Below are 115343 nucleotides of genomic sequence, written 5' to 3'. Positions count from 1 at the left end.
TCAAATTACCTCATTATGTAGATTTTCAGGCGGAATTGGATCTAGTAAGAAAAATTAGAGAAGAATATAAAAAAAATGAACAACATACTTAAATTTAAAAATAAAAAAGCTAAAGTTTCAGATCAAGATGAAATTTATAATTTTGCTTATTTAGATGAAAATACAAAAAGAATGATAAGAAGAGCTTTAATCAAAGCTCTTTGTATACCAGGTTATCAAGTCCCATTTTCATCCAGAGAAATGCCAATGCCCTACGGATGGGGTACAGGCGGTGTGCAAGTAACTTCATCTTGTTTAACAACAGACGATGTCCTTAAAGTTATTGATCAGGGAGCAGATGACACTACTAATGCAGTTTCAATAAGAAATTTTTTTAAAAAAACTGCAAATATTGAGACTACTGAAACAACTGAAGATGCTTCAATAATACAAACAAGACATAGAATACCAGAGAATCAATTAAAGGAAAAACAAATACTTGTTTATCAAGTTCCAATTCCAGAGCCACTAGCTTTTTTAGAACCAAGATATCAAGAGACTAAAAAAATGCATGCACTATCAGAATATGGAATTATGCATGTAAAGTTATATGAAGACATTACTAAAAATGGTCATATAGAAACCGCATATGCGTATCCAGTGAAAACAAATGACAGATACATAATGGATCCATCACCTATACCAAAATTTGATAATCCAAAGATGAATAACAATCCTGCTATACAATTGTTTGGTGCCGGTAGAGAACAAAGAATTTACGCAATTCCACCTTACACACAGGTTACAAGTCTTGATTTTGAAGATTATCCATTTGATCCTTCAAAAGCACCACATAAATGTTCTATTTGTGGATCAAATGATAGTTTTTTAGATGAAATAATTACAGACGATGATGGTAATAGATCTTTCATATGTTCAGATACAAATTACTGTAATCAAAGAATGAAAGATAAGTAAATGGAACCAATTTTATCTGTTCAAAATTTAAATAAATATTATGGGGATCAAGTTGGTTGTAAAAATATGAATATGACATTGTATCCGGGTGAAGTCGTTGGAGTGGTAGGGGAGTCTGGGTCAGGAAAAACAACTTTTATAAACTCAATATCAGGCAATCTTATTCCAGATAGTGGAAAAATCCTAATTAATACAAATAATGAAATTATTAATTTCTTAGAAATATCAGAGTCATTGAAAAGATTATTAATAAGAACCGAACTAGCTTTTGTTCATCAAAATCCTAGAGATGGTTTAAGATTGGATGTAAGTGCTGGTGGAAATATTAGTGAAAGATTAATGTCCATCGGACAAAGAAATTATGGAAATATTAGGCAAACTATTTTTAAATGGTTAGATAAAGTGGAAATCGATAAAAGTAGGGTAGATGATTTTCCAAGAACATTTTCAGGTGGAATGTTGCAAAGATTACAAATAGCAAAAAACTTAGTTACGAGTCCAAAAATAATTTTCATGGATGAACCAACAGGAGGTCTTGATGTTTCTGTTCAAGCCAAAATTTTAGATTTGTTAAGAAAATTAGTTAGAGAATTAAATTTATCAGTTGTAATTGTTTCTCACGATCTTGCAGTTATTAGATTGTTAGCTGATAAAATTATTGTAATGAAAAATGGTGAGGCTGTTGAGTCTGGATTGTGTGATCAAGTATTAGATGATCCACAACATTCTTACACTCAGTTATTAGTCAGCTCAGTACTTCAGGTTTAAAATGATAGAACTTAATAAAATAACAAAAAAATTTACACTTCATAATCAAGGCAAAACAAAAATATCAGTTTTTAAAAATTTGAATTTGAAAATTAATCCTGGAGAAATTGTAGCGTTGACAGGACCATCAGGTGTTGGAAAGTCTAGTATTTTAAAAATGATTTATGGAAACTATGTTTTTCAATCAGGAGAAATTAAAATTAATAATCACAACATAGATCATAAATATCCTAGAAATATTATTGAACTTAGAAAAAATACAATAGGATATGTTAGTCAATTTCTAAGAGTGATACCTCGTGTTCCTACGATTGAAATTGTTATGGAGCCCTTATTAGAAATAAATTCAGATCAAGATGAAGTTCGTGAAAAAGCTGAAAAAATTTTAATAAAACTTAATATAGATAAAAACTTATGGAATTTATCGCCACTTACTTTTTCAGGAGGAGAACAACAAAGAGTTAATGTAGCTAGGGGACTGATTAGGAATTATCCATGTTTATTACTAGATGAACCAACAGCTAGTTTAGATAGTGTTAACAAAGATATTGTTTTGAATTTGATTAATGAAAAAAAAGATAAAGGATCTTCAATAATTGGCATTTTTCATGATAAATATTCACGTAAATATTTAAATGCTAGGGAAATAGATATTACAAAAATATCAAATGCAAAATAACGGTCAGCTTATTGTAGTAGTCGGACCATCAGGATCAGGAAAAGATACATTGTTAAAAAAAGTAATTAAAAAAATTCCTAATTCTATTTTGGTTAAGAGATACATTACTAGGAAAAAAGATATTAAAAATGAAGATCATTACAGTATATCGATTAAAAATTTTGAAGATAAGATTTCAAAAAAACATTTCTTCGTTTACTGGAATGCTCATGGTTTTTCATACGGTATTCCATTTAAAGAAATAAAAAAAATAGAGCAAGGTAAAACAGTAATTTTTAATGGATCAAGAAAAGTACTTTTTAAAGTAAAAAAAAAAGTTAATAACGTTAAAATAATTAATATTACCGCCCCATCAACAATTATTAAAAAGAGACTTGTAAATCGAGCTAGAGAAGACAAAAAAACAATTAATAAAAGGATAAAAAGAAAAATTAATTTACTTCCGAAAAATATAATTACTATAAATAATAATAAATCAATATCTATCGGTGCAAATAAATTAAAAAAAATAATTTTAGCTAAGTGAAAAATTTTCTAAATTCTCAAACATTCCTTTCTGGTTTTCACCAAATATATATATTTTATCAAAATTATTTATTTCATTTAAAATGATTTCTTTGTTTTTTTCAATTTTTTTTAACTCAAAGTACAATTTGTTTCCTGTGACCTCTGATGCAAGGGTCATATGGAAATTAAATTCTGACATTATATAGGGGTATCCCCATTTATATAAAATATTTAATTGTAATTTACTTAGTTTAGAGGGATTTCTTCTATCAATTTCTTTTTTTGTAAGAGGTGACTTAAATTTAAATAATTCTCTAACAAGTCTATTGGATAACTTATTAATGTTATTATTTTTTTTATTTTGAACAAAAGCATAAAAATTATTTATTTTTTTTAATTTAAATTTATAAAACTTAAATTTTTTGAATTTTTTTGCTATTTCCTCAGTTTTTTTAAATAATGTAGTGGTACTATAATTTTTGTTTAGTTTAAAAGGAGGAATAAGTGTACCGTGAAACCCATATTTCTTTGGAATTAAAACATTTTTATCTATGTTTATTAAGTTTTTAATTCCAAATCTGTTTAGATAATTAATTCTATGTTTGTTATTTATTAACTTTGCATTAAGTGGATCCCAACCGAACCAATATCTACCAAATTCTTCTAGACTACTCTCTTTTGGAGGTGCATAATAAATAGCATATCTAGAATATTTTTTCATAATTCAACTTTTAATACTTATATAAATTTTTTTCTCAAATTTAAAATATTTGTAACAATTCATGTATATAAAAAAACGATGCATGAATATATTTTAAATAACGCCATGATAATTAAAAAGGATGAGATTATTCATGGCCATATAAGAATTAAAAATAATAAGATTGTCGATATAAGTAGTGGATTAAGTAATAACAAAAATTCAATTGACTGTGAAAAAGATTACATCTCTCCAGGATTGGTTGAACTACATACCGACAATCTTGAAAGACACATGACACCAAGACCTAAAGTTTCATTTCCAGTAGAAAATGCAATTTTATCTCATGATAGAGAGTTAGCATCTGTAGGAATAACTACAGTTTTTGATGCATTAAGAGTTGGTTCTATTGAAAAAACAGGAAAATATAAAAAATATGCAAAAAACTGTTCAGATATAATTTCAAGTTTTAAAAAAGATAATATTCTCAAGATTGATCACAAAATACATTTAAGAGCTGAAACTTGTTCGGAAAATTTGATTGATGAATTAGACGAATACAATGAAACTCACGATGTAAAACTAATTAGTATAATGGATCATACACCAGGTCAGAGGCAATTTAGAGTTATAGATAAGTATAAAGAATATCTTTCAATTAAACACGGTATGACAGAAAATGAAATGGAAATTCATTTTGAACACTTAATAAATCTTCAAAAAAAAAATAGCAAGAAACACATAGATAGAATTCTAGAATTTAAATCCTCATATGATTGTATTTTGGCTAGTCATGACGATACAACTGAAAATGATGTTCATAACTCAAATAAATATGGAGTAAAATTGGCTGAATTTCCAACAACTTTAGAAGCAGCCAAAACTTCTAAAAATTACAATATTAAAGTCATGATGGGATCTCCTAATTTACTTAGGGGAGGTTCTCACTCTGGCAATATCTCTGCTAAAGAACTTTTAGAAAATGATTGTCTAGATATTTTAAGCTCAGATTATATTCCATCCTCATTAATTATATCTGTTATCAAATGGGGTTTAGAAATTGATAATCTTCCGAAAGCATTTGCAGCAGCTAGTTACGCTCCATCTATAGCTATAAATTTAAATGATAGGGGTTTAATTGACAACAATAAAAGAGCAGATTTAGTAAGGTTTAAAATTTATCAAAATTTACCCGTTGTAAAAAACGTTTGGTCAAACGGTATCCAAGTAAGCTAAAATATTCCTGTTGTATAAGAGTATTTTATAATTCCTGTTATCATTATTGGTATTTGTAATGAAAAATTTGTTAATAAAGGCTTGTCTTTTGTAATGGTACCAACAATTGTCCAACCGATTATACCTAAACTGTGAGGTATCATGATAAGGATAGTAATCTAAATAAAAAGTTAATATTCCTAAAAGTGTTAACACTGTGCTTGTCTATTTTAATACCATTATTTAAGGAATTCTCAAAATTTTAGACCTATAATTAGAAAGATCAAATTTTTATTTTTTTCTAAAAATTTATTTATATCTTCATTAATTTTACCTGATGGGTTGTTCCCAGCACTATAAGCTTTAAACATATTTGAATATTCATTTTTAATAATATTTTCAGCTATTATGCCTCTAGGTGAGTTACCTGTGCAAACGAATAAGATATTTTTTATTAGAAAATAATTTTATAAATTCCAATTACAAACAATGGTATTTGTAATCCAAAGTTAGTTAAAATAGCCTTATCTTTTGATAAAAATCCTGCGATAGTCCATCCTATAACGCCAAGTCCATGGAAGTAGATATTAATAGGGTAAATATTTAGATTAGTTAACAATATTCCTGTTAAAACAAGAGCTGTACTAATCCATTTTAGATATTTTTTAATAAACATAGTCTCCTCTGTATGTAAGTTTTGTTAAGAATTTATTACAATTATAGAGGAAACTAAAATCTTAATTTATCCTTTAAATTAGCAGCCTTTAAATGAAGAAGACATGTTATTAATTAAATCAAAATATAAATCTTTTCCTGGATCAAGAGTGGCTCCCAAAGGATCTATTACACCAGTTTTCATATTCATATCTTTAGCAACTGCTTTTATAATATCAGGATTAAATTGAGGTTCTGAAAATACACAACTTACTTTGTCATGCTCAATTATCTCTCTAATTTTAGCTAATTGTTCGGCACCAGGCATCACATCTGTATTAACTGTAAAAGCACCCAATATATTTACATTAAATCTCTCTTCGAAATATTGGTAAGCATCATGGAAAACAATAGATGCTACACTTTGATTTAATTCAGTCATTACATCCATAGTAAGCTTATCAATATCCTTAAGAGCTTTGTCTAAATTACTTTTGTAAGTAGATGCATTTTTACTATCATTTTCAATTAAATGTTCTGTCATTTCTTTTAGAATAACTTTCGCATTAATTGGATCTAACCAAATGTGTGGGTCGTATTCACCATGAGCATGTCCTTCATGATCATCATGGTCATCGTGTTCATCTTTTTTCTTTTTAGCATGTCCATCGTGGTCATCGTGATCATCCTTTTTCTTTTTAGAATGTCCTTCATGATCGTCATGATCATCTTTTTTCTTCTTAGCATGGCTGTCATGATCATGATCATCGTGATCATCAAAAATATTTCTTTCTCTAAATTCTAATACATTTAGACCTTTAATGTCCATTAACTCAATTTTTTCAGCTTTCTTAGCAATTGAATTAAGTGGTTTTTCTAAAAAACTCTCTAAATCTTCACCAACCCAGAATATTAGGTCAGCATTTTGTAACATTTTCGCATGAGAAGGTTTCATTGCAAATCCGTGTGGAGATGCATATCCATCAACTATTAAATCAGGTTTAGCAATACCATCCATTAGATAACTAGCTAAAGAATGTATTGGTTTAATTGAAGCAACTACTTTTATTTCTGAGTTTGCTGTTGTAAAGAATGTTAAAAATGAAATAATTGTAAGGATAAAAGGTATTTTTTTAAGATTGTTCATAGTTTAAGATTAATTGGTTGTTATATTATAACATTATGTAATAATATAACATTTATAAGTCAAGTAATTTATGAGTTTAGAAAATAAAATATTAGTAAAACTAAATAACGCTGGAATTAAACAGAATAATAAATGGTTAGTGGAAGGTGTTACATTAACAGTAGAAAAAGGTAAAATTATAACACTTATTGGGCCAAATGGATCTGGTAAAAGTACTACCGCAAAAATTGCATTAGGAATTTATAAAAATATTGAAGGTAGTGTTGAAAAATATACTAACAAAGTAGGGTACGTTCCTCAAAAAATTTCAATTGATTGGACTTTGCCGCTAAGAGTTTATGACTTTATGCTGCTAACAGAAAATATTAAAGATGAAGCTATTGATGAGGCTCTTACACTTACTGGAGTTATTCACCTTAAGAATAAAAATTTAGGAAATTTATCAGGTGGTGAATTTCAAAGAGTTTTAATTGCAAGGGCAATTTCAAAAAAACCTGAATTATTGGTTCTTGATGAACCAGTCCAAGGAGTTGATTACACTGGTGAGATTGCTTTATATGAATTAATTAAAAAAATCTCTGATTCTTTGAATTGTGGAATCTTATTAATATCTCATGATTTGCACACAGTAATGACAGCAACAGATCATGTTGTTTGTTTAAATGGACATGTTTGTTGTTCAGGCACACCAATAGATGTTGCAAAAAATAATGCTTATAAAACATTATTTGGTGAACAAGCTTCTCAAATTCTCTCAATATATGAACATAAGCATGATCACGAACATTTAGACGAGGGAAGTATAAAGAAAAATTAAATGTTTGATGATTTTTTTATAAGAGCATTATTTGCTGGTATTGGAATTGCCTTAGTTACCGGTCCACTAGGTTGTTTTGTAGTGTGGAGACGACTGTCTTATTTTGGTGATACACTTGCTCATTCAGCATTACTTGGTGTTACCATAGCGTATACTTTTGATTTGAATATAGCCATTTCTGTGTTTTTAATCTCATCTATCATAGCCTTGATATTAATACAGCTTCAAAAAAAAACTAACTTACCAGGTGATGCATTACTTGGTTTGTTAGCTCACTCATCACTTGCTGTTGGTTTGGTTGTAATTGGTTTTTTAACTTTTATCAGATTTGATATTATGGGGCTTTTATTTGGAGATATTTTAGCCGTTAATATTAATGATATTCTTATAATATGGTCTGGTGGTGCAATAATATTAATTGTGCTTAAGTTAATATGGAAACCATTATTTGCATCAACTGTAAATTATGAACTAGCTGAAGCCGAAGGATTAAATCCTGATAGAGCAAAAGCTATTTTTACAATTTTGATGGCTGCGGTCATTGCTATTTCAATTAAAATGGTGGGTTTACTATTGATCACTGGAATGCTGATTATACCTGCTGCCATGGCAAGAAATATCTCTGATAGTCCACAAAAAATGGTAATTTATTCAATTATTGGAGGTTTATTATCTGTAGTATTAGGATTATTTACTTCATTAGAATTTAATACTTCTTCTGGACCTTCAATTATAGTTGCCTCTTTGATTTTATTTATATTATCTTTGTTAAATATTAAGCAATCGATTAAACTAAAGAATTAGTGAGTAATTAAAAGAATATGGAAAAACAATATAATTTATCAAAAAATCAAAAAATTATTTTAGATTTAATTGTTAAATCATCTGAGCCTTTAAAAGCATATTCTATTCTCTATAATGTTCAAAAAAAAGGAATTAAAGCACCTCTACAAGTTTATAGAGCTTTAGATAAATTAGTAGAGATTGGAAAAATTCATAAAATTGAAAGTCGAAACGCTTTTATAGCTTGTCAAAATTCAAGTTGTCAAATTTCTAAAGCAACAGCATTTTCAATTTGTGAAAGTTGTGAAAAAGTTTCTGAAATAAGCAATTCTAAACTTTCCAAGTACTTAAGTAACTTTGCTGATGAAGCTGGAATGAAATATAATAAATATAATTTAGAATTTTTTGGTTTATGCAAAAAATGTAAAACCTCATAATGAGTACAGTCTCCTTAACACTAGATGAAATTTTTAATTTAGCAAAAAAAACACTTGTAGCTAATGGATGTAATGATGAAACTGCATCTATTTTATCTGAACTAATTAAAAATGCTGAAAGAGATGGATCATTATCTCATGGATTATTTAGATTACCTGCTTATGTAAGTGGTCTTAAAAGTGGAAAGATAAATGGAAAAGGGACGCCAGAGGTAAAAAGAATTTCACCATCTGTAATTAAAATTGAAGGGAATAATTGTTTAGCTCCTGTAGTCTTAAATAAAGGATTGCCAGAACTAGCAAAAGCTGCAAAAGAAAATGGTGTTGCGGTGTTAGCTATAAATAACTCACACCATATGGCTGCTATGTGGCCTGAAACTGAAAAATTAGCTGAAGATGGTTTGGTTGCTTTTGCTTGTACTTCTTACAAACCTGCAGTGGCTCCAGCTGGTGCTATAAAACCTTTATTTGGAACAAACCCAATTTCATTTGCTTGGCCAAGACCTGGAAAAACACCTGTAGTTTATGATATGGCAACAGCATCAATGGCTATGGGTGAAGTTCAAGTTGCAAAAAGAGAAGGCCATAAAGTACCTCTTGGAACTGGTTTGACTAAAGATGGTAAAGAAACAACGGACCCAGGTGAAATTGCTGATGGTGGAGTTTTATTACCTTTTGGTGGTTACAAAGGTTCTGCAATAGCAATGATGGTTGAATTAATGGCTGGTGCATTAGTTGGAGATAATTTTAGTTATGAAACTGCGGAAAAAGATAACAATGATGGTGGCCCTCCAAGTGGTGGTGAATTTATCTTAGCTATTTGTCCAGACAAAACAGCAGGCACAAGTTGGCAAAAACATTCTGATGAATTTTTTGATAAAATGAAATCTATGGGTGATGTAAGATTACCTGGTGAAAGAAGACATAAAAATAGGCAAGATACAGGTCCTAGAAATATAAATGAGGAATTAGTAAATAAAATTAAGTCTTTAAGCTAATTTGATTTCAATTGGTGTGTGATCTGAAGGTTTTTCTCTGCCACGTGGATCTTTATTAATATTAATATCTTTAACATTATCAATTATAGAGTTTGATACTAAGAAGTGATCTATTCTCATACCATTATTTTTTTGCCACGCACCTCTCATATAATCCCAAAATGTATATCCTTCTTTCTCTTCATGAAAATGTCTATATGTGTCACTAAATCCTAAGTTTAACATCTCTCTAAATTTTTTTCTTATTTCAAGTCTGTATAAAGCATCATCTTCAAAACTTTTAACATTATAAACATCTTCGGCTGCAGGAATAACATTAAAATCACCAGCTAAAATTATATTAGAATTTTTTTTTGATAATATTTTTAATTGTTTGATTAATTGATCCATCCAATTTTTTTTATAATCATACTTTTCAGTATCAACAGGGTTTCCATTTGGTGTATAAATATTAATTAACTGAATAATCTTTTTTTTATATTCAATTTCAGCTGAAATAATTCTAGATTGCTTTAACTTATCTTTGATTAAATCAGTTCTTATATTATTTAATTTATTCTTAGAGATTATAGCAACACCGTTGTAGCTTTTTTGACCAAAAACATGACTTTCATAATCCATTGAAGCAAAATCATCATAAGGAAAATTTACATCTTCTGTTTTAATCTCTTGCATCATTAAAACATCAGGTTTGTATTTTAGTAAATAACTTTTTATATTTTCAATCCTTGCTCTAACTGAGTTGACGTTCCAAGATGAAATTAACATTATAGAGAAAATGAAACGCCACAACCACACGAGGATTTAGTTTGTGGGTTAGAAATTTTAAAAGACTCACCTATAAGCTCAGATACATAGTCAACTTCAGATCCTTTTAATAAATCTGCTGATGCTTTATCAATTAAAATATTTTCATAATTTAAATCGTCATCATTTTTAGATTTATCGAATGTAAATTCATATTGAAAACCTGAGCAACCACCACCTTTAATAGCGATTCTAAAAAATGATCCTTGATCTTTTTTAGATAATAAATTTGCTATTTGTTTTAGAGCATTATCTGTAAATTTAATTTCTTTAATCATGTTTCAACACTGATATTACTAATATAATACTTAATTATTTAAATTAAAGGATGAAAAAACATACTCAGTTAGGCGTATTTAAAAGTAAAGGAAGACTAAATAATGAGCCTACTTCAAAATATCGCTCTCCATTTCAAAGGGATAGAGACAGAATAATTCATAGCGCATCCTTTAGAAGATTGAAGCACAAAACCCAAGTTTTTGTTAATACAGAAGGTGACCATTTTAGAACAAGAATTACACATTCAATTGAGGTTGCTCAAATTGCAAGATCTATAGCTAAATATCTTAATTTAAATGAAGATTTAACTGAAACATTAAGTCTTGCTCATGATCTAGGTCATACACCATTTGGTCATGCCGGTGAGGATGCACTAGATGAATGTATGGAAAATTATGGTGGCTTTGATCACAATTTACAAACATTAAGAATAGTTATGTTTTTAGAAAATAAGTATTTTAAATTTAAAGGTCTAAATTTAACAATTGAAACTTTAGAGGGTCTTTTAAAACATAATGGACCAGTTAATGACTTAGGTTTAGTTAATAGATTAATTGGTTTAAAAACATTTAAAGATAAGATTAAATTTAGCACTTATCCTTCTTTAGAAGCGCAAATTTCAGCAATATCGGATGATATAGCCTACAATAATCATGATATCCAAGACGGGATTAATGCCAATTTGTTCAAATTAGAAGAGCTTATGGAAATAGATTTTTTTAAATCAATCTATATTAAGTATAAGAAAAAGATTAATAAAAATAATTACAAAATAGCAATTTATCAAATTATTAGAGACTCAATAGATTTAATGATTAGAGATTTATTAACTAATTCACAAAAGAATTTAAAAGAATTAAAGATTAAATCATTAAAAGATATTTCTAATTCTGGCCAATTACTCGTTTGTTTTTCAAATAAAATACAAAATTCAGAAAAAGAAATTAAATATTTTTTAAGGACAAAAATGTATGACAACAAATCAGTTTTAAAAAAGAATAAACGAGGAAAAGTAATTATCAAAAGACTATTTAAAATAATCAAATCAAATCCCAAAAAATTTTTAACAAAAGATCAATTGACTAAGGATAAATTTAGAGCTATTGCAGATTTTATTTCAGGTATGACTGATCGTTATGCAATTAACCTTTATAATAATTATAAATGAATATTTTTGAATTATATTTAGATAAAATTAAATCAATTATAATTGAGCTTAATAAAAAAGGTGAACTACTAATACCTGAGTCTTTTAACGGAATTAATGCTGAAATCCCTCCACCAAAATTTGATTGTGATATTTCAACAAATGTGGCTATGGTACTTTCAAAACTAAATAAAAAATCTCCAATAGATTTAGCGGAACAAATATCACCAATTATTAAAAATAAAGATCCTTTAATCGAGAATATAAATGTTGTTAAACCAGGTTTTATAAACATTAAATTCAAACCTTTTTTTTGGTCAAATTTTATTCAACAAATAATAACTAACTCATCGACCTATGGTGTTAATGAAAAAGAAAAAAAACTTAATTATTTAGTAGAATTTGTTTCTGCAAATCCTACAGGTCCATTACATGTTGGTCATTGTAGAGGAGCAATTTTAGGAGATGTAATTTCTAATGTACTTATCTTTAATAAACACAAGGTTACAAAAGAATATTATGTAAACGATTACGGCAATCAAATAATTAACTTTACTAGATCTGTTTATTTTAGAATACGTGAATTAAAGTTTAATGAAACTTTTCCAAATAATGAGGATCTTTATCCAGGTGATTATCTAATTGATTTTGCAAAAAATATTGTTTCATCAAATTCCGATATTAATTTTGATAATTATGACGATATTTCTGAAAAATTAACCACTTTATCTATAGAACAAGCATTACTGTTAATTAAAAAAAATTTGAAAAGTTTGGGAATTAATCACGATAATTTTGTAAGTGAAAAAAATATAGTTGTTAATAATGAAGTCGAAGAAGTAATTAAATTTCTAGAAGCTAGTAAATTTGTATACAAAGGTAAAATTAAAGCACCAGCTGGTGAAGATGATCAAAATTGGGTTGAAAGAGAACAGTTGTTGTTTAAATCAACAGATTTTGGTGATGATAAAGATAGAGCATTACAAAAATCTGATGGTAGTTGGACTTATTTTGCAAGTGATGTTGCCTATCATAAAAATAAAGTTGATAGAAATTTTGATTATCTAATTAATATACTCGGTGCTGATCATGCTGGTTATATTAAAAGAATTTCATCATCTGTAGAAGCTTTATCAGGCACCAAAGGAAAATTAATTTGTAAAGTGAGCCAACTCGTAAAACTAATCAAAGATAAAAAACCTTTTAAGATGTCTAAAAGAAAAGGTGACTACATAACTGTTGATGACTTAATCACAGAAGTTGGAAAAGATGCTACAAGATTTATTATGCTTAATAGAAGTAGTGATGTTGAATTAGATTTTGATTTTGATGCTGTTAAAGAAAAATCAAAAGATAATCCTCTATATTATGTTCAATATTGTTATGCGAGAATTTCATCTGTATTTAGACATCTTAATAAAGATTTAAACTCAAATATAGATATTGATGATTATTCATTTGAATATTCATATGATGAAATTAAGATATTAAAAAAAGTTTCTGAATGGCCAAAATGTATTGAAGCAGCAAGTAATAAACTTGAACCACATCGTATACCAATTTATCTATATGAACTTGCTTCAGAATTTCATTCATATTGGAACTTAGGAAAACAACAGCCGGAAAAAAGATTTATCAATGATCAAAAAGAGATCTCACCTGACAAGCTAGTCTTTTTAAAAGCAATTTCAAATGTGATTAAATCAGGTATGTCTATCGTAGGTGTCGATACACCAGATAAAATGTAATGTTAAAAGAAATTAAATATTTAATATTCATTCTAATTATTGGAATATTTCTATTTTTTACAGGAAGATATTATTTCTCTGATCAAAATATTAAAAAATCTTACCGGTCACATAATAATATTGAAGAAAAAATAAAGATTTATTCAAAAGATTTGCCCATTTTAGAAAGTGATACCCAAGATATAATTGAATACGTAAATCAAACTAACAAAAAGAAGAAAAAGAAATTTAATTTTTGGAAACTTTTAGAAAATGATTAGCAATAGAAAGGCTTTTATTGTTGGCTTAAAATCTTATAAATTATCTAATAATGAAAAAATTTTCTTAAAAAAACATAAGCCTTGGGGCGTTATTTTATTTTCAAGAAATATTAAATCTATTAATCAAACAAAAACTCTTACAGATAATATTAAAAAAATTTTTAAAGATAAAAATTATCCAATATTAATTGATCAGGAAGGTGGTAGGGTTAATAGATTAAATAGGATAATATCATTTGATAACTTAACATCAGAGTATTTTGGAGGTCTTTATGAAAAAAATAGAAAAAATTTCGATATATTCTATAAATTATTTGTTGATAAAACTTCATATTTACTAAAATTAATTGGGTCAAATATAAATACCGTTCCAATACTCGACCTAAGAGTAAAAGGCGCAAGTAACATAATTGGTGATAGATCTTTTTCTAAAAATAGAAATACAGTTTCTAAAATAGGAGATTTATGTATCAAACTTTTTCACAAAAACTCAATTGGTACTGTAATTAAGCATATTCCAGGACATGGATTAGCTAAAGTTGATAGTCACAACTTTACACCAATAGTTAAAAAATCACTTAAATTTCTGGAAAAAAATGATTTTTATCCTTTTAAGAATAAAGCCTGCCATTTTGCAATGACTGCTCATGTCATTTATGAAAAATTAGATAAACACAACACGGTAACCCATTCAAAAAAAGTGATTCAATATATTAGAAAGAAAATTGGATTTAAAAATATTCTTATTTCTGACGACCTATCTATGAAAGGTTTAAAAGAAGATATGAAAACAAAGACTATTAAAGCTTTTAAAGCAGGTTGTAACATTGTTTTACATTGTAATGGTAATCAAAAAGAAATGATGATTGTTGCTAATAACACACCCTTGATAAGTAATTTTATAATTAAAAAAACATCACAATTTTATAAAATTTTAAGTTAATATCCAAGAATGTCTGAGTCTGATTCTGTTCTATTTAATGTTGATATAAATAATTATAGCGGTCCTTTAGATGTACTTTTAGATTTAGCTAAAGCACAAAAAGTTGATTTAGAAGAAATTTCAATAACTAAACTAGCAGATCAATTTCATGAATATATTACCAGAGAAAAAGATCTAAATTTAGAAATTGCTTCAGAATATTTATTAATGGCTACTTGGCTTGCTTATCTAAAATCTAAATTATTATTACCTGGAGATCCTGAAGAAGAATTTAAAGTTCAAGAAGTAGCTGACAAGTTAAAATTACAACTTAAAAAATTAGAATTAATCAGGTTACTATCAGATCAAATGCTTAAGAGAAAAAGATTGGGTAGAGAGATTAGGACTAGAGGAATAAAAGGTAATATAAGGTCAATTTATAGTTCTGAATATAATTTAACTATGTTTGAATTATTAAAAGCATATTCATCAATTATAATGACTAAAGACTTTCAAAGAATAAACATTCCAAAACTACCTGTTTTTACAACTGAGGATGGCATCAAAACAATTAAAGAATTTTTTGGTAAATTAATTGATTGGAAAAATATCGATGATTTGATACCTCGAGGATTTAAGGATGGATCTAAATATAAAAAAACCGGCAAAGCTGGAATTTTTTCTGGATCTTTAGAGCTTGTTAAAGAAGGTAATATTTCGATTAAACAGGAAAACTTATATGGAGATATTTATATTAAAAAAATAAATGATTAAAAAAGAAAAATTGATTAAAGATAATGTAGTTAATTTTCCTTCTAAGTTAACTGACTTAGAAAAAGAGATCGAAGCTATAATTTTTGCTGCTGCTGAACCATTGGATGTGGACACAATTGAAAATAAGGTCTCAAAAAAATCAAATGTAGTTAAATCACTAGAAAAATTACAAAATGAATATTCTAATCGAGGAATAAATTTAGTTTGCATTAAAAATAAATGGTCTTTTAGAACATCTCCAAAACTTTCAAATTTAATGTCACAAGAAAAGACTGTTGAAAAAAAATTATCAAGAGCAGCTGTAGAGACGTTAGCTATAATTGTTTATCATCAGCCTGTAACAAGAGCTGAGATTGAAGAAATTAGAGGAGTAGCTTTTGGAACTAATACCCTGGAAATTTTAATGGAACTCAATTGGGTCAAACCAGGAGGTCGTAAAGAGGTACCGGGTAAACCTATACAATATGTGACTACAGATGAATTTTTAAGTCATTTTAATTTGCAAAAACTTTCTGATTTGCCAACAGTAGATGAATTAGGTGCTGCTGGATTGATTGATAGTTCAAGTATAGATAATGCTATTTTTGGAACAGGAAAATTCTTTAAAGAAAAACAAGATGAAAAGAAAGAAGATATCTATTCCAATATTGATGAAATGTTAAATAGCACTCTTGATACTGAAGATAAAGATTAACAAAAAAGTAACTTTTAAATTATCCATAAAAAGGTTATAAGATTTTATGAGCATAGGAATTTGGCAAATAGCAATTGTTGTAATATTAGTAGTCTTATTATTTGGTAGAGGAAAAATATCTAGTTTAATGGGAGATGTTGCTAAAGGTATTAAAAGTTTCAAAAAGGGAATGGCATCAGATATTACTGATGAGTCAGAGCCAAAAAATATTTCCGAAGAAAATAAAGACTCAGAAAATAAAAATTAAATCACATGCCTACTATTGGTTGGTTTGAGATATTAATAGTTGTTGCTATCGCTATTGTTGTTTTGGGGCCAAAAGATTTTCCAGTAATGTTAAAAAAAGTGGGTTCTTGGATAGGAACTGCAAAAAGATATGTGAACAACATACAAAATGAAGTTTCTAATATTGATATTGATGATGAAACAAACAACAATAAAATAAAAAAAGATAGTAAAGAAGATGAATAATGAAGAAAATGAAGGTGGCTTTGTAAGCCATTTAACTGAATTAAGAAAAAGACTTATACATAGTTTTATATTTCTTATTATTTTTTTTATCGGTTGCTATTTTTTTGCCGAACATATTTATGGGTTTTTAGTAGATCCTTATGCACAAGCTGTAAAAGATGATGGATCAGATAGAAGACTTATATTTACTGCACTTCAAGAAACTTTTTTAACTTATTTAAAGGTTTCATTTTTTACCGCTTTCTTTGTTACTTGTCCTTACATACTGATGCAAATATGGAAATTTATTGCTCCTGGATTATATAAACACGAAAAAATTGCAATTTTACCTTACTTAATATTAACACCAATATTATTTTTTCTTGGTGGAATGCTTGTTTATTATTTGATTATGCCTCTTGCAATTAAGTTTTTTCTATCTTTTGAAAGTACAGGTCTTTCTACTAGTTTACCAATACAACTTGAGGCTAAAGTAAATGAATATTTATCACTTGTGATGAAACTAATTTTTGCTTTTGGTATAAGTTTTCAGTTACCTGTTGTATTAAGTTTATTAGCAAGAGTAGGGATCGTAGATAGTGATTTTTTAAGAGAAAGAAGAAAATATGTAGTCGTAATAATTTTTGCAGCTGCAGCTTTATTAACGCCACCTGATCCTATAACTCAAATTGGATTAGCTATACCTTTATTAATTTTATATGAATTATCAATATTTTCAGTAAAATTTATAGAAAATAAGAATCTAGAAAAAACAGATGCATAATTTAAAAGATATTAGAAATGATTTTTCTGCTTTTGCTAAATCTTTAAAAAACAGATCCGCTAATATTGATTTTGAAAATTTACAAAAATTAGATGAAGAAAATAGAAACTTAATTCAAAAAAAAGAGTCTCTAGAAAAAGAAAAAAAAGATATTTCAAAATCTAAAGATGAAAGTATGTTTGCAAAATCTAAAGAAATATCTGTTGAATTAGGCAAAGTTACTGAAAATCAAAAAAATATAAAGATCGAACTAGATAAAATTTTATCAAACATACCGAATATTCCACACACCGATGTTCCTGAAGGTAATGATGAGAATGATAATGTTGAAATATCAAAATCAGGTGAAATACCAATTTTTGATTTTAAACCTAAATCTCACTACGAATTAGGCGAAGCATTAAATATGCTAGATTTTGATCTTGCCACTAAAACCACAGGTTCTAGATTTGTTTTCGTAAAAGATAAGTTGGCATTACTAGAAAGAGCATTGTCAAATTTTATGCTTGATACACATATCAACATAAATGAATATCAAGAGATTTCTCCGCCTTTAATAGCTTCTGACAATACGATGTTTGGCACAGGACAATTGCCGAAATTTGAAAACGATCAATTTGAGATTAAATTTGATCAAGGTTCTGATAGAAAATTTCTTATTCCTACTGCTGAAGTTATTTTAACAAATATTGTTAAAGATAAAATCATAGATAAAAAAAATCTTCCAATGAGATTTGTTGCTTCAACACCATGTTTTAGGAAAGAAGCTGGGAGTTACGGTAAAGATACCAAGGGCATGATTAGACAACATCAATTTTACAAAGTTGAATTGGTTAGTATTGTTGAAAAAGAAAATTGTTTAAAAGAATTAGAGAGAATGACTGATTGTGCTACAGACATTCTCGATAAATTAAAACTTCCATATAAAAAAATTATATTATGTTCTGGCGATATGGGTTTTAGCGCTGAAAAAACATATGATATAGAAGTTTGGCTTCCATCAGAAAATAAGTATCGTGAAATTTCTTCTTGTTCTTCTTGTTCAACATTTCAAGCTCAAAGAATGAAAACAAGATATAAAAATGAAAATAAAGAAACTATGTTTGTTGGTACTTTAAACGGTAGTGGTTTAGCTGTTGGAAGAACTCTTATTGCTGTATTAGAAAATTATCAACAAAAAGATGGCTCAATAATTGTTCCTGAGGTACTGAGACCATACATGAATAATTTAGAAATAATTTCACTCAAATAAAGTTGTTTTAATCAATAAGATAGTATAAGAATTCAGCTAATTTATAAGGAGATTTATGGAAGGTTCAGGAATAGGACAATTTATACCGTTAATTTTAATTTTTGTAATTTTTTATTTTTTCTTAATCAGACCACAGCAAAAAAAAGTAAAAGAGCATAAGGCTATGGTTGAAGGACTTAAACGAGGTGATAAAGTAATCACTTCTGGAGGTATCACTGGTACTGTAGAAAGATTAATTGATAATGACAAAGTTGAAGTTGAAATAGCTGACAATGTTAAAGTTGAAATAGTTAAAGCTACTGGTATTCAAGCTCTTCAAGGTAATCCACAAGAAGTTAAGAAATAATAATTTTTATATAAAGTGCTTTATTTTTCAAAGTTAAGAATTTTATTTATTACTCTTTTTTCACTTTTATTTGTTTTAATTGCTTCATCTAATTTATTTAAATTTGATGATAGTTTTTTTGATAAAAAGATAAATTTGGGTCTGGATCTTCAAGGTGGATCTTATTTGTTATTGGAGATTGATAATGCTCCAGTTATAGAACAAAAACTTCAAAACTTAACAACCAGTATTAGAAATTATTTTAAGGAAAAAGACATTAAGATAAATAATATCAAGATTGAAAATCAAAATATCTATTTCAACGTTTTAGAAAAAAATAAACAAACTATCATTGATACATTTACAGATGAAAATAGTGACATAAATCCCTATTATCCAAGATTTAAATCTCACCAATTAGAAATTGAAGATACTGGTCTTAATTTTAAATTAAATTTTTCAAGACAAGGCTTAATAGTTCTCAAAACTTCTTCACAAGATCAAGCTATTGAAATTGTAAGAAGAAGAATTGATGAAGTTGGAACTAATGAACCGAATATTTTAAAAAGAGGAAATAATCGTATCTTAGTTGAGTTGCCTGGATTAGATGATCCAATGAGGGTTAAATCTTTATTAGGAAAAACTGCTAATTTAACTTTTAGATTTGTAACTAACGATGACAATGACAGTTTTGGAGTTGAAAAACTTAAGTTTGAAGATGGTATTGATGAAGCAACAGTAAGTAAGAGAATAATAATAAGTGGAGATAATCTTTTAGATGCTCAACCTAAAATGGATACTCAAACAAACCAAACAATAGTATCTTTTTCACTTGATAGGGTAGGAGCAAAGAGATTTGGTAAGGCAACTTCAACTGGGATTGGTAAACAATTAGCAATAGTTTTAGATGGTAAAATTATAAGTGCACCAGTTGTTAGAGATACGATTGCTAGTGGCTCAGGTCAAATTAGTGGAGGATTTACTTTTCAAACTGCAACAGATTTAGCTCTATTATTAAGATCAGGAGCATTACCAGCACCTCTTAATATAATTGAAGAGAGAACTGTTGGTCCTGATTTAGGGCAAGACTCTATAAACGCAGGTATGATTGCTCTAGCTATTGGTTTTCTTTTAGTAATAATTTTTATGTTTGTAAAATACAGAGTTTTTGGATTAATCACCAATGTAACTTTAATTATAAATTTATTTATCCTATTAGGCATATTAACTTTATTTGAAGCAACATTAACTTTACCTGGAATTGCTGGAATAATATTGACAGTTGGTATGGCTGTAGATGCTAACGTACTAATTTTTGAGAGAATTAAAGAAGAATTAAGAGATGAAAATAATAATATTGTAGCTTTTGATAGTGGTTATACAAAATCTAGAACTGCTATTATTGACGCAAATATAACAACTTTACTAGCAGCAGTAATACTTTTCTTTATGGGTTCTGGACCTGTTAAAGGTTTTTCAGTAACTCTTGGTGTTGGAATTTTTACTACTCTTTTTTCAGTTTATTTTATAGCAAGGTTATTTACTAGTCTTTACGTGTCTAAAAATAGAGATAAGGAGAAGTTAATTTAATGATTGCTTTTAATAAATATTATAACCATTTTAATATATTCTCTTCATTATTAATTATTTTTTCATTAGTTCTTTTAATCTTTAAAGGTCTTAATTTCGGAATTGATTTTAAAGGTGGAACTTTAATTGAACTTAGATCTACAGATGCGAAGATAAATGTAAGTTCTTTAAGAGATAAATTTAGTCAGATGGATTTAGGTGATGTGTCTGTTAAAAAATTCGGTAATGACAAAGATTATTTAATTAAGTTTGAAAATAAAGATAACAAAAAAAATATAATTGAAGAAATTAAGAACAATTTAGATAAGTCATTTGGTAATAATTTTAACTTTAGAAGAGTTGAAAATGTTGGTCCTAAGGTCAGTTCTGAATTATTAAAGTCCGGAGTTATCGCAATTTCATTATCATTAGCTGCGATGTTATTCTATATTTGGATAAGATTTGAATGGCAATTCAGTTTAGGTGCAATACTTGCCTTATTCCACGATGTCATAGTTACATTAGGTGTTTTTTCATTATTTAGTTTAGAAATTAATCTATCAATAATTGCAGCTGTTTTAACAATAGTTGGTTATTCGATGAATGATACTGTGGTAATTTTTGATCGAGTACGTGAAAATTTGAGAAAATATTCTGATATTAAAATTTTTGAACTTACAAATATCTCAATTAATGAAACATTATCTAGAACAATAATTACTTCTGCAACTACATTGCTTGCTTTATTGGCTATTTATTTTTTTGGTGGAGAGATTTTAAAAGGTTTTTCATTAGCAATGATACTTGGAGTAATATTTGGAACATATTCTTCAATTTATATTGCAAACACAGTATTAGTAAGATTAAGAGTATCTCAAAAAACAGTTCTTAGAGAAGATAGCGAAAAATAAAATTAATAAAGATTTTGTGCTGCTACCATTGTAAATAACATGGGTAGAGAAAGTAGTGTGTTTGTTCTTGAAAACAACATTGCAGTTCTTGCAGATTTAGCTTTTAAATCGGGATCACAATCTACAATTCCTAAAGCTCTTTTTTGATTTGGCCAAATGACAAACCAAACATTATAAGCCATAATAATTCCAAGCCACATACCAATACCAATAGCAGTATGTTTTGGTATACCTGATCCAATGCTTAAAGTCATAGCATCATGCAAGTATCCATTAAATAAAGCTAATAATAATCCAGATAGCACTGTAAATGCAGCAGCCCATCTAAAATAAAATAATGCAGCAGGTGCAATTACTTTACCAATTGCTGGTTTTTGCTCATCTGGAATTTTAGCCATGTTTGGTATTTGAACAAAATTGAAATACCAAAGCAAACCAATCCACATAGTGGCTACGACAACATGAATATATCTAAATAACCAACTCCAGAACAATGTATCAAATGCGAAACCTTCATTTAAATAAAATAAGCCCAAAAACAATACAATCATAAGACCTACAGAAGTGTGAATTGTTTTTGATAATGAAGATAATAAATTACTCATGATTCACAGTTATTATACACTAAATCTTTCTAAAATTTAAAGTATTATTTTAGTAAAGGTTTTAAATATTGACCTGTATAACTAGCAGGTACTTTACAAACTTCCTCGGGTTTTCCCTCTGCGATAATATTTCCACCTTTGACACCGCCTTCGGGTCCCATATCAACAATATAATCAGCTGTTTTAATTACATCTAAATTGTGTTCAATGACTACAACAGTATTTCCAAGTTTAACAAAAGTATGAAGTATTTCTAATAATTTTTTAATATCATGTTGATGAAGTCCAGTTGTTGGTTCATCCAAGATATACATAGTTCGTCCTGTTGATCTTTTTGAAAGTTCTTTTGCTAATTTAATTCTTTGAGCTTCACCACCTGAAAGTGTTGTTGCTTGTTGACCTATCTTAATATAACCCAAGCCAACCTTTTTTAATGTAAGTAACTTAGTTTTAATATTAGATATATTTTCAAAATATTCACAACCTTCATCTACAGACATATCTAAAACATCAGCAATACTTTTACCTTTAAATTTAATTTCAAGGGTTTCTCTATTATATCTTGTTCCTTTACACTCATCACATTGTATATAAACATCAGGTAAAAAATGCATTTCATAGGTAATTACACCATCACCTTCACAAGCTTCACATCTTCCACCTTTGACATTAAATGAAAATCTTCCTGGCTTGTAACCTCTAGTTTTTGACTCAGGTAAACTTGTAAACCAATCTCTAATTGGACCAAAAGCACCTGTATAAGTTGCTGGATTTGATCTAGGGGTTCTTCCAATAGGGGATTGATCAATATCAATAATTTTATCAATTAATTCTACACCCTTGTAACTTTTAAATGCTTTTGGTGCTTTTCGAGCTTTACTGTTAAGTGTTAGATTTAAAGCATGATACAATGTTTGAAGAACAAGGGTTGATTTACCACTACCTGATACACCAGTTACACAAGTAAAACTTCCTGTTGGTATTCGAAGATTTACATTATTAAGATTATTTCCACTTGCGCCATTAATTTCAACAAATCTACCGTTCTTTGCTAATCTTCTAGCATTGGGTATTTCAATTTTTTTTTTATTAGAAAGATATTGTCCGGTAATACTATTTTTATTTTTTTTTATTTCATCATATGTACCTTGAGCAGTAACTTCACCGCCATTAGATCCAGCTTCTGGTCCTAAGTCAATTATATGATCTGCATTTTCCATTGTCTCAGTATCATGCTCAACAACTATGACTGTATTTCCTAAATCCCTTAATCTTTTTAAAGCATTTATAAGTTTAACATTATCTTTTTGATGTAAACCAATTGAAGGTTCATCAAGTACGTATAAAACACCGGTTAGACCAGAACCAATCTGAGACGCTAGTCTTATTCTTTGTGCTTCTCCACCTGAAAGTGTGCCAGATTCTCTTGCTAAAGTAAGATAATCTAAACCTACATTTAACAAAAAAGTAAGTCTCTCATTAATTTCTTTAAGAACGTGTTCTGCAATTTTAAATTGTCTATTATCAAGATTTTTTTCAAGATTTTTAAACCATTCTGCAGCATCTAATATTGATTTTTTTGTTACATCGCTAATATTATGATTATCAATTTTAACACATAAAGCTTCTTCCTTAAGTCTATTTCCATTACAAGCTTCACAAGCTGTATCAGATTGATATTCTGCTATTGCTTCTCTTTTCCATTCGCTATCTGACTCTAAAAATCTTCTTTCAAGATTGTTAATTACACCTTCAAATGTTTTTTTATGTGAATATTTTTCATAACCATCATCATAATTAAATTTGATTTCTTCTTCATCTGAACCATACAAAATTATTTCTTTGATTTTTTTTGGAAGTTTTTTCCATTTATCATCTAATGAAAAACCATAATGTTTTGCTATAGATGCTAGAGTTTGCGCATAATATAATGTTGTAGATTTAGCCCAAGGTTCAATGGCGCCATCAGCTATACTTTTTCTGTCATCTGGTATAACTAAATTTGGATCAACATTTAATTTTATCCCTATACCTTCACATTCCTCACAAGCTCCATAAGGGCTATTAAAAGAAAATAATCTAGGTTCAATTTCCTCAATGGTGAAACCACTTTCTGGACATGCAAATTTTGTTGAGTAAATAAGTTTCTCAGTTTTTCTAAATTTCTGTGGCAATGTTTCATCTTCATACTCAACAAAAACTAATCCATTTGATAAATTTACTGCTGTTTCAACACTCTCTGCTAATCTGTTGCCAAGCTTAGAATTTAAAACAATTCTATCTACAAGTATTGATATATCGTGTTTAAATTTTTTATCTAAATTAGGAGATTTTTCTATATCGTATAAAACATTATCAATTTTTATTTTTCTAAATCCTCTTCTTTTGTAACTTAGAATATCTTTCTTATATTCACCTTTACGACCTCTTACTACAGGTGCATAAATATATATTGTTGATTTTTTTGGTAATTTTTTAACAAGATCAACTATTTGAGTAATGGTTTGAGAAGTAATTGCTTTACCTGTAAATGGTGAGTAGGGAGTTCCAGCTCTAGCGTATAGCACCCTCATGTAATCATAAATTTCAGTCACTGTAGCAACTGTAGATCTTGGGTTTTTTGATGTATTTTTTTGCTCTATTGCAATAGCTGGACTTAAACCTTCTATAAGATCAACATTTGGTTTTTTCATCTTATCCAAAAACTGTCTTGCATATGCTGATAAACTTTCAACATATCTTCTTTGACCTTCTGCATAGATGGTATCGAAAGCTAATGATGATTTTCCTGAACCAGATAGGCCAGTTATGACGACAAATTGGTCCTTAGGGATTTCTACAGAAACATTCTTTAAATTATGTTCTTTAGCGCCCTTAATAACTATCTTTTTCATCATATTTTTTGTTGCTTTGAGTTAATAAAATTAATAATGAGAAGAATTGTGATATAAATCTAATTAATTAATTTAACAAATATTAAATATTATGGCTGGAAGTTTAAATAAAGTATTATTAATTGGTCGTTTGGGCGCAGATCCTGAGATAAAACAAATGGTAAACGGTAAAAGTGTTGCAAGACTGAGCTTAGCAACAAGTCAATCTTGGAAAGACAAGAATACAGGTGAAAAAAAAGAAAAAACTGAATGGCACCGTATAGTTGTATTTAACGAAGGACTAGTAAATGTTATTCAACAATACTTAAAAAAAGGTGCTCAGATATATGTTGAAGGCCAACTGACTACACGAAAATGGAAAGATGAACAATCTGGTCAAGATAAGTATTCAACTGAAATTGTTCTTCAAGGGTATAACACTACTTTAACTATGCTTGGTGGTGGGGGCTCAGGAGGTGGTATTCAAAATGACACTACTCAACAAAATAATATTGAAGACTCCTCTCAAGTGTCAAATGATATGGATGACGAAATTCCATTTTAATATCTATGCAAAAAACTGAAATTCCAAAAGATAATAACATTAAGTTAATTTCAATGCATGATGAGATGAGCTCATCTTATCTATCATATGCAATGAGTGTTATTGTAAGTCGAGCCTTACCAGATATTAGAGATGGTTTAAAACCTGTTCACAGAAGAATTTTGTACGCTATGTACAAGGGTGGTTATGATTGGTCAAAACAATTTAGAAAATCTGCAAGAATTGTTGGAGATGTCATTGGTAAATATCATCCACATGGAGATCAATCAGTTTACGATGCATTAGTAAGAATGGTTCAAGATTTTTCAATGAGTCTTCCTTTGGTTCAAGGTCAAGGTAATTTCGGTTCTATTGATGGTGATCCTGCAGCTGCAATGAGATATACAGAAACAAGATTATCTAAAGTTTCACAATATTTAATTGATGATATAGAGAAGAATACTATTTCATTTAAAAGTAATTATGATGAGACAGAAAAAGAGCCTACAGTTTTACCTGCTCAATATCCAAATCTTCTAGTAAATGGTGCTGGAGGTATAGCAGTTGGAATGGCCACAAGCATTCCTCCTCATAATTTGGGTGAAATTATAAATGGTACTTTAGCTCTAATAGACAATAAAGATATTAAGATCAGAGAATTGATGAAATATGTTCCGGGTCCTGATTTTCCAACTGGTGGTGTTATCATCGGTAAAGACATTATAAAACATGGTTATAATAATGGTAGAGGGTCCTTTAAAATAAGAGGTGAAGTTTCTGTTGAAAGTTTAAAAAACGGAAGAGAAAGGTTAGTAATTACCTCAATACCTTATCAGGTCAATAAATCAGTTTTAAATGAAAGAATTGCTCAATTAGTTAGAGAAAAAAAAATTGAAGGGATTAAAGATATTAGAGATGAGTCAAATAGAGAAGGTATAAGAGTTGCAATAGACTTAAGAAATGGAGTTGAGCCAGAGACTATTAAAAGACAACTTTATAAAAATACTCAAATTGAAAGTTCTTTTGGTTTTAATACTTTGGCAATTGTTCAAGGGAAACCTAAAACATGTACATTAAAAGATTTCTTATCAAACTTTTTATCTTTTAGAGAAGATATCGTAATTAAGAAAACTAAATTTGATTTACAAAAAGCTGAAGAAAGAGCTCACATATTAATTGGATTATCTGTATCAGTTGAAAACTTAGATAAAATTATAAAAATTATTCGATCATCAAAAACACCTGAAGATGCAAAACAAGCTATATTAAAAACTAAATGGAAAATTAACAAATCTCAAAAATTAATTTCTTTAGTAGAAGGAAAAAAAGGTAAAGGTTTATATTCCTTATCTGAACCTCAAGTTATAGCTATATTAGAACTTAGACTTCAAAAATTAACCGCACTTGGAATAAACGAAATTGAAGTTGAGATAAAAAAGTTAGCTGAATTAATTGCAAGATATAAAAAAATTATTTCATCAAAAAAAGAGCTTTTAAAAGTTATTAGTGAAGAACTTAAGAACATAAAAGAAAAGTTTGCTGTTCCAAGAAGAACTAAAATTATTGATGCAGTCCTAAATTACGATATTGAAGAAACAATTCAAAAACAATCTGTAATAATAACGGTTACTCTACAAGGATATATTAAAAGAGGTTCTTTAGACGGTGTTAAACAGCAAAAAAGAGGTGGAAAAGGAAAGTCTGGAATTACTACTAGAGATCAAGATTCTGTTGTACAAACACTATCTGTTAATACTCATACATCTGTTTTATTTTTTTCAACAGAAGGGTTAGTTTATAAAGTTAAAGCATGGAAAATTCCAGAGGGCTCATCATCATCAAAAGGTAAATCATTGTTTAATATTTTACCTCTGAAAAGCCATCAATCAATTAGTTCTATTATGCCAATGCCAGAAAATGAAACTGACTTAAAGAATTACCAAATAATCTTTGCAACAGCTCAAGGTAAGGTTAGAAAAAATAGTCTAGAAGATTTTTCATCTATTAACGCATCAGGTAAAATTGCAATGAAACTTGATAATAATGATAAAATTGTTGGAGTTAAAATTTGTCAAGATGATCAAGATATCATCTTAAGTACTAAGTTTGGTAAATGTATTAGATTTGAAGCAAAAAAATTAAGAGTATTTAAAGGTAGATCTTCAAAAGGAATTAAGGGAATTGAATTGGCTCCTAATGATCAGATTGTTTCATTATCAGTCATAGATAATGATAAAACTAAAAAAAATGGTAAGAAATCAAAAGATGATAAATCTGAGATAAAAGCTAAAGAAAAATTTGTATTATCTATAAGTGAAAATGGATATGGTAAAAAAACATCTCATATAGATTATAGAGTTACCAATAGAGGAGGCAAGGGCATTATAGGTATTGTAAACTCTCCAAGAAATGGAAATATTACTTCTTCTTTCCCTGTCTTTGAAGGTGATGAAATACTTATATCAACTAACAAAGGTAGGGTAATTAGAGTTGCTGTAAAAGAAATTAGAACAGCAGGTAGAAATACCCAAGGAGTTAGAATTATAAAACTTTCTGGAGAAGAAAAAGTTGTATCTGCAATCAAAATTGATGATAATTTAATTTAATGAATAAAGTAGCAATTTATCCTGGAACATTTGATCCTATTACGTATGGTCATATTGATGTTATTAAAAAATCATTGAAGTTGTTTGATAAGATAGTAGTTGCAGTATCTGATGTTAGTAATAAAAATTACTTATTTAATTCAAATGAAAGAATAGATATTGTCAATAAAGCTTTATTCAAAGATCTAAAATTAAATAGAAAAAAAATATTGGTTGTTTCTTTCAGTTCTCTTACAACTGATTTATGTAAAAAGTATAAATCTAATGTCATTTTAAGGGGCTTAAGAGCTGTATCTGATTTTGAATATGAGTTCCAATTAGCTGGAATGAATAGAAAATTAAATAATAATATAGAAACAATTTTCTTAATGTCAGATGTGGAAAATCAAATTATATCTTCAAAATTTGTTAAAGAAATTGTTAAATTAAATGGTGATATAAAAAAATTTACTACCAAAAGCACAATTAAATCTTTAAAAGAAAAATATGAATAAATTTCTTATTAAAATATTTATTTTATTTTTTTTATTTATTAATCAATCAATAGCCCAGGAGAATATAATGATTTTGAAATTAAAAGATGGTGACGTTAAAATAGAGTTATTTGAAGATGTTGCACCAAATCATGTTAAAAGAATAAAAGAATTAGCGGATAGCGGCCAATATAACGATGTAGTATTTCATCGAGTAATTGATGGTTTTATGGCACAAACTGGTGATGTAAAATTTGGAAACTCTAGTTCAAATGATTTTAATTTAAGTAGAGCTGGTATGGGTGGATCTGATTTACCAGATCTTAAACAAGAATTTAGTAGCTTACCACATGACAGAGGCACTCTTTCAATGGCAAGATCATCTGATCCAGACTCTGCAAATAGTCAATTCTTTATATGTTTTAAACCTGCACCTTTCTTAGATAGACAATACACAGTATTTGGAAAAGTTTTAGAGGGAATGGAGTTTGTTGATATGATTAAAAGAGGTGATGATAGCAATAATGGAGCTGTATCAGAGCCAGATAAAATTATTAGTTTTAAATCGCAATAAACTTTTTAAATGGCATTAAAAAAATTTGCCTTTAAAGTTTTACATCAAGATAAATTTGCAAGATGTGGATTAATAGAAACACATAGGGGTAATATTAATACACCTGCATTCATGCCTGTTGGAACACAAGCAACAGTTAAAGCTTGTACAATAGATGATATTAAAAAAACTGGTTCAGAAATTATATTATCTAACACTTATCATTTAATGATTAGACCTGGTGTTGATAGAATTAAATCAGCAGGTGGTCTGCATGAGTTCATGAATTGCAGTATGCCTATACTTACAGACTCTGGTGGTTTTCAAGTTATGTCATTATCAAAACTAAATAAAATTGATAGAGAAAAAGGAGCAATTTTTAATTCTCATGTAGATGGTAAGAAGTTTTTTTTAAGTCCTGAAGAAAGTATAAGAATTCAACTTGGTCTTAACTCAGACATAGTAATGATTATGGATGAATGTCCTAAAAAATCAAATGACTATGAATTAATTAAAAAATCAATGAACTTATCTTTGTATTGGGCAGAGAGATCAAAAAAAGCATTTGGACAAAATCCTCACAAAGCACTTTTTGGTATTGTTCAAGGAGGATTGTTCAAAGATTTAAGAATAAAATCTTTAAATGAACTAATCAAAATTGGTTTTGATGGATATGCGATGGGTGGATTAGCGGTTGGAGAGTCTCAAAGTGAAATGTTTAAAGTATTAGATGATATTAAAGAACATCTTCCAAATGATAGACCGCATTATTTAATGGGTGTGGGCACCCCTTCAGATCTAATTGGTGCTGTAAAAAGAGGTATTGATATGTTTGATTGTGTTTTACCCACTAGATCTGGCAGAACTGGTTTGGCATTTACTTGGGATGGAAGAATTAATATTAAAAACAATAAATATCAGAATGACAATACACCTTTAGACTCTAATTGTAATAATTTAAACCTTAACAAATACTCAAAAAATTATTTAAATCATTTATTTAACACTAATGAGATGTTAGCTTCGATGCTTTTAACGCTTCATAATATAAATTTTTATCAAGAATTAATGCAAGCTATTAGAAAGAATATTTCTGAAGGTACATTTGATCAATTTCATGATAAATACATTGAAAAGTTGTAGTAGAATTTTATTTTTTTGTTCAATTTGACGTTTGAAAAATTTAAATAATTCTGTATATAACAACTATTCAATTTGAATATCTGGGGGCCCTTAGCTCAGTTGGTAGAGCAATTCCCTTTTAAGGAATGGGTCGATGGTTCGAGTCCATCAGGGCTCACCACTATTTAAATTAAGTAAGTTTTATTGGAGGATAATCTAAAATCACTTCATTCATTTTTTCGTTTAAATCTCTAATTCTATTATCTGAAGATGGATGTGTGCTCATAAATTCTGGAGGTTCTTTTCCTTTATTAAGTTTCTTCATTCTCTCCCATATTTTAGTAGTTTCTCTAATATCATAGCCTGATAATGAAGAAAAAATCATTCCTAAATAATCTGCTTCGCTTTCTTGTTTTCTATTAAATGGATTTAAAATTCCAAGTTGAGCAAGTAAACCAATAGTGTTTTGTCCTGTAGTTCTGTTGATATCAGATAAAATCCCACCACTGGCTACATCAATAATTTTAGTTCCAAGATTTAATAAAGTTCCTCTACTAGCTCTTTCTACAGAATGTTTTGCAACTGCGTGGGCAATTTCATGACCCATTACTGCGGCAAGACCATTTGTATTTTTTGTTGCATCTAAAATACCAGTGTATACTGCAATCTTTCCTCCTGGCATACACCATGCATTACGTACTTTCTTTTTATCTATTAAGATATATTCCCAATCAAAATTTTTTGTCGGGTCATCTAAATTTTCTCTATCAAAATATTCTGAAATAGAATCTTCCATTCTTTTTCCTATTTCTTTAATTTCATTAAGTGTATTTATATCATCACTCATTTTTTCTTTTTCTTTAATTTTTTCATAAATTTTAGCAGCTCGAGCATTTAAATTAGCTTCTGAAACAATTTTTAATTGTTTTCGTTCAGTTATTGGAGCTGTTGTACAAGAGGGTAGAATGAAGCCACAACAACCACAACCTATGTATGATAAGAATTTTCTTCTATTCATTTTTGCATAAAATTGATAATAACATTATAAATGAATCTTAATAATAAAATTTTATTAGTTCTATTTATTATTGCAATTAGTTTTGTTATTTACTCAAGTTTTAATTGATCTTATGGCTAAAAACCCAAATAAAAAATCTATATCATTAACTCTAAGAAATTATTTTATAGCAGGTGTAGTTGTCTTAATACCAATTGGATTTACACTTTATCTTAGTAAGATTTTAATTGGAATATCTTCAAATTTAATTCCTAAAAATATCAATCCTAATAGTTATTTACCTTTTAACATACCAGGGGTTGAAATTGTTATTTCAATAATTTTTATAACTTTTGTTGGTGGTATTTCTTTATCTTTTTTTGGAAGAAGAATTTTAAAATTGATTGATGATCTTTTTAAAAGAATTCCTTTTTTGAGAACTGTTTATTCGGCAATTGTTCAAATGACCGAAACATTTTCTAAAAAGGATGATAATAAAAAAAGTGTTGTTCTAGTTGAATACCCAAGAAAAGATGTTTGGGCTGTTGGGTTTGCGACAAAAGAAAATGCTGGTGAAATGGCAGAAAAAACCAACAAAAAATTAATAAATGTTTTTGTTCCAACCACACCTAACCCTACCAGTGGTTTTTTATTAATGTTTCCAATAGAAGATGTAATTTATCTAAATATGAGTTTTGAAGAAGCTTCTAAATTTATTGTTTCAGCAGGGACATCTACAAAAAAGTCTTAGGCTAAATCGTTAATTATATCAGCTCTATCGTATAATTTTACTAAAGGTTTATATCTAGAAATATCTTCATTAGATTTTTCAATTCTTCTCATTTCTTTTTCTGCCAAAAGAAATAAATCATTATTATGAATAGGATCAGCTAACTTAAAATTCTTAATACCACTTTGCTTAAATCCTAAAATATCTCCAAATCCTCTTATTTTCATATCTTCTTCAGAAATAATAAAGCCATCATTATTTTGTTTCAAAATATTAATTCTTTTTTTTGCATTTTCACTTAAGTTAGATTTGAACATTAATATACATGTTGAGTCTTTATCACCTCTACCAACTCTACCTCTTAGTTGGTGCAATTGTGATAATCCAAATTTATTAGCATTTTCTATGATAATTACATTGGCATTAGGGAAATCTATTCCCACTTCAATTATTGTGGTTGAAACCAATATATCAAATTTTTTGTTTAAAAAATTATTCAAAATTTTTTCTTTTTCCTCAGTATCAGTTTTTCCATGTAATAAGGATACTTTATTAGGAAATTTTTCTTTCAGAAATTCAAATTTTTTAATAGCTGATGAATAATCAATTTTTTTAGACTCATCAATTAATGGACACACCCAAAATATTTGGTTTCCTAATTTGATTTCTTTTTTAATAAATTGAATAACATCATCAACTTTACTTTCTAATTTGCTGTATGTTTTTATTGGTTTTCTTGATTGAGGTTTTTCACGTATAATTGAAAGGTCCATGTCTCCATATACAGTCATTGTCAAAGTTCTTGGAATAGGGGTTGCTGTCATTAATAAAACATCACAGTCAACACCACCTTTATCAGATAATCTTTTTCTTTGATTAACACCAAACTTGTGTTGTTCATCAATAATAATTAATCCAAGTTTTTTAAAATTTACTTTTTTTTGAAATATCGCATGAGTTCCAAATATTATATCAATTTTATGATTACAAAGATTATCTAATATAACTTTTTTTTCTTTATATATAGATTTACCAGAAATTAATTCTAATCTTAAATTTTTAGAAAAAATTTTTTTTGCTAAAGTAAAATGTTGTCTCGCTAGAATTTCAGTAGGAGCCATTACTGCTACCTGAAATCCTGCATTAACACTATTATATGCAGCTAGTAATGATACTATTGTTTTTCCACTTCCAACGTCACCTTGTAAAAGTCTAAACATTTTATTAGAAGAGCTTAAATCATTATTAATTTCTTTTAATGATTTAATTTGATCTGTTGTGAGAGAAAAATCTAATGTTTTGATCAAATTGTTTTGTTTTTGAATATTCAAAACTTTATTTAATTTTTTATTTTTTTTTATTTTTTTTCTTATTTCAGAATTAACTAAAAAAGTTGAAAATATTTCATCAAAAGCAAGTCTTTGATAAAAATTATTTTTATAGGCACCTATATTATCTGGTTTGTGCAAAGCTTTTATTGAGTCATTCCAACTAATATTATCAAATCTCTTCAATATACTTTTGGTATGCCATTCATTCAAGATAGGTAAATTTTCAATAATTTGATTTATAATTTTATTATATATTTTCTCAGATATACCCTCTGTAAGAGAGTAAGTATTGTGAGATTGTTTTATTAGAGACGCATCTTCTGAAATATATTTTGGATTAGTTAATTGATATCTATTTCTAAAATAACCAATTTTACCACTTACAGTTATCTCCTTGCCAATAGGAAGAATCTTTTTGACATACCCTTCATAACTATTGAAAAAAATACAATCTATTTCTCCAGTTTCATCTTTGCACAAAACTTTATTTGGTAGATTTCTTATTCTAGGAAATAAATATTTTTGAGGAACAATTGTAACAGTTTGCTCAACACCAATACGAAGCTCTACAATTTTAGTAGAAAAACTTCTATCTGTGGATGATTTTGGTAATTTCCACAATAAATCAAATATATTATTTATGTTTTTTTTCTTGAGTAAATTAGTGGTTTTAATTCCAACACCTTTTAAAGCAGTCAAATCTGATAATAAATATTGATAATTACTTTTATTATTCATATTCAACTAATATATTCTAATTATGAACTTCAATATAGATCAATTAAAAAAAAAAATTATTTACAGATCCAATTATAGAGGAACCAAAGAAATGGATAAGCTTTTAGGCGCTTTCACAAAAAAATATATTAATCAATTAAACCAAGATGAATTAATAGATTTAGAAAAATTATTAGATATTGATGACACAAGTCTCTATAATTTTTTTAACGGTATTGATAACGAAATTAAAATTGATGAAACCAATGTACTTAAATTATTTAAAAATTTTAAATATAATAACGAAGATTAATAATATATGGCGGAGAGACTGGGATTCGAACCCAGGAAAGAGTTGCCCCTTTGCCGGTTTTCAAGACCGGTGCTTTCAACCGCTCAGCCATCTCTCCGTGCAAAAGGTTTTATTATTATAATTATTTAATTCAACCATAAAATAGTCTAATAAAAGCTATTATTAATAGACAATAAGTTTCCAATGAATAAAGATTTTAACAAAGGGTTATTGCTAGCTGGTTTTGGTTCTTTTTGGTGGGGGTTTATTGGTGTACTTTATTTTAAATATATAGCTTATATTGGTCATGTAGAACTTGTTGTTCATAGATGTCTTTGGACCACATTTACATTAATAATATCAACTTTCTTTTTTTCTAAATGGGATATTTTTTTTAATATTATAAAAAATAAAAAATATTTAATTTATCTTTTTTTTTCAGGATTACTTATATTTATAAATTGGGCTGTATGGATATATGCAATTGCAACAGATAGAATAATTGATGCAAGCTTTGGTTATTTTATGATGCCTATATTAAGTGTATTACTTGGCTATATATTTTTTAAAGAAAAACTTAATAAAAAAAGAATATTTTCAATTATACTTGTTATATTTTCAATATTATATTTAATATTAGTAAGCTTTAAATCATTACCCTGGGTAGGTTTAATTGTAGCTCTAAGCTGGGGTTTTTATAATTTAATTAGAAAAAAAATTAATATAGATACTGATATCGGTTTGTTAATAGAAAGTTTATATATATTGCCATTTGCAGCTTTAGCTTTTTATCTAATTGCCTCAAATAATCATAATGATTTTCAATTATCTAATCCACCAATGATGCTGTTTATATTTTTAGCTGGTCCTATGACTGTGATACCATTATTTCTATATGTAAGAGGTGTTGAATTGAGCGGGCTAGGACCTACTGGAATGATTTTTTATATCACACCAACTCTTCAGTTTTTACTTGGTTTTTTTTATTATGAAGAGCCTTTTTCAATAACAAAATTAGTAAGCTTTATTTTTATTTGGATTGCTGTAATTATATATTTAAAAGACTTATATGAAACTGATTAGTTCAATAGTAATTTTTCTTATATTTAATTTTATACCAGCTTTTTCAGATGAAAATTTAGAATTTCAAAAATGGAAGAAAAATTTTAAAAAAATTGCTTTACAAAATAATATCTCGGAAAAAACATTTGATACAGTTATGTCTAATACTAAATTTTTACCAAATGTAATTAAATATGACAGATATCAACCTGAATTTTATGAAGATACCAAAACATATATATCAAAAAGAACATCAGATAAAAAAGTTTCTAAAGGATTGATTCTTTATAAAAAAAATATTGATTTAATAAATTCAATAGAAAAAGAATTTAATATTGAGAAAGAATTACTTTTATCTTTAATGGGTATAGAAACTAATTTTGGTACTTATGTTGGAAAAATGGACATACTTTCATCATTAGCAACTCTAAGTTATGACAAAAGAAGATCAGAATTTTTCACTAATGAGCTATTAATATTATTAAATTTAATAGAAAAAAAACAAATTGATTATAAAACATTATATGGATCTTGGGCTGGTGCATTTGGATTTTTTCAATTTATGCCATCAACTATGAAAAATTATGCAATAGATTATGATGATAATAATTACATAGATCTAAAAAATAATGTTGATGCATATGCATCCGCTGCTAATTATTTAAAAAAGATAGGCTGGAAAATTAATCAACCATGTTTTTATAAAATAAGTCTATCAAATGATATTCCAAAAAAGTATCTTAACGTTTCTGCTAAAAAGCTTAATAATAAAAAAAAATTAAAATATTTTAGAAATTATATAAATAATAATTCTTTTTTAAATCAAAATTTAGATGACTTTAATGTAGCGATTATAACTCCAGATAAAGATATAATACCTGATGCAGAAAATTTAAGTCCTGCATATGTAGTTTTTGATAATTATGAAATTATTCTTCAATGGAATAGATCTTTAAGATTTTCATTAGCTGTATGTACTTTGAAAGATAAATTTAAAAATGAATTTTAAATTTTTATTATTAATAATTACATTTTTTATTTTATCAGCATGCAATCAAGAGATTCATAAAGATGACAAAATAAATGTTATCTCTGAACAAAAATATAAAAATACTGGATTTACGTTAGTTTATAATAATTCACTTAAAAATGAAAAAAAGATTTCAAAAAAGATTGATGAAAGATCTTTAATTATATTTCATAAAAATTTAAGAAAAGACTCATTTGTTAAAATTACAAATCCATCAAATCAAAAAACAATAATTGCAAAAGTTATCTCAAATAATGTAAAATTTTCTGAGTTTTATAACTCTGTAATAACAAATAGAATAGCTGAAGAACTCTCACTTAACTTAGATGAACCTTACATCGAATTAGTATTAATATCTCAAAATTCTACTTTTATAGCGAAAAAAGCAAAAACATTTGAAGCAGAAAAAAAAGTTGCAGAAAAAGTACCTGTAGATGGTATTAAGATCGATAATTTAGGTGCAGAAATAAAAAAAAAAGAACAAACAAATTTAGTTAAATTTTCGTATTCTATAAAAATAGCAGACTTCTACTACAAAGACTCAGCAGAAAGTATGATTAAAAGAATTAAGGATGAAACTAATTTAAAAAATCCTATTATAGAAAAATTAGCGAATACTAAATATAGGGTATTATTAGGCCCATTTAATGATATAAAAAAAATTGAAGAGTCTTTTAATGAAATGAAATCGTTAAATTTTGAAAATTTAGAAATTTTAAAAAATGTTTAAAAAAATATTAATTTATATAATTTTATGTTTACCCTTAACTAATTTTGCGAACGCAAATTTCGATGTAAAAGCTAGGACTGCAATATTACTAGACTATCATTCAGATGAAATTTTGTACGAAAAAGATCCAGATAGAAAAATTTTTCCAGCATCAATGACAAAAATTATGACATCAATAATTGCTTTTGATTTAATTAAAAACGGCGAGCTTAGTCTTGATGATAAGTTTATAGTTTCAGAAAATGCTTGGAGATTATCTGAGTCAGGATATTCATCAATGTTTATAATGGTAGGTGATCAGATTTCAGTCGAAAACTTATTAAAAGGAATAATAATTTCATCAGGTAATGATGCCTGTGTTGCTTTGGCAGAAGGGATAGCTGGTACAGAAGATGAATTTGCAATTTTAATGACTGAAAAAGCAAAAGAAATTGGTATGGAAAATACTAATTTTTCAAATTCATCAGGTATTAATTCACCAGATAATCTCTCAACAGTTAGAGATATAATGATTATGTCTAAATATTTGATTAAAAACTATCCTGATTATTATAAATATTTTAAAGAAAAAAAATTTACTTGGGACAGGACAGGTGGTGACCCAATTACTCAAGGAAATAGAAATCCATTACTATATAAAAATTTAGATGCCGATGGCATAAAAACTGGATATTTGTCTTATGAAAAATACTCGTTAGCATCTTCAATAAATAGAAATGGCAGAAGACTTATTGCTGTTGGAAGTGGATTTAATTCTAAAAATTCTCGTTCAAGAGAAAGTATAAAACTACTTACATATGGACTTACGAATTATGATCTAGTTCAAATAACAAAGGCGAATGAACCTTTTTACAAAATAGATGTTTGGCTAGGTAAGGAAAACTTTGTTCAATCATACGCAAGACAAGATATTTATAAAACTATAAAAAAAGCTAAAAAAAAATTATTAAAAGTATCTGTTAATTATGATGGTCCAATTGAAGCACCAATTAAAAAAAATGAAAAAATTGCAACACTTAAAGTTGTTTACGATGAAGAATTAATTGGTGAATACGACCTTCTATCATCAAAAGAAGTTAAAAAAGTAAATTTTTTATCTAGACTATTTAAATCTATAAATTACCTTATTTGGGGTGATGTCTAAAAAACCTATTATTGTTTTTGAAGGTATAGAAGGAAGTGGGAAAAGTCACCATATATCTATTGTTTCAAAATATTTAGATAAAAAAAAAATAAATTATATAAAAATTCGTGAACCGGGTGGAAATCCAAATTCTGAAAAAATTAGAAAACTTATACTTAATAATAAATCTGATTTTAATAAGAATACTGATTTACTTTTATATTTAGCAGCTAGAAGCGAAAATATAAAAACTATTAAAAAGTATTATAAAAAGAAAATTATACTAATAGATAGGTTTACAGATTCAACAATAGCTTATCAGCATTATGGAATGGGTATAGATATAAAAATAATTAATTTGATACATAAATTTTTATTAGACAATATATCTGTCAGCTTTACCTTTTTAAATCTTGTTAATAAAAAAAACTTATATTTAAGATTAAAAAAAAGAAAAAAATTAAATAGATATGATAAATTCAATATGAATTTCTACAATAAAGTTCAAAACGGTTTTTTGAAATTAGCTAATCTTAAAAAAAATTCATATCATCTGGTAAACTCTAACTTAGATATTAAATTGAATGAAAAATTAATCTTAAAAAAAATAGATAAATTAATTTTTTAGATAAATGAAATTAGAACCCGCAAATCAAATCAGATTATTTTCTCATAAAAAAAAATTTGAAAGTTTAATAAATCTATATTCTAAAAATAAATTGCCTAATAAGATACTTTTTTCTGGAGAAAAAGGTATTGGTAAATGTACTTTAGCTTATCACATGGTTAATTACATACTATCACTCAGTGAAGAAAATCCTTATGATACTAAAAATCTTCAAATAAATTCGGAAAATAAATCATTCAAATTAGTTCAAAATAAATCGAGTCCAAATTTTATATTAATTGATGTTTCTGCCGATAAAAAAAATATTGATATAGATCAAATCAGAAATTTAATTTTGTCACTTAACAAATCTTCTTTTAACGATAAACCTAGAATTGTATTGATAGATAATATTGAATTATTAAATTTAAATTCCGTAAATGCTCTACTCAAGATTCTAGAAGAACCTAATGACAATATTAATTTTATATTAATTAATAATAATAAAAAAATTTTACCTACTTTAAAATCAAGATGTTTAAATTTTAAGATTCAATTAAACTTTGAACAATCAATTGATACCATAAATAAGATTTTAGATAATAATATTTATGATTTATTAAATATAAACTTAATAAATTATTATAATACACCTAGACAATTATTAAATTTAATAAATCTACAAAATCAATTTGACTTAAATTTAAAAGAAATGAATTTAAAAGATTTAATATTTTTTATTATCAAAAATAAACATTATAAAAAAGATTTAATCATTAATGAACTAATTTATTCTTTGATAGAATTTTATTTAAGATCAAAAATTTCAGTTGATGATATTAGTTTAATCAATATAAAAGATTATTTTTTAAAAAAGATTAATGATACAAAAAAGTTTAATTTGGACGAAGAAGCACTTTTAATGGAATTTGAAGATAAAGTATTTAATGGATAAGAATTACTATATAACTACACCTATCTATTATCCTTCTGCGAAACCTCATATGGGCCATGCTTATTCAAGTATTATTGCTGACTTTTTTGCAAGATTTAAAAAAATGGATGGTTTTAATGTTTATTTTTTAACTGGTACGGATGAACATGGATTAAAAATACAAAGAGCTGCTGAAAAGCAAAATATTGATACTTTAGAATTTTGTGATCAAATAAGTCAAACATTCAGAAATTTATCAAAAACTCTTAATTTAACTAACACAGATTTTATTCGAACTACTGAGGAAAGACATAAAAAAACAGTCCAATACTTATGGAAAGAACTTGAGAAAAATGACTATATTTATCTATCAAAATATTCAGGTTGGTACTCTGTATCTGATGAAGCATTTTATAATGATGATGAAATCGAGACAATTGATGAAAATAAAGTTGCAATCTCTTCAAAATCAAAAGTTGAATGGATAGAGGAGGAGTCTTATTTTTTTCGTTTATCAAAATGGGAAAAACCGCTTCTTGATTATTACAAATCACATCCCGATTTCATTGCCCCTGAATCAAGAAGGAATGAAGTAATAAGTTTTGTTAAAAGTGGCTTAAAAGATTTATCCGTTAGTAGAAAAAGTTTCTCATGGGGTATAAAAGTTCCAAATAACAATGATCATGTAATTTATGTTTGGTTGGATGCTTTAACTAACTATTTAAGCGCATTAAATTTTCCAAATGCAAATGATGAGTTATTTAAAAATTTTTGGCCGGCATCAATTCATCTAATAGGTAAAGATATACTTAGATTTCATGCTGTATATTGGCCAGCTTTTTTACTGGCTGCTAAAATTGAATTACCTACAAAAGTATATGGTCACGGTTGGATTCTCTCCGATAATGAAAAAATGTCTAAATCAAAGGGTAATATACTTGATCCATTAGAAATAATAAAAGAATATGGCTTAGACCCCTTAAGATATTATCTAATTAAAGAAGTTTCATTTGGTAATGATGGAAATATTTCACAAGAGAGATTAGAAGATTGTATAAATAGTGATTTAGCTAATAACTTTGGTAACCTATGTCAACGGGTAACAGCTTTTGCAATAAAAAATTGTGAAAGTAAAATTCCCAAACAAATAGATTTTCAAAAAGAAGATTTGGAAATACTTAATAAATATATGAATAATTTAGAAAATATTAGAGAAAAAATTGATAATCAAGATATTAACTTTTATATTGATTATATTATCAATTCATTGTTTGAGGCTAATAAATATTTTAATGATCAAGAACCATGGAAAAAAAAAGATGATCAACTTAGATTAAATACTATAGTTTACACTACATTAGAAATTGTGAGAAAGATAAGTTTTTTATTATTCCCAATAATTCCCAATTCTTCATTAAAGGCTTTAAAAATTTTTAATTTAACTGAAAAAGATATAAATTTTTCATCAATTGAAAATAATGATTTTTTAGTAAAAGGTAGTAATATTAATAAAATAGATATTCTTTTTAAAAAAATAGAAAAAAATAATGATTGATTCACATTGTCACTTAGATCACGAACCTCTTATTAATGACTTGCCAAATATAATACGACGATCTAAAAATGTTGGTATAGAAAAATTATTAACTATCTCTACTTCTTTTGAAAGTTTTAATAGAGTTAAAGATATCGTAAATCTTGATGATATAATTTACGGCACTATTGGCATACACCCTCATGAAGCTGACAGTGATATAATTACTTCAGATGAAATTGTTAAAAATTTAAATGAAAATCCTAAAATTATAGGTATTGGTGAAACTGGCCTAGATTTTTTTTATAATAATAGTGATAAAGAAAAACAAATAAAAAGTTTTTATAAACATATTGAGGCCTCGATAAAGTCAAATGTTCCTTTAATAATTCACTCAAGAGATGCAGAAAATGAAACATTTGAAATTTTAAATGAATATAAGGATAAAAATCTTAAAATATTAATGCATTGCTTTACAGGATCTTTAGAATTTGCAAATAAACTTCAATCTCTAAATGCCTTTTTTTCTGCAAGTGGAATTATTACATTTAAAAATTCTTTAGATTTACAAAACACTTTTAAATTATTACCGTTAGATAAAATTTTGATTGAAACAGATAGTCCGTTTTTGGCACCTGTGCCTAATAGAGGTAAGAAAAATGAACCCTCATTTATTGACCATACAGCAAAAAAATTAGCTGATATTAAAGGAATTCCTAAAGAAGAGCTTATTAAAATAACAACTTCTAATTTTAATAGTCTTTTTTTTAATTAATTTTAAAATGAAATTTATAATTTTAGGTTGTGGTAGTTCAATGGGTGTTCCACGTCCAGATGGTTTTTTTGGCAACTGCGATCCTAATGAAAAAAAAAATTATAGAACGAGATGTTCAGCTCTTATTAAAACTGAAAAAGAAAATGTTCTTATAGATACTTCTCCTGATTTACGTCAACAATTACTAAGACATAAAATAAAAAAAATTAATAAAGTTTTTTACTCTCATATGCACGCTGATCAAACTCATGGTATCAATGATTTACGATCATTTTACCTAAGTAATAAAAAACCAATCGAAGTTTTTGCTGATAAGTCAACATCACAATATTTAAAAGATAATTTTTCTTTTTGTTTTAAAAGTTATTCAAAGGAATATCCTGCAACATTAAAATTAAATAAGATTAATACAAAAAATAACTTATTTGTTAATAGTTCCATAAAAAAAATTGAAGTTAAGCCAATATCAGTCATACATGGCAATGTTAACTCAATTTGTTATATTATAAACAGAGAATTAGCTTATATAAGTGACGTTAGTGAGATTTTAAAAAAAGACTTAAAATATTTTAAAAATTTAAAATATCTTATCGTAGATTGTCTGTGGTATAATTTTCACCCATCTCATTTAAATTTAGAAAAATCCTTAAATCTTATAAATTATCTTAAACCAAAAAAAGCTATCTTAACTAATCTTTCTCCAGTACTTGACTATAAAGTATTGAAAAAATTAGTGCCTAAAAACGTTATTCCGGCGCATGATGGACTAACTTTAAACCTATAAGATATTTTCTATAGCCTTTATTAATTTTTTTGACAAAGGTTTTGTAAAAGATGCAAATGTATCTTCAACCTTACCATCCTTATTAATCAAAATTTTATGAAAATTCCACTTAGGTTCAGCTGATTTACCATGATTTTGCTTAGCCCATTTAAAAAGATCATGAGAATTTTTACCTTTTACTTCGGTTATAACTGTTAGAGGAAAGTTAATATTAAAGTTCACTTCACAAAATTCTTTAACAGCTGCATTATTATTTTTTTCTTGATTGAACGAATTAGATGGAACACCTAAAACTATTAATCCTTTTTCTTTATATAAATCCCACAATTCCTGTAATTCACCATATTGTTTGGTAAATCCGCAATAGCTGGCAGTATTCACAACTAAAATAACTCTATTCTTGTAATCTTTAAAATCAATTTTTTCACCATTTATACTTTCAATACTGAAATCATAAAATTTTTTTTCATAATTTGCTGTTGCTGATGTTTTAAAAAAAAGCATAAATATAGATAATAAAAATATTATTTTTCTCATTGATTAGGTTTATTTGGAGTAAGTAATATTAAAAAGTAACCAAATAAAGTTGATAATAACGATCCTGTTAATACACCAATTTTTACGCCATCCATATATTGCATGTTTTCAACAAAAGCTAAATTTCCAACAAATAAACTCATTGTGAAACCAATTCCTGTGAGAACTCCGACACCATAAAAATTGTACCAACTTGTGTTGTTGGGCATTTGAGCTACTTTTAATTTTATTGATACATAAGAAAATACAAATACACCTAATTGTTTGCCTAAGAATAGTCCTAGCACAATACCTAGAGGGACTTTATCTAATAATGAAGCAAAAGATAAACCTTCTAAAGAAACACCAGCATTTGCAAAAGCAAATAAAGGCATTATGCCAAAAGCAACATATGGACTGATTGCATGCTCTACTTTAATTAATAAAGAAAAATCTTTTTCTTTTTTTCTGTGTGGGATTGTTATAGCTAACAAAACTCCCGCAATGGTCGCATGTATACCTGAGTTATGAGTAAAATCCCAAAGGAAAATTCCAATAATTAGATAGGGCAAAAACTTTTTAATGTTAAACTTATTAATTACTAACAAGATTATAAAAGCCAATAACATTAAGGTTAAATACTTTATGCTTAAATCTCCTGAGTAAAAAAGGGCAATTATCACAATTGCTCCTAAATCATCAATAATTGCTAAGGCTGTTAAAAAAACTTTTAAAGATAATGGGACTCTTTTACCAAGCAAAGATAAAACACCTAAAGAAAAAGCAATATCAGTGGCAGATGGTATTGCCCAACCATTTAATGTTTCACTATCACCTAAATTTATAAAAACATAAAATAATGCAGGCACTAGCATTCCACCTACGGCAGCTATTATTGGCAATAAAGCCTGTTTAATATTTGAAAGTTCGCCTTGTAAAAACTCTCGTTTTATTTCTAAAGTAACAAAAAAAAAGAAAATAGCCATCAAGGCATCATTTATCCAGTGCAGTACAGATAATTTTAATCCAAAATTATTTATTCCTATAAATAGATATTTATTTAAAGTAGAAAAATATAATTCTGCCAAATCTGAGTTGCTAACAAATAATGCAACTATTGCGGCGAATAACAATACAAGGCCACTTGCTGCTTCTAGTTTAAAAAACCACTTAAAAGGTTTGGATAAATAGTTAATCATATGTAATTAAGATAGGTCTATAATAAATAGTTTAATATCTTGCAATGTTTCAAAAAGGTTAAATAAAAGGATTTCTAATCCAGGAAAAATATCAATTAATGGTGTTTTTAACGTATCAATTAAAATAACAAAAACAGCAAATGAAATAATCGAAACAATTATATATGATAAAAACTTACTAAATGTAATATTTTCAGATTTTTTAGGTAAATCGCTATTTTGAATAATATAGTCATTCTTAACATCATTATCTAATTCTTTTTCTAATTTTGCTTTTAATGACTCAGAAGTATCAGAAATTAATACATTATCATCGGATGGTTCAATTTTTTCCTCGATATTTACTTCCAACTTAAGTGGTTCAGCAATTTTATGTTCAATTTTATAAAACCAATTATGATTACAGGAGCCACATTGAAGGTTACGACCTTTAGATGGAATTAAAGCATCTTCAATTTTAAATTTTTTATGACAAGAAGGACAACTAATAATCATTTCTACTTATATAACAGATTTTCATAAAAAAACTCGAATTTTGCTAATCTTTACACTTTGAAATAATTAAAATGTACTGTAATAGTACATCGATCGGAGTGTAGCGCAGCCTGGTAGCGCATCTGGTTTGGGACCAGAGGGTCGCAGGTTCGAATCCTGCCACTCCGACCATGTATTATGAATAAAGCAATAATTTACATTCCAAATAAAAATCCTATGCAATCAGGAATAGCTAAAAATGAAAAATGGATTTTAGAATTTAGAACCAAAGATCCCACTAAAAATCCACTGATGGGATGGGAAAGTTCATCAGACACTTTAACAGAATTAAAATTAGAATTCTCTTCTAAAGAGCTTGCTATAAACTATGCAAAAAAAAAGAAAATAGATTTTGAGTTGATTGAACCTAAAAAAAGAAAAACTGTAAAAAAATCATATGCAGATAATTTTTTGAAATAATGAATGTTTAGATTTTTTAAACTTAAAAAATGGATTTTATGGTCTTGGTTTGGTTCAGCAATAATTTTATCATCTTTGTGGGTTCAAGTAAAAATAGATGTTAAGATTAATGAATGGTTTGGTCAGTTTTATGATATGATACAAAAAGCGTTAGGTGAACCTAATGCAGTTACTATAGAAGAATATTGGGCTAGCTTGTTATCATTTATTACACTTGCAGCAATATATGTTGGTGTTGCAGTAATAGTAAGCTTTTTTACTTCACATTATTTATTTAGATGGAGAACGGCAATGGTAGAATGGTACCATAGCGTTTATGACAAAGCTCGTAAAATAGAAGGTGCTTCTCAAAGAGTTCAAGAAGATACAATTAAATTTTCAAGAATAATGGAATCTTTAGGAACTAGTTTAATTGAAGCATTGATGATATTAGTCGAATTTATGCCTATACTATTTGGTTTAAGTGTAAGTATACCCATATTCTTTTTTGGTGATTGGGACTATGGTTTAATTGTTGGTGCACTCATTTGGTCTGTAGGAGGAACAATATTTTTAATATTTTTAGGATTAATTTTAAGATTGGTTGGTGTCGAGTATGATCTACAAAAAAAAGAAGCTGCTTATCGAAAAATATTAGTAGTAGCAGAAGATGACGGATCAGTAAGACCTAAATCAATTGAAGAACTTTTTGATGGTGTAAGACAAATTCATTTTCTTAGTTATATTAGGTATTTATATTTTAATATTGGTAGAATTGCTTATTTGCAGGCAAATGTGTTATCTGCTTATGTATTTTTAGCACCAGCAATTGTAGCAGGAGCTGTGACTTTAGGAGTTATGCAACAAATAATAAGGGCCTTTGGAAGGGTAGAAGGTTCAATGCAATATATACTTAAAGCTTGGCCAACAATAATCGAATTAGCAAGTGTTTATAAACGACTAAGAGAATTTGAGTCAAAAATTAACCAAAATGATTTTATAGATCAAAAAATTTAATGACATTAGATAAAAAATTTGTTGATCAATTTGTAAATGTTACAGTAAAAGCAGCCAATGCTGCATCGTATCTTGTTGGTAAAAAAGATAAAAATGCTGCCGATCAAGCAGCAGTTGACTCAATGAGATCTGAACTAAACAAAATTGATATGATTGGTAAAGTTGTTATTGGTGAAGGTTCGCTTGATGAGGCTCCTATGTTATATACGGGTGAAATACTTGGAAACAAAAGAGGTCCTACTTTAGACATAGCTGTAGATCCAGTAGAAGGAACAAACTTTGTAGCAAACAACCTGCCTGGTGGTATAGCAGTATTAGCAATTGCTGAAAAAAATAATCTGTTCAATGCTCCCGAAACATACATGAGCAAAATTGCTACTGGAAAAATTGATAAAAGTTTAATTGATTTAGATTTTACAATAGAAAAAAATATTAAAAATTTATCAGATTTTAAGAATAAAGAAATATCATCCATTACAGCTTGTATTTTAGACAGACCAAGACATAAAAAAATAATTGATCAACTTAAAGATCTAAATGTGAAAATTAAATTAATTTCTGACGGTGATGTCCTTGGGGCTCTTTTTGTTTCTGACCCTAAATATGAAGTTGATATATTTTTAGGTATTGGTGGTGGTCCAGAAGGAGTTCTGGCTGCATCTGCTTTAGATGCTTATGATTGTCATTTTCAAGGAAGATTTATATTTGATAATGATCAAGACATTAAAGATGCAAAAAAAATGGGAATTTATGATCTAAACAAAAAATATGAATTAAATGAAATAGTTAAAGGCGACTCAATTTTTTGTGCTACTGGAATTACTGACAGCAAAATTTTAAAAGGTATTAAATTAAACGATAATAGAATTGAGTCTGAAACATTGGTTACTCATAAAAGTTCGAATTTTAAAAAAATAATAAAAAAAACTAATTTAATTAATGAATGATATCCGTTTCAGGAAAAAAATGGATTGAAGAAAAAATTAGCAAAAATTCCATTGAAAAAATTAAACAAGATTTTAATTTTAGTGAAATCGTTTCAAAATTGATTATTTCTAGAAATTTTAATTATAAAGAAATTTATAGTATAGAAAATCCCTCTGTAATCCGAAATGAATTCAAAAATGATAAAGATTTTATTAATGCCTCTTTACTCTTAGAAAAAAGTATTAATAATAAAGAACTTATATGTATATTTGGTGATTATGATGTTGATGGATCAGCAGCAACATCTTTATTAGCTAAATTTTTTGATTATATTAAACAGCCTTATTTTTTTTACATACCTGATAGAGAGCGCGACGGATATGGTCCTAGTAATTCAGTGTTTAAAAAATTGATACTAAAAAAACCTAAGCTAGTAATAATGGTAGACTGTGGATCAACAGCGAATCAATCGATAGCTTATTTAAATGATAAGAAGATTAAATCAATAATAATCGATCATCATGAAATAGATAAACCATATCCAAAAGCTAATGTAATTATAAATCCAAAAAAAAATATTAATAATCTATCTAAAGACTATTACTGCGCAACAACACTAACTTATTTCTTTTTAGAAATTTTTATTAAAAAGATTAAATCATCTTTTGATATTACAAATTATTTAATTTATGTCTTATTAGCTTTAGTTTGTGATGTGATGCCATTGAGAAAAATTAACAGATATATTGGTTTAAATATTATCAAGGATTTTAAGATAAAAGATAACGTTGTATTTAGAACTTTATATGAATTATGTAATAAAAGAAATAATCTTACTATTGAAGATCTTGGATTTTTTATTGGTCCGATAATAAATTCAGGTGGTAGAATATCTGATTCACGTATTGCTGCTGATTTATTAATTTCTGAAAATCCTAATTTTGTTAAAGCAAAATTGAATGAATTAATAAGACTTAATAATATTAGAAAAGATATTGAACAAAAAATATTAAATGAAATTAATTTTGCTAAATTGGAAAAAGAAAATAAAGATGTTATTATTTATTACAATCCTACAATTAAAGAAGGTCTTATTGGTATTATCGCTTCAAGACTAAAAGATTATTTTAATAAACCTTCAATAGTAATAACTTCATCACAAGAGATACTAAAGGGATCAGCTAGATCAACAATTAATTATAATATTGGTAACGTAATCAAAAAACTAGTTGATAAAAAATTAATTCAAAACGGAGGTGGACATAATATGGCAGCTGGTTTTTCAATGAAAAAAAATAAGCTTAAAGATTTAGAAGATTTTATGTTAAAAGATTTTGCGCTCAAAAATAAAAAAACAAGTTTGGTTAATACCTACGAAGCAGAAATTTCACCTAATGCAATTAATATGGATTTTGTTAACGAAATTAATAAAATAGGACCTTATGGTAACAGAAATCCTATTCCTACTTTTCTAATTAAAAATCTAAAAATAACTAAAGTAAAAACTTTTAATGAAAAACATATTAATGTTATTTTTAAACCTAAAGTAGGTAAATTTATTAAATCTATATGCTTCAATTCACTAAATACAAAACTTGGCAAATATCTTTTGACATATAAAAAAAATGTACATGTAATTGCTCAAATTCATCAAAATTATTGGAATAATAATAAGGTTTTACAATTAAATATTAAAGATCTTTTTATTGAACTTAATTAGACTTGATAAATATAAACTTTTAAAATAAAAGATCACCTCATGGTCCCTTCGTCTATCGGTTAGGACAGCTGGTTTTCATCCTGCAAAGGGGGGTTCGATTCCCCCAGGGACCGCCAAATAAGCATAATTAATTATGGTTTACTATGTATATTTAATAAAAACCTTAGATGGTTTTTTAGATAAATCATATGTTGGGTATACAAATAATATTAAAAAAAGGCTTCATAAGCATAATTCCAATTTAGGTGCTAAATCGACTAGAGGCTATAAATGGGAAATTATTTATAAAAAAAGATTTTATTCCAAGAATAAAGCTCTTTCGTTTGAATACAAATTAAAAAAAGATAGAAATGAGAGATTAAGAATATTGAATGATAGTAAAAAAAAACGATATTAAAATAGCAACTATTTTACCATATAAAGAAAGCTACACTTTAGAGAATGCTTCAGCTGTATCTCTTTGGGTTTCACAATTTTTTAATAAGTCAAAATTTAAAAATAAAAATTTTATTTATGGAAATTCAAACTCTAAAAATTATTTATCTAAGAATTATATAAATATACCCCTTAAAAATCTTAAATCAAAATTTAGAAGTACATCATACGAATATGTAGAAAAAATATCCAAAAATATTATTAAAGAAAAATTTGATATAGTTGAAATACATAATAGACCATTGATATTATTTCAACTTTTAAAAAGAATAAATGCTAAATTTATTATGTATTATCATAACGATCCATTAACTATGTCTGGATCAAAATCAATTTCAGAAAGAGTTGAAATTTTAAAAAAAGTTGAGAAATTAGTTTTCATAAGCAAATGGGTCAAAAAAAGATTTTTTAAAGGTTTAGATAGCACCCAAGAAGATAAAACAGAGATAATTTATCACAGCACAAATAAACGAAAAAAAAAAATTAAAACAAATCAGATTGTTTTTGTAGGAAAACTAAATCATTCTAAAGGATATGATATATACAAAGATGCAATTATTAGAATTCTTAATGAATATCCAGATTGGCGTGCATTATCTTTAGGTGATGAAAGTAGAAGGAGTATTTATATCAAACATAAAAAACATAAAGAATATGGTTTTTTAAATCACCAAAAAACATTAGATATATTAGATAAATCTGAAATTGCTATTGTCCCTTCAAGATGGGAAGAACCATTTGGTCGTGTTTCATTAGAAGCTACTGCATCAGGATGCGCAACTGTTACATCAAATAGAGGTGGGTTGTTAGAAACATCAAATTACATAGTTCCTATTGATAATATTAATTCTGAAAAACTTTATATGAATATTAAAGATCTAATAAATAATAAAATTAAAAGAAAAAAAATTCAAAATTTATCTAGGAACAATGTTATTCATTTAATTGATAAAAATACAAAAAAAATTGATTTAATAAGGAGTAACATTTTTTCAAAATTTCAATTAAATTTTATTAAGAACAGATTAAGAATAATAAATTTATTTAATCAAGGTCAAAAAAATAATTATAGATTATTTAATATCTCGCTAGGAAAAAAATTTACAAATGGCTTCATTAGAAATAATCATGATGTTTTAGAAATTAGTGATCGTGATTATATAAAGAATAATCGTAGTCTATTAAATTTTAGAACTAACTTAGATTCATTTCAAAAACATTTGATAGAGGTAGTTAAAAATTATAATCCTGATTTATTTTTATTTGGACACACAAATAATATAAATTTAGAAACATTTGATTACATGAGATCAATTAATAAAAGTTTGATAATATCTCAATGGAATGAGGATCCTCTTATGCCTGGACTTGAATTCTCTACCAAAAATATTAAAAATATTAAGCCATATGTTTCTGTAGTTGATCATAATTTTATAACTACACACCCATCAATTTTAAAAAATAAATTTAAAAATCAGAAATTTAATTTTTTCTTTGTGCCAGTAGATAAAAATATTGAGTGTTTTGATGTTTATAAGTTAAACCCAAAAAAAGATATATTTTACGCTATGAGTCATGGAGTTAATAGAGGTATTTTAAAAAAAGGGTTTGAGGATAATAGAATTAATTTTTTGGATAAACTTATAAAAAAAATTCCAGATATAAATTATGATTTTCATGGATTTAAAAACAGACAGCCTATTTGGGGTAATAGTTTTAATAGAGCTTTAATTAATTCAAAAATGGGATTAAATTTAAGCAGGGGAACACCAACTAAATATTATTCAAGTAATAGAATAGCATCATTACTAGGTAATGGACTACTTACATTTATAGATAAAAAAACACAACTGGATGTTTTTTTTGATGATGAGAGGGAGGTAATATTTTACAATAATATTGATGATCTAGCTTCTAAAATTAATTTTTATAGTAAAAATGATAAGTTAAGAAAAAAAATAGCAAAAAATGGTAAAGCAAAATATTTTAAACTTTTTAATGGAAATAAAATTTCAAAATATATAATCGATATATCTTTCGGAAAAAAACCTAATTTGTTTTAATGAAAATTTGTTTCTTGGATAATTCACCTATTCCATACACACCAAATGATTTGAATTCAAAAGATATTAGAGGTGGTGAAAATGTAATAATCCATTTATCAAAAGAACTTGCAAAACTTAATAATAATGTTGAAGTTTTTAATAATAATTCAGAAAGTCAAACTTTTGATAATGTAAAGTGGACTAATATTAATAATACTAATAAAGAAAATGTTTTTGATTATGCATTCACAAATAATGATATTAGGCTTTTTAATAAAATCTCAGCAAAAAATTATATTGCTTTTTCACACAGTATTCAATCTATTGAAAAATTTATTCGTAAAGGTCAATTATTAAGTTTCTTAAAGTATAAACCTAAAGTTATTATTTTGGGAAAATATCATGATGATAATAGAAATTTCCTTTTAAAATTATTTGGAAAAATTAATCTCCAATGGGCGGTTGACCCATTATTTTTAGAAGCAGAAATTGATGATTCTAATGTAGAAAATAGAGCTATATTTACCTCGAGGAGAGATAGAAATTTAGATATATTAATTGATATTTGGAAAAAAAAGATATTTCCAAAAAACAAATCTATAAAACTTTTTGTTACACCAAGTGATTTAATCGAAAATAATTTTAATATATACTCTAGAAATTTTGATAATAAGATTTCATTGCTTAAAGATATGCTTAAATCTAAAGTGTTATTGGTGCCTGGTCATAAAGGCGAATTATTTTGCATAGCAGCTGAAGAAGCAAGAGAACTATGTATACCAATCATAACATTGGGTATTGGATCACTTTCAGAGCGTGTTGAGCATGGTATTACTGGATTTATAGCAAAAAATAGTGATGAATTTGCTGATTTTACATTAAATATTTTTAATAACTATAATTTATGGAATGAAATACGAAATAATTTACTAAATTTAAGAGGTTCTAAAAAATGGAAAACAGTAGCTTCTAATCTTTTAAAACAATTATAATTTAAATTATGACAAGTATTTATGAAGATATTACATTAATAATTGTAACATACAGAAGTGAAAAGCTTATTCAAAAAAATATAGAAATATTAAAAAAATTTCCTACAATAATAGTTGATAATTCTAATTCTAAAGAATTAGAAAAAATTATTTTTAATTATAAAAATATAGATTTTATAAGATCCTCTATAAATTTAGGATATGGAGCTGCAAACAATTTAGCTATTTCTAGAGCTACAACACCTTTTATTTTAATTGTAAATCCTGATATTTTAATAAATGAAGATTCTATTAATGATCTATTTAAAAATTTTTTAAATGATCCTGAAAATATAGGAATTTTGGGGCCATCATTATATGATCAAAAAATGCACAGACGTACTAACGGGACAATTTCATATTTAGATCAATTAAATGGTGTTAAAGTTTCAAATATATCTAATAATATTCCATCTTATAATACTTGTTGTAAATTTTTAATGGGTTGTTGCTATCTTATGCATAGAGATTTTTTTAATTCATTAGGAGGTTTTGATAAAAACTTTTTTATGTACTTCGAAGATAATGATTTATGCGATCGTACTTTAAAAAAAGGAAAATACATTATGGAAGTTCCTTCATCAAAATTTATTCATTTAGAAAATGCTTCTTCAAAAAAAAAATTTTTTACAAACTCCAAATTATCAATTATACATAAAATATCTTCTTATATTTATTTTAAAAAAAATAATAATGTTAGTTCTTTAATTTTTCGTATAATCAAAAATTTTATAGATTATTTTCAACGTATTATAATTAATTTTATAATCTTCAGGCCAAAGAAGTCATACAAGAATTTTTTGAGATTAATTTCAATTATTTTATACATTACGATGTTATACAAAGTAGTTTATAAAATTTGGAACATATAATATTTTAAATTTTAATTTTATTTAATGCATTATTTTTAAAGATATTGGCTTCTCTTATATATCTTCTAACCATTTGTGTTGTTTTATGACCTGTCATAGCCATTATACTTCTTTCATCTGCTCCTGACTCTGCTGCAACAGTTGCAAAACCTGATCGCAAGCTATGACCAGCAAAATTTTTATTTTCTATGCCTGATAAATTTAGATATTCTTTCATCAATAATACTACAGATTGGTCTGTTAATCTTTTATCTGTTAAAGATGAACCTTTGCTAAACCTTCTAAAAATTGGTCCTGAGCTAATCTTAGAAATTTCTAACCATTTTTTTAGATTAACTACTGGACAATATTTTTCATTAGTGAAGTAGGGTAGTCCTTTAATCATCCCCTCACCGAATTGATCAGTTTTTGATCTTCTGATAGTTATTTTAAGACCTTCAGGAACAAATTCTAAATCATCATGGTCAATTGAAATAAGTTCAGTTCGTCTAAAACCACCTCCAAAGCCTATTAAGATGATTGTCTTATCTCTTGCTTTCTTTATATCTTCTATTTTTTGTTCATCTATTACATTAATAATTGATTTTAAATGATTAATTAATAGAGGTTTTTTTCCTTTTTGAATGCTTCCTTTAACCCTTTTTATTCCCATTAAATTCTCAACAATGATAGGGTGTTTTGTATCTAAATAAAATCCTTTTAACTTATGAACCATGCTTATTGATACCAACCTTCTTCTTAGAGTGCTTATTTTTGAATTTTTAGAAAGATGTGTGAGGTATAAAGCTACTATTTTAGGTTCTGATGGTAACGAATTTAAACCGTGTTTTGAGCAAAAAGCTCCAAAATCTTTAAAATCTGATTTGTAAGCTCTCAAAGTGTTATTTGCTTTTGAGCTTTTAAGGTTATTTAAAGTTGCCTCATGAAGTAATTTTAAGTCTGTTGTTAGTTCGTTCATATTATTACTATTGATAACAATTAATTATCATTAGTAATATATCAGGAGTTTTCTAATGTCAAATAAAATAATTAATCATTTATGATGACAATTAATGATATTGAGAACAAAACATGGATGAAATAAGATTAAAAAATGGGCATTGACGGTGTAATTGAACCAATATATTTTTTAATAACTTCAATTGGTTTTGTAATATTAAGCTTTATTCAGTATAAAAAAACTGGAAAAACTCTAGAAACGATTTATTTGTCTATTTTAGCTGTTTTCTTTATAGTTTGCTTTATTATTTTAAATTTTTATTGAGTTAATATTGATTGATTTTTTGAGTATTTTCGTTGCAGGCATATTTTCTTGCATCATTTTAGATATTTTGGGTTATTTATTAAAAAAAATAGGTATTCCAGAACCCTCTTGGGGCATTGTAGGTAGATGGACCTTTTATATGATAAAAAATGGTGCTTTTTTTAACCCAACAATTATTGAAAAACCTGAATTTAAATATGAAGTATTGCTTGGATGGGTTTTTCATTACTTTATATCAATATCTTGGGCAGTTATTTACTATATTATCTTCATTAATGTTGGAATTAAAATGTCTTATTTTTCAGGGCTTATTTTTGGAGCAATAACAACTTTAGCTCCACTTTTAGTATTTTTACCTTTTACAGGGCAAGGTATTTTTGCAAAAAATACTGATAAACCAATTGAAACTTCTATTATTTTTCTTATTAGGCATTCGATATATGGTGTAGCGATGTATGAAGGTTTTAGATGGTTTACTATTTAATAAATTAACAATTACAATGTTTTATTTAATACTATTAATGTAAATGATTAGAAAAATTAAAAGAAAAGTTAAGGAAAATTGGATAAAATTATATTGTGGGTATGCTAGATTTTATAAAGTTCCTATGAAACAAGAGATTTTAGATACTTTATGGAGCTGGATACACGATGAAATTCATGTTGTTAATGGAATATGCTACGAAATAGAAGATAAAATCGTTGGAATAGCTCACTACAGAACAATGCCAAGACCAATTAAAGGTAAATATATTGGTTTTTTAGATGATTTATTCGTAGATGAAAATTTTAGAGGACAAAAAATAGCTCAAAAGCTTATAAAATACCTGGAGTCTTTGTCTAAAAAAAATAATTGGGAAGGAATTCGTTGGATAACCCACTCTTCCAATGAGACAGCAAAAACATTATATGATAAGATTGCTAACAATACAGGATTTGAATTATATGAACTTAAAAGGGACTAAATTTCAGATAAAAGTTTGGAATTACCTAAAAAAAATACCAAAAGGAGAAATTAGAACTTACCTGCAAGTGGCAAAAGCTATTGGAAAGCCAAAAGCTCATAGAGCAGTAGCTAATGCTATCGGAAAAAACCCATATGCCCCGAAAATACCTTGCCATAGAGTAATTCGGTCCGATGGAGGTCTTGGTGGATACTCAGGTAGAGGGGGAATTAAGACAAAGCTGCGATTATTGAGATCTGAAAAAGTTAATATTTAGAGGTATTTTAAGCCTATTTTATCGTCAAAAAACTAGCATAATCAACAATTTTTCAATTTTTAAGTATATTTTAGCATAAATAGTGCTATGCACCCTTTAGTTGTACTATATATCGAGATATAGCAAAATAAAGCACCTCTATGGCCGATTAAAACATATATTCTATAACTGCATTGCTCTAGTTTGCAATGATACCAAGGTTAATTTAATGTGCAAAATCTTATCAATTTTAAATGAATTTCTTCAACCCTACTCACCTATTTTTATATTTATTCAAATAATGAAAATTCAAACCTTAAAAAACCATTGCTATTAAACATTTTAAAAGCTTACTGTTAATTCTGTATTTTTATACTTGTCTTATTTGCCTTTTTTCTCTGATTAGTATCCAAATTATCTTATTATTTTTTAAAAATATTAAGTATTTTATTAAACTTATCCTAAATTATTATTAAATTTTTTATTAAGATATTATAATAATTACAATAGTTTATAATATAATATTAATGTAATAGATTAGATAATAGTAAATATTTAATTACTAATATTTAGACCTAGTAAGTATATATTCTCGTCTAAATATATATAAACCACTTAAAATGATGATTAATAAACCTACATATGTCCATTTATCAGGGAACTCACTAAAAAAATAATAGCCTATTAATACATTTGGTATTATCTCTGTATAGCCTAAAGGAGCTAATTTAGAGGCATCAGCATATTTGAGGGATAATATCAAAAATAAATGCCCTATGCACGCGAAAACGCCTATACCAGCCATTAAAGACCATTGATTTAGTGATGGTTTTACCCAATAAAAGGGAATAATTGCTGAAACAAGTATGGCCCCTACCATTCCAGTCATTAAAAGCGTTAAAAGTGGATTATCTGAAGTACTTAATTTTCGAGTTATTATTAAATAAAATCCATAAAGAATGCCAGTTCCTAATGCTGCTAAACTAGCAAAATTTAACTCAACAAAACCAGGTCTAATCACTACTAAAGAACCAGTAAAACCAACTACCACTGCTGTCCATCTTCTAAAACCCACTTTCTCTCCTAGCATAACAGGTGAAAATGTAGTTACAATTAAAGGTGCTACAAAAGCTAAAGTTAATGCTTTCGCCAAAGAAATTATAGATATTGCATAAAAAAAACAAATATTAGCTGATAGCAATATTATACCTCTTAATATTTGTAATTTAGGTTTGTCGGACCACACTAGTTGTTTTTTAAAAAAAAATATCATTATTGGAAGTGTAAAAAAAACCGTAAAAAAATATCTTGCCCAAGTTATTTGTAATATTGGAAGATCATCACTCAAAAATTTAGCAAAACCATCCATGACAGGTAAAAACATCCATCCAAGTAAACTAAAAATAATGGCTTTCATAAGCCAATAGATACATTTTAATTGAAGTATTTTAAAGCAAAGAATACAACAATAGGTATTGTAATAAATGACATTAGTGTTGAAACTACAATTGTACTAGCAACACTATCAATAATTTTTTTTGGTGAGTAAATTGATGCAACAAGGTAATTTAATACTGCTGATGGCATTGAGCATTGAATTAGTAGAACACCAGCTGCAAATCCTGATAAATTAAAATATCTTATTAATAAGAAACCTACTATAGGACCAAGAATAACTCTACCTATTGACGAGACTAAAGCTTTTTTAAAAGAAAAAACTTTAAATCGAGTAAGTGCAATTCCTAGAGACATTAAAATTAAAAATATAGTTGCATACATTAATAAAAAAGTTGTGTTTTCAATAAAGACTGGAGTCTCAATTTCGAAATAAAGTAAAAGAACAGAAATTATAATTGTATAAAATGGAGGACTTTTAAGAATTACATCAAAATTAAATTTTCTAGCTGCAAGAAATATACCTAATGTGAAATGACTCAATATTATCAAGGCTGAAATTGCAGCTGCAACACCTAAACCTTGTGATCCATAAGCAAATAAGCATATAGGTAAACCCATATTACCAGTGTTTGGCATTATAAATGGAGGCAATTCACGAATGATATCTTTAGTATTAAGTAAAAATAAAAAGATTACACCAATTAAAGAAAAAATTATAATTGCTATCAAGTAATACCAAAAATAATTTTTGAAAATTTCAAATGATGTTCCAGTGGCTGTTAATGCATAAATAATCATTGCTGGTGTACCTACATTAGCAGCAAAATTTGTTATGAATGTTGTATCTATTTTTGGATTTTTTTTTCCAAGATAGTAACCAATCCCAACAACAAAAAAAACAGGAAATAAAACTTCAAAAAGTTTAATGTATAAATCCATTATTAATCAAGTAATCTAATCAATGTTGGATTTTTAAGTATATTCTTATTATTTTTGAAAATAGATAAGCAATTATTGCAATTTAACTCCGTCGTTTTGTGTGAAATTATTACAATTGTAGCTTTATTATTTTTTTTATCTGGAGTTTGAATAATTCTTTTAATTGAAATTTTATACTTAGCTAAACGATTAGTAATTTGAGATAATACGCCTGGTTTATCTTTAACTTCAAATCTTAAATATAAAGAATTAACATAATTATTTGAATTATATGGTTTTAGAGTTTTCAGCTTTGAAGCACTGACACCAAATGGTCTTTTAATATTACCTCGTAATATAGATAATAGATCAGACAATAGAGCAGAAGATGTAGGGCCAGGTCCAGCGCCCTCCCCTTGTAAAATACTTTCACCAACTGGTTTTCCTTCAATTATAACGGCATTCATTACACCATTAACATTTCCTATATAGGATTTTTTACTCACAAGACATGGATGAACTGTTTCAAAAAGTTGATTATTTTTTAACTCAGAAATGCCGAGTAATTTAATTCTTAAATCTAATTGGTTAGCTATTTTAATATCTTTTAATTCAATTTTTTCTATTCCTTCCATTAGACATTTGTATGAAGAAATTTTACTATGAAATGCTAAAGCTGATAGAATTCTAACTTTTGCAAAAGCATCAAATCCATTTAAGTCTAATTTAGGATTGCCAGGTTCAGCATAACCAAGTTTTTGGGCTTTTTTAAGAACATCTGAAAAATTGAGATTTGAATTTTCCATCTCAGAAAGAATATAATTGGAGGTACCATTTAAAATTCCATAAACTTTTGAAATTTTATTTGTTGCTAAACCTTCTTTGATAGATCTCAATACAGGTATTCCACCTGCTACTGATGCCTCAAATTCAAAGTTAACATTATTTTTTTCAGCAAGTTTTGCTAAATTATTTCCATGTTTAGATATTAAAGCTTTATTGGGTGTAATTACATGTGTTTTATTTTTCAAAGCTGTTTCAACAATTTTTTTTGAAACACCGTCGGATTGTCCAATTGCTTCAAATAAAATATCAACTTTTTTCTTTTTAAAAATTTCTAAAGGATTTTTAAAAAAATTTTTTTTATCAAAATTAAATTGTCTTTTTTTATTAAAATTTTTTGCAGAAACAGCTACAATATTTATTTTTTTTCCAGTTTTAATCTCAATATCTTTTTTTTTTAAATTTAATTCATTTAAAAGATAAATTCCAACTTGACCCAAACCTATTACAGCAATATTAATTATATTTTTCATTGGCTTATATCTGGATATTTACTTTTTTTTGTATGGTCATCTATATAAATCTTATATTCCTCAAGTGTCATAGTTGTTATATCGTCTGTCTTTTTTAATATCTTAGATAATTTTTTTTGATTTTCTTTTCTTTTTTCTACATCTTCTGTCCAATATTTAGAATCTGTATTTAGTGAACAATTACTTAAAATAAAGAATAAAGATAAAATAAAAGTAAATTTCATTACAATGCAGTTTTTAAGGGAAAATTAAATTTCATATTTAAATTTTGTACAGCTTGACCTGCGCCACCTTTAATCAAGTTATCAATAGCAGAAAGTATTACAATTTTATTTTTATATTTTGATTTACAAACTGATATATGGCAATTATTTGTATTAATCACATCGTTAGTGCTGATTAAAGTATTTTTTTTTAAGATCCTAACAAAATTATCTTTTTGATAAAATGTTGAGAGTTTTTTAACAACATCTGACTGTGTAACACCAATTTCCAAATCTATATAAATGGTACTCAAGATTCCTCTAAACATAGGTGTTAGATGAGGTGTAAAACTAAAATTAATTTCTTTTTTAGTATATTTTTTTAACATTTGATCTATTTCAGAATTATGACGATGAAACCCAACACCGTAGGCACTTAAAGATTCATAAAGATTTTTATCTTTATATTTTTTATGAACTCCTCTACCAGCACCTGAATAACCTGATTTAGAATCCATAATTATATTTTTTACTTTTACTAAATTACTTTCAAAAAGAGGTATTAGGGGTAACAATATAGAGGTTGGATAACATCCTGGGCATGAAATAATTTGATAATTGTTTAATTCTTTGCCGTTAATTTCTGGAAGAGAATATATACTTTTTTTTATTAAATTTTTTGCTCTATGTTTTTGCTTATACCATTTAAGATAATCAGATGTTTTTTCTAATCTAAAATCAGCAGCTAAATCAATTAAAGTAATATTTTTCGTTAAATATTTTGAAATATCTTGAGCTTCTCCATTTGGAAGAGCTGTAAAAATTACATCTATATCTTTTAAAAGGTTTTTATTAAATTTAACAATTTTAGGTAATTCTTTATTTGATAATGATTTATCATAATAAGTAATTTTTTTACCAACAGAGGTATTTCCACATAAATATTTAATATTAATATATTTATGTTTAACTAATAATTTTATTAATTGAACACCAATATATCCAGTTGAACCAGCAACTAATGCATTAAGCTTAGGCATAATTTATTATAACAGTTAAAAAATTAAAAAAAAATTATCTTTTAGAGAATTGGAAACTTCTTCTAGCTTTTCTTCTGCCTGGTTTCTTTCTCTCAACAGCTCTAGAGTCTCTTGTAGTAAGTTTTTCGGTCTTTAATGTAGTTTTAAAACTTTCATCAAACATTACTAGAGCTTTTGAAATTCCATGAACCATGGCTCCTGCCTGTCCAGTAGGACCGCCTCCGCTAACACTACATCTTACATCGTATCCTGTAGATTGGTTAATAATATCAAACGGCCTAGTTATTTGAAGATGATGAAATTCACTTGAAAAATATTCATTAAAAAGTTTGCCATTCACATATATTTTTCCAGTACCTTTTTTTAACCAAACTTTAGCTATTGAAGTTTTTCTTCTTCCAGTTGCGTATTTACTATCCTTAAAATCTAGTTTTAATTTAGGTGATTTTGATGTTGTTTGAGTATTTTCCATATTAATTTCTTACTAGATTTTTGCTATTTAATTTTTCAAGTTCGATCACTTGAGGATTTTGAGCTGAATGAGGGTGATCGTTACCAGAATAAATTTTAAGTTTAGTTAGTTGTTTTCTTCCTAGAACTCCACCTGGCAACATTCTTTTTACAGCAAGTTTTAGAGTTTCACCTGGTTTTTTTTCATATAATTTTTCAGGTGTTGCAACTTTAATCCCACCTGGATGACCTGTATGTCTATAATATTTTTTTTCTTGAAATTTTTTACCAGTAAACTTTGCTTGTTCAATATTTTTTACTACAACAAAATCTCCATGATCCATATGAGGTGTATAAGTAGTTTTGTTTTTTCCTCTTATAATCTTAGAAACAACTGTAGCTAATCTTCCAACAACTGCATTAGTTGCATCTATTTCATACCATGAAGAATTTAATTGGTCTTTTTTTACGAATTTTGTCATTGTGCCAGGATTAATACTATTATTAATTACAAAGTCAATTTGATATTTGCCTTGTAAAATAAGTCTAATCTGATAGAAAGTATTTGCCGATTTGATCCTATTGCGGGCGTAAAACTGCTAAAAAGGAACTTTCAAAACATAATCGGTAGGCATTTGAACTGTATTGTGCGCCTAACATAAAGTTAAAGCACTAAAAAAGGAGTAAAAATGAGTACAAAACGAAACAACCCTGAGACAATTGCTATTCACGGTGGTAATTACAGAAGCGATCCAACAACTAACGCTGTAGCAGTACCAATATATAGAACAACATCCTATGAGTTTACTAGCACAGATCATGCAGCTAATCTTTTTGCATTAAAGGAGTTTGGAAATATTTACACAAGAATAATGAATCCAACTAATGATGCGTTAGAAAAAAGAGTTGCTGCATTAGAAGGTGGTTTAGCGTGTCTAACTGTTTCTTCAGGTCAAACGGCTTCTACGTTTGCAATTTTAAATGTAGCTCAAGCAGGAGATAATATTATTAGCTCAACTGATCTATACGGTGGAACAGTATCTTTATTCACTCACACGTTAAGCAAATTAGGGATTGAAATAAGATATGCAGACCCAAGTGATCCTAAAAATTTTGAAAAATTAGTTGATGATAAAACTAGAGCTTTTTATGGTGAAACATTACCAAATCCTTATTTGAGAGTTTTTCCAATCAAAGAAGTTTCTGATATAGGTAGAAAGTATAATATTCCATTAATTATGGATAACACAGCTTCTCCTGTTATTTGTAAACCAATTGAACATGGTGCAGCTATAGTAATTCATTCTTTAACAAAATATATAGGTGGACATGGAACTGCTGTAGCGGGGAGTATTGTTGATAGTGGAAATTTTGATTGGACAGCTGATCCAAACAGACAGCCATTATTTAACGAACCTGACGCAAGTTATGGTGGAGCTATTTGGGGAAAAGTTGTTCCAGAATTAACTGGAGCAAACATACCTTTTGCTGTTAGAGCAAGAGTTTGTTTATTAAGGGATTTAGGTTCAGCACTTGCTCCAGATAATGCTTTTGCCATTATTCAAGGTCTCGAAACTGTTGCCCTTAGAATGAAACAACATTGTGAAAATGCTCAAAAAGTAGTTAATTTCCTAAAAACACATGATGAAGTAACAAAAGTTATTTATTCAACAGAACATGAAAAAACAATAGCTGATAGAGCTTCCAAATATCTAAAAGGTGGAAATGGACCAATGGTAGGTATCGAATTAAAAGGTGGTATTGAAGCTGGTAAAAAGTTTATCGAGTCTTTAAAAATGTTTTATCATGTAGCAAATATTGGTGATGCTAGAAGTTTGGCTATTCACCCTGCTAGTACTACTCATAGTCAATTAAATGAAAAAGAATTAGCAGCATCAGGTGTAACTCAAAGTTATGTAAGACTTTGTATTGGTATTGAACACATTGATGACATTATTGATGATTTAAATCAAGCTTTGAATAAATCTTCAAAACCTAATTTAAAAGCTGTTGTTTAATTTTTTATATTTAGAAATATAAAGAAAATATAAAGTTGTAAGTATAATAAAAATTGAATTTATCTGGTGTAAAGATGCATAAGTAATTTTTACTCCAGATAAAAGCGTCATCACACCTAGAATAACTTGTAAAAATAAACTTACACCAATTAATAAAATTGGTTTTATAAATATTCTATTATTTTCTCTAATAACCAGAAATAATAAATAGGCATAAATTATAACAATTAAATATGCTAAGTTTCTATGAACGAATTGGACTATTGATGGGTTGTTAAAAAAAGAGATATTTAAAAATTCTAATATTTTACTATCGTCCGGAAAATATGAGGTTCCCATTAAAGGCCAAGTATTATAAACTGTGCCAGCATCCATACCTGATACAAATGCACCAATTATTAATTGTAAAAATAAGAGTAAAAGAAAAAACTTAAAAAGATATAATCTAATTGAAATTCCAGTTTTTTGAATATTTTTGATTTGTAGAATTTTCCAAAATATTACTGACAATATAATGAAAGCTGTAACTAAATGTAGCGACAATCTATAATGGCTAACATCAACTCTATCTACTAAACCACTTGAAACCATATACCATCCTATAAAACCTTGAAAACAAACTAGTATAAAAATTATTCCAAATCTTCTTAGAATCCATAAACCATGTTTAATTGTAAAATAAATTAATGGCAGCAATACAGTTAATCCAATTAATCTTCCTAATTGTCTATGAATCCATTCCCACCAAAAAATTACTTTAAATTCATTTAATGTCATATTAAAATTTTGTTCACTAAATTCTGGTATTGTTTTATAAAGATCAAAATAATTAATCCATTTCTCATTAGATAGTGGAGGTACAAGACCTACAAATAATTCCCATGTTGTAATTGATAAACCTGAATCTGTTAGTCTGGTTAATCCACCAACAAGAATTATCAAAATAACTAACCCTAATAATAAAAATAACCAAATCTTAAGTTGATAATTTAAATGACTATTCTGACTGTACATATGTAAATAAATATAATAATTATTAATTAATCCAATAAATTAAATGTCGCCAAAAAATAAAAAGAAATTAAATCTAATAAGAGTTAAACTTGATAAATTAGATAATAAACTGCTTGATCTGATAAAATATAGAACTTTTCTTGTAAAAGAGGTGCTAAAACTAAAAGAATTCAAAAAAGAAATTGTAGACAAAAAAAGAATTAACTTCATATTAAATAAGATTAAGGACAAATCAAAAAAACTTAATATAGATCCAAAAATAACAAATCGAATATGGAAAAATATGATCTGGTCTTATATTGATTACGAAAGACGAAACTTTAAAAAAAAATAATTATTTACTATGAGGTGGGAGTTTTTTTTCCACAAACAACTCATGTTTTCGAGTATCGGGGTTATATTTTTTTGCTGAAAGTTTTACTTTAGCCTTTTCACCGCCAGCTGGTTTTTTTACATAATAAAAAAATGAACTATCAGGTTTTGCTTCTGGAACCAGTCTTACTTTTACATGTGTTTTTTTTGCCATTTTATTTTAATTTTTTTATGTTTTTAATAATACTTGAAATTTTGTTCAACTTATTTCTTAAATTATCAGCTTTTATAGAATTATTTGCCATTTCGTCAAGTTCTAAAGACTCCTCACCTTTAAGAACTTTTTTAACACCATTAATAGTCATACCCTTATCTTTTAATAAAAATTTAACTTTTTTTAATAAATTAATGGTTCCTTCATCATAATACCTTCTATTCGCGTTTAATATTTTGGGTTTAATTTGTTTAAATTGAGTTTCCCAGAATCTAATTGTGTGAGTTGGTAAAACTCCTTTTTTTTTCGATTTTAATTGTAAAATTTTAGCTACTTCACCTATTGTTTTATAAGCACTATCTGATTTATCCATTATCTTTTAAGTTTATAAAATCTTTAAATTCTTTTGAAGGTTTAAATAAAACAACATCTCTACTAGATATAATCTTAGATTCTTTAGTTTTTGGATTTCTTCCTATTCTTGATTTTTTTTGTCTAATTGAAAATGTTCCAAATTTAGATAATTTTAATTTTTTTTCTAATTTTATATTTTTAATTATAGTAGATAAAAAATCTTCTATAAGATTTTCTGATATTTGCTTAGAAAAACCAAGTTGCATATAAACTAAATTAACTAAGTCTTTTTTAGTTAAATTTATTCTCATTAGCTTAAATATTTTGCTTAATCTTTTCTATCAAATTCCCTTTAACAATTCTATGACAAACATCAAGTGAATTTGAAAAACCTATATAATCCGTTCCTCCATGGCTTTTTACTACAGGTGAGTCTAAACCAATAAAAATAGCTCCATTATACAGTCTTGGATCAAGACGTTTTTTAAATTTTCTTAGGTTTGAAATATTTAAAAAAGATGAAATTTTACCAATTAAAGAACCCGTCATTGCAGTTTTAAGTTCACCTGTTATGAAATTAGCTGTTCCCTCAGCAGTTTTTAATGCAACATTACCAGTAAACCCATCTGATACAATAACGTTAACTTCGCCATCCATTAAATGATTGCCCTCTATATAACCTGCAAAATCATAATTAATTGACTTTTTATCATTTAAGATTTGGTAAGTTTCTTTTATGATTTCATTACCTTTAAGTTCTTCTGAGCCAATGTTTAATAATGCTACATTTGGTTTATCATTTGGATATAATGAAGTGTAAAGAGAAGCTCCCATAATTGAAAAGTCTAGTAGGTTTTTAGAACTGCATTCAATATTTGCTCCTAAATCTAAAACTACGCTCATACCTTTTTTATTAGGCCATAAAGCTGATAAAGCTGGTTTATCAATATTTTCGATCATTTTTAAATTTAATTTAGATATAACTAATAAGGCACCTGTATTCCCTGCAGAGACTACAATGTGTGCTTCTTTTTTTTTAACACTTTCAATAGCAAGCCACATACTCGTGTTTTTTCCTCTCTTGGCACCTTCCAAAGGGCTATCAGCACTTTTTACAACATCCTCAGTATGAAAAATTTCAAAAAAATCTTTATTTATTTTATCTTTGATAATTTCTGAAATTTTATTCTGATCACCAAAAATTTTATAACAAACTTCTTTATTAGATTGATGATTATGAATAATACCATCTATTATTTTTTTTGGTGAATTATCACCGCCCATTGCATCGACAGCAATTTTAATCATATCTGACATTATAAATGATAGAATTTAAGATTATAGTATTATTCTTTAGGATCCAAAACTTGTCGACCCTTATACATGCCAGTTTTTAAATCAAGATGATGAGAAAGTCTGTATTCTCCAGACTTTTTATCCTCAACTATATTTTTAGTTGAATATTTCATCGTTTGTGCTCTTCTCATTCCTGTTCTGGAAGGGGTTTGTTTTCGTTTTGGTACAGCCATAATTATGGGTTACTTACACTTTTTAGAAAAGAATTCAAAGTTTTTTTTGATAATTTTTCATTAAAATCCTCAAAATAATCAAGCAAATCCTCAATATTATTAAAATCGCTTAAAAAAATAGAAAATTTTTTTAATTTCTCTGATTTGTTCAAATTATCCCAAAAGTGAATTTCTGAAACCATCGAATGAAAAAGATTAATATAATCTTTCATTTTTTTATTAATAGACTGATCACCATAACCAATTTCACGAATACTTAATTCTAGTTGTCTAAAATTAAAATCATAGATTTCTTGTAAAATAATCTTGTTTTCTTCATTTTTATAGTTTTTAAGAAAAAACGAAAAATGTAATAAAAATAATGTTAGCCGATCAGCAAAATTATCATCTCTATTTAAAGATTTGTACAAATCTTTATTTCTAGTGTAATTAATTAAATTGTTATAAATATAAAGGTATTTTTCATCCATGATCAAAATATTATATATAATTTTTCTTTCATTAGTAGTTGCAAATTGCTCTTTTAAAAATGTGGTAAAACATCATGGAGTGCCCTTTTTAGAAAAAAAACAAGAAACTTTAATAGTAAATAAAGCTAATAAAAATGATATAAGAGAAATTCTTGGATATCCTTCAACTACTAGTAAATTTGATAATGATGTTTGGATTTATATTGAAAGAAAACAAACACAATCTGAATTAAAAAATTTAGGAAGAATGAAAATATATAAAAATGATGTTCTTGTTTTAGAAATTGATAAATATGGAATTCTTAAAAACAAAAAATTTTATAATAAAGATGATATGGAAAACATCAAAATAGTTAAAGCTACGACACAAGCAGGATTTAAAAAAAATTCTTTTATTTACGAATTCATGTCTAGTATGAGACAAAAGCTTAATGACCCTCTAGGCGTGAGGGCCAAAAAACGTAAAGAAATTAGCCAGCGATAACAGCCAATAAAAGTAAAGCTACTATGTTGGTAATTTTGATCATTGGATTTACTGCAGGACCAGCTGTATCTTTGTATGGATCACCAACAGTATCTCCTGTGACAGCTGCCTTATGAGCCTCTGAACCTTTTCCGCCATGGTTACCATCTTCAATATATTTTTTAGCATTATCCCATGCTCCACCGCCTGCTGTCATTGAAACTGCAACAAATAAACCAGTTATAATTACACCTAATAACATAGCGCCAACAGCCGCTAGAGCTGCTACTTGTCCACCTATTGACAGAATAATAAAGTAAAGAACCACAGGTGAGAGTACTGGTAATAAAGATGGAATGATCATCTCTTTGATTGCCGCAACCGTTAGTAAATCAACTAATTTAGCATAGTCAGGTTTTTGTTTTCTTTTCATTATACCTGGAAATTTTTTAAATTGTCTTCTTACCTCAACAACAACTGCACCACCTGCTCTTCCAACAGCTTGCATTCCCATAGAACCGAATAAGTACGGTAGCATCCCACCTACTAACAATCCAACAACTACATATGGATTTGATAAGTCAAATGTTACTACTATGCCTTCTAATTTTGAACCAGCGACATTAGAAAAATGTTTAATGTCCTCTACATAAGCAGCAAATAAAACTAATGCACCTAATCCAGCAGAACCAATTGCATAACCTTTGGTGACAGCTTTAGTCGTATTTCCAACTGCATCTAATGCGTCAGTTGTTTTTCTAACTTTCTTATCTAAGTTAGACATTTCTGCAATACCACCTGCGTTATCTGTAACAGGACCATAAGCATCTAATGCAACAACCATTCCAGCAAGAGCCAACATGGTTGTAACGGCGATAGCTATACCAAACAATCCAGCTATAGAATTTGTAACTAAAATACCTGCAACAATTATTAATGCAGGTATAGCTGTTGCTTCCATTGATACTGCCAAACCTTGAATAACATTAGTACCGTGACCAGTTGTTGAAGATGCGGCAACAGATTTTACGGGTCTATAATTTGTACCAGTATAATACTCTGTAATCCAAATTAACAATCCTGTTATTATTAGACCAATAACGCCACAATAATATAAATTTAATCCATTAAAAGTTTTATCATTAACTGTATATTCATTTGTAAAACCAATAACATGATCTGTAACTGGATATAATATTACTAATGAGGCAAGTGCAGAAACTATAAAACCTTTATATAAAGCATTCATCACATTATTGTCTTTACCAAGTTTAACAAAGAAAGTTCCTATTATGGATGTTAAAATACAAGCTCCACCAATAGTAAGCGGATAAATCATCATATTAATATCACCATGAAAGAAAATTGAAGATAAAACCATTGTAGCAACAATTGTAACAGCATATGTTTCAAATAAATCAGCAGCCATACCAGCACAATCACCTACGTTATCCCCGACGTTATCTGCGATAACAGCAGGGTTTCTAGGATCGTCCTCTGGAATTCCAGCCTCAACTTTTCCAACTAAATCAGCACCAACATCCGCTCCTTTAGTAAAAATACCTCCACCTAATCTTGCGAAAATAGATATTAAAGAAGCACCAAATCCTAATGCAACAAGTGCATTAACAATTTCTCTTTCATCAACACCATTTCTTAATAGAAAATAATAATAAACAGCTATAGCTAATAATGCTAAACCAGCAACCAACATACCAGTAACAGCACCTGATTTGAAAGCTACAGACAAACCTTGAGCAAGCCCTTTTCTTGATGCCTCAGCAGTTCTTACATTAGCTTCAACAGAAACTAACATTCCAACATATCCTGCAATTCCAGATAATGCTGCACCAATTAGATAACCAAGTCCAACTAATGGACTGAATGCTACACTAACAATAACTAAAACAACAACACCAACAATTGCAATTGTTTTATATTGTCTTGCTAGATATGCTTTTGCTCCAATTTGAATGGCTGATGCAATATCTTGCATCTTAGCATTACCCGCACTTTGATTTAAAATATTTTTTCCTGTAAAAAATCCATAAACAATGGATAAGAGTCCTGCTGCGATAGTGTATAATAGTATAGTTTCGACTGTTGTGCTCATATAAACCTTAAGGTTGTTGGTTATTAATTTTTAAGCCCGGACAATACAAAAAAAGCTAAAAAAGACAATATTTAACTTTTAAAATTGATGGGTGTAACCTTTATTTTTAATCAGTATTTGCTTGCCTTTTTGGTCAATTATTAAGGATTTTTTTAAACCTGAGATAATTTTTCCAATTTTAGTAATCTTTACTTGAAGAAGTTTTGATTTATTTTCTATGATTCTAGCTTTACTGGGACTGGCAGTAAATAAGATCTGATAGTCATCGCCGTTGGATATAAGTTGAGATTTTTTAAATTTATGATCCTTAACTATCATAGTTAATATTTTAGAGATTGGAATTTTATACTCATTGATTTGGTAAGATAAATTTTGATTATTTATCATTTTTTCTAAATCAGCAATTAAACCATCGGATATGTCTATAGATGAATTTGCTAATTTTAGTAATTCTTTAGTAAAATCAATTTGAATATTTGGTTCATAATAATTTTTAACAAAATAATCATTAATTTTTTTATTAAATCTAATTTTTTTTTTTAAAATCTGAAGGCCAACATAACTATCACCTAAATTTCCAGTCACATAAATATCATCATTTAATTTTGCATTATTTCTATAAACAATATTTTTTGAGTAACCTATTGAAGTAATTGAAAAACTTAATTTATTTGAATAAGTAGTGTCACCTCCACACAAAGAAATACCATATTTTTTTTGTTCGTTTTTTAATGATTTTGACATTAGAGACAAATTTTTTTTGGAAAAAGATCTTTTATTTCCAGATCCAGCAATAAAGTAAAATTTAGGCTCTACACCTTTACAAATTAAATCTGAAATTGATGATCTAATTATCTTTTTTATTACTAGATCAGGATATTTAAAATCGATGAAATGATATCCTTCATTATAAGTGTCTATGGATATTACTAGTTCCTTTTTCCTATCAAAAAAAACATCATCATTTAGATTAAGTGCAGATTTATTTTGTTTTACAATACTAGAAAAATATTTATTAATTAATTGAAATTCATGCATTATTTGATCTTAATTTTTTACCAATATTATCTAATAAAGCATTAAGGTATTTTGTTTGAGAATTTTCTAAGAAAAAATTTGATGAGTTTAAATATTCTTTAATAATTATATTTATTGAAACATTTGGTTTATAAAGAAATTCATATGTAGCTGCCTTCAAAATTGTTTGAAATACTTTATCTAAATTTTCAAAAACAAATTCATTACCTAATTTAGTATCTAGCTCAGAAAGAATTAAATCATTTCTTTCAATTGTTCCTAATACAATATCTTTAATAAATTTTTTAAATCTATGTTTTGGAAAATCTAAATTATTATCTTCATTATAAAATTTTCCATATAATTTTTGGATTATAATTACTCTGGGATTATTCTTTGGATTAAAATGAGTTCTCATTTTTGAGATAAAATAGAAATTACAGCTTTTGCAGCTTCTGCACCTTTTTTCATTCTTGCTTTCGCTTGTTTCATATTCAAGCAAGTAATAATTCCATTACCAATGGGTTTTTTACTATTTATTGACAAATCCATAATCGCATTAGTTGAGGCTTGTGAAATAAAATCAAAATGAGGTGTTTCACCTTTGATAACACAACCCAAGGCTAAAAAAGCATCAAATTTATTTATTTTTTTTGAAATAGTAACAGGTATTTCAAATACGCCAGGTACTGTAATAATTTTAACAATGTTTGGCTTTGGAATTAATTTCAGGGCACTGTCAAGAAGTCCCTTTGAAATATCATCATAATAATTTGCAATAACTATCAAATATTTTTTTTTCATTAAATTAATTCCTGGTTGGTAATCTTTATACCATATCCATCTAAACCAATAACTTTTTTAGGTGACTTAGTGATTAAAGTCATATTTTTTATCTTTAAATCTTTAATTATTTGAGCTCCAATACCATAATTTCTAATTAATTTATCATTACCTTTTTTATAAAAATCTTTATTTTTGTAATCTTTAAGTGTTTGAGTAACTGATTTTAGGTTTGTATCTTTTATGAAAACCAAAACACAATTATTAAATTTTTTAAAATAATTTAGAGTTTTATTAAATGAGTTTGGTAATTGTTGATTAATCAAATAATTTTGAACTACATTAGAGGAAATAACTCTTACTCTTGGAGTAACTCCTTTTTTAATATTACCTTTAATTAGGGCAAAATGTTCTGAACCATCAAGTAAATTTTCATAAATTCTGATTTTATATGTTTGATTTTTAACATCGATATAACTTTGTTTCTTTAATTTAATTAATTTTTCTTTCTTAAGTCTGTAGGCTATTAAATCTTCAATTTTACCAATCTTAAGATTATGTTTTTTTGAAAAATTTATAAGATCTTGACCTTTAGCCATTGATCCATCTTCATTCATTATTTCACAAATGACAGCTGAATTGTTTTTTTTTGCTAATCTTGATATGTCAACAGAGGCCTCTGTATGACCAGCTCTAACCAATACACCACCATCCTTTGCAATTATTGGAAACACATGTCCTGGTGAGACAATTTCATTTTTTTTTACGTTTTTTTTAGATGCAATTTTAATTGTTTTAGCTCTATCTTTAGCTGAGATACCAGTGGTGATTCCTTTTTTTGCTTCAATTGATACAGTAAAGGCTGTTTTGTTTCGAGACTGATTAATTGGTGACATTAAAGATAAATTTAATTTCTTGGCTTGTACAGTATCAAGTGCCAAACATATCAATCCTCGACCGTACTTTGCCATAAAATTTATATTTTTAGCATTAGAATCTGATGTTGAGATAATAAGATCTCCTTCATTTTCTCTTTTTTCGTCATCAACTAAAATAAACATCCCTCCTTTTTTAGCTACTTGGATTATGCTTTCTATTGATGCAAAATTATCTTTTTTCATTAAAATAATTCCTAACGTATTTAGATAAGATATCTATCTCTATATTTACCAAATCTGTTTTCTTAAGTTTTGATAAATTTGTCTCTTTAAAGGTGTGAGGTATTACCCAAATTTCAAAACCTTTTTTAGAAACTTTTGAAATAGTGAGTGATATTCCATTCACACAAATAGAAGCTTTTTCAATTAAATGTTTTCTATCCTTTTTTGGCAGCTCGAAATGAAAAAGATATGATTTATCTATTTTTTTAATACTTAAAACTTTACCAACTGTATCAATATGACCTTGGCATATATGACCTGAAATTTTGGTTCCATATTTAAGTGGTAATTCTAAATTAATTTGATCTTTTGTTTTTAAATACTTAAATTTTGATCTTACTATAGTTTCTTTAGATAAATAAAACTCCATAATTTTAGCTTTATATGAAATCAAAGTAAGACATACTCCGTCACAAGCAACAGATAAACCGATATCTTTATTACTCAATTTAAAGTCGCTTTTAACAAAAATATTTAAACCCTTTGGTCTTTTTATAATTTTAGAAACAATTCCCTGATTATATATAATTCCATTAAACATTTTAATTTTTATACAAAGTTATTGTATCCTTTCCAAAATTAGAGTTGATTTTCAACCTTTTTTTATAATTCTTTTTTAAAATTTTTAATCCACTAAATTCCTTAAATTCAAATGATTTTGATAAATCTTTAGAACCTTTAAATAAAAAAAACTGATTAAATATTTTATTACTTACAAAATTTTTAGTGAGTTCATCCCCTCCTTCTACTAAGACGTTTCTGCATCCTAAAGTATAAAGTTTTTTAAAAATTATCGAAGGATTAAATCTTTTATTGTTATCAATATTTAATTTTAATACTGTGATCTTATTTTTTTTAAACTCTAAAATTTTTGACTTAATGGCTTCATTATAAAAAAAAATAGTATTTTCTTTATTCGCTGTTTTGAATAAATAGCTATTTGTATTTGTTTTTAATTTATTATCTAAAATAATTCTCTTTGGAGAAAATTTTTCTAGACCTTTTAATCTGCAATTTAATTTTGGGTTGTCTTTATTTAAGGTTCTATATGAAATTAATATAGAGTCATTTTTATATCTTAAAAAATGTGTAAATTTATCAGATTTTATATTGGTAATTTTTCTATTTTTTTTACTAAAAATTAAATTATTTTTTGAAATTGCAATTTTACCACTAACATATGGTAATTTTTTCTGCCTGTTAAAAAAATATGGAGTATAAAATTGTTTAACTTTTTTTTTTAATAAACCTGTTCGAACTTTAATTTTTTTCGATTTTAATATTTTATATGTTTTGCCTTTAACTCTCTGATCAATATCAATAATTGAATAAATAACCTCTTTTAACTTTGATTTTATTATTGAACTTGTGCAAGGAGGTGTAACGCCATGATGAGAGCATGGTTCTAATGTTACATACATTGTTGCATCATTTAGATTTTCAATACTGTTTTTAATTGCATTAACTTCAGCATGAGGTCTACCATTGTAAGATGTTTGTCCAATTGAAATTATTTTATCGTGTTTAACAATAATACAACCAACTGATGGGTTGGTTCCAGTTAGTCCTTCATTAGATCTTGCTAAATCTAAAGCAAGATCCATAAAAAATTTATCTTTAATTGAAAATTTATCTTTTTTTGTAGACATCAAGCTTGTCCACGAATTGAACGAAATCTTTTTCTTCTCTAAAGTTTCTGTAAACTGATGCAAAACGAACATATGCAACTGGATCTAATTCTTTTAGTCCTTCCATAACCATAGTCCCTATTGTGTTTGTAGAAATTTCACTTTGTCCTAATTCCTCAAGTGCTCGTGAAATTTTACTAATAAATTTTTCAGCAGTTTCAGTGTCTATTGGTCTTTTTTTGAGCGCTATATAAACTGATTTAGATAATTTATCTCTATCAAAAGATGATTTTCTTCCATTTTTTTTAACAACCATCAATTCTCTAATCTGAATTCTTTCAAATGTGGTAAATCTTTCACCACATACACACAATCTCCTTCTTCTTATAGCTGTTCCATCTTCTGTTGGTCTAGAATCTACAACTGATGTGTCTCCTTTTTTATTACAAGGACATATCATTTTTATAAATTTTTATATATTGGGAACGACGAAGTTAAAGATATAACTTCATTTCTTACTTCATCTTCTATTTTACTATTATCTGTCGGATTTTCAGATAAACCCTTTAACGTTTTGGTAATTAACTCTCCAACTGTTTTAAACTCATTTAAACCAAAACCTCTTGTTGTAGCTGCTTGTGTGCCAAGTCTTATACCAGAGGTTATCATAGGTTTTTCAGTATCAAATGGAATACCATTTTTATTACAAGTTATATTAGCTCTTGATAAACTCTCAGCAGCTAAATTTCCTTTAACATTGTAGGGTCTTAAATCAACAAGCATTAAGTGAGTATCGGTTCCATCTGAATAAATTTTAAAACCATTATTTTTTAATGTTTCAGCTAACATTTTAGCATTAGCGAGTACTGATTGAATATAATCTTTAAATTCAGGTTGAAGAGCTTCTAAAAATCCAGCAGCCTTTGCTGCTATAATATGCATTAAAGGTCCACCTTGATATCCAGGAAACACTGCAGTATTAAATTTTTTTGCTAAGTCTTCATGATTAGTCAAAATTATTCCACCTCTAGCACTTCTAAATACTTTGTGAGTTGTAGATGTTACAACATGAGCATGATCACAAGGATTTGGATATCCTTTTCCAGCAACCAAACCAGAAAAATGTGCCATATCAACCATTAAGTAAGCACCAACTTTATCTGCAATTTCTCTAAATCTTTTAAAATCAATTACTCTTGAATAAGCGCTACCTCCAGCTATAATTAATTTTGGTTTATGTTCTAATGCAAGTTTTTCTACATTATCATAATCTATAAGTTCCGACTCTTTATCTACATCATAACCTATTGCATTAAACCATTTACCTGACATTGAAATTTTAAGTCCATGAGTAATATGTCCGCCTGAATTTAAACTCATTCCCATAAAAGTATCTCCAGGACTTAATAAAGCTAAAAATACAGCTCCATTAGCTTGGGCGCCAGAATGAGGTTGGGCATTTGCAAATTTGCAATTAAATAATTTTTTTAATCTCTCTATTGCTAAGTCTTCAGCAACATCAACATGCTCACATCCATTATAATATCTTTTTCCTGGATAACCTTCAGCATATTTATTTGTAAGAACTGAACCTTGTGCTTCTAATACTGCTTGTGAAACTATGTTTTCTGAAGCTATTAACTCAATATGTTGTTGTTGTCGTAATAATTCATCTTGAATAGCCTTATGTAATTCTGGATCTTTTTTTGATAAACTATCTTCAAAAAAACTTTTGTAATGATCATTTAAGTAATTTTTTTCACTAGACATATTTAAATTTTCCTTATTCTTTTAGAGTGTCTGCCACCTTCAAATTTAGTTTTTAAAAAAATACCAATAAAATTCAAGGCATTTTTTTTTGTTATTAATCTAGACCCTAATGTAATGATGTTTGCATCATTATGCAATCTTGATAATTTAGTTGATTTCAAATTAAAACATTGAGCTGCACGTATATTTTTATGTTTATTTGCTGTAATATTCATACCAGTTCCTGAACCACAAATTAAAATTCCAACATTGTTTTTGTTAACTTTTACTTTTTTTGCGACATTATGTGCATATATAGGATAATCTACACTTTTATCATTATCTGGTCCTAAATCTTGAAAAGCTAATTTTTTTTTTGAGAGATATTCTTTGATTACTTCTTTCAAATCAAATCCAGCATGATCAGATGCAATAAATATTTTTCTCAAATTAATTAAATTTATAGTCTAATACGCAAGCGACTAAGTGAATTCTGTTCTCTTCGCCACCGTTAAACGCATTATGATATTTAGTGTTATTAGTAATCCAAACTGATCCATCTGCAGGCATATGCTTTGCAACACTATCTATGACCATTATACATCCAGGGTTTGTAATTATTGGAATATGCAGTCTTGGTTCAGGGTCTCTATGCCAACTTAATGTTGACCTTGGCTCTTTAAGCAGAATCCTCATTCTACCTAATTTATATTTTGATGATAAAACATCATATACATGTTTAAAATAAGTATTTTCATAATCTTTTACAAATTCAGAATATGCTGACTCATCAATCATCTCGTCTCTTGTAACTTCTTTTCCTGATTTATCAGGTTTGGTCCAAAAAATTCCTCGAGCTTTATTGCCCTTAATAGAATCTGGGTCTCCAGGAATTTGTGTTAAAGATATAGCGCCAAAGTGTGTTACACCAGCATCTTCAAATTTTTTTATTTTTACAATTTGATGGTAGGCTTCTTGTAATTTATTTATATCAAAATTTACTTCTTGTTTTTGAAAATCACAAAAGTTTAATATCCTCTCATCTTTTTTTAGATTTAAATCAATAACTTTAGAATTTTCAATACTCATCGTGATTGCTTTGTACCCTTTTTATTGTATATGTGTATATTACATTTGACGCAATTTGGAAGAAAATTAAAACATGATTACTGGAAAATATCCTAGCTTAAGACTAAGAAGAACTAGAAAACAATCATGGTCTAGAAGACTGATCCAAGAAAATACACTTACTGCAAATGATTTTATTTTGCCTGTATTTTTAATTGATGGATCTAATAAAAAACAGTCAATATCTACAATGCCTGGAGTGTATAGATACACAATTAATAGATTATCTCAAATCATTGATAAAGCGCTAAAAGTAGGTATTCCAATGGTAGCTCTTTTTCCAAAAACTAAAAATAGTTTAAAAAATGAAATTGGGTCAGAATCGTTAAATGAAAATAATTTAGTTTGCAAAGCCATCCTGGAAATTAAAAAAAAATATAAAAATCAAATTGGGATAATGTGTGATGTAGCTCTTGATCCATACACGTCACATGGTCATGATGGATTAATTAAATCAAATCAAATTATAAACGATGAAACGATAGAAGTTTTAATCAATCAATCTTTATTACAAGCAGAGATGGGATGTGATGTATTGGCTCCTTCTGATATGATGGATGGCAGGATTGGAAAAATTAGAAAAGCCTTGGATAAATCAAATTATCAAGATGTTCAAATTTTGTCTTATGCAGCAAAATATGCTTCAAGTTTTTATGGACCATTTAGAGATGCTGTAGGTTCGAAAGGATCATTAAAAGGTGATAAAAAAACTTATCAAATGGATTTTAAAAATAGTGATGAAGCGTTGAGAGAGGTAGCACTTGATATTAAAGAAGGTGCGGACCTGGTGATGGTTAAACCAGGTATGCCCTATTTAGATATTATTAAATCAGTAAAAGAAAAATTTAAAATACCTGTGTTTGCGTATCAAGTTTCAGGAGAATATAGTTTAATTGATAATGCGATACAGAAAAAATTAGTTAATGAAGACATTATATATGAAAGTTTAGTCGGATTTAAAAGAGCTGGTGCAAATGCTATTGTTAGTTATTACGCAGATAGAATTGATAAAATAATAAAATAATTATTTAAAAGAATTTAAAAATAATAATCTGCTATTTGGATAATTTAGATTATTTGGTTTCAAAATGGTTTTATCAAGATAATCTCCAACTAATCTCAAACCACTTAATAAAATTTTAATATCACTAACTTCAATATCTTTTTCAATTAAAAAATTTGGAACATATTTTTTTTCAGTTGAAGAACTTACATAATACACTGTTTCATTTTTAACTATATCTTTTTCAACTAGATTCTCTAATTCAAGATCGTATCCTAAGAGTTTGAGTAATTCTAATTCCCAAAATACATATTTTTTTAGCCAGTCATTATCTTTTAGAATCATAAAAAAATTCTCAATTGTTTTATAAATCTTTAAATTAGCTTGAGACTCTGCTGTTAAAATTTTAATTAAATTAACTGCTGAAATAATACATGAAAGCTTTTGTTTGTGATCAAAGTATAGCGGACTATAAGCTTGTAAAATTTCAACTTTGAAATATCCAATCTTATTTTCATTTTTAGAATTAAAATTTACATGTAACTTATTACCTATTTGTAAATAATTTTTGATCTTTTTAGAGGTTCCACCAAATATTATGCCAACTATCTTACCGTGATCTTTAGTATAAATTTCAGCGATTAAGGAATTTTCACTATATCTATTCTTTTTTATTAAAAAACCTTCATCGATCCAATTCATTTTTCAATCACTTAACATTTTTCAGACACTCAATTGCAGCATTTTGTTCAGCATCTTTTTTTGATTTACCAAGTGCAATAAAATATTTAGTATTAGGAAGTTTAACTCCAACTTTAAACAATGGCTTATGTCGTGGACCTGTATTTGAAATAAGTTTATAAATTGGAAGTTTCTTGAAATTTTTTAACGCTAATTCTTGTAATTTAGTCTTTGCATCAATTTGTGTAACTACACTTTTCTTAATATGATTTTTCCATAAATCTAATATTATTTTTTCAGTAATGTTTAATCCTTTATCAAGATATAATGCTCCAATTAAAGCCTCACAACAATCAGAAATGATTTTGTCTTCAATTTTTATTTTTTTATTATTAAGATTAAAAGTTAATATGTATTTTTCTAGATTTATATTTTTGGCTATTTCTAAGCAAGTTCTCTTATTTACTAGAGAGGCAAATTTTTTATCTAATATGCCTTCTTTTTCATCAGGATAAATTTCTAAAAGTTTTTTTGCTATAACTAATCCAAGAACACGATCACCTAAGAACTCAATTTTTTCGTTATTTTTAAGCGAATTATGACTTTTATGAGTAAGCGATTGAATTAATAAATTTGTATTTTTAAACTTGATATTAATTTTTTTTTCTAAACTTTGATAATTTTTTTTCATTAATTAATCTTATTAAAAGTTCTATTAAATCTTATGGATTTATGCCATTTCCAGAATGCAAACATGCTCCCAATTTTTTTATCAGAAGAAAAAAAAATAAATTGCGCCTTACCAACTAAATTATTTTTATGAACATAACCAACGCTTGTTAAATATCTACTATCTTTTGAACAATCTCTGTTATCTCCTAGAAAAAAATAATGGTCTTTTGGCACAGTAAATACATCTGAGTTTTGATAAGTGTAATCTTTTAAATAAACCGTGTGAAACTTTTTACCGTTTGGTAATTTTTCCTCAAATTTATAAACATCGATTGATCTACTACCACAATAAATTTTAGTCTTATTTAAAATTTTTGATTTTAAAATTTCACTGTTATTTAAGTATAAATTTGCATCTATAAATTGAATTTTATCACCAGGAAGTCCAATTAATCTTTTAATATAATCAGTTCTATTGTCAGCAGGTGTTTTAAAGACAATTACATCTCCTCTTTCAGGTGAGCTAAAAATTATTCTATTCTTAAATAATGGTGGGCTAAATGGAAATGAATGTTTGCTATAACCATAGGAATATTTGGTTACAAATAGTCTATCCCCTACAAGCAATGTTGGTTCCATTGAAGATGATGGAATATAGAAAGGTTGAACTAACAAAGATCTGATTATAACTGCTATTATTAAAGCGTAAAAAAGAGTCTTAATATTTTCTGAAAAAAAATTTTTATCTAATTTCATATTGATTGAATTATAGTAAATGCAGTTGAATAATCTTTTTCGTCTGAAATTGATAGAAAACAGTTATATTTCTTAATATTAAAATTTTTATGAATGATCTTTGAAATTTTTTTTGATTTCAAATAGTAAGGTTTTCCCTTTTTATCATTAACAATTTCAATATCTTTAAAGTTGAGATTACCACTAAAACCTGTGCCTAAAGCTTTTGCAAAGGCCTCTTTAGCAGCAAATCTTTTAGAAAAAAAACCAACTTTATTTTTGGATAAGGATGATTGAGCTAATTCTTTAGTACTATAAATCCTTTTTCTAAACTTTAAATTTTTTAATGAATTTTTAATTCTTTTATTTTCGATAATATCAACACCGATTCCTACAATTCTCATAAATTAATTTTTTAATATTTTCTTAAATTTTTTAATAACTTTAGATAGACCATAAAAAATAGACTCACCAATAATGAAGTGACCGATATTGAATTCTTGAATTTCGTTAATTTTATTAAGTATTTTTGTTGTTTTATAATCAAGTCCATGGCCAGCATGAACTTCGATATTTAGTTTATTTGCTAAGATTGAGCTTTTTTTTATTCTACTAAATTCTGTATTATATTTCTTTTTTAATTTAACTAAGTTTGAAATTCTTCCAGTATGTATCTCTACACAGTCTACATTTAATTCTTTTGAAAGTTTAATATCTTTAATTGTTGGATTTATAAATAAACTTGTACGAATTTTAACTTTTTTGAATTTTTCAATTATTGTTTTTAATTTTTTTTTATTCTTGGTTAAATTCAATCCCCCTTCAGTAGTTATTTCTTTTCTATTTTCAGGAACAATACAGATATAGTTAGGTTTTATTCTAAGAGCATTTTTAACAATTTTATCATCCATTGATATTTCAAGATTAACAAAAATATTTTTTAGCTTACAAATTTTTTTTGCATCAGCATCATTAATATGTCTTCTATCTTCTCTTAAATGAATAGTTACTGAGTCAGCACCCATTTTAACAACTTGAGATGCAGCAAAAAAAGGGTCTGGATGCTTTTCACCTCTTGCATTTCTTACTGTTGCTATATGATCTATGTTTACACCTAATCTTTTCACTTAATAAATCTACTCCCGGGTGTTGAAATAGGAATTGATTTTAGATTATTTGGTAATTGTTTTTTACTAAAAGTTGGAACATCAATCTTCAAATGAGATATAATTTCAGTTTTTATTTTTAATGTTTTTTTTGTTGATCTATCAATTATAGAGGCAAAACCAATAAGTTTAGCATTAGCTTTTTTTATTAATTTAACACATTCTAAACTAGACTTTCCTGTGGTTATTACATCTTCAATAATTAAAACTCTTGAACCTTTTCTTATATTAAAACCTCTTCTTAGAATAAACTTCCCATTTACTCTTTCACAAAAAATTGTTTCTTTTTTCAAAAGTTTTCCTATTTCATAACCAATTATAACTCCACCCATGGCTGGAGCTAATATTAGATCAATTTTTCTATATTTTTTTTTTATTTTGTTGGCTAGTGATTTACATATTTTTTGTGCTAAATTTGGATGACTTAAAAGTTTTGCACATTGAATATATTTCGAAGAATGTAGACCTGAAGATAATACAAAATGGCCCTCTAATAAAGCATTAGTCTTTTTTAAAATATTTAAGGATTTTTTGAGTGAAAGCATTTCTTTTATCTTCGTGTCTAATTATCTTAAATTTTATACCCTTTTGTTTAAGCTCTGCAATAAAATTAGTAAAATTTTTAAGATTAGTAATTATCAATTTAAATTTAAAATTAATATATTTTGGATTTTTACCCACCATCTCAACATTAGATATGTTAAGTTTATGGCTTCCTATGAGTGAGCTAATATCACCTAATTGACCAGGTTGATCAGGAAGTGAAATCCAGAGTGTTGTGTTGTATTTTTTTATTCTTTCTTCTTTTTGCTCACCCTTATCATGCCAGTATCTTCTTATGGCCGCTCTAGCCTTACCTGTCTTTGTTGTAGGTATCCAGTGTAATGACGGTGACTGATTTTTAGAGGTAATTATATTAACTCTATCACCATTTCTCAAAATATCTTGTAGTTCTGATTTATTTCCATTTATTTCACATCCAATTGCAGTGTTGCCAATTTTAGTGTGAACAGCATACGCAAAGTCTATTGGTGTTGCATCCTTTGGTAATTTTATTACAGAGCCTTTAGGTGTAAAACAAAATACATTTTCCTGAAACATTTGAAGTTTAGTGTATTCATATGAATGCTCAGGATTTTCATTTTTTTCAATAATTTCTACTAAATCTTTTAACCAATCATATTCTTTCCAGCTTAATGAATTAAATCTTTCAGATGATTTATATTGCCAATGTGATGCAACTCCTCTTTCAGCGAATTCATGCATCTCATTTGTTCTTATTTGAATTTCGATGGGTTTTTTATTAGAACCTATTACTGCTGTATGTATAGATTTATATCCATTAATTTTTGGTGAAGAGATATAATCTTTAAACTTCCCAGGTATACAATTCCATTTTTTATGAAATATACCTAATGTCTTGTAGCAATCATCTATATTCTTTAAAATTATACGAAAACCAATGATGTCAGTAACTTGTTCTAAAGATACTCTTTTTTTCTGAACCTTTCTCCAAATTGAAAAAGGCGTTTTTTCTCTCCCATAAATTTCAGCATTGATATGATTGTCATTTAAAATTTCACTTAATTCAAATGAAAGTTCCTCAAAAATGTCTTTTTTATCTAATTTGATTTCATCAAGTCTTATCTTGATTAATTTTCTTGCATCATTATTTAAAATTTCAAAAGACAAATCTTCTAATTCATCTCGAATTCTGTGCATTCCCATTCTATCAGCCAATGGAGCATAAATTTCCATAGTTTCTTGTGCTATTCTTTTTCTTTTGTCCTCTTTAGGTATCGCTTTAATCGTTCTCATATTGTGAAGACGATCTGCAATTTTAACTAATAAAACTCTTATATCTTTTGATGTAGCTAAAATTAATTTTCTAAAGTTTTCTACTTTTGAGTTAGCACCAGCTGTATTTTCAAATACTGATATCTTCGTAACTCCATCTACTAATTCAGCAACTTCATCACCAAATTCAGTTTTAATTGTATCATAGGTAGCAAAAGTATCTTCTATGGTGTCATGTAATAACCCTGTTGTGATAGTTGCACTATCTAATTTTAGATCTGTAAGAATATTTGCCACTTCAATTGGATGAACTGAGTAAGGATCACCAGATGCTCTTTTTTGATTTTGATGAGCTTTTACTGCAAAATTATAAGCTTTATCTAGTCTCTCTGGATTTAAAAATTTATTATATCCTTTTACTTTATTTATTAATTCATTTGAATTGAGCATATTTAATTATAACATTAAATCAAATTTGTTTAATAGACCTAATGTCTTTATTTGGTAAGGAAAAAATCAATTTTTTGATATTAGTCTTCGTTAATGGATGACACCAATTATTTTCGATCTCAAATAATGGGATAAGTACAAAGTTTCTTAGATGCATCATTTTATGTGGAAGGATTAAACCATTTCTGGTGATTTTTCCATCAAAATCAATTATATCAATATCACACTCACGTGGAGAATTTTTTGGAGTTTTTTTTCTTCCTAACTTAGACTCAATAGATTTACATATGCCTAATAATATTTCTGGTTCATGAGCACATTTAGCTTTAACAACTATGTTTATAAAATCAGGATTTTTTGGATTTGGCCATGAAGGAGTATTATAATAACTTGATACTGAAATTAAATTTATATTGTTTTCAATTAAAAGAGATTTAGCTTTTTCAATATTATCTTTTTTATTACCTAGATTAGAACCTATTCCTAAATAAGTTATTCTAGCTTGTTTTCCTGATGTATCTAGCTTTGTCACGGTTCCAATCTCTATTTTTTTTTGTTGCTCTTTTATCAAATTGTTTTTTTCCTTTTGCAACAGCTAACTCAATTTTGGCTTTACCTTTTTTAAAATACATTTTTGTTGGAACTATCGTAAAGCCATCTCTTTGCATTTTGCCAATTAATTTGTTTATTTCTCTCTTATTAAGCAAAAGTTTTCTTTCATCTGTTGGATTGTGACTCGAATAACTTGCCTGCTTATATTGAGCTATATGAGCATTAATTAAAATCAATTCTCCATTTTTTTCTACAGCATAAGACTCAGCTATATTAACTTTGCCGTCTCTGATTGATTTAATCTCCGAACCTTTTAAAACTATTCCTGCCTCCAAAAGATCTTCAAAAAAATAGTTAAAACTAGCTTTTCTATTTAAACAGATTATTTTTAAACCAGAGTTGGTCTTTTTGTTCATTAAATCAATTTTGCAGACTGCAGTGTTTCTCTAACAATTTTTTGAGTGTTATCAGTTACCTTGACCAGTGGCAGTCTAACTTCATCATCACTTAAATTCATCAATTTAGCTGCAAATTTTACAGGGCTTGGATTGCTCTCTACAAACATTGCATCATGAACAGGCTGTAAAATATTATCTATTTTTTTAGCTTCTATTATATCATTTTCATTTTGCGAAACTGAAAATTTTTGAAAATCTGAACAAAGTTTTGGAGCAATATTTGCAGTTACACTAATTGCACCTACTCCCCCTCTTTTGTTAAACTCAAAAGCATTTTCATCATTTCCAGTCATTTGAATAAACTCTTTACCCATCTTTGATAATTGTTGATCTACTCTATCTAAATTTCCAGTTGCATCCTTTACGCCAACAATGTTCTTTAATTCAAATAGTCTAGCCATTGTATCAACAGACATATCAATTACAGATCTACTTGGTATATTATAAATGATTATTGGTATTCCACATTTATCATTTATGGCTTTATAATGTTGATACAAACCTTCCTGTGTTGGCTTATTATAATAAGGCGTTACAATTAGTGCTCCATCTGCCCCAGCTTTCTCAGCGTGTGAAGTAAGAGAAATTGCTTCTTCTGTTGAATTAGAACCTGTTCCAGCTATTACAGGTATTTTACCCTTGCTTTCTCTGATACATAAATCAATAACTCTTTGATGTTCGTCATGACTAAGTGTTGGAGACTCCCCTGTTGTTCCGGCAGGTACCAATCCACTAGTTCCATTATCCATATGAAAATGGATTAATTTTATATAAGCTTCCTCATCAAGACCATTATTTTTAAATGGAGTAATTAAAGCAACATTTGATCCTTTGAACATAAATACTTATAACATAGTTTATAGATTCATATACTAAAAGATTATGCTTAAAAAATTATTATTTATCAGTTTGGTAATATCCATCATAGTAAATATTAATAATCTTTCAGCTGAAACAACGATACTAGTTCCTTTAAAAAAGCCATCGTTAACTGATGAAGAAATAGTAAAAAAATTAACACAAAATATTCTTTTACCAATTAAAAAACCAAAAAAAATTAAAGAAATCAAAATCGTTGAAAAAAAAATTACAAAAACAGTTAAAGATACAAAAGATAAAAAACTATCATTCAAAATTCCTAAAAAGAAACCTTCAATACCTGGTGTCACTACATCTCGTAGTGTCAAAATTTCAAAATATTACAGCAAAAAAGATTTCAATATTGCAAGAAAAGCAATATCTGAAATGCAAAAAAGTAGATGGACTTCTTCATTAAAAATTGCAAAAAAAGCGAAAGATAAATCTATATATAATTTTATTAAGTGGAGATACCTTCTAACAACAGGAAATCAGGCGTCTTTTTATGATTATAAGGTTTTTATAGATCGTAATAATCAATATCCAAGAATAGATAGATTAAGATATTTAGCAGAGCACAAATTATCAACATCAAAAGTATCTCCAAAAAAAATTATCAAATGGTTTACTGGTAAAGATCCGCTAAGTGGATATGGACAAATGATATTAGGAGAAAGTTTCATATTAACAGGTGAAAAAACAAAAGGAATAAATCTAATTAAAAAAGGATGGATAACAGCAAAAATATCAAAAAATGAATTAAAATTTTTTAGAAAAAAATTTAAAAAATATCTCAATGCAGATGATTATATCAAAAGAGCAGATTATTTAGCTTGGAATAATAAATATTGGGATCTAAGAAGATTAACTAGATATTTACCTAAAGATTATGAACTTTTGTATACCGCGAGGCATATCTTAATGAGTAAAGGTTACGGGGTTGATCAAGCAATTAAAAACGTTCCAGAAAAATTAAAAAATGATGCTGGCTTAAATTATGATCGCTTAAAATGGAGAAGAAAAAAAGGGCGTGTTGACTCCTCTGTTGAAATTTTAATGAAAATTAAAAATGATAAAGATTATTTAGTGATGCCAGAAAAATGGTGGAAAGAGCGTGAAATAATTTCTAGAAAATTAATTTATAAAAAAAAATATGAAATAGCTTACAAAATTACCAGTGAGCACGGTATGACTGCGGGTGCAGAATTTGCTGAAGCTGAATGGATGAGTGGATGGATAGCTTTAAGTTTTTTAAATGATCCTTTAATAGCAAAAGATCATTTTCATAATTTTTATAAAAATGTCAGTTATCCAATTAGTACATCTAGAGGTGCTTTTTGGCTTGGAAGAACTTATGAAAAACTAGGTAATAAAGAACAATCACTTAAATGGTATCAAAAAGCATCAAAGTATCTCACCACTTATTATGGCCAGTTAGCGTTTTTAAAATTGAATCCTAATGGCAAATTTACACTTAATGATAGTATGGAGGTTGATAATAAATATAGATATATTTTTTACAACAAAGAGTTAGTTAAGATAATTTATCTACTAGATGAACTTAAGAAAGATAAATATACAAAATATATTTTAAGACATCTTGCAAATGATAACATTAAAAGAGGAAGTGAAATACTTGCCGCTGAATTAGCTACTAGTATTGAAAGATATGATTTTGCAATTCAAGTTTCTAAAATAGCTTCTTATCAAAAAAGATTTCATAACCAATTTAATTATCCAATTATAAGTACGCCTAAAACTATTAACGGCCGAAAAATTCCTGAAAGCGCATTTATATTATCAATTATTAGACAAGAAAGTGAATTTGATTTAAGTGCAAATAGCCATGCGGGAGCTAAAGGATTAATGCAATTAATGCCTTACACTGCAAAACTTGTTTCAAAGCAAGCCAAACTTCCATATTCAAAATCAAGATTAACTACTGATCCAGAATATAACATTAATTTGGGTTCTCATTATATTGCTGGATTAATACTTCAGTATGATGGAGCGTACCCATTTGCAACAGCTGCTTACAACGCGGGTCCTAATAGAGTTAAATATTGGAAAAAAATTAATAAAGATCCGCAAAAAAAACAGGTTGATTATGTTGATTGGGTTGAGTTAATTAAATTTAGAGAAACTCGAAACTATGTGCAGCGTGTATTGGAAAACTATAACGTCTATAGATATATATTAGAAAAAAAACCTATAATTATGAAAAACTTCTTCAAAGATCAGCCTCTATATTAATGGCGGAAGAGGAGGGATTCGAACCCTCGGTACAAGTTTCCTCGCACGGTCATTTAGCAAACGACTGGTTTCAGCCTCTCACCCACTCTTCCACTGCGACATTGATATAACTGATTGTATTGAATATTCAATATTTATAAAGTAATTATTGCGAATAATGAAAAACAAATACTCGATATTTTCGCTAATTAAAAATGCTTTTAGCTATCATGAAAATTGGCAAAAAGCATGGAAAGACCCACAACCTAAAAAAGAATATGATGCTGTAATTGTTGGTGGTGGTGGTCATGGATTAGCAACTGCTTACTATTTAGCAAAGAAACACAATATGAGAAATATTGCTGTTGTTGAAAAAGGTTGGATTGGTGGTGGAAACACTGGTCGTAACACAACAATCATAAGATCAAATTATTTATGGGATGCGAGTGCTGGTCTATATGACCATGCATTAAAAATATGGGAAGATTTATCACAAGAATTAAACTACAATGTTATGTTTAGTCAAAGAGGTGTAATGAACCTTGCTCACAATCTACAAGATGTAAGAGACTTAAAAAGAAGAACGCATGCTAATAGATTAAATGGAATTGATGCAGTTTATTTAAATACTGAAGAAGTTAAAAAATTTTGCCCAATTATTAATACTTCACCTAATATAAGATATCCTGTCTTAGGTGGAACACTTCAAAGAAGAGCTGGTACTGCAAGGCATGATGCTGTTGCTTGGGGTTACGCTAGAGGTGCTGATGAGATGGGTGTAGATATTATTCAAAATTGTGAAGTAAAAGGAATTAAAAGAAATGGTGATAGTGTAGAGGGAATTGAAACAACTAAAGGATTCATTAAAACTAACAAAGTTGGAGTCGTAGCCGCAGGTCACTCAAGTGTGATAGCAAACATGGCAGGGTTAAGACTACCTTTGGAAAGTAAACCATTACAAGCTTTAGTTTCTGAACCAGTTAAACCAATTATTGATACTGTTGTAATGTCAAATGCTGTTCACGCTTATGTTAGTCAATCTGATAAAGGTGAGCTTGTCATAGGTGCAGGAACAGATGATTATGTCTCTTATTCTCAAAAAGGAAGTCATCAAATAGTTGAAGGTACACTTAATGCTATATTAGAACTTTATCCAATTTTTAGCCGAATGAGAATGTTAAGACAATGGGGAGGTATAGTTGATATTTGCCCTGATGCTAGTCCAATATTAAGTAAAACTTCAATTAAAGGTTTATATTTTAATTGTGGTTGGGGTACTGGTGGATTTAAAGCAACTCCAGGATCAGGAGATTTATTTGCTCATACAATTGCAAATGATGAGCCACATAAACTTAATGCTGCATTTAATTTAAATAGATTTGTTAGTGGTGATCTTGTTGATGAACATGGGGCAGCAGCTGTCGCTCACTAATGTTCGTAATTAATTGTCCTTATTGTGGAGAGCGAGATCAGCAAGAATTTAAGGCTGGTGGTGAAGCACACATAGAAAGACCAAAACAACCTACAGAATTAAGTGATGATGAATGGGCAGAGTATTTATTTATGAGAAAAAATATAAAGGGTGTTCAGTTTGAAAGATGGAACCATACACATGGATGTAGAAAGTGGTTCAATATGGTCAGAGACACTTCTAATGACGAAATCAAATTAGTTTATAAAATGGGGGAAAAACCACCGCTAAAATAATATGTCAGCAAATTTAAGAGTTAAATCTAGCGAATATATAGATGAAACACATAGAGTTTCGTTTAAGTTTAATGGTAAAACATATTATGGATTTAAAGGTGATACATTAGCATCCGCCCTACTCGCTAATGATGTTCATTTAGTAGGAAGAAGTTTTAAATATCATAGACCAAGAGGAATTATGACGGCTGGTTCAGAAGAACCGAATGCCATTGTTCAAGTTAATGATAACACAAATCGGACAGAACCTAACGTTAGAGCTACAGAAGTTGAAATTTATGAAGGTTTGGAAGCTTCAAGCCAAAATTGTTGGCCAAACGTAAATTTTGATATTGGTGGAATAAATAATCTAATTTCTCCATTTTTACCTGCAGGCTTTTATTATAAAACTTTCATGTGGCCAGCTAGCTTTTGGGAAAAATATGAATTTTTCATTAGACACTCAGCTGGTTTGGGTAAATCACCAGCAGAAAAAGATCCAGATATTTACGATCATAGAAATATACATTGTGATGTTCTGGTTGTTGGAGCAGGTATATCAGGAATATTAGCTGCAAAAAATGCAGCTAAAAATAACTTAAAAACTTTATTGATTGAAGAAAAAAACGAGTTAGGTGGTGCAACCATTTACCAAAATAGAGAGTTTAATAAAATTGATAATCAAAGTTCATCTGATTGGATCAAAAAAGAAATAAATGAGCTTAAGAATATTGATAATCTAGAAGTTAAAACGAGAACAAGTGTAGCAGCATATCATGGATATAATTATTTATTAGCTAGAGAAAATTTAACAGATCATTTAGAAAAAAAAGATAAAAATAATAAAGTAAGACAAAGACTTTTAAAAATAAGAGCTAAAAAAGTAATTCTTGCAACAGGTGCTTTAGAGAGACCACTTGTTTTTAATAACAATGACAGACCAGGAATAATGTTGTCAACAGCTGTAAAAAAATATGCTGATTTCTTTGGTGTTAAATGTGGTGAAAAAAATGTGTTCTTCACAAACAATGATAGTGCGTATGAAAGTGCATTATGTTTATTCAACAAAGGAATCAAAGTTGATGCCATTATAGATATTAGAAATAATTCAAATTCAAAAATTGTTAAAGCTGTTGAACAGGTAGGAATTAAAATTTATTGGTCACATACTGTCGTTGATACTAATGGATATAAAAGATTAAATAATATTTCAATAATGAAATTATCAAACGATGGAATGACTGTAACTGGTAATAGAATTAATATTTCATGTGATTGTTTGGGAGTTGCGGGTGGTTGGACACCAGCTGTACACTTATTTACCCAGTCGGGAGGAAAATTGAAATTTGATGAAGATAACAATATATTTTTACCAAATAAATATCCTTCAGATCAAATTAGTGTTGGTTCCTGTAATGGAAGTTTTGATTTAAAAGAAATAATTAACGAATTGTCAATTAAACTAAAAGAATTTTTAAAAATAGAACAAACTGATTTTGATAATATTACTATAGAGAGCGAGGAAGAAACTTCTAAAAGAAATATTTGGTTACTTCCATCTGATAAAGCTATTGGAAAAACAAAACCGTTTGTGGATTATCAAAATGATGCAACCGCAAAAGATATTAAATTAGCGTTACGTGAGGGTTTTAGATCAATTGAACATGTAAAAAGATATACAACAACCGGTATGGGAACAGATCAAGGTAAACTTGGTAATATGCATGCCCTTGGAATAATAGCTGACACTGCAGGAGTAAAAATGGGTGAACTTGGTACTACAACCTTTAGGCCTCCCTACACTCCTTTAACTTTTGGAACTATTGTTGGGCGTAATGTTGGAGAATATTTTGATATATTTAGAAGAACAGCAATGAATGATTGGCATATTGAAAATAAAGCTGAATTTGAAAATGTTGGTCAATGGAAAAGAGGTTGGTATTATCCTAGTAATGGAGAAACTATGCATCAAGCGGTACAAAGAGAAAGTAAAGCTGCAAGAGAAAGTGCTGGGATTTTAGATGCATCTACACTAGGTAAAATTGATATTCAAGGAAGTGGTGTTTCTGAATTTTTAAATAGGGTTTACACTAATGCCTGGTCAAAACTTGCCATTGGTAAATGTAGATATGGTTTAATGCTTAACGAAGATGGAATGGTTTATGATGATGGTGTTACTACCAGGTTAGGAGAAAACCATTATCTAATGACCACTACAACAGGTGGTGCCGCTAATGTTTTGGGGAAACTTGAAGATTATCTACAAACTGAATGGCCTGAACTGGATGTATATTTAACTTCAGTTACTGACCATTATTCTACAGCTAGTGTTTGTGGACCTAATAGTAAAAAGATATTAAAAAAAATATTTCCTGATCTAGATTTTTCTGATGAAAGTTTTCCTCACATGTCATTTAAAGAGGCGAAAATTAATAACATTAAATGCAGAGTTATGAGAATAAGTTTTACAGGTGAGCTTAGTTATGAAATTAATATTCAAGCAAGTTTTGGTAAATCACTTTGGGAAAAATGTATAGAAGCAGGTAAAGAATTTAACATTACTCCATATGGAACAGAAACAATGCACTTACTAAGGGCTGAGAAAGGTTTTATTATAGTCGGTCAAGATACAGATGGAACAATGACGCCTATTGATCTTCAAATGGATTGGATAGTTAGTAAAAAGAAATATGATTTTATTGGCAAAAGGTCTCTCTATAGATCTGATACAATGAGAGAAGATCGAAAACAATTAGTTGGATTGTTAACTGATGATCCAAACATAGTTTTGGAAGAAGGTGCTCAAATTGTATCTGAATTAAATCAAAATCCTGTTCAAATGTTAGGTCATGTAACTTCTAGTTATTTTAGTCCAAATCTAAATAAATCTATTGCTTTAGCAGTTGTTAGGGGTGGAAAAGATATGATTGGTAAAAAATTATTTATTCCAATGGAAACTAAGACAATCAATGTAACTGTTGCTAATCCAGTTTTTTTTGATGAAGGAAATAAGAGGTTAAATGCTTAATTATAACAGTATTTTAAAAGATGAAATAAACCATAATGGTTTATCAATTAAAGAAATTTCTCCAATTATGAAACTTAATTTAAGAGGAAAAAAAAGAGAATTTTTTACATCAGTTGGTAAAAACTTAAATATGATATTACCAACAGAAGCCAACACTTCATCTTCAAGTGATAAACTTACCTCAATCTGGTTAAGTCCAGATGAATGGATGGTCTTTTCAAATGAAAAGATTCAAAAAGATAGCAATATATATGAATTAGAGGAGATGTTATATAATAGTATTTCTAAAACTAATTTAGGTGCAGTTACTGATGTAACTGATCAATTAGTATTACTTGAATTAAAAGGAGAAAATATTTTTGAATTATTTGCCTCAGGTAGTCCTTTTAATTTTAATGAATTTAAAGAAAAAAAGGGTTCTACAACACAGACTTTACTAAATAACATAGATGTTATTGTGCATCATAAAGATGAAAACTTAGTTAATTTATTTGTTAGACGTTCATTTTCAGAACATTTATGTTCTTGGATAAATGATAGTGCGTCAAGGTTATAGAGTTTTTTATTCCTAATTTTAAGCTAAAAGACATTATGAAAAAAATAATCTTGCTTGCACTTTTAGTGCTTTTACCCTTATCAGTTAACGCAGAGTCAAAATTAGATCAAATAATAGCATCTGGTGAATTAAAAGTTGGAACTACAGGAGACTGGGATCCAATGACAATGAAAGATCCCGCTACAAATAAATATAAAGGTTTTGACATAGATGTTATGAACGAATTAGCAAAAGATATGGGTGTTAAAGTAACTTTTGTACCAACTGAATGGAAAACAATAGTTTCTGGAATCACTTCAGGTAGGTATGATATTTCAACAAGTGTTACTAAAACTGCAAAAAGAGCTGAAGTAGCTGGATTTACATCTACATATTATAAATATGGTACAGTTCCACTTGTTCTTAAAAAGAATTTAAACAAATTTCCAACTTGGGACTCTTTAAATAAAAATGGTGTTAAGATAGCCACTACATTAGGAACCTCTCAAGAGCAAAAAGCTAAGGAATTCTTTCCTAATTCAACATTAAAATCTGTTGAAGCTCCAGCTAGAGATTTTCAGGAAGTTTTAGCAGGTAGAGCTGATGGAAATATTACAAGTTCGACTGAAGCAAATAAATTAGTTATCAAATATCCTCAGCTAGCAATAGTACAGGATGGTGAAAAAAATCCTGCCTTTTTAGCAATGATGGTGCCAAAAAGTGATACTGTTTGGAATGATTATGTGAGTAAATGGATTGAGAAGAAAAAAAATTCTGGTTTTTTTGCAAAACTATTATCCAAGTATAATCTTAAAAGCTTATAATCAGTTAGATATTACTATTTAATTCTCTATAACTTTAAGAGTGAAAAATATTTTTTTTTTACTTTTAATTATTCCGCTCTCTTCTTGTACAGATCAAGAATTGGGATGGTTTATAATTTCTCCAAATAATATTGAAGGATTAACAAATCTAAAATTCTTATTAAGCGGTTTAACAACTACTATTTATATATCAGTAGTATCAATTATTATATCTATGTTTCTTGGACTAATAGTTGCTATTCCCTCTCTAGCTAAAAATAAATTTTTAACTTATATTAATATTGGTTATGTTGAGATTGTAAGAGCTGTACCACTATTAGTCTTAATCTTGTGGATCTATTATGGATTGCCAATAATGACTGGGATTAGCTTTAGTCCATTTGTTTCTGGGATAATTGCTCTAGCAATAAGTGAAAGTGCATTTCAGGCTGAAATCTTTAGAGCAGGCATAAATTCAATAAAAAAAGCTCAATGGGAAGCTGGAAGCTCACTAGGCTTAAATTTTTTCAAAAGATTGAGATTGGTAATTTTACCTCAAGCAATAAAAAATATATTGCCAGCGATAGGAAATCAGTTTGTATATGTCTTAAAAATGTCTTCATTAGTATCAATAATTGGTATTGGAGATTTAACTAGAAAAGCAAATGAATTAGTTGTCACAACTTATCGTCCTTTAGAAATTTATACTTTTTTGATATTAGAATATTTGGTTTTAATCTTAATTGTTTCTTTCTTTGTTAGAAAATTAGAAAAAAATTTAAAAAAAGATTAAATATTAATTTTTTTTTCTCCAATCCCATGGATAGTCAAATTCCATTGACCACATTCCAAGTTTATTAGATTTAGCAAATTCTTCATCAGATATAAATTTTTTAGAGTATTTTCTATAAGCAAATGCATAACCACTTCGAACTAAATAACTTGATAAACTCTCATTATTAACAAAACATTCTGCTAGTATTCTTTTGTATCGATCTTTACCTTCTTTTACACAAGTCACTTTGTTATTTCCAATTTTATCAACAAGGATTCTTTTAGCATTTAATCCACATAAGATTTTTATGTCATTTTTAATACATGTTTGTTTTAACTCTGGAGTATCTATGCCACTAAATCTAATATTATCTCCATTTAATTTAATAGTATCACCATCTGTTATTCTAATATCTTGTGATTTGATATCAGTGTAAGTAAAAAAAAATACTAATACTGAAATACTAGTAACTAAAATGACTTTTCTTTTGCTTAAATACATTGTTTAAGAAATATCCAATGAATATGATTAGAGCAATACCCATTACCCAATTAGTAGCCATTATTGTATAAAATATATCAGTATAATCACCACCTCTTATGTTAATAACATACCACAAAGAAAGAAATGGAAATGCTGTTAATCGTAAAATACTTAAATACAAACTGTATATAGGTCTCTTTAATGCTTGAAACACAGCGGTTGTAATAAAGAATACTGGGTAAATTGGGCCAATTAAAGCTGCAATCTTAAGATATATCGCACCATAAATAATAGCCTCTGGATTATCTGTAAATTGTGAGACAAAAAATTCTGCACCAAAAAATAATATTATACCTGCTGCAACCATAAATGATGATCCAAATAAAAGAGCCTTTGAATAAAGCTCTCTAATTCTATTATATTCTTTTGCACCAAAATTTTGTCCGCCAATAGATAGTACTGCTGTATTTAAGCCAATTACTGGTAATAAAAAAACTTGTTCAACTCTTAAAGCTGCACCATATCCTGCTGTAGCTAAATCTCCAAATTTACCTATAAAATATAAAATATTAAAAATTCCAACACCAATAAACAGCATGCTAAACATTACTGGGATGGATTGTTTTGTTAATGCATTTAAATAATCAAATTTAGGAATAAAGCATACTAGTTTTAAATATTTTCTTATTTTGCATTGATTAACTTTGTAGGCCAAATATATTGTACCTAATAACTGAGATATAACAGTGGCAATCGCAAGACCTGCGATCCCAAATCCTGGTATAAAGCCATAACCCCATATAAATAATGGGTTTAAAAAAATATTTAAAAAGAAACTAAAAATTAATACATTTCTATAACTCCTAGTATCCCCTTGAGCATTGAGAGTGCCATTTAAAGATATTTGTATAAGTACAATAAATGTTCCATAAAAAATAATATCTAGATATTCCCGAGTAAGTGCTATCCCTGAAATATCAGAACCCATAATGCCTAGTAAAAAATTTGAAGCATTCAGACCAAAAAGAGTTACCAATATAGAGATGAATAAAGCAAAAATTAACGATTGAGCAATATACATTGAAGCTATACGTTCTTTTTTTTCACCTATAGAATTTCCAATTATTGAATTTGTTGCAGCCCCTATACCAACGCCAACTGCAATAATTGTAAAATATATTGGAAATGACTTAGCGATTGCTCCTATAGCTTCAGCAGATATTTTACCTGCAAACCAAGTATCAACTAAATTATAAAACGTTTGGAATAACGATCCTACACTTGCAGGTATTGTTACTTTTCTTAAGAGATCCCAGATAGGATCTTTTGTTAAATTTATTTTTTTTGACAATTTATTTCTATTTAAATTCTTTTTGGAATATATGCTTTGAACCAGTCTTTTTAGCAAGATTTATTTGTTTTTGTCTCATTCTAAATCGTTCTTTTTGAATTTCTGTTAAATTATCGTGACAATTTGGACATGAAACACCCTCCTCATATTTTTTAGATTTTTTATCTTTAGAGTTAATTGGCTTTCTACATCCACTGCACATAAAATAACTTCCTACTTTAAGACCATGCTTGAGACTAATTCTGTTATCAAAAACAAAACACTCACCTTTCCACATGCTATCTTTCTTCTTGATCTTTTTAAGATAATTTAAAATACCACCATTCAATTGATAGATATTTTTAAAGCCCTTTTTCTTTAAATATACTGATGTTTTTTCACATCGAATACCGCCAGTACAAAACATAGCTACAGGTTTATCTTTTTTTAATTTATTTAAATATTTTGGAAAATCCCTAAAATTTTTAACATTAGGATTTACTGATTTTTTAAATGTTCCTACATTATATTCAAAATGTTTTCTTGTATCTATTATGTGAGTATCTTTTTTTTTGATTAATTTATTCCATTCATTTGGATTTAAATGAGTTTCTAAATTTCTTTCTTTAGAATTTAAAATTAAATTCATTGGCACAACTTCTTTTTTAACTTTAACTTTAGGTTTATGGAATGGCTGAAATGAACTTTTAGAGTTATTGCTGTTATCGAATTCTTTAAAAGAAAACATTTTTTTTAATCTATGAATAGTACTTTTTATATCTTTTAATTTTCCAGATATAGATCCGTTAATACCTTCGTGAGCAATAATAATAGTTCCTCTAATCTTTTTATTTATTAAAAAATCTTGGAGTAAAACTTTATTTTTTTTTAATGATTTTATTTTTATAAATTTATAAAATCCTAATACTTCAAACATTATAAAACTCTACAGATAGTCATCCCATCCCCCAAAGGTACTATAATTTGCTCTACTCTCTTATCGTTAGATACATGATTATTAAATTCTCTAATATTCACTGTATATTTATCTAGATTATCTTCATCTGCTACTTCACCATGCCATAAGACATTATCAATAATTATTAACCCATTCTTGTTAATTAACTTTAATGATCTTTCATAATATTCTTTATAATTCATCTTATCCGCATCAATAAAAACCATATCAAATTTAGTATTTTTTAGTTCATTTAAACTTTCAAGAGCTGGCTTTATTATTGTTTTAATTTTATGATCTTGTTTGGCTTTTTTAAAAAAATTTAAAGCAACCTTATTTGTTTCTTCATTTTTATCGAGTGTTATAAGTTTTCCGTTATCAGGTAGAGCAAGTAAAATTGAAAGTGCGCTAAGTCCTGTAAAGGTTCCAATTTCTAGTACATTTTTAATATTTGTGATCTTTATAATTAAATGAAAAAAATGACATTGGGATGGATCAACTTGCATCCTCTTGATATCACCTAGTGTATTATTATAATCAATTATTTCTTGTTGAACTGGGTGTAATTTTAAACCAAAATCGTTAATATAATTTTGTAATTTTTTTGTTATTTCTAGGTTTGCACCCATCTTATTAAAGCTTTTTCTTTAATATCTCGTTTATCAATTGAGGGTTAGCTTTTCCACCTGAAACTTTCATTGCTTGACCTACAAAGAAACCAAATAGTTTTTCTTTTCCATTTTTATATTCAATGGCTTTCTCTCTATTATCGTCGATAATTTTATCTATTAAAGCTTCCAGGGCTTTAGGGTCACTTTCTTGTTTTAATCCTTTTTCTTCAACAATGATTTGTGGATCTTTATCTCCATCCATCATCAACTCAAATATTGTCTTAGCAATTTTACCTGAAATCGTTCCGTTTTTAATTAAATTAACTAGCTTTGCTAAATTTTTGGCACTTATAGGGCTTTGAGAAATCTCAAGATTTTTATTGTTTAAAACTGCGAATAACTCCCCTGTTATCCAGTTAACAGCTAATTTAATGTCTTGGTTTTTACCCATCTTAGCTACGACTTCTTCAAAATATTTAGCAGTATCAATATCAGAAACTAATATTGTTGCTTCATAAGGAGAAACTTTGAATTCATCAATAAATCTTTTCTTTTTATCGTCTGGTAGTTCTGGGATATCTTTTTTAAGATTCTCTATGAATTCATCAGTAACTTCTAATGGTAATAAATCTGGATCTGGAAAATATCTATAATCATGAGCATCTTCTTTTGATCTCATTGATCTTGTTTCATTTTTTTTTGTATCAAATAATCTAGTTTCTTGATCAATTGATTTACCCTCTTCAATTAAATCAACTTGTCTATTAGCTTCATAGTCAATTGCCATTTGCATGAACTTAATAGAATTAACATTTTTAATCTCACAACGTGTTCCAAGTTCTTTAGAGTCTTTTAATCTTACAGAAACGTTTACATCTGCTCTTAAAGAACCTTCTTGCATGTTACCATCGCATGTGCCTAAATATCTCATTATAGATCTAAGTTTTTTAATATATGCACTAACTTCATCGGGTGATCTCAAATCAGGTTTACTCACTATTTCCATTAAAGCTACGCCTGATCTATTTAAATCAACTAATGTATTTTGAGGATCAATATCATGAATACTTTTTCCAGCATCTTGTTCTAAATGAAGTCTTTCTATACCAACTTCTTTTTGTCCATTGGGCATATCTAGCACAACTTTACCCTCACCTACGATTGGATACTTAAATTGGGATATTTGATAACCTTGAGGTAGATCTGCATAAAAATAATTTTTTCTATCAAATACTGATCTTTTGTTAATTTGGGCTTTTAAACCAATTCCAGTTTTAATTGCTTGTTTGACACAAAATTCATTAATCACAGGCAACATTCCAGGAAAAGCAGCATCAACTAAACTAACTTGTGTATTAGGCTCTGCACCAAATTTAGTAGATGATGATGAAAATAACTTAGAATTAGAAGTTACTTGTGCGTGAACTTCTAAACCAATAACAACCTCATAAACATTGTCATATCTTTCAATCAAATATTTAGATTTATCTTTGGTCATTATTTAATCCACCAATCAGTAATCTTATTTTTAAAACCAATTTTTTCTTCCATTGCATAGGCAACATCTAATATTTCTTGCTCTTTAAAAGCTTTTCCAATTATTTGTAATCCAAGTGGATAGCCTGCTGCGTCATGACCTGCAGGAATAGAAATAGCTGGTAGTCCAGCTAGATTTACTGGAACTGTAAATATATCATTTAAATACATTGAAACTGGATCATCTTTTTTTTCACCTATTTTAAAAGCTGAGCTAGGTGTTGATGGTGTTAGGATTGCATCTACTTGTTTATACGCTTCATCAAAATCATTTTTAATTAATTTTCTAACTTTTTGAGCTTTTAAATAATAAGCATCATAATATCCTGATGATAAAACGTATGTACCGATCATTATTCTTCTTTGAACTTCAGCACCAAAACCTTCGGATCTAGTTTTTTCATACATATCAATTAAATTTTCACCCTTAGCTCTAAAGCCATACTTTACACCATCATATCTTGCTAAATTTGATGAAGCTTCTGCAGGAGCCACTATATAATATGTAGGCAAAGCATAACTAGTGTTAGGAAGAGAAATATCTATTATTTCAGCACCACAATCTTTTGCGTATTGAATTCCCTTTTGCCATAAATCTTCTATTTCCTTTGGCATACCATCTACTCTGTATTCTTTAGGAATACCTATTTTTTTTCCTTTAATATCTTTGTTTAATTCTTTGCTATATTGATTTCTTTTAAAGTCTATTGATGTAGAATCTTTTTTATCATAAGTGCTGATAACTTCTTGTAGCAATGCACAATCTTTGACATTTTGAGCCATAGGTCCTGCTTGATCTAAAGATGAGGCAAAAGCAACAATTCCATATCTGGAGCAACTTCCATAAGTTGGTTTTAAACCTACAGTTCCAGTAAATGATGCTGGTTGTCTAATAGATCCACCTGTATCAGTTCCAATTGTAATAGGCGTAAGTTGGCCTGATACAGCTGCTGCTGAGCCGCCAGATGAACCACCTGGTACTAATCCTTTGTCTATTGGATTTTGAACATTTCCATAATAACTTGTTTCATTTGATGATCCCATCGCAAATTCATCACAATTTAATTTACCAAGTAAAATAGCACCCTCATTCCATATATTTTGAGTAACAGTGGACTCATAAGTTGGAACAAAATTTTCTAAAATTTTACTACCAGCAGTAGTTCGAACATTTTCAGTACAAAATAGATCTTTTACAGCCATAGGTATGCCTGGTAATTTTAAATCAAAATTAGGGTTTTGATCAAATTTTTTAGCTTTATCAATTGCATTAGAAAAATCCTCGGAAATATAAGAATTTAATTCTTTTGATTTTTCTGAACGGTCTATAAATGCTTTGGTAACTTCCTCTGAAGATAATTCTTTATTTTTAATATTATCTACTAAAGATGTTAATGATTGATTGGTTATGTTGGGCATTATTCAACTACCTTTGGAACTACAAAAAAATCTTCATTATCTTCGGGTGAATTTTTTATAATTTGTTCTCTAATATTTTCACTTTTAATCTCATCAGATCTAAATTTTAATGTCGTTTCAGCAACTGATGTCAATGGCTCAACATTATCTGTTTTTAGTTCATTTAATTTTTCAATAAATTCAAATATTGAGTTTAAATCACCAGCTAGTTTTTCGGCTTTTTGTTCATCAACAGAAATTCTTGATAATTTTGATATATGTTTTATGGTTTTAAGATCAATGGTCATATGGTATTTAGATATGTCGCAAACTATCACTTAAGTTAAAAATATACAATATGATCACTATCGAAGATTTAAAAAAAAAGCAGTCTGAAACCTCTAGATTAATTGGATTAGACCTTGGCTCAAAAAGAATTGGTGTATCAATTTGTGACGAAAAGCAATCTATAGCCACACCTTTTAAAACAATAAATAAGACAAATACTAACGAATTAATTAATGAACTAAAAAAAATTATTGAGGAATACGATATTAAAGGAATTGTAGTAGGAAATCCTATCAATATGGATGGAACATTGGGAAGATCGTCTCAATCAGTAAATGATGTTTCTGACAACATAGACAAGGCAATTGATATTGATGTTTGCCTGTGGGACGAAAGACTTTCTACGGTTGGAGCATTTAATTTGTCTAGTCAACTAGATGTAAATGTAAGTAAAAGGGAAAAAAATATTGATCAAAATGCAGCAGCTTTCATACTTCAAGGAGCAATAGATTTTTTAAACAATTAATGCTTGCCATAAAGCTTCTTTATGACTATAGAGTTAATTTTAATGGCAACTAAATCAAACAAAGCTATTAAAATCTCTCAAAAACATTTGTTAGGCATCCAAGATTTATCAATTAATGATGTTAATTTGATTCTAGATGAATCTCAAAAATTCATAAAACTTAACCAAAGTAAGAACAAAAGATTGAATGTTCTAAATGGAAAAACACAAATTAATCTTTTTTTTGAACCCTCGACTAGAACACAAAGTTCATTTGAATTGGCAGGAAAAAGATTAGGTGCAGACGTAATGTCTATGAATATGGGAAATTCAGCAATTAAAAAAGGTGAAACATTAATTGATACAGCAATGACTTTAAATGCAATGCACCCAGACATAATTGTAATAAGACATCAAGACTCAGGTGCTTGTAATCTTTTATCACAAAAAGTAAATTGTGCGGTACTAAATGCAGGAGATGGAAGACGAGAACACCCTACTCAAGCATTACTTGATGCTTTAACAATAATTAATAGGAAAGATAAAATTCAAGGATTAAGAATTGCAATTTGTGGAGATATTCTCCACTCAAGAGTAGCTAGATCTAATATTTATTTATTAACTATGTTAGGTGCTGAAGTAAATATTGTAGCACCATCAAATCTTATGCCTAAAGAAATAGAAAAATTTGGAGTAAATACTTTTACCGATATGAAAAAAGGACTAAAGGATTGCGATATTGTGATGATGTTAAGACTTCAAAATGAAAGAATGACCAGTTCATTTTTATCATCAAATCGAGAATATTATGAATATTATGGCTTAACACCAGACAAGCTAGATCATGCAAAACAAGATGCAATTATAATGCATCCTGGTCCAATGAATAGAGGGATTGAAATTGATACAAGATTAGCTGACGACATTAATAAAAGTGTAATTAAAGAACAAGTTGAACTAGGTGTGGCTGTTAGAATGGCATGTTTAAAAATATTTTGTGAATAAATGAAAAAACAATATTTTATAAATGGAAATATTATAGATCCTCATAATTCTATTAATGAGAATGGAGGTTTAATTGTCAGTGAAGATGGAAAAATTGAAGCTGTTGGCAAAAAAGTAAATGTAAATAATTTACCCACCAGAGAAAAACCTATTGACTTAAAAGGAAAATATTTAATTCCTGGTATTGTTGATATGAGAGTTTTTGTGGGTGAACCAGGATATGAATATAAAGAAAATTTTAGAACCCTAAGTAATGCGGCATTATCAGGAGGAGTTACATCGGTTGTGACCATGCCAAATACTAATCCAATAATAGATAATGTTTCAATTGTAGATTTCTTAAAAAGAAGAGGTAGAGATAAATCTAAAATAAATATATTCCCTTGTGCATCGCTTACACAAAATATCGAAGGGACCAACATGACAGAATTTGGATTATTAGCAAAAAAAGGAATAATAGCCTTCACTGATGGCGTCAAAACAATCCAAAATACGAGCTTAATGTCCAGAATAATGAATTCTGCAAAAGATTTGGATTGTTTAATTATGCAACATGCAGAAGATTATCATCTTTCTAAAAATGGAATGATTAATTCTGGAATAATTGCAACAAAACTTGGGTTATCAGGTATACCAGATATTGCAGAAAGAATAATAATTGAAAGAGACTTAACGTTACTCGAGAAAAATAAATGTAGATATCACATTTCTCAACTTTCATCAGCAAAATCAGTTGAAGTAATTAAAGAGAGAAAAAATGATATCAAATTCACTTGTGGAGTATCAGTAAATAATCTTTCATTAAATGAGAATGATATTGGTGATTTCAAAACCTTCTTAAAATTATCACCACCGCTTAGAAAAGAGGAAGATAGAGAAGCATTAGTTCAAGGGTTAAAAGACAAAACTATTGATGTAATTGTCTCAGATCATAAACCTGAAGATGAAGAGTCGAAAAGATTAACTTTTTCACAAGCTGCAACTGGAGCATCTGGAATTGAAACGTTGTTATCACTAAGCCTAGAATTATACCATAATGGTTCAGTTAAACTTGAAACCATAATTCAAGCATTAACATCAAATCCTGCAAAAATTCTTAGAATAAACAAAGGAAATCTTACAATAGGAAATGATGCAGATTTTTGTATTATAGATTTAGATAAACCTTGGATTGTAAAAAAAGAAAATCTAATTTCAAAATCAAAAAATACGTCAATAGAGGATAAAAAATTGCAGGGCAAAGTCACTAATACCTTTGTAAAAGGTAAGGAATTATTTAAAATATAATAATGGAATATTTAATTGTTGGAATAATTTCATATCTAATGGGTTCAATACCATTTGGTTATATTTTAACAAAAATTTTCTTAAAACAAGATATTAGAGAAATTGGATCTGGTAATATCGGGGCTACTAATACTTTAAGAACAGGAAACAAATTAATCGGTTATTCTACATTAATCTTAGATATAGCTAAGGCAATAATTCCAGTTATTTATGTCAAAATAAATTATCCAGAACTTATATATATAGCATCGTTATGTGCCTTTTTAGGACATGTTTTTCCCATATGGCTTAAATTTAAAGGAGGTAAAGGTGTTGCAACATACGTAGGAATTTTATTTTCAATAAATATAATATTAGGAATAATTTTTGTTTTAAGTTGGGGAATAATATTTTTGATCTTTAAATACTCCTCTTTGTCATCAATAATTGGTTCTTTATCAATTCCAGTTTACTTGATTATTACAAGTCAGATAAAAGATGTTATCTTTTTTGGAATAATGTTCATTTTGATCTTTTACACTCATAGAGAAAATATTAAACGACTTAAAAATAAAGAAGAAAATAAGACTAAAATTTATTAATTTGACTATCAAAGACTTTTGAGTAGTTTGATAAAATAATGAATCTAGTCATAGTTGAGAGTCCAGCAAAAGCTAAAACAATAAATAAATATTTGGGTGATAATTATACTGTTTTAGCAAGTTATGGGCATATAAGAGATTTGCCATCAAAAAATGGATCTGTTGATCCTGATCAAAATTTTAAGATGGAATGGGAAGTTGATAGTTTTTCTAAAAAATATTTAAAAGAAATTACAGATGCGGCAAAAGACTCATCTAAAATTATTTTGGCAACAGACCCAGATCGTGAAGGAGAAGCAATAGCATGGCATGTAAAAGAGTACTTAAGCGAAAAAAAGCTTTTAAAAGATAAAGCAGTTGAAAGAGTAGTCTTTAATGAAATTACAAAAAAAGCAGTCACACATGGTATTGATAACCCTAGACAAATTGAGCCTTTGTTAGTCGATGCTTATATGGCAAGAAGAGCTCTTGATTACTTAGTTGGCTTTAATATCTCGCCTATTCTATGGACAAAATTACCAGGATCAAAATCAGCTGGTAGAGTACAATCTGTAGCTTTAAAACTTATAACAGAGAGAGAACATGAAATTGAGTCATTTGATCCAGAGGAATTTTGGACATTAAGTATTAATTTTCAAGATGAAAAAAATAATTTAATTACCGCAAGTATTTCTCAATTAGATGGAAATAAAATAGAAAAATTTTCCTTTAAAAATAAAATCGAAATCAATAAAGCGATAGAAAATATTAAAGATCAAAAGTTTAATATAAGTGATATTTCATCAAAAATTATTAGCAGAAATCCATCTGGTCCATTCACGACATCAACTTTACAACAGGTAGCTTCAAGCAGATTAGGTTTTGGAGCATCAAGAACAATGCAAATTGCTCAAAGACTATATCAAGGTATTGAAATTGATGGAGAGACAATAGGGTTAATTACTTATATGAGAACTGATGGAACTAATCTTTCAAAAGATGCTGTTTCTGATTTTAGGGGTTTTATTATAAATCAATACGGAAAAGAATACCTTCCCGATAACCCTATAAATTACTCAGGTAAAAAAGCTAAAAATGCCCAGGAGGCTCACGAGGCAATAAGACCTACAGATATAAATAGATCACCAGATTCTGTTAAAAAATATTTAAGTACAGACCAACAAAAACTATACAATTTGATCTGGACTAGAGCTTTATCATCACAAATGGAAACAGCAAAATTTGATAGGAATACGATTACAATAACTTCTACAGATAATAAAACAATATGTAAGTCTAGTGGTTCTGTGCTGAGATTTGATGGTTATTTGAAAGTATTTCCAAGTCTAAGTAAAGATGATGATGAAACAATCTTGCCAGAAATGAAAAATGGACCGATTAATATTGAGTCACTTATAGATGAACAGCACTTTACACAGCCTCCTCCAAGATATTCTGAGGCAAGTATTGTAAAAAAATTAGAAGAGCTTGGAATTGGTCGACCCTCTACTTACGCAAGTATCATATCAACTATTGCAAATCGTGGATATGCAGAAATATTAAATAAAAGGTTTTTTCCAACAGACCGAGGAAAATTAATATCTGCTTTTTTAGAAAAATTATTTTCTAAATATGTAGATTATAATTTTACAGCAGGATTAGAAGATCAACTAGATGAAATAACAACAGGTAAAGAAAGTTGGATAAAGGTTCTAGAGATGTTTTGGAAGGATTTTAATAACAATGTTTCAGAGGTGAAAGAGAAAAGAACTAGAGAGGTTTTAGATTTATTAAATGAAAGTCTAGGAACATTAATATTTGACAAAGATGCGGATGGAAAAGTTGTAAGAAAATGTCAATTATGTGAAACAGGATCTTTGAGTTTAAAAAATAGCTTTAGAGGAGGTGCGTTTATAGGCTGCTCAAATTATCCTGAATGTAAATTTACTAGGCCACTCTCTAAAGCAAAAGCCGCAGCACAGGCTCAATTAGCAGAACCAAAATTTATTGGCAAACATGAAAATGGAAATGATATATTTCTAAAGAATGGAAGGTTTGGCCCTTATTTACAATATGAAAAAATATTAGATGAATTGCCTCAAGAAAAAACAACTAAAAAGAAAAAAAAAGTAAAAAAACTTAATGATGTTAATGAACTTTTAAAGAATGTTTCAATACCTAAAGGTTTAGAGCTTGAAAGTATTGATCTTGAAAAAGCTCAATTTTTGTGCTCTTTACCAAAATCACTTGGTATTAATCCTGATAATCAAAAAGAAATCTTTTTAAATACAGGAAGATTTGGACCCTACTTAAAATGTGAAAATAAATCTGCAAGAATAGAAAATGTTGAGGAAATATTCTCAATAGGATTAAATAGAGCAGTTACATTAATAGCTGAAGCAAAAACAGGGAGAATGTCTGCCTCAATCATTAAGGATTTAGGAGAACATCCAGAAGATAAAAAACCAGTAAAGGTAATGAAAGGTCAATATGGGCCTTATATCAAATATAAGTCCTTAAATGCTACTATACCTGAAGAAAAAGATCCTACAGAACTTACAATGGAAGAAGCCTTGATCCTTATAGAGAAAAGAAAAGAATACGATAAGAATAAAAAAAATAAAAAAAAGAAAAAGAAATGAAAATTTTAGGTTCAATATTTTTCATCCTATATTTCTTCACTATTCCAGTAAAATCAGAAGAAAATAAATGTGCAGGAATGAAAAAACTTTCAAAGGAATTTATAAAATGTAGTACTATTAATATTAAGGAAAAAACTATTGAAAAAGCATCTGATTTAAAGAAAAATACATCAAATAAAACAAAAAAGATAAAAATGAAATTAAGCGAAACAAAAAATAAAATTACTAATAAGTTTAAAAAAAAGGATTAATAAATGAGTTTTGAAGAAAAAATAAAAGAATTGAAAATAGAACTACCAGAAGCAAAATCTCCAGTTGGCTCTTATGTTGCAACAAAAGTTTCTGGTAAATTACTTTATGTTTCTGGACAAATTTCAATGACTTCAAATGGAGAGCTAATTAAAGGAAAAGTTGGTAAAGATCTTAACACGGAAGAAGCCTATAAAGCTGCAGAAAGATGCGGGTTAAGTATTGTTGCTCAAGTTAAAAAAGCATGTGAAGATGACTTTTCTAAAGTTAAATCATGTATTAAGCTAACTGGATTTGTTAATTCAACAGATGATTTTACAGAACAACCAAAAGTGATTAATGGGGCATCAGACTTGATAGCTTCGATATTTGGTGAAGCAGGAATGCATACTAGAGCAGCAGTAAGCACTAACAGTCTTCCGTTAGGTGTATCGGTTGAAGTTGATGCGATTTTTGAATTAAATTAATATTTATCTTCCTATAGAAAAGTAGTTAATTTTCTGATTTTTCATTTTCGCTGGAGAATATATATTTCTCATATCAAAAATTTTAAAATTATCTTGTTTTACGATTTTTTTGAAATCTAAAAATTTAAAATCATTCCATTCTGTATGTAAAACAATTAAATCACTCTTTAGACATGCAGAGAAAATATCTTTGCAATATCTAACATTCTTTAATTTTTTAAATTCATTTTTTTCTCCTGAAGGATCGTAATATTTAATTTTAGCATCTTTTTTATTTAGATATTTAATCATTGGAATGCTGGAAGCCTCACGCATATCATCTGTATTTGGTTTAAAAGTAACACCTAAAAAAGTGATAACTTTATTCTTAAGTTTATTTTTAAGAATTTTTTCAAGTTTTTTTGTAAGAAGTACTTTTCTTTTTTCGTTAGATGTGACAACACTATTAACAATAGATAAATCGGTTTTAAATTTTTTAGCAGTATCAATTAAAGCTCGAGTATCTTTTGGAAAGCAAGATCCACCATAAGCTGGACCAGCTCTTAAAAATCTTTCTCCAATACGCTGATCAGAACCCATCCCCGAAGAAATATCTTTAATATCAACACCAGCCTTTTCCGTCAAATTAGCTAATTCATTAATGAATGAAATTTTTGTAGCTAAAAAGGCATTAGAGGCATATTTGATTAACTCAGCACCTCTTCTAGAAGTGTTAAAATATCTACTATTCTTTTTTATTATAGGTGAATAAAGTGATTTTAAAATTCTATTAGCTTTTTTACTTTCTGTGCCAATTATTACTCTATCAGGATAAGAAAAGTCTCTAATAGCTTCACCCTCTCTTAAAAATTCTGGATTAGATACGACATCAACTAACTTTTTATTCTTTAATCTAATTAAAATCTTTTCAATCTTATCTCCAGTGGTAACTGGTACTGTAGATTTTGTAATTATAATTTTATATTTTGATATTACTTTTTTTAATTCATTAGCTACTTTAAATACATATTTTAAATCAGCAGAATTACTATTTTTTTTTGTAGGGGTACCAACACAAATAAAAATAATATCAGAATTTTTAACAGCTTTCTTTAAATCGGAAGTAAAAATTAATCTCTTTTGCATATAATTTTTTTTTAAAATTTCTTCTAAACCAGGTTCATAAATAGGAACTATACCGTTATTTAGTAAATCAATTTTTTTTTTATCTTTATCCACACAATAAACTATATTTCCTAAGTCAGAAAAACACACACCGCTAACAAGACCTACATAGCCTGTACCTATCATGCAGAGTTTCATAATTTTGCAATTTCCTTCGATGAGTTAATATATCCATCCATTGTTCCACAATCTAAATATTTTCCAGTAAAGTTATGAGCTATAAATTTTTCTTTATCATTGATTAATAACTGAATTGCATCTGTAATATGTATTTCACCCCCTTTACTAGGTTTCAATTTTCTCAATTTAGTAAAGATTTTTTTAGGCAATATATATCTTCCTATAACAGCTTTATTGGAAGGCGCTTCTTTTATTTTAGGTTTTTCAATAACACCTTTGATCGAATAATCTGTTATATTTAATTTTTTATTAATTTTATAAATTCCCCATCTAGAAACCGTTTTCTTATTAACACTCATACTTGCCATTACTGAGGATTTAAATTTATTATGAGTTTGAATCATAGATTTAGAACAGTTTTTTTTAATTATTAGATCATCAGGCAACAACATTAAGAAATACTTATCTTTAATATATTTCTTAGTTTTAAGAACCGCATCACCAGTTCCTTTTGGCTTATTTTGATAAACAAACTTAATCATTTTTCTATATTTTAAAATTTTTTTATATTCTTTTATTACTCTTGGATCATTCTTCTTTTTAATCAACTCCTTATAAAATTTATCATTATAAAAATACTTTTTAATCATCTTCTTTCTTTTTGATATAATGAAGATTATTTGTTTAATACCTGCATCAATGCATTCGTTTATTATGTATTCTAAACCAGGTTTTCCATTTATAGGTAAAAGTTCTTTAGCAAACACACTAGTTAAAGGCAGCAATCTAGTGCCAAGTCCAGCTAGAGGAATAATAGCTTGTTTAATCATTTAAATGTTTTACTTATTAAATATTTTAATACAAATGAAAATTTTATTAAACAATCAGACATTAATCAAAACATTGAGGCCATTTAGTGATATTGGGTTTGTTCCTACTATGGGTGGAATTCATGATGGTCATATTTCGCTAATAAAAAAATCAATTAAATCAAACAAAAAAACTATAGTGAGTATATTTGTTAATCCAAAACAGTTTAATAGCATAAAAGATTTCAAATCTTATCCTTCAAGTATTAAGGATGATTTAACAATTTTAAAGAGAATTAAAAAATTAGATTATGTCTATATTCCTAAATTTAAGCATATTTATGAAAATAATAAACGTTCAAATATAAAGATTGAAAAAAAATACAAAATTCTCTGTGCAAAGTTTAGAAAAGGACACTTTGAGGGTGTATTAGATGTTATGAATAGATTAACAAAAAAAATTAAGCCTAAAAATATATTTATGGGAGAAAAGGATTTTCAACAATTTTTTTTAGTAAAAAATTTTATTGAAAAAAGATTTGATACAAAAATTATTGGATGCAAAACAATAAGAAATAGAAATAATTTGGCCTTATCTTCAAGAAATTTTTTATTTAAAAAAAAAGAATTGAAACAAGTTGAAAAAATTTCGAATAAATTTTTAAAACTAAAAATAAAAATCAAAAAAATAAGAGAAATTAATAAATTTTTACAAAAATCAAAAAAAGAAATTGAAAATTTTTTTGATATCAAAATTGAATATTTAGAGAATAGAAGTATTAAAAATCTATCTAAATCAAACAAATATAAAGGTTCTAGAATATTTTTAGCTTATTATTTCAAAGACATCAGATTAATTGATAATTTTTAAATTTATAAGAAATATGCACCTACACCTAAAAAAGATACAAAGCCAATTACATCAGTAATTGTTGTCACAAATACACTTGATGCAATTGCAGGATCAATATTCATTTTTTTAAGTGTTACAGGAATTAAAATACCAAAGAGACCAGCTATTATCATGGTTAATATCATTGAAATTGAAATTATTATTGAAAGAGTATTATCTTGGAACCATATCTGAACAATAAAAGCACTTATAGCTGCAAAAATAATTCCATTTAAAATTCCAATAGTAAATTCCTTTAAAACATTAGATGAAAAATTATTTTCTGTTAAATCATTTGTTGCTATTGTTCGAACAGTTACAGCCAGAGTTTGCATTCCAGCATTACCACCCATTGATGCAACTATAGGCATCAAAAAAGCTAATACCACCATCTGTTCAATTGTTGCACCAAATAAACTAATGCACCAAGTTGCTAAAAAAGCTGTAAATAAATTTAATAAAAGCCAATTAAATCTTCTTTTAGTTTTAGTTATTACCCCATCTGTTATTTCTTCGTCACCTACCCCAGCTAATCTCAAAGCATCCTCTTCAGCTTCTTCTTGTAATACAGTTAGAACGTCATCACTCATAATCATTCCAACAAGCTTATTATTTTTATCGATAACTGCAGCTGAATTTAAATTATAGTTTTCAAATAAGTTAGCTACTTCTTCTTTATCCATATCTACTGGTATTAGTAATTGAGACTCAGACATAATTGAGAGCATTTTCGTGTCTCTAGATGTAGTTAAAACTCGAGAAGAAGGAACTGTACCAATTGGTTTGAATTCTTCATTGATAATAAAGATTTCTAAAAATTCTTCTGGTAGGTCTTTATTTTCTCTCAAATAATCAATTGTTTGACCTACAGACCAATTACTAGGTATTGCCGTAAATTCACGCTGCATTATTCTTGCAGCTGTATCTTCTGGATAACTCAAACTTTCTAATAGGGCGAAACGATCTTTGGGAGGTAATGAACTAAGAATATTATTTTTATCATCTTCAGGTACATTCTCTAAAATTGATATTGCATCATCTGATTCAAGATTAGTTAAAATAGAGACTATTGAGTCAGATGAAAGATAAGTAATAATTTCTGTCTGAATTGACTCATTAAGTTCAACAAAAACTTCAGGATCAATTTTAAAGTTATTAAGTTTTATTAAACTCTCTCGATCAGATTGATTTAGATGTTCTATAATATCAGCTGCGTCAGCTGGGTGCATTTCTTTAAATGAATTTGTAATAAAAGTAGCATCATTGTTAGCAATCTTAGATGTTACAACTTTTATATATTCTTTATTAAATTCAAAATTTACTTTTTTATCTTTTATTTTTTTAACTAAAGACATAAATCTACCTATAATTTAGATTGGACTATTAATAGATAATTAAGATAATACAATTTATAAATGAATCTAGAGATCAAAAAGTCAATAAAACCAATAAATTATTTTAGTGCAATAGATTTATTGGAAAAAAGATTGGAAAATTTATACAAAAATAAAGATAAGGAACTTATTTGGATACTAGAACATGATGAAATATTTACAGCTGGTACAAGCTATAAAGAAAATGAAATTTTAGATAATTCTATTAATTTAATCAAAACTAATCGTGGTGGTAAAATAACTTGTCATTCTCCGGGTCAATTAATCTGTTATTTTGTTTTAGATTTAAGAAAAAAAAAAGATATTAGAAAGTTTATTTCTTGTATAGAAAAAACAATTATAGAAACTCTTAAAGAATATAAGATAGAAACATTTTCAGACAAAAATAATATCGGAATTTGGCATAAAAAAAATAAAACAGTAAACAAAGTTGCAGCAATTGGGGTGAGAGTAAAAAAATGGATTGCTTATCATGGGTTTGCAATAAATATAGATAATAATCTTAATCAATATAAAAAAATTATACCATGTGGAGTCAAAGACAAAGGTGTTACCAATCTAATTAGTATTGCAAAAAATGATTATTCAAACTTAGATAATTTATTAATAGAAAAATTTATTTCAAACCTGGAAATTTAAGTCTTTTTGTCTTTAATAATTTTCTAAAGTAATCTGGTAGTAAAGCTGTGTAAGTGTGTTTAACATCATCAATGATGAATTTAATCTGATATGAGTGAAGCATTAAATTTTTATTTAAACCTCTTGAGGAATTAGATAATTTATATTTAATATCACCAAATATTGGTTGTCCTAAAGCATATAATTGTTTTCTAAGTTGATGTTTACGACCAGTAATAGGTTTTAATTCAACTAAACTTGCTTCTGAATTTTTATCTAAAACTCTATAAATTGTTTTTGCCTTTTCTATAATTTTTTTTTCTCCATCATATCGAATAAGATCATCGTTCCATTCACCAGAATCTTTATTTAATTCTCCATGACAGATGGCTAAATATGTTTTGTGAACTTTTCGTAATCTAAATAAAGAGGTTAACAATTGTGCAGATTGTCTTGTCTTAGCCATTATGAAAACACCTGAAGTGTCTTTGTCTAATCTATGAACTGAATATGGTTTTGTTCCTTGAAAGATTTCACTCTTAGCAAAAATATCTACTAAATTTTTTTTTGACTTAGTTCCACCTTGAACAGAGATACCTGAGCTTTTATTTAAAACTATAAAATTTTCATTATTATCTATAATTTGATCTTCATTAGATTTAATGATTTCTTTTGATGGTTCAAATTTTATTTTCTTCTGAATTATCTGTTCTTTAAAGTCTAAATTAAAAAAACTTATAACGTCATTGGTCTTAACTTTAGTTGAGCTTTTAATTTTTTTTTTATTAATCTTTATTTTTCCAGACCTAAAATATTTTTCAATTAATCCTTGTGGAATTTTGCCAATTTTTAATCTTGTCCAGCGATCAATACGCATATCATTACACGTTGCATCAACGGTATATGACTTTTTCATGATTAAAGATTATGCTGTTGCTTGTTTCTTTTCTTCAGCTTTTTGTGTTTCTTTAGTAGTATCTTTTTTTGGCTTATCTACTCTTTTAGCCTCAACATCTCTATCAACAAACTCTATAATTGCCATAGGTGCATTATCACCATATCTAAACCCAGCCTTTATAATTCTTGTGTATCCACCATTTCTTTTTTCATATCTTTTTGAAAGTGTTTTTTTTACTTTGTTTGCAGATTTTATATCTTGAAGTTGAGAAACGAGCATTTTTGTTGTTTGCAATGTTTCTTTCTTACCTAGTGTAATAATTTTATCAGCTTGCGGTTTTAAGAATTTAGCTTTTGGCAAAGTAGTTTTGATCTGCTCATATTTAATCAAAGAATTTAACATATTCTTTAAAAGAGCTTTTCTATGTTCAGAAGTTCTATTTAACTTCTTATTTGCCATTCCGTGTCTCATTAGATAGCTTCCTCTAATTTTTTGGACATTTCTGCTATATTATCTGGCGGCCAATTTGGTATTTCCATACCCAGGTAGAGAGACATTCCAGTTAGAACTTCTTTTATTTCATTTAAAGATTTTCTTCCAAAATTTGGAGTTCTTAACATTTCTCCTTCAGATTTTTGCACCAAATCACCAATATAAATTATATTATCATTTTTAAGACAATTCATAGATCTTACTGATAGTTCAAGTTCATCAACTTTTCTCAGTAAATTTTTATTAAACTCAGGTTCTGTCGAAACTTCTTTAACCGGTGCTTCTACAGGCTCATCAAAATTAACAAACATTTTCAATTGATCTTGAAAAATTCTTGCAGAATAGGCCACTGCGTCCTCTGCAGAGATTGCCCCGTTAGTTTCAACTTCCATAGTTAATTTGTCATAGTCTAATGCTTTACCTTCTCTTGCGGTGCTTATTGAGTATGAAACTTTTTTAACTGGACTATATAATGAGTCTATCGCAATAAGACCTAAAGGTGGCTCCTCTGGTTTATTTAAATCTGCAGGAACGTATCCTTTTCCAGTATTTACATTCATTTCCATATGGAAATTAGTATTTTCATCAAGATTACATATAACTAAATCTGGATTTAGAATTTCAACATCAGCTACAGGAGCTATATCAGAAGCTTTAATTTCACCAGGTCCTTTGGCATCTAAAACTAATTTTTTAGTACCTTCTGAATTAGATTTTAATGCTAAAGATTTAACGTTTAACACTATATCAGTTACATCTTCTCT

Annotated in this window: 133 protein-coding genes, 5 tRNA genes and 1 riboswitch (2 of these 139 running past the window's edge); of the genes, 73 read left to right on the top strand and 65 right to left on the bottom strand. The window is 27.7% G+C overall.

Features of this window, described 5'->3' with window-relative positions:
• The 5 genes in view from PB7211_RS05300 to phnN are tightly spaced (at most 1 nt apart) and all read left to right on the top strand, a layout consistent with a single transcriptional unit that may run on beyond the window.
• On the top strand, window positions 1-92 hold the 3' end of the coding sequence (locus tag PB7211_RS05300; RefSeq protein WP_008544285.1) for a carbon-phosphorus lyase complex subunit PhnI. The gene continues 988 nt to the left of window position 1, outside the view; only the last 92 of its 1080 coding nucleotides appear in the window; its start codon lies beyond the left edge, outside the window; the stop codon is at window positions 90-92.
• Complete coding sequence (locus PB7211_RS05295) at window positions 76-957, top strand: alpha-D-ribose 1-methylphosphonate 5-phosphate C-P-lyase PhnJ (protein WP_008545377.1); 882 nt, start codon at window positions 76-78, stop codon at window positions 955-957. The genes PB7211_RS05300 and PB7211_RS05295 overlap by 17 nt, the downstream gene beginning before the upstream one ends.
• Complete coding sequence (gene phnK, locus PB7211_RS05290) at window positions 958-1725, top strand: phosphonate C-P lyase system protein PhnK (RefSeq protein ID WP_029455237.1); 768 nt, start codon at window positions 958-960, stop codon at window positions 1723-1725.
• Window position 1726: 1 nt separating this feature from the next.
• Window positions 1727-2404, top strand: a complete 678-nt coding sequence (gene phnL, locus PB7211_RS05285; RefSeq protein WP_008544634.1) for a phosphonate C-P lyase system protein PhnL — start codon at window positions 1727-1729, stop codon at window positions 2402-2404.
• Entirely contained in the window at window positions 2394-2930 is a 537-nt protein-coding gene (phnN, locus tag PB7211_RS05280; RefSeq protein ID WP_034399087.1) for a phosphonate metabolism protein/1,5-bisphosphokinase (PRPP-forming) PhnN, read from the top strand. Before phnL ends, phnN begins: the two co-directional genes overlap by 11 nt.
• Here the strand turns inward: phnN and PB7211_RS07865 are convergent.
• Window positions 2919-3632 (bottom strand): DUF1045 domain-containing protein, encoded by a 714-nt coding sequence (locus PB7211_RS07865; RefSeq protein ID WP_008545126.1) that lies wholly within the window; start codon window positions 3630-3632, stop codon window positions 2919-2921. The genes phnN and PB7211_RS07865 overlap by 12 nt on opposite strands.
• A gap of 78 nt (window positions 3633-3710) precedes the next feature.
• Here PB7211_RS07865 and PB7211_RS05270 point away from each other — a divergent pair, with 78 nt between their 5' ends.
• Entirely contained in the window at window positions 3711-4847 is a 1137-nt protein-coding gene (locus tag PB7211_RS05270; protein ID WP_008544703.1) for an alpha-D-ribose 1-methylphosphonate 5-triphosphate diphosphatase, read from the top strand.
• On the opposite strand, the gene PB7211_RS05265 is transcribed toward PB7211_RS05270, so the two are convergent.
• From PB7211_RS05265 to PB7211_RS05255, 4 genes are all read right to left on the bottom strand, one after another.
• Complete coding sequence (locus tag PB7211_RS05265; RefSeq protein WP_232208840.1) at window positions 4844-4990, bottom strand: hypothetical protein; 147 nt, start codon at window positions 4988-4990, stop codon at window positions 4844-4846. The genes PB7211_RS05270 and PB7211_RS05265 overlap by 4 nt on opposite strands.
• A gap of 90 nt (window positions 4991-5080) precedes the next feature.
• Complete coding sequence (locus tag PB7211_RS07910) at window positions 5081-5272, bottom strand: arsenate reductase/protein-tyrosine-phosphatase family protein (RefSeq protein WP_255347127.1); 192 nt, start codon at window positions 5270-5272, stop codon at window positions 5081-5083.
• 8 nt (window positions 5273-5280) lie between these two features.
• On the bottom strand, window positions 5281-5502 hold the full coding sequence (locus PB7211_RS05260) for a DUF6552 family protein (protein ID WP_008545723.1): 222 nt from the start codon (window positions 5500-5502) through the stop codon (window positions 5281-5283).
• Between the two features lie 78 nt (window positions 5503-5580).
• On the bottom strand, window positions 5581-6627 hold the full coding sequence (locus PB7211_RS05255; protein WP_008544826.1) for a zinc ABC transporter substrate-binding protein: 1047 nt from the start codon (window positions 6625-6627) through the stop codon (window positions 5581-5583).
• A gap of 70 nt (window positions 6628-6697) precedes the next feature.
• Here PB7211_RS05255 and PB7211_RS05250 point away from each other — a divergent pair, with 70 nt between their 5' ends.
• From PB7211_RS05250 to PB7211_RS05235, 4 genes are read left to right on the top strand one after another with little or no spacing between them, the layout of a single operon-like run.
• Window positions 6698-7444 carry an ATP-binding cassette domain-containing protein gene (locus tag PB7211_RS05250; protein ID WP_034399083.1) on the top strand — a complete coding sequence of 249 codons (747 nt, stop codon included), beginning with the start codon at window positions 6698-6700 and terminating at the stop codon, window positions 7442-7444.
• Window positions 7445-8248: a metal ABC transporter permease gene (locus PB7211_RS05245; RefSeq protein ID WP_008545652.1), complete on the top strand. Its 804-nt coding sequence runs from the start codon at window positions 7445-7447 to the stop codon at window positions 8246-8248.
• A gap of 17 nt (window positions 8249-8265) precedes the next feature.
• A complete protein-coding gene (locus PB7211_RS05240) occupies window positions 8266-8664 on the top strand; it encodes a Fur family transcriptional regulator (protein WP_008545837.1) in 399 nt (132 codons plus the stop codon).
• Entirely contained in the window at window positions 8664-9662 is a 999-nt protein-coding gene (locus PB7211_RS05235) for an Ldh family oxidoreductase (protein WP_008545172.1), read from the top strand. The genes PB7211_RS05240 and PB7211_RS05235 overlap by 1 nt, the downstream gene beginning before the upstream one ends.
• Here the strand turns inward: PB7211_RS05235 and xth are convergent.
• Window positions 9654-10430 carry an exodeoxyribonuclease III gene (gene xth, locus PB7211_RS05230; RefSeq protein ID WP_034399076.1) on the bottom strand — a complete coding sequence of 259 codons (777 nt, stop codon included), beginning with the start codon at window positions 10428-10430 and terminating at the stop codon, window positions 9654-9656. The genes PB7211_RS05235 and xth overlap by 9 nt on opposite strands.
• Window positions 10430-10747 (bottom strand): HesB/IscA family protein, encoded by a 318-nt coding sequence (locus PB7211_RS05225; protein ID WP_008545357.1) that lies wholly within the window; start codon window positions 10745-10747, stop codon window positions 10430-10432. The genes xth and PB7211_RS05225 overlap by 1 nt, the downstream gene beginning before the upstream one ends.
• Window positions 10748-10797: 50 nt before the next feature.
• Between PB7211_RS05225 and PB7211_RS05220 the strand changes: the two genes are divergently transcribed.
• From PB7211_RS05220 to secF, 13 genes are read left to right on the top strand one after another with little or no spacing between them, the layout of a single operon-like run.
• Window positions 10798-11916 carry a deoxyguanosinetriphosphate triphosphohydrolase gene (locus PB7211_RS05220; RefSeq protein WP_008544916.1) on the top strand — a complete coding sequence of 373 codons (1119 nt, stop codon included), beginning with the start codon at window positions 10798-10800 and terminating at the stop codon, window positions 11914-11916.
• Window positions 11913-13643, top strand: a complete 1731-nt coding sequence (argS, locus tag PB7211_RS05215; protein ID WP_008544786.1) for an arginine--tRNA ligase — start codon at window positions 11913-11915, stop codon at window positions 13641-13643. The genes PB7211_RS05220 and argS overlap by 4 nt, the downstream gene beginning before the upstream one ends.
• Window positions 13643-13903, top strand: a complete 261-nt coding sequence (locus PB7211_RS05210) for a hypothetical protein (RefSeq protein WP_008545865.1) — start codon at window positions 13643-13645, stop codon at window positions 13901-13903. Before argS ends, PB7211_RS05210 begins: the two co-directional genes overlap by 1 nt.
• Entirely contained in the window at window positions 13896-14846 is a 951-nt protein-coding gene (locus PB7211_RS05205) for a glycoside hydrolase family 3 N-terminal domain-containing protein (protein ID WP_008545309.1), read from the top strand. The genes PB7211_RS05210 and PB7211_RS05205 overlap by 8 nt, the downstream gene beginning before the upstream one ends.
• 9 nt (window positions 14847-14855) lie before the next feature.
• Window positions 14856-15599 carry a segregation and condensation protein A gene (locus PB7211_RS05200; RefSeq protein WP_008545737.1) on the top strand — a complete coding sequence of 248 codons (744 nt, stop codon included), beginning with the start codon at window positions 14856-14858 and terminating at the stop codon, window positions 15597-15599.
• The gene (gene scpB / locus PB7211_RS05195) at window positions 15592-16293 is read left to right on the top strand and encodes an SMC-Scp complex subunit ScpB (RefSeq protein WP_008544518.1); all 702 of its coding nucleotides are present in this window, start codon (window positions 15592-15594) and stop codon (window positions 16291-16293) included. Before PB7211_RS05200 ends, scpB begins: the two co-directional genes overlap by 8 nt.
• A gap of 46 nt (window positions 16294-16339) precedes the next feature.
• Entirely contained in the window at window positions 16340-16540 is a 201-nt protein-coding gene (gene tatA, locus PB7211_RS05190) for a twin-arginine translocase TatA/TatE family subunit (protein ID WP_008544540.1), read from the top strand.
• Between the two features lie 5 nt (window positions 16541-16545).
• On the top strand, window positions 16546-16764 hold the full coding sequence (gene tatB, locus PB7211_RS05185) for a Sec-independent protein translocase protein TatB (protein WP_008544617.1): 219 nt from the start codon (window positions 16546-16548) through the stop codon (window positions 16762-16764).
• Complete coding sequence (gene tatC / locus PB7211_RS05180) at window positions 16757-17527, top strand: twin-arginine translocase subunit TatC (RefSeq protein WP_008545317.1); 771 nt, start codon at window positions 16757-16759, stop codon at window positions 17525-17527. The genes tatB and tatC overlap by 8 nt, the downstream gene beginning before the upstream one ends.
• Window positions 17520-18779: a serine--tRNA ligase gene (serS, locus tag PB7211_RS05175; protein ID WP_008545745.1), complete on the top strand. Its 1260-nt coding sequence runs from the start codon at window positions 17520-17522 to the stop codon at window positions 18777-18779. Before tatC ends, serS begins: the two co-directional genes overlap by 8 nt.
• Before the next feature lie 55 nt (window positions 18780-18834).
• A complete protein-coding gene (gene yajC / locus PB7211_RS05170; RefSeq protein WP_008544637.1) occupies window positions 18835-19125 on the top strand; it encodes a preprotein translocase subunit YajC in 291 nt (96 codons plus the stop codon).
• 15 nt (window positions 19126-19140) lie between these two features.
• The gene (gene secD / locus PB7211_RS05165) at window positions 19141-20694 is read left to right on the top strand and encodes a protein translocase subunit SecD (protein ID WP_008544889.1); all 1554 of its coding nucleotides are present in this window, start codon (window positions 19141-19143) and stop codon (window positions 20692-20694) included.
• On the top strand, window positions 20694-21584 hold the full coding sequence (secF, locus tag PB7211_RS05160; protein ID WP_008544464.1) for a protein translocase subunit SecF: 891 nt from the start codon (window positions 20694-20696) through the stop codon (window positions 21582-21584). The genes secD and secF overlap by 1 nt, the downstream gene beginning before the upstream one ends.
• Window positions 21585-21586: 2 nt before the next feature.
• On the opposite strand, the gene PB7211_RS05155 is transcribed toward secF, so the two are convergent.
• Together PB7211_RS05155 and uvrA are read right to left on the bottom strand one after the other, a co-directional pair.
• Window positions 21587-22189 carry a urate hydroxylase PuuD gene (locus PB7211_RS05155; RefSeq protein WP_008545812.1) on the bottom strand — a complete coding sequence of 201 codons (603 nt, stop codon included), beginning with the start codon at window positions 22187-22189 and terminating at the stop codon, window positions 21587-21589.
• 44 nt (window positions 22190-22233) lie between these two features.
• Window positions 22234-25086 carry an excinuclease ABC subunit UvrA gene (uvrA, locus tag PB7211_RS05150; RefSeq protein ID WP_008545414.1) on the bottom strand — a complete coding sequence of 951 codons (2853 nt, stop codon included), beginning with the start codon at window positions 25084-25086 and terminating at the stop codon, window positions 22234-22236.
• Window positions 25087-25174: 88 nt separating this feature from the next.
• On the opposite strand from uvrA, the gene ssb reads away from it, so the two are divergent.
• From ssb to PB7211_RS05120, 6 genes are all read left to right on the top strand, one after another.
• Window positions 25175-25627: a single-stranded DNA-binding protein gene (gene ssb, locus PB7211_RS05145; protein ID WP_008545674.1), complete on the top strand. Its 453-nt coding sequence runs from the start codon at window positions 25175-25177 to the stop codon at window positions 25625-25627.
• A gap of 5 nt (window positions 25628-25632) precedes the next feature.
• The gene (gyrA, locus tag PB7211_RS05140; protein ID WP_008545345.1) at window positions 25633-28212 is read left to right on the top strand and encodes a DNA gyrase subunit A; all 2580 of its coding nucleotides are present in this window, start codon (window positions 25633-25635) and stop codon (window positions 28210-28212) included.
• Window positions 28212-28706 carry a pantetheine-phosphate adenylyltransferase gene (coaD, locus tag PB7211_RS05135; protein ID WP_008544173.1) on the top strand — a complete coding sequence of 165 codons (495 nt, stop codon included), beginning with the start codon at window positions 28212-28214 and terminating at the stop codon, window positions 28704-28706. Before gyrA ends, coaD begins: the two co-directional genes overlap by 1 nt.
• Window positions 28699-29259 (top strand): peptidylprolyl isomerase, encoded by a 561-nt coding sequence (locus PB7211_RS05130; protein WP_034399066.1) that lies wholly within the window; start codon window positions 28699-28701, stop codon window positions 29257-29259. Before coaD ends, PB7211_RS05130 begins: the two co-directional genes overlap by 8 nt.
• Before the next feature lie 9 nt (window positions 29260-29268).
• The gene (gene tgt, locus PB7211_RS05125) at window positions 29269-30381 is read left to right on the top strand and encodes a tRNA guanosine(34) transglycosylase Tgt (RefSeq protein WP_008545183.1); all 1113 of its coding nucleotides are present in this window, start codon (window positions 29269-29271) and stop codon (window positions 30379-30381) included.
• An 84-nt stretch (window positions 30382-30465) separates the two neighbouring features.
• Window positions 30466-30541: transfer RNA gene (locus PB7211_RS05120), tRNA-Lys, on the top strand.
• Between the two features lie 9 nt (window positions 30542-30550).
• Here PB7211_RS05120 and PB7211_RS05115 read toward each other — a convergent pair.
• Window positions 30551-31378 carry a M48 family metallopeptidase gene (locus tag PB7211_RS05115; RefSeq protein WP_008545161.1) on the bottom strand — a complete coding sequence of 276 codons (828 nt, stop codon included), beginning with the start codon at window positions 31376-31378 and terminating at the stop codon, window positions 30551-30553.
• A gap of 112 nt (window positions 31379-31490) precedes the next feature.
• Between PB7211_RS05115 and PB7211_RS05110 the strand changes: the two genes are divergently transcribed.
• Window positions 31491-32108 (top strand): DUF502 domain-containing protein, encoded by a 618-nt coding sequence (locus PB7211_RS05110; RefSeq protein ID WP_008544752.1) that lies wholly within the window; start codon window positions 31491-31493, stop codon window positions 32106-32108.
• Here PB7211_RS05110 and PB7211_RS05105 read toward each other — a convergent pair.
• A complete protein-coding gene (locus PB7211_RS05105) occupies window positions 32105-34156 on the bottom strand; it encodes an ATP-dependent DNA helicase RecG (RefSeq protein ID WP_008545960.1) in 2052 nt (683 codons plus the stop codon). The genes PB7211_RS05110 and PB7211_RS05105 overlap by 4 nt on opposite strands.
• A gap of 22 nt (window positions 34157-34178) precedes the next feature.
• Here PB7211_RS05105 and PB7211_RS05100 point away from each other — a divergent pair, with 22 nt between their 5' ends.
• Window positions 34179-34448: a succinate dehydrogenase assembly factor 2 gene (locus PB7211_RS05100; RefSeq protein ID WP_008544895.1), complete on the top strand. Its 270-nt coding sequence runs from the start codon at window positions 34179-34181 to the stop codon at window positions 34446-34448.
• Window positions 34449-34455: 7 nt separating this feature from the next.
• On the opposite strand, the gene PB7211_RS05095 is transcribed toward PB7211_RS05100, so the two are convergent.
• Window positions 34456-34545 (bottom strand) — tRNA-Ser (locus tag PB7211_RS05095).
• A gap of 86 nt (window positions 34546-34631) precedes the next feature.
• Here PB7211_RS05095 and rarD point away from each other — a divergent pair.
• Genes rarD through PB7211_RS05050 form a run of 9 tightly spaced genes read left to right on the top strand, consistent with a single transcriptional unit; the run spans window position 34632 to window position 43006 of the window.
• Entirely contained in the window at window positions 34632-35510 is an 879-nt protein-coding gene (gene rarD / locus PB7211_RS05090) for an EamA family transporter RarD (RefSeq protein WP_008545205.1), read from the top strand.
• Complete coding sequence (locus tag PB7211_RS05085) at window positions 35497-36498, top strand: lytic murein transglycosylase (protein WP_008544702.1); 1002 nt, start codon at window positions 35497-35499, stop codon at window positions 36496-36498. Before rarD ends, PB7211_RS05085 begins: the two co-directional genes overlap by 14 nt.
• A complete protein-coding gene (locus PB7211_RS05080) occupies window positions 36488-37249 on the top strand; it encodes an SPOR domain-containing protein (RefSeq protein ID WP_008544923.1) in 762 nt (253 codons plus the stop codon). The genes PB7211_RS05085 and PB7211_RS05080 overlap by 11 nt, the downstream gene beginning before the upstream one ends.
• On the top strand, window positions 37242-38393 hold the full coding sequence (locus PB7211_RS05075; protein ID WP_008545266.1) for a D-alanyl-D-alanine carboxypeptidase family protein: 1152 nt from the start codon (window positions 37242-37244) through the stop codon (window positions 38391-38393). The genes PB7211_RS05080 and PB7211_RS05075 overlap by 8 nt, the downstream gene beginning before the upstream one ends.
• Complete coding sequence (gene tmk / locus PB7211_RS05070) at window positions 38386-39000, top strand: dTMP kinase (protein WP_008544438.1); 615 nt, start codon at window positions 38386-38388, stop codon at window positions 38998-39000. The genes PB7211_RS05075 and tmk overlap by 8 nt, the downstream gene beginning before the upstream one ends.
• A 4-nt stretch (window positions 39001-39004) precedes the next feature.
• Window positions 39005-39934, top strand: a complete 930-nt coding sequence (locus PB7211_RS05065; protein WP_008545868.1) for an AAA family ATPase — start codon at window positions 39005-39007, stop codon at window positions 39932-39934.
• Window positions 39927-41468: a methionine--tRNA ligase gene (metG, locus tag PB7211_RS05060; RefSeq protein WP_034399055.1), complete on the top strand. Its 1542-nt coding sequence runs from the start codon at window positions 39927-39929 to the stop codon at window positions 41466-41468. Before PB7211_RS05065 ends, metG begins: the two co-directional genes overlap by 8 nt.
• Window positions 41461-42222 carry a TatD family hydrolase gene (locus PB7211_RS05055; RefSeq protein ID WP_008544333.1) on the top strand — a complete coding sequence of 254 codons (762 nt, stop codon included), beginning with the start codon at window positions 41461-41463 and terminating at the stop codon, window positions 42220-42222. Before metG ends, PB7211_RS05055 begins: the two co-directional genes overlap by 8 nt.
• A gap of 7 nt (window positions 42223-42229) precedes the next feature.
• Window positions 42230-43006 (top strand): MBL fold metallo-hydrolase, encoded by a 777-nt coding sequence (locus tag PB7211_RS05050; RefSeq protein ID WP_008545261.1) that lies wholly within the window; start codon window positions 42230-42232, stop codon window positions 43004-43006.
• Here PB7211_RS05050 and PB7211_RS05045 read toward each other — a convergent pair.
• Genes PB7211_RS05045 through PB7211_RS05035 form a run of 3 tightly spaced genes read right to left on the bottom strand, consistent with a single transcriptional unit; the run spans window position 43001 to window position 45216 of the window.
• Window positions 43001-43543 (bottom strand): glutathione peroxidase, encoded by a 543-nt coding sequence (locus PB7211_RS05045; protein ID WP_156773048.1) that lies wholly within the window; start codon window positions 43541-43543, stop codon window positions 43001-43003. The two genes, PB7211_RS05050 and PB7211_RS05045, sit on opposite strands and share 6 nt — an antisense overlap.
• Window positions 43540-44721, bottom strand: a complete 1182-nt coding sequence (gene nhaA / locus PB7211_RS05040; RefSeq protein ID WP_008544072.1) for a Na+/H+ antiporter NhaA — start codon at window positions 44719-44721, stop codon at window positions 43540-43542. Before nhaA ends, PB7211_RS05045 begins: the two co-directional genes overlap by 4 nt.
• A 6-nt stretch (window positions 44722-44727) precedes the next feature.
• Window positions 44728-45216 carry a zinc-ribbon domain-containing protein gene (locus PB7211_RS05035; protein WP_008545777.1) on the bottom strand — a complete coding sequence of 163 codons (489 nt, stop codon included), beginning with the start codon at window positions 45214-45216 and terminating at the stop codon, window positions 44728-44730.
• 94 nt (window positions 45217-45310) lie between these two features.
• On the opposite strand from PB7211_RS05035, the gene PB7211_RS05030 reads away from it, so the two are divergent.
• From PB7211_RS05030 to PB7211_RS04985, 10 genes are all read left to right on the top strand, one after another.
• Window positions 45311-45387, top strand: a tRNA-Pro gene (locus PB7211_RS05030).
• Between the two features lie 6 nt (window positions 45388-45393).
• Window positions 45394-45675 (top strand): ETC complex I subunit, encoded by a 282-nt coding sequence (locus PB7211_RS05025; RefSeq protein ID WP_008544869.1) that lies wholly within the window; start codon window positions 45394-45396, stop codon window positions 45673-45675.
• Between the two features lie 3 nt (window positions 45676-45678).
• Window positions 45679-46671 carry a putative transporter gene (locus PB7211_RS05020; RefSeq protein WP_008546101.1) on the top strand — a complete coding sequence of 331 codons (993 nt, stop codon included), beginning with the start codon at window positions 45679-45681 and terminating at the stop codon, window positions 46669-46671.
• On the top strand, window positions 46671-47618 hold the full coding sequence (gene glpX, locus PB7211_RS05015; protein ID WP_008544505.1) for a class II fructose-bisphosphatase: 948 nt from the start codon (window positions 46671-46673) through the stop codon (window positions 47616-47618). Before PB7211_RS05020 ends, glpX begins: the two co-directional genes overlap by 1 nt.
• Entirely contained in the window at window positions 47615-49318 is a 1704-nt protein-coding gene (gene recJ / locus PB7211_RS05010) for a single-stranded-DNA-specific exonuclease RecJ (protein WP_008544297.1), read from the top strand. Before glpX ends, recJ begins: the two co-directional genes overlap by 4 nt.
• 41 nt (window positions 49319-49359) lie before the next feature.
• Window positions 49360-49434 (top strand) — tRNA-Glu (locus PB7211_RS05005).
• 17 nt (window positions 49435-49451) lie between these two features.
• A complete protein-coding gene (locus PB7211_RS05000) occupies window positions 49452-49715 on the top strand; it encodes a GIY-YIG nuclease family protein (protein WP_008544054.1) in 264 nt (87 codons plus the stop codon).
• Window positions 49690-51816, top strand: coding sequence for a glycosyltransferase family protein (locus tag PB7211_RS04995; protein WP_008545150.1), 2127 nt, complete (start codon window positions 49690-49692; stop codon window positions 51814-51816). Before PB7211_RS05000 ends, PB7211_RS04995 begins: the two co-directional genes overlap by 26 nt.
• Entirely contained in the window at window positions 51816-52790 is a 975-nt protein-coding gene (locus tag PB7211_RS04990) for a glycosyltransferase (RefSeq protein ID WP_008544670.1), read from the top strand. The genes PB7211_RS04995 and PB7211_RS04990 overlap by 1 nt, the downstream gene beginning before the upstream one ends.
• Before the next feature lie 8 nt (window positions 52791-52798).
• Complete coding sequence (locus PB7211_RS04985) at window positions 52799-53701, top strand: glycosyltransferase family 2 protein (protein WP_008545543.1); 903 nt, start codon at window positions 52799-52801, stop codon at window positions 53699-53701.
• Window positions 53702-53705: 4 nt separating this feature from the next.
• On the opposite strand, the gene PB7211_RS04980 is transcribed toward PB7211_RS04985, so the two are convergent.
• A complete protein-coding gene (locus PB7211_RS04980; RefSeq protein WP_008546144.1) occupies window positions 53706-54659 on the bottom strand; it encodes a site-specific integrase in 954 nt (317 codons plus the stop codon).
• 313 nt (window positions 54660-54972) lie between these two features.
• Between PB7211_RS04980 and PB7211_RS04975 the strand changes: the two genes are divergently transcribed.
• The 3 genes from PB7211_RS04975 to PB7211_RS04965 are packed head-to-tail and all read left to right on the top strand — an operon-like array spanning window position 54973 to window position 56186.
• The gene (locus PB7211_RS04975; protein ID WP_008544484.1) at window positions 54973-55449 is read left to right on the top strand and encodes a DUF2938 family protein; all 477 of its coding nucleotides are present in this window, start codon (window positions 54973-54975) and stop codon (window positions 55447-55449) included.
• A gap of 43 nt (window positions 55450-55492) precedes the next feature.
• A complete protein-coding gene (locus tag PB7211_RS04970; RefSeq protein WP_008546063.1) occupies window positions 55493-55930 on the top strand; it encodes a GNAT family N-acetyltransferase in 438 nt (145 codons plus the stop codon).
• On the top strand, window positions 55911-56186 hold the full coding sequence (locus PB7211_RS04965) for a methylated-DNA--[protein]-cysteine S-methyltransferase (RefSeq protein WP_008544953.1): 276 nt from the start codon (window positions 55911-55913) through the stop codon (window positions 56184-56186). Before PB7211_RS04970 ends, PB7211_RS04965 begins: the two co-directional genes overlap by 20 nt.
• A gap of 541 nt (window positions 56187-56727) precedes the next feature.
• Here PB7211_RS04965 and PB7211_RS04960 read toward each other — a convergent pair.
• The 7 genes from PB7211_RS04960 to rplM are packed head-to-tail and all read right to left on the bottom strand — an operon-like array spanning window position 56728 to window position 61972.
• Window positions 56728-57582, bottom strand: a complete 855-nt coding sequence (locus tag PB7211_RS04960; protein WP_008544501.1) for a DMT family transporter — start codon at window positions 57580-57582, stop codon at window positions 56728-56730.
• A 17-nt stretch (window positions 57583-57599) separates the two neighbouring features.
• Window positions 57600-58502, bottom strand: coding sequence for an AEC family transporter (locus PB7211_RS04955; protein ID WP_008544685.1), 903 nt, complete (start codon window positions 58500-58502; stop codon window positions 57600-57602).
• A gap of 2 nt (window positions 58503-58504) precedes the next feature.
• Window positions 58505-59797 carry a homoserine dehydrogenase gene (locus tag PB7211_RS04950; protein ID WP_008545643.1) on the bottom strand — a complete coding sequence of 431 codons (1293 nt, stop codon included), beginning with the start codon at window positions 59795-59797 and terminating at the stop codon, window positions 58505-58507.
• Window positions 59794-60021, bottom strand: a complete 228-nt coding sequence (locus tag PB7211_RS04945) for a hypothetical protein (protein WP_034399045.1) — start codon at window positions 60019-60021, stop codon at window positions 59794-59796. Before PB7211_RS04945 ends, PB7211_RS04950 begins: the two co-directional genes overlap by 4 nt.
• Window positions 60021-61040 carry an N-acetyl-gamma-glutamyl-phosphate reductase gene (argC, locus tag PB7211_RS04940; protein WP_008545212.1) on the bottom strand — a complete coding sequence of 340 codons (1020 nt, stop codon included), beginning with the start codon at window positions 61038-61040 and terminating at the stop codon, window positions 60021-60023. Before argC ends, PB7211_RS04945 begins: the two co-directional genes overlap by 1 nt.
• A gap of 34 nt (window positions 61041-61074) precedes the next feature.
• Window positions 61075-61512 (bottom strand): 30S ribosomal protein S9, encoded by a 438-nt coding sequence (gene rpsI / locus PB7211_RS04935; RefSeq protein WP_008545367.1) that lies wholly within the window; start codon window positions 61510-61512, stop codon window positions 61075-61077.
• Window position 61513: 1 nt separating this feature from the next.
• Window positions 61514-61972 (bottom strand): 50S ribosomal protein L13, encoded by a 459-nt coding sequence (gene rplM / locus PB7211_RS04930; protein WP_008545809.1) that lies wholly within the window; start codon window positions 61970-61972, stop codon window positions 61514-61516.
• Window positions 61973-62110: 138 nt separating this feature from the next.
• Window positions 62111-62177, top strand: a riboswitch (SAM riboswitch).
• A 2-nt stretch (window positions 62178-62179) separates the two neighbouring features.
• Here rplM and PB7211_RS04925 point away from each other — a divergent pair.
• Window positions 62180-63508 (top strand): O-acetylhomoserine aminocarboxypropyltransferase/cysteine synthase family protein, encoded by a 1329-nt coding sequence (locus PB7211_RS04925; RefSeq protein ID WP_008545788.1) that lies wholly within the window; start codon window positions 62180-62182, stop codon window positions 63506-63508.
• Here PB7211_RS04925 and PB7211_RS04920 read toward each other — a convergent pair.
• Entirely contained in the window at window positions 63491-64522 is a 1032-nt protein-coding gene (locus PB7211_RS04920; RefSeq protein WP_034399042.1) for a COX15/CtaA family protein, read from the bottom strand. The two genes, PB7211_RS04925 and PB7211_RS04920, sit on opposite strands and share 18 nt — an antisense overlap.
• Window positions 64523-64565: 43 nt before the next feature.
• On the opposite strand from PB7211_RS04920, the gene PB7211_RS04915 reads away from it, so the two are divergent.
• A complete protein-coding gene (locus PB7211_RS04915) occupies window positions 64566-64856 on the top strand; it encodes a chorismate mutase (RefSeq protein ID WP_008544504.1) in 291 nt (96 codons plus the stop codon).
• On the opposite strand, the gene PB7211_RS04910 is transcribed toward PB7211_RS04915, so the two are convergent.
• The 6 genes from PB7211_RS04910 to PB7211_RS04885 are packed head-to-tail and all read right to left on the bottom strand — an operon-like array spanning window position 64857 to window position 67401.
• Window positions 64857-65048: a bL33 family ribosomal protein gene (locus PB7211_RS04910; RefSeq protein WP_034399040.1), complete on the bottom strand. Its 192-nt coding sequence runs from the start codon at window positions 65046-65048 to the stop codon at window positions 64857-64859.
• A 1-nt stretch (window position 65049) separates the two neighbouring features.
• Window positions 65050-65421: a MerR family transcriptional regulator gene (locus PB7211_RS04905; protein WP_008544982.1), complete on the bottom strand. Its 372-nt coding sequence runs from the start codon at window positions 65419-65421 to the stop codon at window positions 65050-65052.
• Window positions 65414-65713, bottom strand: coding sequence for an HU family DNA-binding protein (locus tag PB7211_RS04900; RefSeq protein WP_008544143.1), 300 nt, complete (start codon window positions 65711-65713; stop codon window positions 65414-65416). The genes PB7211_RS04905 and PB7211_RS04900 overlap by 8 nt, the downstream gene beginning before the upstream one ends.
• A 4-nt stretch (window positions 65714-65717) precedes the next feature.
• The gene (gene plsX, locus PB7211_RS04895) at window positions 65718-66719 is read right to left on the bottom strand and encodes a phosphate acyltransferase PlsX (protein WP_008546023.1); all 1002 of its coding nucleotides are present in this window, start codon (window positions 66717-66719) and stop codon (window positions 65718-65720) included.
• A gap of 29 nt (window positions 66720-66748) precedes the next feature.
• Complete coding sequence (rpmF, locus tag PB7211_RS04890) at window positions 66749-66931, bottom strand: 50S ribosomal protein L32 (RefSeq protein ID WP_008544930.1); 183 nt, start codon at window positions 66929-66931, stop codon at window positions 66749-66751.
• A 2-nt stretch (window positions 66932-66933) separates the two neighbouring features.
• Window positions 66934-67401 carry a ubiquinol-cytochrome C chaperone family protein gene (locus PB7211_RS04885; RefSeq protein ID WP_008544620.1) on the bottom strand — a complete coding sequence of 156 codons (468 nt, stop codon included), beginning with the start codon at window positions 67399-67401 and terminating at the stop codon, window positions 66934-66936.
• On the opposite strand from PB7211_RS04885, the gene bamE reads away from it, so the two are divergent.
• On the top strand, window positions 67400-67885 hold the full coding sequence (gene bamE, locus PB7211_RS04880; RefSeq protein ID WP_034399035.1) for an outer membrane protein assembly factor BamE domain-containing protein: 486 nt from the start codon (window positions 67400-67402) through the stop codon (window positions 67883-67885). The genes PB7211_RS04885 and bamE overlap by 2 nt on opposite strands.
• Here the strand turns inward: bamE and PB7211_RS04875 are convergent.
• The 11 genes from PB7211_RS04875 to PB7211_RS04825 all read right to left on the bottom strand — a co-directional run bounded on the left by PB7211_RS04875 (window position 67872) and on the right by PB7211_RS04825 (window position 77403).
• Entirely contained in the window at window positions 67872-69977 is a 2106-nt protein-coding gene (locus tag PB7211_RS04875) for a sodium-translocating pyrophosphatase (protein WP_008546103.1), read from the bottom strand. The two genes, bamE and PB7211_RS04875, sit on opposite strands and share 14 nt — an antisense overlap.
• A 78-nt stretch (window positions 69978-70055) precedes the next feature.
• Entirely contained in the window at window positions 70056-71015 is a 960-nt protein-coding gene (gene thiL, locus PB7211_RS04870; RefSeq protein ID WP_008544348.1) for a thiamine-phosphate kinase, read from the bottom strand.
• The gene (locus tag PB7211_RS04865; RefSeq protein ID WP_008544546.1) at window positions 71008-71412 is read right to left on the bottom strand and encodes a transcription antitermination factor NusB; all 405 of its coding nucleotides are present in this window, start codon (window positions 71410-71412) and stop codon (window positions 71008-71010) included. Before PB7211_RS04865 ends, thiL begins: the two co-directional genes overlap by 8 nt.
• Window positions 71409-71798, bottom strand: a complete 390-nt coding sequence (gene ribH, locus PB7211_RS04860) for a 6,7-dimethyl-8-ribityllumazine synthase (protein ID WP_008545734.1) — start codon at window positions 71796-71798, stop codon at window positions 71409-71411. The genes PB7211_RS04865 and ribH overlap by 4 nt, the downstream gene beginning before the upstream one ends.
• Window positions 71798-72898 carry a 3,4-dihydroxy-2-butanone-4-phosphate synthase gene (gene ribB, locus PB7211_RS04855; protein ID WP_008545923.1) on the bottom strand — a complete coding sequence of 367 codons (1101 nt, stop codon included), beginning with the start codon at window positions 72896-72898 and terminating at the stop codon, window positions 71798-71800. The genes ribH and ribB overlap by 1 nt, the downstream gene beginning before the upstream one ends.
• Window positions 72885-73478: a riboflavin synthase gene (locus PB7211_RS04850; RefSeq protein ID WP_008544411.1), complete on the bottom strand. Its 594-nt coding sequence runs from the start codon at window positions 73476-73478 to the stop codon at window positions 72885-72887. The genes ribB and PB7211_RS04850 overlap by 14 nt, the downstream gene beginning before the upstream one ends.
• A 1-nt stretch (window position 73479) precedes the next feature.
• Entirely contained in the window at window positions 73480-74586 is a 1107-nt protein-coding gene (gene ribD / locus PB7211_RS04845) for a bifunctional diaminohydroxyphosphoribosylaminopyrimidine deaminase/5-amino-6-(5-phosphoribosylamino)uracil reductase RibD (RefSeq protein ID WP_034399032.1), read from the bottom strand.
• Window positions 74567-75025, bottom strand: a complete 459-nt coding sequence (nrdR, locus tag PB7211_RS04840) for a transcriptional regulator NrdR (protein ID WP_008544570.1) — start codon at window positions 75023-75025, stop codon at window positions 74567-74569. The genes ribD and nrdR overlap by 20 nt, the downstream gene beginning before the upstream one ends.
• A gap of 2 nt (window positions 75026-75027) precedes the next feature.
• Complete coding sequence (glyA, locus tag PB7211_RS04835; protein ID WP_008544307.1) at window positions 75028-76335, bottom strand: serine hydroxymethyltransferase; 1308 nt, start codon at window positions 76333-76335, stop codon at window positions 75028-75030.
• Window positions 76336-76337: 2 nt separating this feature from the next.
• Window positions 76338-76763, bottom strand: a complete 426-nt coding sequence (gene rpiB / locus PB7211_RS04830; RefSeq protein ID WP_008544835.1) for a ribose 5-phosphate isomerase B — start codon at window positions 76761-76763, stop codon at window positions 76338-76340.
• A 1-nt stretch (window position 76764) separates the two neighbouring features.
• Window positions 76765-77403 (bottom strand): aspartyl/asparaginyl beta-hydroxylase domain-containing protein, encoded by a 639-nt coding sequence (locus tag PB7211_RS04825; RefSeq protein ID WP_008544553.1) that lies wholly within the window; start codon window positions 77401-77403, stop codon window positions 76765-76767.
• A 73-nt stretch (window positions 77404-77476) separates the two neighbouring features.
• Between PB7211_RS04825 and hemB the strand changes: the two genes are divergently transcribed.
• Complete coding sequence (gene hemB, locus PB7211_RS04820; protein WP_008545711.1) at window positions 77477-78466, top strand: porphobilinogen synthase; 990 nt, start codon at window positions 77477-77479, stop codon at window positions 78464-78466.
• Here hemB and recO read toward each other — a convergent pair whose 3' ends face one another.
• Genes recO through dapA form a run of 10 tightly spaced genes read right to left on the bottom strand, consistent with a single transcriptional unit; the run spans window position 78467 to window position 85795 of the window.
• Window positions 78467-79147 carry a DNA repair protein RecO gene (gene recO, locus PB7211_RS04815; protein WP_034399029.1) on the bottom strand — a complete coding sequence of 227 codons (681 nt, stop codon included), beginning with the start codon at window positions 79145-79147 and terminating at the stop codon, window positions 78467-78469. It lies immediately after the preceding gene.
• A gap of 7 nt (window positions 79148-79154) precedes the next feature.
• A complete protein-coding gene (gene rnc / locus PB7211_RS04810; RefSeq protein WP_008544166.1) occupies window positions 79155-79817 on the bottom strand; it encodes a ribonuclease III in 663 nt (220 codons plus the stop codon).
• A complete protein-coding gene (gene lepB / locus PB7211_RS04805; protein WP_008545891.1) occupies window positions 79817-80554 on the bottom strand; it encodes a signal peptidase I in 738 nt (245 codons plus the stop codon). The genes rnc and lepB overlap by 1 nt, the downstream gene beginning before the upstream one ends.
• The gene (gene acpS, locus PB7211_RS04800) at window positions 80551-80937 is read right to left on the bottom strand and encodes a holo-ACP synthase (RefSeq protein ID WP_008544686.1); all 387 of its coding nucleotides are present in this window, start codon (window positions 80935-80937) and stop codon (window positions 80551-80553) included. Before acpS ends, lepB begins: the two co-directional genes overlap by 4 nt.
• Before the next feature lie 3 nt (window positions 80938-80940).
• Window positions 80941-81660: a pyridoxine 5'-phosphate synthase gene (locus PB7211_RS04795; RefSeq protein WP_008545859.1), complete on the bottom strand. Its 720-nt coding sequence runs from the start codon at window positions 81658-81660 to the stop codon at window positions 80941-80943.
• Window positions 81657-82244, bottom strand: coding sequence for an orotate phosphoribosyltransferase (gene pyrE, locus PB7211_RS04790; RefSeq protein ID WP_008545878.1), 588 nt, complete (start codon window positions 82242-82244; stop codon window positions 81657-81659). The genes PB7211_RS04795 and pyrE overlap by 4 nt, the downstream gene beginning before the upstream one ends.
• Entirely contained in the window at window positions 82201-83946 is a 1746-nt protein-coding gene (locus PB7211_RS04785) for a bifunctional (p)ppGpp synthetase/guanosine-3',5'-bis(diphosphate) 3'-pyrophosphohydrolase (RefSeq protein ID WP_008545372.1), read from the bottom strand. The genes pyrE and PB7211_RS04785 overlap by 44 nt, the downstream gene beginning before the upstream one ends.
• Before the next feature lie 19 nt (window positions 83947-83965).
• Window positions 83966-84478, bottom strand: coding sequence for a 2-amino-4-hydroxy-6-hydroxymethyldihydropteridine diphosphokinase (gene folK / locus PB7211_RS04780; RefSeq protein ID WP_008544586.1), 513 nt, complete (start codon window positions 84476-84478; stop codon window positions 83966-83968).
• On the bottom strand, window positions 84444-84914 hold the full coding sequence (smpB, locus tag PB7211_RS04775; RefSeq protein ID WP_008544744.1) for an SsrA-binding protein SmpB: 471 nt from the start codon (window positions 84912-84914) through the stop codon (window positions 84444-84446). Before smpB ends, folK begins: the two co-directional genes overlap by 35 nt.
• Entirely contained in the window at window positions 84914-85795 is an 882-nt protein-coding gene (gene dapA, locus PB7211_RS04770) for a 4-hydroxy-tetrahydrodipicolinate synthase (protein WP_008545982.1), read from the bottom strand. The genes smpB and dapA overlap by 1 nt, the downstream gene beginning before the upstream one ends.
• 43 nt (window positions 85796-85838) lie before the next feature.
• Here dapA and PB7211_RS04765 point away from each other — a divergent pair, with 43 nt between their 5' ends.
• Entirely contained in the window at window positions 85839-88067 is a 2229-nt protein-coding gene (locus tag PB7211_RS04765; protein WP_008544662.1) for a lytic transglycosylase domain-containing protein, read from the top strand.
• Here the strand turns inward: PB7211_RS04765 and PB7211_RS04760 are convergent.
• Window positions 88068-88159, bottom strand: a tRNA-Ser gene (locus PB7211_RS04760).
• A 65-nt stretch (window positions 88160-88224) separates the two neighbouring features.
• Between PB7211_RS04760 and PB7211_RS04755 the strand changes: the two genes are divergently transcribed.
• Genes PB7211_RS04755 through PB7211_RS04730 form a run of 6 tightly spaced genes read left to right on the top strand, consistent with a single transcriptional unit; the run spans window position 88225 to window position 94891 of the window.
• Complete coding sequence (locus PB7211_RS04755; protein ID WP_008545991.1) at window positions 88225-89478, top strand: sarcosine oxidase subunit beta family protein; 1254 nt, start codon at window positions 88225-88227, stop codon at window positions 89476-89478.
• On the top strand, window positions 89478-89753 hold the full coding sequence (locus PB7211_RS04750) for a sarcosine oxidase subunit delta (RefSeq protein ID WP_008544926.1): 276 nt from the start codon (window positions 89478-89480) through the stop codon (window positions 89751-89753). Before PB7211_RS04755 ends, PB7211_RS04750 begins: the two co-directional genes overlap by 1 nt.
• A gap of 1 nt (window position 89754) precedes the next feature.
• On the top strand, window positions 89755-92760 hold the full coding sequence (locus PB7211_RS04745; RefSeq protein WP_008546031.1) for a sarcosine oxidase subunit alpha family protein: 3006 nt from the start codon (window positions 89755-89757) through the stop codon (window positions 92758-92760).
• The gene (locus tag PB7211_RS04740) at window positions 92753-93316 is read left to right on the top strand and encodes a sarcosine oxidase subunit gamma (RefSeq protein WP_008545425.1); all 564 of its coding nucleotides are present in this window, start codon (window positions 92753-92755) and stop codon (window positions 93314-93316) included. Before PB7211_RS04745 ends, PB7211_RS04740 begins: the two co-directional genes overlap by 8 nt.
• Before the next feature lie 35 nt (window positions 93317-93351).
• Window positions 93352-94119, top strand: coding sequence for a transporter substrate-binding domain-containing protein (locus PB7211_RS04735; protein ID WP_008544966.1), 768 nt, complete (start codon window positions 93352-93354; stop codon window positions 94117-94119).
• A 40-nt stretch (window positions 94120-94159) separates the two neighbouring features.
• A complete protein-coding gene (locus PB7211_RS04730; protein WP_008545477.1) occupies window positions 94160-94891 on the top strand; it encodes an amino acid ABC transporter permease in 732 nt (243 codons plus the stop codon).
• Window positions 94892-94894: 3 nt separating this feature from the next.
• Here PB7211_RS04730 and PB7211_RS04725 read toward each other — a convergent pair whose 3' ends face one another.
• From PB7211_RS04725 to gatC, 7 genes are read right to left on the bottom strand one after another with little or no spacing between them, the layout of a single operon-like run.
• Window positions 94895-95374, bottom strand: coding sequence for a thermonuclease family protein (locus PB7211_RS04725; RefSeq protein ID WP_008545589.1), 480 nt, complete (start codon window positions 95372-95374; stop codon window positions 94895-94897).
• Window positions 95337-96707: an MATE family efflux transporter gene (locus tag PB7211_RS04720; RefSeq protein ID WP_008545454.1), complete on the bottom strand. Its 1371-nt coding sequence runs from the start codon at window positions 96705-96707 to the stop codon at window positions 95337-95339. Before PB7211_RS04720 ends, PB7211_RS04725 begins: the two co-directional genes overlap by 38 nt.
• 7 nt (window positions 96708-96714) lie before the next feature.
• A complete protein-coding gene (gene trhO / locus PB7211_RS04715) occupies window positions 96715-97623 on the bottom strand; it encodes an oxygen-dependent tRNA uridine(34) hydroxylase TrhO (RefSeq protein ID WP_008546062.1) in 909 nt (302 codons plus the stop codon).
• Entirely contained in the window at window positions 97623-98273 is a 651-nt protein-coding gene (locus PB7211_RS04710; protein WP_008544813.1) for an O-methyltransferase, read from the bottom strand. The genes trhO and PB7211_RS04710 overlap by 1 nt, the downstream gene beginning before the upstream one ends.
• A 4-nt stretch (window positions 98274-98277) precedes the next feature.
• Window positions 98278-99753: an Asp-tRNA(Asn)/Glu-tRNA(Gln) amidotransferase subunit GatB gene (gene gatB / locus PB7211_RS04705; protein WP_008545475.1), complete on the bottom strand. Its 1476-nt coding sequence runs from the start codon at window positions 99751-99753 to the stop codon at window positions 98278-98280.
• Window positions 99753-101210 (bottom strand): Asp-tRNA(Asn)/Glu-tRNA(Gln) amidotransferase subunit GatA, encoded by a 1458-nt coding sequence (gatA, locus tag PB7211_RS04700; RefSeq protein WP_008544077.1) that lies wholly within the window; start codon window positions 101208-101210, stop codon window positions 99753-99755. The genes gatB and gatA overlap by 1 nt, the downstream gene beginning before the upstream one ends.
• Window positions 101210-101497 carry an Asp-tRNA(Asn)/Glu-tRNA(Gln) amidotransferase subunit GatC gene (gene gatC, locus PB7211_RS04695; RefSeq protein ID WP_008545447.1) on the bottom strand — a complete coding sequence of 96 codons (288 nt, stop codon included), beginning with the start codon at window positions 101495-101497 and terminating at the stop codon, window positions 101210-101212. Before gatC ends, gatA begins: the two co-directional genes overlap by 1 nt.
• Before the next feature lie 50 nt (window positions 101498-101547).
• On the opposite strand from gatC, the gene ruvX reads away from it, so the two are divergent.
• The 7 genes from ruvX to PB7211_RS04660 are packed head-to-tail and all read left to right on the top strand — an operon-like array spanning window position 101548 to window position 108192.
• Entirely contained in the window at window positions 101548-102003 is a 456-nt protein-coding gene (gene ruvX / locus PB7211_RS04690; protein ID WP_008545432.1) for a Holliday junction resolvase RuvX, read from the top strand.
• Between the two features lie 42 nt (window positions 102004-102045).
• The gene (locus PB7211_RS04685; protein WP_034399243.1) at window positions 102046-102987 is read left to right on the top strand and encodes an aspartate carbamoyltransferase catalytic subunit; all 942 of its coding nucleotides are present in this window, start codon (window positions 102046-102048) and stop codon (window positions 102985-102987) included.
• Window positions 102988-104274: a dihydroorotase gene (gene pyrC, locus PB7211_RS04680; protein ID WP_008546016.1), complete on the top strand. Its 1287-nt coding sequence runs from the start codon at window positions 102988-102990 to the stop codon at window positions 104272-104274. It begins immediately after the preceding gene.
• Between the two features lie 2 nt (window positions 104275-104276).
• The gene (plsY, locus tag PB7211_RS04675) at window positions 104277-104855 is read left to right on the top strand and encodes a glycerol-3-phosphate 1-O-acyltransferase PlsY (protein WP_008545945.1); all 579 of its coding nucleotides are present in this window, start codon (window positions 104277-104279) and stop codon (window positions 104853-104855) included.
• 38 nt (window positions 104856-104893) lie between these two features.
• Window positions 104894-107476 (top strand): type I DNA topoisomerase, encoded by a 2583-nt coding sequence (gene topA / locus PB7211_RS04670; protein ID WP_008545028.1) that lies wholly within the window; start codon window positions 104894-104896, stop codon window positions 107474-107476.
• Entirely contained in the window at window positions 107473-107727 is a 255-nt protein-coding gene (locus PB7211_RS04665; protein ID WP_008544132.1) for a hypothetical protein, read from the top strand. Before topA ends, PB7211_RS04665 begins: the two co-directional genes overlap by 4 nt.
• Window positions 107728-107730: 3 nt before the next feature.
• Window positions 107731-108192, top strand: a complete 462-nt coding sequence (locus tag PB7211_RS04660; protein ID WP_008545457.1) for a RidA family protein — start codon at window positions 107731-107733, stop codon at window positions 108190-108192.
• 3 nt (window positions 108193-108195) lie between these two features.
• Here PB7211_RS04660 and PB7211_RS04655 read toward each other — a convergent pair whose 3' ends face one another.
• Both PB7211_RS04655 and PB7211_RS04650 read right to left on the bottom strand, forming a co-directional pair.
• A complete protein-coding gene (locus tag PB7211_RS04655; RefSeq protein ID WP_008544324.1) occupies window positions 108196-109494 on the bottom strand; it encodes a UDP-glucose dehydrogenase family protein in 1299 nt (432 codons plus the stop codon).
• On the bottom strand, window positions 109491-110306 hold the full coding sequence (locus tag PB7211_RS04650; protein WP_008544962.1) for a UTP--glucose-1-phosphate uridylyltransferase: 816 nt from the start codon (window positions 110304-110306) through the stop codon (window positions 109491-109493). The genes PB7211_RS04655 and PB7211_RS04650 overlap by 4 nt, the downstream gene beginning before the upstream one ends.
• Before the next feature lie 4 nt (window positions 110307-110310).
• On the opposite strand from PB7211_RS04650, the gene PB7211_RS04645 reads away from it, so the two are divergent.
• Window positions 110311-111156 carry a pantoate--beta-alanine ligase gene (locus PB7211_RS04645; RefSeq protein ID WP_008544801.1) on the top strand — a complete coding sequence of 282 codons (846 nt, stop codon included), beginning with the start codon at window positions 110311-110313 and terminating at the stop codon, window positions 111154-111156.
• Window positions 111157-111158: 2 nt separating this feature from the next.
• Here PB7211_RS04645 and mgtE read toward each other — a convergent pair whose 3' ends face one another.
• Window positions 111159-112532, bottom strand: a complete 1374-nt coding sequence (gene mgtE, locus PB7211_RS04640; protein ID WP_008545366.1) for a magnesium transporter — start codon at window positions 112530-112532, stop codon at window positions 111159-111161.
• A gap of 60 nt (window positions 112533-112592) precedes the next feature.
• Between mgtE and lipB the strand changes: the two genes are divergently transcribed.
• A complete protein-coding gene (lipB, locus tag PB7211_RS04635; protein WP_008545720.1) occupies window positions 112593-113210 on the top strand; it encodes a lipoyl(octanoyl) transferase LipB in 618 nt (205 codons plus the stop codon).
• Here the strand turns inward: lipB and PB7211_RS04630 are convergent.
• The 3 genes in view from PB7211_RS04630 to PB7211_RS04620 are tightly spaced (at most 9 nt apart) and all read right to left on the bottom strand, a layout consistent with a single transcriptional unit that may run on beyond the window.
• Window positions 113188-114105, bottom strand: a complete 918-nt coding sequence (locus tag PB7211_RS04630; protein WP_034399025.1) for an RluA family pseudouridine synthase — start codon at window positions 114103-114105, stop codon at window positions 113188-113190. The two genes, lipB and PB7211_RS04630, sit on opposite strands and share 23 nt — an antisense overlap.
• 9 nt (window positions 114106-114114) lie before the next feature.
• The gene (gene rplQ / locus PB7211_RS04625; protein WP_008544524.1) at window positions 114115-114558 is read right to left on the bottom strand and encodes a 50S ribosomal protein L17; all 444 of its coding nucleotides are present in this window, start codon (window positions 114556-114558) and stop codon (window positions 114115-114117) included.
• Window positions 114558-115343, bottom strand: the 3' portion of a protein-coding gene (locus PB7211_RS04620; RefSeq protein WP_008544506.1) for a DNA-directed RNA polymerase subunit alpha. It continues 243 nt past the right edge of the window; only the last 786 of its 1029 coding nucleotides appear in the window; its start codon lies beyond the right edge, outside the window; the stop codon is at window positions 114558-114560. Before PB7211_RS04620 ends, rplQ begins: the two co-directional genes overlap by 1 nt.

Source organism: Candidatus Pelagibacter sp. HTCC7211 (assembly GCF_000155895.1).
GTDB lineage: Bacteria > Pseudomonadota > Alphaproteobacteria > Pelagibacterales > Pelagibacteraceae > Pelagibacter.
This window is presented reverse-complemented; position numbering and strand designations above follow the sequence as displayed.

Coding starts and splice junctions, on each gene's coding strand:
- PB7211_RS05295 (WP_008545377.1), top strand. CDS start 76: ATGAACAACATACTTAAATTTAAAAATAAAAAAGCTAAAGTTTCAGAT.
- phnK (WP_029455237.1), top strand. CDS start 958: ATGGAACCAATTTTATCTGTTCAAAATTTAAATAAATATTATGGGGAT.
- phnL (WP_008544634.1), top strand. CDS start 1,727: ATGATAGAACTTAATAAAATAACAAAAAAATTTACACTTCATAATCAA.
- phnN (WP_034399087.1), top strand. CDS start 2,394: ATGCAAAATAACGGTCAGCTTATTGTAGTAGTCGGACCATCAGGATCA.
- PB7211_RS07865 (WP_008545126.1), bottom strand. CDS start 3,632: ATGAAAAAATATTCTAGATATGCTATTTATTATGCACCTCCAAAAGAG.
- PB7211_RS05270 (WP_008544703.1), top strand. CDS start 3,711: ATGCATGAATATATTTTAAATAACGCCATGATAATTAAAAAGGATGAG.
- PB7211_RS05265 (WP_232208840.1), bottom strand. CDS start 4,990: ATGATACCTCACAGTTTAGGTATAATCGGTTGGACAATTGTTGGTACC.
- PB7211_RS05260 (WP_008545723.1), bottom strand. CDS start 5,502: ATGTTTATTAAAAAATATCTAAAATGGATTAGTACAGCTCTTGTTTTA.
- PB7211_RS05255 (WP_008544826.1), bottom strand. CDS start 6,627: ATGAACAATCTTAAAAAAATACCTTTTATCCTTACAATTATTTCATTT.
- PB7211_RS05250 (WP_034399083.1), top strand. CDS start 6,698: ATGAGTTTAGAAAATAAAATATTAGTAAAACTAAATAACGCTGGAATT.
- PB7211_RS05245 (WP_008545652.1), top strand. CDS start 7,445: ATGTTTGATGATTTTTTTATAAGAGCATTATTTGCTGGTATTGGAATT.
- PB7211_RS05240 (WP_008545837.1), top strand. CDS start 8,266: ATGGAAAAACAATATAATTTATCAAAAAATCAAAAAATTATTTTAGAT.
- PB7211_RS05235 (WP_008545172.1), top strand. CDS start 8,664: ATGAGTACAGTCTCCTTAACACTAGATGAAATTTTTAATTTAGCAAAA.
- xth (WP_034399076.1), bottom strand. CDS start 10,430: ATGTTAATTTCATCTTGGAACGTCAACTCAGTTAGAGCAAGGATTGAA.
- PB7211_RS05225 (WP_008545357.1), bottom strand. CDS start 10,747: ATGATTAAAGAAATTAAATTTACAGATAATGCTCTAAAACAAATAGCA.
- PB7211_RS05220 (WP_008544916.1), top strand. CDS start 10,798: ATGAAAAAACATACTCAGTTAGGCGTATTTAAAAGTAAAGGAAGACTA.
- argS (WP_008544786.1), top strand. CDS start 11,913: ATGAATATTTTTGAATTATATTTAGATAAAATTAAATCAATTATAATT.
- PB7211_RS05210 (WP_008545865.1), top strand. CDS start 13,643: ATGTTAAAAGAAATTAAATATTTAATATTCATTCTAATTATTGGAATA.
- PB7211_RS05205 (WP_008545309.1), top strand. CDS start 13,896: ATGATTAGCAATAGAAAGGCTTTTATTGTTGGCTTAAAATCTTATAAA.
- PB7211_RS05200 (WP_008545737.1), top strand. CDS start 14,856: ATGTCTGAGTCTGATTCTGTTCTATTTAATGTTGATATAAATAATTAT.
- scpB (WP_008544518.1), top strand. CDS start 15,592: ATGATTAAAAAAGAAAAATTGATTAAAGATAATGTAGTTAATTTTCCT.
- tatA (WP_008544540.1), top strand. CDS start 16,340: ATGAGCATAGGAATTTGGCAAATAGCAATTGTTGTAATATTAGTAGTC.
- tatB (WP_008544617.1), top strand. CDS start 16,546: ATGCCTACTATTGGTTGGTTTGAGATATTAATAGTTGTTGCTATCGCT.
- tatC (WP_008545317.1), top strand. CDS start 16,757: ATGAATAATGAAGAAAATGAAGGTGGCTTTGTAAGCCATTTAACTGAA.
- serS (WP_008545745.1), top strand. CDS start 17,520: ATGCATAATTTAAAAGATATTAGAAATGATTTTTCTGCTTTTGCTAAA.
- yajC (WP_008544637.1), top strand. CDS start 18,835: ATGGAAGGTTCAGGAATAGGACAATTTATACCGTTAATTTTAATTTTT.
- secF (WP_008544464.1), top strand. CDS start 20,694: ATGATTGCTTTTAATAAATATTATAACCATTTTAATATATTCTCTTCA.
- PB7211_RS05155 (WP_008545812.1), bottom strand. CDS start 22,189: ATGAGTAATTTATTATCTTCATTATCAAAAACAATTCACACTTCTGTA.
- uvrA (WP_008545414.1), bottom strand. CDS start 25,086: ATGATGAAAAAGATAGTTATTAAGGGCGCTAAAGAACATAATTTAAAG.
- ssb (WP_008545674.1), top strand. CDS start 25,175: ATGGCTGGAAGTTTAAATAAAGTATTATTAATTGGTCGTTTGGGCGCA.
- gyrA (WP_008545345.1), top strand. CDS start 25,633: ATGCAAAAAACTGAAATTCCAAAAGATAATAACATTAAGTTAATTTCA.
- coaD (WP_008544173.1), top strand. CDS start 28,212: ATGAATAAAGTAGCAATTTATCCTGGAACATTTGATCCTATTACGTAT.
- PB7211_RS05130 (WP_034399066.1), top strand. CDS start 28,699: ATGAATAAATTTCTTATTAAAATATTTATTTTATTTTTTTTATTTATT.
- tgt (WP_008545183.1), top strand. CDS start 29,269: ATGGCATTAAAAAAATTTGCCTTTAAAGTTTTACATCAAGATAAATTT.
- PB7211_RS05115 (WP_008545161.1), bottom strand. CDS start 31,378: ATGAATAGAAGAAAATTCTTATCATACATAGGTTGTGGTTGTTGTGGC.
- PB7211_RS05110 (WP_008544752.1), top strand. CDS start 31,491: ATGGCTAAAAACCCAAATAAAAAATCTATATCATTAACTCTAAGAAAT.
- PB7211_RS05105 (WP_008545960.1), bottom strand. CDS start 34,156: ATGAATAATAAAAGTAATTATCAATATTTATTATCAGATTTGACTGCT.
- PB7211_RS05100 (WP_008544895.1), top strand. CDS start 34,179: ATGAACTTCAATATAGATCAATTAAAAAAAAAAATTATTTACAGATCC.
- rarD (WP_008545205.1), top strand. CDS start 34,632: ATGAATAAAGATTTTAACAAAGGGTTATTGCTAGCTGGTTTTGGTTCT.
- PB7211_RS05085 (WP_008544702.1), top strand. CDS start 35,497: ATGAAACTGATTAGTTCAATAGTAATTTTTCTTATATTTAATTTTATA.
- PB7211_RS05080 (WP_008544923.1), top strand. CDS start 36,488: ATGAATTTTAAATTTTTATTATTAATAATTACATTTTTTATTTTATCA.
- PB7211_RS05075 (WP_008545266.1), top strand. CDS start 37,242: ATGTTTAAAAAAATATTAATTTATATAATTTTATGTTTACCCTTAACT.
- tmk (WP_008544438.1), top strand. CDS start 38,386: ATGTCTAAAAAACCTATTATTGTTTTTGAAGGTATAGAAGGAAGTGGG.
- PB7211_RS05065 (WP_008545868.1), top strand. CDS start 39,005: ATGAAATTAGAACCCGCAAATCAAATCAGATTATTTTCTCATAAAAAA.
- metG (WP_034399055.1), top strand. CDS start 39,927: ATGGATAAGAATTACTATATAACTACACCTATCTATTATCCTTCTGCG.
- PB7211_RS05055 (WP_008544333.1), top strand. CDS start 41,461: ATGATTGATTCACATTGTCACTTAGATCACGAACCTCTTATTAATGAC.
- PB7211_RS05050 (WP_008545261.1), top strand. CDS start 42,230: ATGAAATTTATAATTTTAGGTTGTGGTAGTTCAATGGGTGTTCCACGT.
- PB7211_RS05045 (WP_156773048.1), bottom strand. CDS start 43,543: ATGAGAAAAATAATATTTTTATTATCTATATTTATGCTTTTTTTTAAA.
- nhaA (WP_008544072.1), bottom strand. CDS start 44,721: ATGATTAACTATTTATCCAAACCTTTTAAGTGGTTTTTTAAACTAGAA.
- PB7211_RS05035 (WP_008545777.1), bottom strand. CDS start 45,216: ATGATTATTAGTTGTCCTTCTTGTCATAAAAAATTTAAAATTGAAGAT.
- PB7211_RS05025 (WP_008544869.1), top strand. CDS start 45,394: ATGAATAAAGCAATAATTTACATTCCAAATAAAAATCCTATGCAATCA.
- PB7211_RS05020 (WP_008546101.1), top strand. CDS start 45,679: ATGTTTAGATTTTTTAAACTTAAAAAATGGATTTTATGGTCTTGGTTT.
- glpX (WP_008544505.1), top strand. CDS start 46,671: ATGACATTAGATAAAAAATTTGTTGATCAATTTGTAAATGTTACAGTA.
- recJ (WP_008544297.1), top strand. CDS start 47,615: ATGATATCCGTTTCAGGAAAAAAATGGATTGAAGAAAAAATTAGCAAA.
- PB7211_RS05000 (WP_008544054.1), top strand. CDS start 49,452: ATGGTTTACTATGTATATTTAATAAAAACCTTAGATGGTTTTTTAGAT.
- PB7211_RS04995 (WP_008545150.1), top strand. CDS start 49,690: ATGATAGTAAAAAAAAACGATATTAAAATAGCAACTATTTTACCATAT.
- PB7211_RS04990 (WP_008544670.1), top strand. CDS start 51,816: ATGAAAATTTGTTTCTTGGATAATTCACCTATTCCATACACACCAAAT.
- PB7211_RS04985 (WP_008545543.1), top strand. CDS start 52,799: ATGACAAGTATTTATGAAGATATTACATTAATAATTGTAACATACAGA.
- PB7211_RS04980 (WP_008546144.1), bottom strand. CDS start 54,659: ATGAACGAACTAACAACAGACTTAAAATTACTTCATGAGGCAACTTTA.
- PB7211_RS04970 (WP_008546063.1), top strand. CDS start 55,493: ATGATTAGAAAAATTAAAAGAAAAGTTAAGGAAAATTGGATAAAATTA.
- PB7211_RS04965 (WP_008544953.1), top strand. CDS start 55,911: ATGAACTTAAAAGGGACTAAATTTCAGATAAAAGTTTGGAATTACCTA.
- PB7211_RS04960 (WP_008544501.1), bottom strand. CDS start 57,582: ATGAAAGCCATTATTTTTAGTTTACTTGGATGGATGTTTTTACCTGTC.
- PB7211_RS04955 (WP_008544685.1), bottom strand. CDS start 58,502: ATGGATTTATACATTAAACTTTTTGAAGTTTTATTTCCTGTTTTTTTT.
- PB7211_RS04950 (WP_008545643.1), bottom strand. CDS start 59,797: ATGAAAAATATAATTAATATTGCTGTAATAGGTTTGGGTCAAGTTGGA.
- PB7211_RS04945 (WP_034399045.1), bottom strand. CDS start 60,021: ATGAAATTTACTTTTATTTTATCTTTATTCTTTATTTTAAGTAATTGT.
- argC (WP_008545212.1), bottom strand. CDS start 61,040: ATGCCTAAGCTTAATGCATTAGTTGCTGGTTCAACTGGATATATTGGT.
- rpsI (WP_008545367.1), bottom strand. CDS start 61,512: ATGGAAAATACTCAAACAACATCAAAATCACCTAAATTAAAACTAGAT.
- rplM (WP_008545809.1), bottom strand. CDS start 61,972: ATGACAAAATTCGTAAAAAAAGACCAATTAAATTCTTCATGGTATGAA.
- PB7211_RS04925 (WP_008545788.1), top strand. CDS start 62,180: ATGAGTACAAAACGAAACAACCCTGAGACAATTGCTATTCACGGTGGT.
- PB7211_RS04920 (WP_034399042.1), bottom strand. CDS start 64,522: ATGTACAGTCAGAATAGTCATTTAAATTATCAACTTAAGATTTGGTTA.
- PB7211_RS04915 (WP_008544504.1), top strand. CDS start 64,566: ATGTCGCCAAAAAATAAAAAGAAATTAAATCTAATAAGAGTTAAACTT.
- PB7211_RS04910 (WP_034399040.1), bottom strand. CDS start 65,048: ATGGCAAAAAAAACACATGTAAAAGTAAGACTGGTTCCAGAAGCAAAA.
- PB7211_RS04905 (WP_008544982.1), bottom strand. CDS start 65,421: ATGGATAAATCAGATAGTGCTTATAAAACAATAGGTGAAGTAGCTAAA.
- PB7211_RS04900 (WP_008544143.1), bottom strand. CDS start 65,713: ATGAGAATAAATTTAACTAAAAAAGACTTAGTTAATTTAGTTTATATG.
- plsX (WP_008546023.1), bottom strand. CDS start 66,719: ATGTCAGATATGATTAAAATTGCTGTCGATGCAATGGGCGGTGATAAT.
- rpmF (WP_008544930.1), bottom strand. CDS start 66,931: ATGGCTGTACCAAAACGAAAACAAACCCCTTCCAGAACAGGAATGAGA.
- bamE (WP_034399035.1), top strand. CDS start 67,400: ATGATCAAAATATTATATATAATTTTTCTTTCATTAGTAGTTGCAAAT.
- PB7211_RS04885 (WP_008544620.1), bottom strand. CDS start 67,401: ATGGATGAAAAATACCTTTATATTTATAACAATTTAATTAATTACACT.
- PB7211_RS04875 (WP_008546103.1), bottom strand. CDS start 69,977: ATGAGCACAACAGTCGAAACTATACTATTATACACTATCGCAGCAGGA.
- thiL (WP_008544348.1), bottom strand. CDS start 71,015: ATGCATGAATTTCAATTAATTAATAAATATTTTTCTAGTATTGTAAAA.
- PB7211_RS04865 (WP_008544546.1), bottom strand. CDS start 71,412: ATGAGAACTCATTTTAATCCAAAGAATAATCCCAGAGTAATTATAATC.
- ribH (WP_008545734.1), bottom strand. CDS start 71,798: ATGAAAAAAAAATATTTGATAGTTATTGCAAATTATTATGATGATATT.
- ribB (WP_008545923.1), bottom strand. CDS start 72,898: ATGAAAAAAGATAATTTTGCATCAATAGAAAGCATAATCCAAGTAGCT.
- PB7211_RS04850 (WP_008544411.1), bottom strand. CDS start 73,478: ATGTTTAATGGAATTATATATAATCAGGGAATTGTTTCTAAAATTATA.
- ribD (WP_034399032.1), bottom strand. CDS start 74,586: ATGTCTACAAAAAAAGATAAATTTTCAATTAAAGATAAATTTTTTATG.
- nrdR (WP_008544570.1), bottom strand. CDS start 75,025: ATGATATGTCCTTGTAATAAAAAAGGAGACACATCAGTTGTAGATTCT.
- glyA (WP_008544307.1), bottom strand. CDS start 76,335: ATGTCTAGTGAAAAAAATTACTTAAATGATCATTACAAAAGTTTTTTT.
- PB7211_RS04825 (WP_008544553.1), bottom strand. CDS start 77,403: ATGAGTATTGAAAATTCTAAAGTTATTGATTTAAATCTAAAAAAAGAT.
- hemB (WP_008545711.1), top strand. CDS start 77,477: ATGATTACTGGAAAATATCCTAGCTTAAGACTAAGAAGAACTAGAAAA.
- recO (WP_034399029.1), bottom strand. CDS start 79,147: ATGAATTGGATCGATGAAGGTTTTTTAATAAAAAAGAATAGATATAGT.
- rnc (WP_008544166.1), bottom strand. CDS start 79,817: ATGAAAAAAAATTATCAAAGTTTAGAAAAAAAAATTAATATCAAGTTT.
- lepB (WP_008545891.1), bottom strand. CDS start 80,554: ATGAAATTAGATAAAAATTTTTTTTCAGAAAATATTAAGACTCTTTTT.
- acpS (WP_008544686.1), bottom strand. CDS start 80,937: ATGAGAATTGTAGGAATCGGTGTTGATATTATCGAAAATAAAAGAATT.
- pyrE (WP_008545878.1), bottom strand. CDS start 82,244: ATGCTTTCACTCAAAAAATCCTTAAATATTTTAAAAAAGACTAATGCT.
- PB7211_RS04785 (WP_008545372.1), bottom strand. CDS start 83,946: ATGCTCAATTCAAATGAATTAATAAATAAAGTAAAAGGATATAATAAA.
- smpB (WP_008544744.1), bottom strand. CDS start 84,914: ATGAACAAAAAGACCAACTCTGGTTTAAAAATAATCTGTTTAAATAGA.
- dapA (WP_008545982.1), bottom strand. CDS start 85,795: ATGTTCAAAGGATCAAATGTTGCTTTAATTACTCCATTTAAAAATAAT.
- PB7211_RS04765 (WP_008544662.1), top strand. CDS start 85,839: ATGCTTAAAAAATTATTATTTATCAGTTTGGTAATATCCATCATAGTA.
- PB7211_RS04755 (WP_008545991.1), top strand. CDS start 88,225: ATGAAAAACAAATACTCGATATTTTCGCTAATTAAAAATGCTTTTAGC.
- PB7211_RS04750 (WP_008544926.1), top strand. CDS start 89,478: ATGTTCGTAATTAATTGTCCTTATTGTGGAGAGCGAGATCAGCAAGAA.
- PB7211_RS04745 (WP_008546031.1), top strand. CDS start 89,755: ATGTCAGCAAATTTAAGAGTTAAATCTAGCGAATATATAGATGAAACA.
- PB7211_RS04740 (WP_008545425.1), top strand. CDS start 92,753: ATGCTTAATTATAACAGTATTTTAAAAGATGAAATAAACCATAATGGT.
- PB7211_RS04735 (WP_008544966.1), top strand. CDS start 93,352: ATGAAAAAAATAATCTTGCTTGCACTTTTAGTGCTTTTACCCTTATCA.
- PB7211_RS04725 (WP_008545589.1), bottom strand. CDS start 95,374: ATGTATTTAAGCAAAAGAAAAGTCATTTTAGTTACTAGTATTTCAGTA.
- trhO (WP_008546062.1), bottom strand. CDS start 97,623: ATGTTTGAAGTATTAGGATTTTATAAATTTATAAAAATAAAATCATTA.
- PB7211_RS04710 (WP_008544813.1), bottom strand. CDS start 98,273: ATGGGTGCAAACCTAGAAATAACAAAAAAATTACAAAATTATATTAAC.
- gatB (WP_008545475.1), bottom strand. CDS start 99,753: ATGACCAAAGATAAATCTAAATATTTGATTGAAAGATATGACAATGTT.
- gatA (WP_008544077.1), bottom strand. CDS start 101,210: ATGCCCAACATAACCAATCAATCATTAACATCTTTAGTAGATAATATT.
- gatC (WP_008545447.1), bottom strand. CDS start 101,497: ATGACCATTGATCTTAAAACCATAAAACATATATCAAAATTATCAAGA.
- ruvX (WP_008545432.1), top strand. CDS start 101,548: ATGATCACTATCGAAGATTTAAAAAAAAAGCAGTCTGAAACCTCTAGA.
- PB7211_RS04685 (WP_034399243.1), top strand. CDS start 102,046: ATGGCAACTAAATCAAACAAAGCTATTAAAATCTCTCAAAAACATTTG.
- pyrC (WP_008546016.1), top strand. CDS start 102,988: ATGAAAAAACAATATTTTATAAATGGAAATATTATAGATCCTCATAAT.
- plsY (WP_008545945.1), top strand. CDS start 104,277: ATGGAATATTTAATTGTTGGAATAATTTCATATCTAATGGGTTCAATA.
- topA (WP_008545028.1), top strand. CDS start 104,894: ATGAATCTAGTCATAGTTGAGAGTCCAGCAAAAGCTAAAACAATAAAT.
- PB7211_RS04665 (WP_008544132.1), top strand. CDS start 107,473: ATGAAAATTTTAGGTTCAATATTTTTCATCCTATATTTCTTCACTATT.
- PB7211_RS04660 (WP_008545457.1), top strand. CDS start 107,731: ATGAGTTTTGAAGAAAAAATAAAAGAATTGAAAATAGAACTACCAGAA.
- PB7211_RS04655 (WP_008544324.1), bottom strand. CDS start 109,494: ATGAAACTCTGCATGATAGGTACAGGCTATGTAGGTCTTGTTAGCGGT.
- PB7211_RS04650 (WP_008544962.1), bottom strand. CDS start 110,306: ATGATTAAACAAGCTATTATTCCTCTAGCTGGACTTGGCACTAGATTG.
- PB7211_RS04645 (WP_008544801.1), top strand. CDS start 110,311: ATGTTTTACTTATTAAATATTTTAATACAAATGAAAATTTTATTAAAC.
- mgtE (WP_008545366.1), bottom strand. CDS start 112,532: ATGTCTTTAGTTAAAAAAATAAAAGATAAAAAAGTAAATTTTGAATTT.
- lipB (WP_008545720.1), top strand. CDS start 112,593: ATGAATCTAGAGATCAAAAAGTCAATAAAACCAATAAATTATTTTAGT.
- PB7211_RS04630 (WP_034399025.1), bottom strand. CDS start 114,105: ATGAAAAAGTCATATACCGTTGATGCAACGTGTAATGATATGCGTATT.
- rplQ (WP_008544524.1), bottom strand. CDS start 114,558: ATGAGACACGGAATGGCAAATAAGAAGTTAAATAGAACTTCTGAACAT.